This window comes from Corynebacterium coyleae (genome assembly GCF_030408635.1).
GTDB lineage: Bacteria > Actinomycetota > Actinomycetes > Mycobacteriales > Mycobacteriaceae > Corynebacterium > Corynebacterium coyleae.
Genome location: NZ_CP047198.1, coordinates 453,319 through 568,313, shown reverse-complemented (window position 1 = coordinate 568,313; position 114,995 = coordinate 453,319). Strand labels below are relative to the sequence as shown.

Here is a 114,995-nt window from a genome sequence, read left to right as displayed (position 1 = left end):
TCCAAAAACTTGTCGAAGAAGCCCCAGCGCCCTTCCTCACCGACGAGCAGCGCGAGCGCATCCATTCCTCTGCCAAGGCCATCTGCCGCGAAGCAGGTTACTACGGCGCCGGCACCGTGGAGTACCTCGTGGGCTCTGACGGGCTGATCTCGTTTTTGGAGGTCAACACCCGCCTGCAGGTCGAACACCCCGTCACCGAGGTCACCGCCGGCATCGACCTCGTGCGCGAGCAGTTCCGTATCGCCCGCGGCGAGGAACTGCAGCTGACCGAAGACCCGGCTCCGCGTGGCCACGCTATTGAGTTCCGCATCAACGGCGAAGACGCCGCCGCAAACTTCATGCCGGCACCGGGCACCGTCGTTGCATACGCTGAGCCCACCGGCCCCGGCGTGCGTGTCGATTCCGGCGTGCGCGCAGGCTCCGTCATCGGCGGCCAGTTCGACTCCATGCTGGCGAAACTGATCGTCTACGGCGCCACCCGTCAAGAGGCCATCCAGCGTGCCCGCCGCACGCTTGGAGAATACGTGGTCACCGGCTTCCCCACCGTCATCCCCTTCCACCAGGCCATCCTGGATAACCCGGCATTCGTCGGCACCGAAGAGGGCTTCGACGTGTACACCCGCTGGATCGAGGAAGAGTGGGACGGTGAACTGCCCGCGTCCAGCGCCGATGCATCTATCGACGACGCCGACACCGACCTGCCGACCCGTCGCACCTTTGCCGTTGAAATCGACGGCCGCCGCATCGAAGTCGCCCTACCCGAGGAACTCGTCGCCGCAGGCCCCGCCAAGCGCAAGCCGAAGAAGCGCCGCGCAGGCAAGGCTGCTGTCTCCGGTGACGCCGTCGCCTCCCCCATGCAGGGTTCCGTGATCAAGGTCAACGTCTCCGAAGGCGACGAGGTTGCTGAAGGCGACGTCCTGCTGGTCCTCGAGGCCATGAAGATGGAGAACCCGGTCAAGGCACACAAGGCCGGCACCGTCACGGGCCTCGCCGCCGAGGCTGGCGGCCAGGTGTCCAAGGGCGCCGTGCTTATGGAGCTGAAGTAGCTGGTTGCTTCGGTGGCGCTTGTCCCACCCATTGCCCTGACAGATTTTGCAGAATCTGTCAGGGCAGACCTACGGAAACGGCGAACTGCTCCAGCACAGGTCCGATAAACGGCACGAGGAAGCCCAACACAACGGCGACCGCCACAACAATCGTGGCGATGGCCTCCGGAGAAGCGCTCGAGCCAGAGTGAGCCACATTGGTCGCGGGCGACTCGGGGGTCTCGGCGTCGTGGGTAACGGGCGTACCAATCGGTTTCGTGGCGCTGATCAGCTCGATCTCCTGCGCCTCCGTCACGCCTGGCCCGTTGAGCGGCTTCGAGGCACGGTTCAAGGAGGCCGACTCGCTTTTCCGGTTCGAGACTGTGCTCACGCCTGAGTAGACCGCCACCAGTCCCCTACCGGGCGCCCAGACGGGTGCCCCGGAGTCGCCCTTCACGCCAGCGCCGGCGTCCCAGTAGACGTTGTTGCCCACACGGCCGGTGTACGCACCACACTGCTGCTGTCCCCGGCTGAGCAGGCAGATCTCGTCGTTGGGGTGAAGATCCTCGAGGTCCACCACGGCGTCGGTGGTGATGGTGTTCGCGCCCAGTTGGACACCGTCGTCCCAGCGGATGATGCCCCAGTCGTTGCCGGTCGCAGACCTACCAAACTCCGTGGAGGGATAGAACGTTCCGTTCGCCTGACCCACGGCGGCGCGGCTGCCGTGGTCGCCACAGTGTCCGGCGGTGTAGCTAATCCGTTGGTTGGGGTCGTTGAATCCGATGGAGCAAATGCCCTTATCGACGACTACCACGCGGGCGCCCTGCTCCACCACCGGAACCTCGGCGTTGGCGATGGGGGTGAGGGCAAGGGTGGTTGCCGTGGTCGTCGATAGGAATATGCGTCGAAGCATGGGAAAAGATTAACGTGGTGCGCATGGATTACACACCTCAGTTCGAACTACGTGAAGCAACCGAGTCTGACCGGACGTACCTGCGCCGGCTGAACTTTCTTACCGACGTGTTCGGTGACGAGCACGGCGAGATCGGCCAAGAGGAAGCTGAAGGGTCTGACGACTACGTCGGAAACTGGGATCCGGAAGCCGAGGGCGGCGTTCTCGCGTTCGATCAGTTCCGCGTGCCGGCGGGCGGTGTGTGGCTGCGCTACTGGTCGACGCCCGAGCAGGGCTGGGCGAACCTGGGCAACGATATTCCGGAAATCGCGATTGCGGTGGAACGCCGCTACGCAGGGCACAAACTCGCCGTACGGCTCCTCGCTGCCGCGGTGGAGTTGGCCGCGAAGCAGGGTGCGCCGAAGGTGGCGCTATGGGTGGACCCGAACAACGAGCGTGCCCGCCACCGCTACGAAACTTTCGGATTTAAAAACGTCGACGGCCACGACAATGTCATGGCCGTCGACGTGAAGGACTTCACCGCCTAAGCGTTAGGCGATAACCACTACGAGGTCGCCGCCTTCCACCTTGGTAAGAATGCGGTAGCACCGAATAATAACCCGACTGCGCTCGACCTGTGTTTCAGAAAGAAGAAAATGGCGGATGCCTGGTGAGCATTCGCCCCTGTTTGAGCAGGCATCTGACAAGGCTCATTCTGGCAGTAGTTCCCCATGCAGGTTTTCGGTGTGTCGCTCCCTGAGTGTTTTGCAGTCGTATCTGGTAACGACGGCATGACTTTCCGGTAGTGCTTCAGTAAGTATCGGCTAGCTGCGCTGAATTGTGTCTTGGCACGGTAGCAGAACGCTACGCAGCGCAGAATTTAATCCTCGGGCGGGGCGAACGCTAGCGAATACTTCCGTCTGGATTAAGGGTATTGGTGTAGCTTCCTGCTGCGGGGTGCGGGATTGATTTTCGGGAAGATTCGATGCGCCGAGGATCGACGGCGTAGACCATTGCTGCAAAGAACGCTACCGGATGCTCACTGAGGCCCTTCCAGACACTCACTACACCGCTCCCGTTTCTTCTCCCTAACTGACAGCTCCTGACCTCTGAAATCGATGAAGGTTACTTCACCTCCACCTGCCTACAAATGTGAAGGATTCTTGCTGCTAAGATCTCGATTTGGTTTCCAACATTGTCGTTGAAGAGGTCGATCCCAAGTACAAAAAAGCGTATTTGCTCCTCGAAACGACCATACAGTTCAATCTCTCGTAGGGGAAGCGATCCAGGGAGTATCAAGAAGGCAACCTGCGCGCCAACAGTGTTTGCTGTCGCAAGCGCTTGGAAAGAGTGCTCCCTGTTAGGGAGACTGTTCTCGGAAAGCAGTGAATACTTGCATTCAAAACTGGCTCGAACGCCGTTTTTAAAAATCAGCATTCCATCCGGAATGACAGATCGCCCCCGATTGGTTGGCTTACCTTTCCAATTTAGAAATGGCAACTGCGCCTGTACTTGAGGCACGACGTCTCCCGCCAGACCCGCTATCACCGCCATGAGTCGCTCAAGAGCATTCTCAAGCAATCTCCATGGTTCAACTAAGAAAGAGACACCTAATTTGTTTCTTCCGCCAGCTTCACCGACCCTTTGTCGAAGAATCATCTCCGCCAGTTCCCACGCCCCACTGTAAGCAGCCCACTGCACAGGCAAGCGAGGCAAACGTACCACTGGGAGGGTGAACGATTCAGCAACGGGAGGCAGAGCTACTGTCCTGCTTGCCCGCTTAAGCGCGCTTGCAGCGGTATGCCCAGAAACCTTTCGTAAAACCGTTTGAATAGCAAGAGAGAAAACTCGGTTATAGATATTTTCGGCATCAACTTCACTTGCGAAAACGGGGAAGGATGTGGGACGGATAGGGTGATCAATCACCCATTTAGAAACATTTAGTTTCCCTTTCAATGACTTTAACGACCTATCACTGAAACTGTGTGCAATGATCGGCCCAGATACTTTAAAGGCTAGCTCCAATTCCGCAGCAAATTCTAAAGCTATGGCATCTGCCGCCGGCAAATACGGAAGCGCTGCTTCACTACCAGAGGGAACTGGAGACAGGTAGAACCGCGTATTGCTAGTGAAAAACTGCGAGACGTTGTAAATCCATTTCTCACCAACTACTCCCTTTGGACAAATCGTAAATCTAGCTCCCCCGGGCGCTACCCCTTCGCCAATGAGATTATTAAAGGTGACCGTACCTTCAGTGAGACTAACCACCCCCAAAGATATGGTTGGTCGAAGCGTGTCGGTCGCCCCTTCTAGCAGGCGCGAAAATGCAATTAAGTCTTTTTCCTGTACACGCGCAGGCAGATTCTCCTGAAATTGATACATTTGGGGCTAAACCCCACCCATTTGCCGTTCTATTTCCCGCTTGATCTCCTCTTGCGTTAGATCACCCAGACGCATAATCTCCAGTCGGCGCAAGCCTTTCATCCCAACGGATGGCGGAGGTTCTTTCCACCGCGCGGCCACCTTTGCTCCCTGTCCAGCCGATAAAACTTCATCTGCAAGCAAGATGGCGGCTAACGAGTCATCGTCGCCTTGAAGTTCAAGCTTCAAAGATTGAGCCACATTACTATCAAATGCCTCGGCGATGCTCCTCCAGAAAGCTTCTTCTGAATCCATTCGAAGTCCCCAAAAATTTGAGTGCCCCAATTGAAAATCGTTCCCGACAACCGAACTAATCCGATCGTTCAAGCTCTGAAGAAGCGCCGCTGCAACATCTGCCAGCTGGACCATTGATTGCTGGAGACCGCCGATCGCCGAATTACGTAAGTGCTGCTGTAAAAGGGAATAATCCGGCATTATTTCGGTAATGGTAAAACGTCGTCGCATCGCCGCATCTAGCGGAGCAATCGATCTGTCCGCAGTGTTCATGGCACCCACAATCCACAGGTTAGGTGGCAATGTGAAGGATTCAAGGAATCCTGCGATTTGTCGCTGATTGCTGCCTAAAAACTCACTAGGAATCTCGGCTTCTAGATCACTATAGGGAAGACGAACCACAGAAGTACCGCGCTGACCGGCATCCAACAATGAAAGAGTATCACCAAAAACCGCAGGTGTGTTCGCGCGATTAAACTCATCCAGAATCAACAATGCCACTGCATCGTGAGTCGCTGCAAAATGAGCCATGTTCACTAACGGCCCCGGAGTTGCTTTGATACGGGTCCCATGTTCAGACGGTTCTGGCCGTAACCCAATCACCAGATCCTCATAACTAAAGCTAGGATGCAAAGTCAGGGACATAACCTTGCCGGGAGTATCATTGTCTACTTCAAATGTAGCCCAGTTATAGGCTTTCTTTTCGGGATCGAACCGAACTTCATCGAGCAGCGTAGGCTTTTCGACGAACATCGCAAGCTGCCTAAGCAACATGGACTTTCCGGTACCAGGCGGTCCTACTAAAAGTTGATTTGGATTACTCGAGAGTTTATCGATCAGTTCTTCTAGGTTTGACCGATTATGGTTCATTCCTTGTGTGAATATCTCGATTTTAGAAGTTGTTCGCGCTGGCATCGATTCAATGATGCTGCATATTCGGGAGGGCAAATTATCTATTTTTGCCCATTCGAGCCCCACTGGGGGAGATGTCATGCAGACACGCAGATGGAGGGTCGATATCTCATCCGCCAATGCAACAGCAATGAGAAAAATATCTCCACAGCTTTTTAAGATGTCATCAAACTGGCGTGAAGCTTCTTCCCCCAATTGAAAATCTGGATTTCCTGGTATTGTTTCGACAGATTCTTGCGTGGGATCTAGCACCAGCCGCCACGGTTGCGGCGCTTTATTAGTCGCCCATTTCAGATGTGGTCGGTCAGCTGATTTCTCCACAACGCTTCCTACCGCTGTACCACCTGGCCACGAATATGTAACCGGAATGTTTTCACTCTCGTCCACCCCCAGCAATTCAGCTATTTTGCGATATTCCTCCGGATCCTGAGAAAGCTGCAAATAGTCCTTCGAATACGAGGAGTCAAGGCTACCATCTCGGTTTCTCAGCCCCCGTCCATAGAGAGCTTTATATGCAGATTTGTTGAGTCGGTAAACTAACAAACCTCGGATTTCTTTATATGCCAAGATTTGCTCCTAATATCAGGACCTCGGGAGACTTCCGTGACTCTACTGAACGCTTAGATTGAGCTGCCACTGATCGAGTGGTTGTGAAGGTTTGTATCTTTGCGAAAGAGAATAGCTCACGAACCTGTTCAGTATCCCGGTTGGACAGAAGCCACGCCACCCCTTTTTGGTCAAGATCTCGACAACAATCAGCGAGATCTTCAAGATCTGGCAATTCAAACGTTTTAGCGTTGTACCGATTAAATTTGCTGGTAGGTTCTTTTTCCTCCTGATTGGTCCAGATAGGAAGATAAGGTGGGTCTAGGTATACGAAATCTCCTGCCTGCGCCGACTGAAGCGCAACTCTAAAATCCTGCACGCTTATACTCGCCCCCTTCACCGCGTTCTTAAACTCTGCAAGTCTTTCATTCGACGGCATCTTAAACGCCCTCTTTCCCCATGGAGCATTCATTGCACCAGTTTTGGAATTCTCTCGCCATAAATGGTTCCAAGACGTCGCATTTAGGTATGCAAATCTGGCAGCCATATCAAACGGGTCTGTAGGCGACTGAGACCGCATCTCGTAATAGAATTCTTCGGAATCTTGCTTTTCAAAATTTGACAACGTTGCTAGAAAGCGATCTGTAGGATTCGCATAACCTCGCCAACCCGCAATCAAATGAGGGTTTACATCCGACAGGTAGGCACACCCCTCCACCCTTTTGTAAAGCGTGAGGTAGACTGCACCGCCCCCCAAGAATGGTTCATAATAGTCCTGAATCGCAGATGGTACAGCGGGAAGAATCTTTGAAAGAAGACGCGATTTCCCTCCCGCCCATCGAACGAGGGGTTTCACACGGGTGGAAATCTCCCCATTAGCACTCATATTCGATAAACCTCTCAAGCTTGCACGACAGAATCGTAACAAGCCATATACTCTCTTTGCCTCTTAATCATGCGATTCTTAGTAACGAGGGTGAAAATTGCAATTAACTTGGAAGAACAAAGATCTTACTCTTCTAGCGGATGGTTCGATTGGCTACCGATGGGTTGATGGGCCGCTCCCCCCGGAGAAGGTGGGTGTCATGTACGAGAAGCGTCCGCGATCAACTCATTCTGAAAACTCAATTGTTGTAGGAGATGTTTTAGACTGTGCCGAATGGCTAAAGGCCCACTATGGAAAGCAAAGCGTATCGCTGATCTACATTGACCCGCCCTTCAACACTCAAAAAACATTCCAGTCCTACGCAGACCGTCTTAGCCATGAAGAATGGCTCTCAATGTTCAAGGACAGACTGGTTGCGACCGCTCCTCTACTGAAAAATGACGGATCTGTATGGGTGCATCTCGACGATTCAGAGCTTCACCACGCTCGTTTCGTTCTCGATGAGATTTTCGGAGAGAAAGCTTACGTCGGGTCCATCATTTGGGAAAAAAGGACATCCAGGGAATCGCGATCGGCGCTAAGCTCCGCTCACGATACCATCCTCATTTATTCCCCTGCTGGCCCCCAGAAATGGAAGTTGAAGAGGAATTTGATTCCCCGCAGACAAGACCAGCTGAAAAACCCTGATAATGATCCACGGGGCAGTTGGGCTGACGCCCCGTTCACCGCCCCAGGTTATAGAGATGGGCAACAGTATCCGATCGTGACACCAACAGGCGAAAGAAAACTCCCGCCTAAAGGGCGATCCTGGTACACAGCAGAAGATCGGTTCCATGAACTCATGCAGGATAACCGCATTTGGTTTCCCAAGAACGGAAACGGCAGCCCTCGATTGAAGCGTTTTAGTTGGGAACTTAAAGGTCTCGTGCCGAAAACACTTTGGTTTGCAGATGAAGTGGGAACAACGGAATCAGCGAAACGAAAACTCATCAAGACATTTCACACCGAGATTCCGTTTGACACTCCGAAACCGGTCGAATTACTTGAACGCATCGTCCAAATCGCCACTGATGAAGGGGATATCGTCATGGATTTTTTTGCAGGAAGTGGAACCACTATGGAGGCAGCAGCCCGTCATAGGCGGAACTGGATTGTCGTTGAACGTTCCTTTGAAACGACGCGTGATTTCATAACCCCTCGCTTTCAGAATTTACAATCCGAACTTCCTTCTGTAGACCTATCGAATCTCATCCAAGCATTTCCGCGTTATGGTGAAGCTCAACCTATAAGCGCCCTGGATCTTCTGACCGCTCACCCATAATCCTGGCCTTAACGGGATTTAAAAACGTCGACGGCCACGACAATGTCATGGCCGTCGACGTGAAGGGCTTCACCGCCTAAGCATTAGGCGATAACTACCACGAGGTCGCCGCCTTCCACCTTGGTCGGCTTGGTCAGCGCGATGCGCTCGATCACGCCCGACTTCGGTGCGGAGATCGCGGCCTCCATCTTCATAGCCTCGATGGTTGCGACCGGGTCGCCTTCCTTGACCTCGTCGCCTTCCTTCACCGTGACGGTGACGGCACCAGCGAACGGTGCGGCCACGTGGCCCGGGTTGGAGGCGTCGGCCTTCTCCACCTCGGCAACGGTGGACTCGACGTTCTCGTCGCGGACGGCAACCGGGCGGACCTGGCCATTGACGGTCAGGATGACCTGGCGCATGCCCTTCTCATCCGGCTCGCCGACAGCGTCGAGGCTGACCACCAGCGGCGGACGGTTTTCGTCGATCTCGCCGTAGTAGATCATGGTCTCCACGCCCTCTTCAAGGCCGTAGAAGAAGGTCTTGTCACCCAACTGGTCGGTGATGCCGTAGGTGCGCAGGTGCTCCTGGTACTCGGCGTACTGCTTCGGGAACAGCAGCTGATCCAGCGCCGCACGACGCACACTGTGGTCGTCGGACTGCAGATCCGGCTCGAGCTCTGCCGGCACCTGGACGGTGTGGTCGACCTCGGAACGGTTCTCCAGCGCCTTTTCGCGCAGCAGCGGCCAGCCACCCGGAGGGGTGCCCAGCTCGCCCTGCAGGAAGCCGATGACGGATTCCGGAATGTCGTACTTGCGCGGGTTCTCTGCGAACTCCTGCGGGCTAACGCCCTGGCCGACGAGCTGCAGTGCCAGGTCGCCGACAACCTTGGAGGACGGGGTGACCTTGGTCGGGCGGCCGAGGATCTCGTTTACGCCTGCGTAGTAGTCCTCGATGAGCTCGAAGCGGTCTTCCAGGCCAAGCGCCTTCGCCTGGGTGCGAAGGTTGGAGAGCTGACCGCCCGGAATCTCGTGCTTGTACACACGGCCGGTCGGGCCCGGGATGCCGGACTCGAACGGTGCGTAGACCTGGCGCACGGCTTCCCAGTACGGCTCCATATCGAAGACGGCCTGCAGGTCGATGCCGGTGTCGCGCTCGGTGTTCTCAAACGCTGCGACGAGGGCGGACATCGACGGCTGGGAGGTGGTGCCTGCCAGCGGAGCGGATGCAACGTCGACGATGTCGGCACCGGCGTTGGCAGCCGCAAGGTAGGTCGAGAGCTGACCGCCCGCAGTGTCGTGGGTGTGGACGTGCACCGGCAGGTCGAAGCGCTCACGCAGCGCCTTCACCAGCTTGGCGGCTGCTGCCGGACGCATCAGGCCAGCCATGTCCTTAATCGCCAGGACGTGGGCGCCAGCCTCGACGATCTCCTCGGCGAGCTTCAGGTAGTAGTCCAGCGTGTACAGATCCTCATTCGGATCCATCAGGTTGCCGGAGTACGCCATCGCAACCTCGGCGACGGTGGTGTTGGTTTCCAGCACTGCGTCGATCGCCGGGCGCATCTGGGAGACGTCATTCAGCGCGTCGAAGATTCGGAAGATGTCAATACCGGACGAGGCTGCTTCCTGGACGAACGCCTTGGTCACGTTGTCCGGGTACGGGGTGTAGCCAACAGTGTTGCGGCCACGCAGCAGCATCTGAATGTTGACGTTCGGCATCGCCTCGCGCAGCTCGTCGAGACGCATCCACGGCGACTCGTGGAGGAAGCGCATGCCCACATCGAAGGTAGCGCCGCCCCATGCCTCAACGGAGGTCAACTCCGGGGTCAGGTGACCCACATGCTTCGCGGCAGCCACAAGGGTGTTGGTGCGAATACGGGTTGCCAAAAGTGACTGGTGAGCGTCACGGAACGTGGTCTCGGTGACACCCAGAGCGGTCTGATTGCGGATCTTTTCAGCCCACTTTGTCGGGCCGAGCTCGAGCAGGTCGTTGCGGGAGCCGCGTGGCATTTCGCCGTACTTGAGCTCCGGAAGCTTCTTCGACGGCTGAATGTTCGTCGGACGGGCACCGTTCGGCTGGTTCACCGTCACGGATGCGACGTAGTCGAGGATCTTGCCGGCATCGTCAGCTGCCGCCGGAGCCTCGAGCAGGTGCGGGTGGTCCGCGATGAAGCCGGTGTTGATGCGCTCGTTGCGGAACTCGTCCTCGCTGAGCAGGGCGCGCAGGAAGCCGATGTTCGTGGACAGGCCCGTAATGGAGAACTCGTTCAGGGCGCGCAGGGCACGGTCGACGGCGACCTGGAAGTTGCGGCCACGGCAGGTCATCTTGACCAGCAGGGAGTCGAAGTTCGGGGTGATGGTGGTACCGACGGCCACGGAGCCGTCGAGACGCACACCTGCACCACCCGGGGAGCGGTAGCCGGTGACCACGCCGGAGTCCGGTCGGAAGCCGTTGGCCGGGTCCTCGGTGGTGATGCGGCACTGCAGGGCTGCGCCGTTGACCTCGATGAGGTCCTGGGTGAGGTGGATGTCCTCCAGCTTCGCGCCGGCGGCGATGTACATCTGGTTCTTTACGATGTCGATGCCGGTGACTTCCTCGGTCACCGTGTGCTCGACCTGCACGCGCGGGTTCATCTCGATGAAGACGTGGTTGCCGGACTCGTCGACAAGAAACTCGACCGTACCTGCGCCCTCGTAGTTGATTTCCTTACAGAACGCCACAGCGTCGGCACAGATCTTCTGGCGCTGCTCTTCCGTGATGTGCTGCGCCGGAGCGATCTCAACAACCTTCTGGTGGCGGCGCTGCACGGAGCAGTCACGCTCAAACAGGTGCACCACGTTGCCGTAAGAGTCAGCCATGATCTGCACCTCAATGTGCTGCGGGCGGATCACGGCGCGCTCGATGTAGACGTTCGGGTCACCGAAGGCTGCCTCAGCCTCGCGGGATGCCTCGGCTGCGAGACGCTCAACGTCCTCGATCTTCTCAATGAAACGCATGCCGCGTCCGCCGCCACCGGCGACAGCCTTCACAAACACCGGGAACTCGAAGTCCTTGGCAAACTCTGCCAGCTGCTTCGGGTCGGACGACGGCTCAGAGTCCTTCAGCACCGGCAGGCCGGCACGCTCAGCGGCCTGGACAGCGGCGGACTTGTCGCCCGTCAGGTCCAGCGTCTCCGGGGTCGGGCCGATGAACTTAATGCCGTTGTCGCGGCAGGCACGAGCCAGGTCAGCACGCTCGGAGAGGAAGCCGTAGCCCGGGTAGACGGCATCTGCGCCAGTTTGCTTCGCGGCACGGATGATTTCGTCGATGTTCAGGTACGCCTTGACCGGCTGGCCGGCCTCGCCGATCTGGACTGCCTCGTCCGCGAACGGACGGTGGAACGAGTTACGGTCCTCGCGGGGGTAGACCGCGACGGTCTTCGCGCCAGTTTCAAAGGCTGCACGGAAGGCACGAACGGCGATCTCACCGCGGTTAGCTACCAGGATTTTCTTGAATGCTGGCAGGTCATTAAGCGGGAGGTTATCCGGGTTCATTTTGTTCCTTTCCTCAAGGAAAGATCGAAGTCATACTGCAACGGGTAGTTTAGTACAGGTCACACTTTTCTTGGGTCGTTTTCGCCAACGAATGTGACACGTTTGCACCCTAACGCGGGGGTGCAAAAACGCGGGCGCCGCGTTGCGACGACCCGCGTTTCGGGGGTGATCCGCTTACGCCTTGACGTGGCGCTCCTCCGGGCCGTTGTAGGCCGAGAGTGGACGGATCAGGGAGTTGTTCTCAAACTGCTCGATGATGTGAGCGGTCCAGCCGGTAATGCGGGACATCACGAACAGCGGGGTGAAGAACTCGATGTCGAAGCCCAGGATGTAGTAGGCCGGGCCGGACGGGAAGTCCAGGTTCGGACGGATCTTGATCGAGGTGTTGTCGTGCATGGTTTTGGCCATGATGTCGTACATCTCGACCCACTTCTGAGCGTCCTTCTCCGGATGCTCCGCAGCGAGCTTCTTAAAGGCGGCTTCCATCGTCGGCACGCGCGAGTCGCCCTTCTTGTACACGCGGTGGCCGAAGCCCATGACGAGCTCCTTGTTCTTGAGCTTGTCCAGGCACCACTGCTCTGCCTTGGCCGGGTCGCCGATTTCGGTCATGTGGTGCATGACGAACTCGTTGGCGCCACCGTGCAGCGGGCCCTTCAGGGCACCGATTGCGCCGGTGATTGCGGACCAGCCGTCGGACATCGTCGAGGCAATCGTGCGGGCCGTGAAGGTGGAGGCGTTGAAGGAGTGCTCGGCGTAGAGGATCATCGTCTTCTCAAACGCCTCGATGTCGGACGGGATGTTGGCCGGGGACTTCTCATCGTCACCAAAAACCATCCAGAGGAAGTTCTCGGAGAAGCCCTTCTCCTTGCTCGGGGCGATGTACTCCTTGCCCTGGCGGCGACGGATGTCGGTTGCGACAATCGTCGGCAGCTTGGCCAGCAGCTTGCGGCCGATGCCACGCAGGTGATCGGAATCCGGGGTGAACTTCTCCGGATCCTCTGCACCCAGGTAGGACACTGCGGTACGCAGCACGTCCATCGGGTGGCAGTCCTTCGGCATGAAGTTGATGATCTGGATCAGTTCTTCATCGATGTCGCGGTTTTCCATGCAGCCACCGCGGAACTCTGCAAACTGCTCCTCGGTCGGCAGTTCACCGTTCCACAGCAGGTATGCCACTTCCTCGAAGGTGCAATGCTCTGCCAGTTCCTGGACCGGGTAGCCGCGGTACAGCAGCGAGTTGGTCTCCGGGTTGACCTTGGACACTGCGGTGTAGTCAGCGACAACGCCGTTGAGGCCCTTACGAATTTCCTGCTCAGTCATGATGATTCACTCCTTCTTGGTGGTGGTGTTGGTGGTGGCGTCTACTGCTCAAAGGTGGAGCTGTAGGTGTCTTTCGAGTAGGTGAAGACGGATTGGTCGAACTGGTTGTATTCGTCGTAGCGCACCAGTTCGTAGAGGCGGGCGCGGTGCTGCATCTTGTCCAGCCACGGCACCTGGGTGCCGGTTTCTGCGATGTCGCGCAGCATTGCTTCGGTCTGGCCCATGGCGATGCGGAAGGTGGTCACCGGCCAGATCACGGCGTTGTAGCCGAGGTTTTCCAGCTGCTGGGCACTGAGCAGGTCGGTCTTGCCAAACTCGGTCATGTTGGCCAGAAGCGGCGTGTCCACGGCGGCGCGGAACTTGGCAAAGTCTTCCTCCGAGTACAGCGCTTCGGTGAAGATGAGGTCCGCACCCGCGTCGGCGTATGCCTTCGCACGCTCGATGGCCTCGTCGATGCCTTCGATGCCGGCGGCGTCGGTGCGGGCACAGATGACGAAGTCGTCGTCCTGGCGCTCGCGCACCGCTGCGGTGATGCGGCGGATCATCAGGTCACGCGGCACAACTTCCTTGCCGTCGAGGTGACCGCAGCGCTTCGGGTTGACCTGGTCTTCCAGGTGGAGGCCAGCCAGGCCTGCCGCTTCAAACTCGGCGACGGTGCGGGCTGCGGACATCGGCTCGCCGAAGCCGGTGTCGGCGTCGATGAGCACCGGCAGGTTGGTGGCGCGGGCGATCTGGCCGCCGCGGTTTGCAACCTCGGAAAGCGTGGTCAGGCCGATGTCTGGCAGGCCCAGGTCGTTGGCTACCACGGCGCCGGAGACGTACACGCCGGAGAAGGATCCGATGTCCTCGATCAGGCGCGCGGTCAGCGGGTTGAAGGCGCCGGGCAGGGTGGTGATTTTTTCGTCGACAAGCGATGCTCGCAGTGCTTTGCGACGCTCGTTCGGGGTTGTGTCAGGCTTGAACATTAGAAGATGCCTCCCGGGATCTCCTCTGCAGCGGCGCGGGTTGCGTCGTTGACGCGGATGTTAAGTTCGGTCAGGTCAGTGAGGTTTTCCAGATCCTGCACGGCGGCGAGGAAGCGGTCCTGCTCGTCCTTATCGACGATGCCCTCAGCCAGGGTGCGGAACTTCTGGATGTAGTTCTCACGCTCGAACGGACGAGCACCGTACGGGTGGGCGTCGGCGACAGCCATCTCATCCTCGATGACAGTGCCGTCGTTGAAGGTGATGACAGCCTTGGCGCCGAATGCCTTCTCGTCCGGATCCTGCGAGTGGTAGCGACGGGTCCACTCCGGGTCCTCCACCGTGGACACCTTGTGCCACAGCTCGACGGTCTCCGGACGGTTTGCGCGCTCCGGGGTGTAGGAGTCGACGTGGTGCCAGCCGCCGTCCTCAAGGGCGACAGCGAACATGTACATGATCGAGTGGTCCAGAGTCTCGCGGGATGCCTTCGGATCCATCTTCTGCGGGTCGTTCGCGCCGGTGCCGATGACGTAGTGGGTGTGGTGCGAGGTGTGCAGCACGATGGACTCGATCTCGGCGGTGGTCTTGCCTGCGTCTGCGATGGTCTGCTTCATGCGACGAGCCAGGTCAATCGGAGCCTGTGCCTGGTACTCGGCGGAGTGCTCCTTGGTGTAGGTGTCCAGGATCGCGCGCTTCGGCTCGCCGTCTGCCGGCAGCGGGACGGTGTAGGTGCGCTCCGGGGAGTGCAGCATCCATGCGATGAAGCCGTCTTCGCCTTCCCAGATCGGGGCCGGTGCGCCCTCGCCGCGCATGGCGCGGTCCACCGCTTCGATGGCCATCTTGCCGGCGAACGCCGGGGCGGATGCCTTCCAGGAGGAGATCAGGCCCTTGCGGGACTGGCGGGTTGCGGTGGTGGTGTGCAGTGCCTGGCCGATTGCCTGGTAGATGGTGTCCACGTCCAGGTTGAGCATGGTGCCGATGCCAGCTGCGGCCGAGGGGCCAAGGTGTGCAACGTGGTCGATCTTCCACTCGTGCAGGCAGATGCCCTTGACCAGGTTGACCTGGATTTCGTAGCCAGTAGCGATGCCGCGGATCAGCGCCTTGCCGTCGAGGCCCTTGTGCTGTGCAACAGCAAGGATCGGCGGGATGTTGTCGCCCGGGTGGGAGTACTCGGCGGCAAGGAAGGTGTCGTGGAAGTCGAGCTCGCGCACGGCGGTGCCGTTTGCGAAAGCGACCCATTCTGCGGAGTAGGTGCCGTCTTCGCCGAAGACGAGTGCGCCCTTGTTGTCTGCCGGGTGTGCCTTGGCCATTGCGCGGGCGACGGCGACCGGGCGGCGGTTATAGGAGGCAACAGCGACAGAAGCGTTGTCGATGATGCGGTTGATGATCATTTCGCGGGTATCTTCCGGCACCTCAACCGGGTCGGCCGCGACCTTGGCAATCTTGTAGGCCAGATGCTCTTCAATCGGGAAGTCTTCTGCGGACTTATGGGTACGTACCTCGTGTTGGATCATTCTTCGGCTCCTTCTGGCGATCGAGATGATGATGAACCTCATATTAGGAGCGAAAGTGTGTTGCGCATCATAGTGGAAGTTGCGTATTCTTGCGTCCTGAAACTGGCAGACTTGCAAAGTGTTGCAAATCACCAGGCCAAGCGGCTGAGAAGGAGCAAAATCAACGATGGCAAAGCTGTACGCGGGGGGTCAGATCCGCACACTGCGCACCGCTCGCAACCTCACTCAAGCCGATGCGGCGGTCCTCGTCGGTATCTCGCCGAGCTATCTCAACCAGTTGGAAAACGATCAGCGCCCTCTCACTGCAACGGTGTTGTTGCAGTTAACGTCCGCCTTCGGGGTGGATGCTTCCTTCTTCTCCGGCGACGCCGAACGCGAAACCGCAGCCGCCCTTTCGGAACTGCTCCCCGGCATCGCGCAGCACGAGCTGGAGGAATTCGCCCGCCACTTCCCTACCCTTGCGGAGCGTGTCCGAACCATCCCCGAGCGCCTCAACGAGCAAGCCCCCAACCCCTACGAGTACGCACGCAGCTTTTTCCAGGAACACAGCAACTACTTCCACTCCCTGGATTCAGCGGCCGAAACGCTTGCGGAGCATCTTGGTGGCCGCCAGTTGCGCCTGACCCGTCTTGCGTCGGTCCTCGACCGCGACTTCGGCTACACCGTGCGCTTCAACCAGCCTGTGGAGTCGGGTCGCTCCGACATCGACACCACCACCCGCGAGATCCGCCTGCGCTCCGGCTTGAGCGAAGCGCAACAGTGCTTCGAGCTGTCCTACCGCTACAGCAATCTCGCCCACGGCGACGTGATGTCAGAGCTCATTGCGCGTATCGACGACACCCCGGCCCGCAACGTCACCACCCACGGCTTAGCCCAGTACTTCGCGGCTGCCGTCACCATGCCGTACACGGAGATCCTGCAGGCTGCCCACGAGACGCGCTACGACATCGATGTCATCTCGGCCCGCTTCGGCACCGGATTCGAATCCACCTGCCAACGCCTCGGCACACTGCAGCGCCCCGGCGCGCAGGCTGTGCCGTTTGTATTTATGCGCACCGACCGCGCAGGAAATGTGTCCAAGCGCCAGGCCACCACGTCGTTCCGCTTCGCCGTCTCCGGCGATACCTGCCCGCTATGGGTGGTGCACCGTGCGTTTGAAACCCCAAACCGTGTGACCAGGCAGGTCTCCACCACCCCGGACGGGCGCACACAGATGTGGGTTGCGCGCATGGTGCAGGGTCCCGCCGTGGGCTTTGGTCAGCCCCGGCGCGAGCACGCCGTAGCGCTTGGCTGCGACGCCGCATACGCACCCCAACTGGTGTACGCCGACGGCCTTGATCTGGCCCCGGCGTCAGCTACCCCGATTGGTCCGGGGTGCGCGACGTGTCCGCGCACCCGCTGCCCCCAACGTGCGTTTCCGGCTAGTCCAGATCCGACTTTGTAATCAGGCGGCGAGCCGCCTCGGTAATCGAGCCCGACAGGGACGGGTACACCGCCATCGAGTTAGCCAGCTGGGTGACGGTGAGGCTGTTGGTTACCGCGATGGTCAGCGACAAGATCAGCTCGGATGCCGTCGGCGCCACGATTACGCCACCGATGACCTGGCCGGAGCCCTTGCGGGCGAAAATCTTCACAAATCCGTACTGCAGGGAACGCATCTTGGCGCGCGGGTTCGTCGACAAGGGCAGCTTGTAGATGTCTGCCTCAACCTTGCCGTCGCGGATCTCCTGCTCCGTAACACCCACGGCAGCGATCTCCGGACGGGTGAACACGGCGTTGCCAACCGTCTTCAGGCGGATCGGGCTGACACCGTCGCCCATCGCGTGGTCAACGGCAGTGCGGCCCTGCTGCGCCGCAACCGACGCCAGCGGCATGAGGTCCGTGCAGTCGCCCGCAGCGTAAATGCCGGCGACGTTAGTGCGCGAGACGCGGTCCACATGAATGTGGCCGGACGGGGTGGTCTCCACCTTTGCGGCCTCAAGGTTCAAATCTGCCGTATTCGGAACAGAACCGATGGACATCATCACGTGCGAACCCTCAATGGCGCGGCCATCAGTGGTGTGCACGACCACAGCGTCACCCGTGTTTTCCACACGCTCCACACGCGCGTCCTTCTCCAACTGCACGCCGCGATCCGCCAGGACCTTCTCCAAGACATCGGCGGCGTCGGCGTCGTCGTGAGGCAAAATGCGATCGCGGGAAGCAACCATGGTCACCTTCACGCCCAGCTCCGCAAACGCAGAGACAAACTCCGCACCAGTCACGCCAGAACCAACCACAATGAGGTGGGTCGGCAGCTCCTGCAGGTCATACATCTGACGCCAGTTCAGGATGCGCTCGCCGTCCGGCTCCGCCCCCTTGAGCACACGCGGGCTCGCACCCGTGCACACAAGCACCATGTCGCAGCTGACGTGCTCAGTCTCACCAGACTCGGTGACAATCTCAATGTCATGCGTAGTGTGACCGACCTGCTTATCAGAGAAGCGCGCACGCCCCTTGACCAGGCGCACGCCCTTGCGCTCAAGCTGCTCGCGGATGTCACTGGACTGCTCCGCCGCCAACTGCTTCACACGCTCATTCAGCGCCAGCAGCGACAGCTTCGCGTCACCCAACGTGTGGTTGAGCCCCATATCGTCCGCGCGGCGCAAGTCCGTCTTAATGTTCGCGCCCGCAATGAAGCTTTTCGACGGCACAACGTCCTTACGGATCGCCGAGCCGCCAGCCCCAGAATCTTCCACCAACGTGATGTCTGCGCCGCGTTTCGACGCGAGCAGCGCGGCCTCGTATCCGCCGGGGCCTCCACCCATGATGACAATCTTCTTGGACAAAACGGCTCTCCTCAAAGTTTCAGACTTGACGTGACAGGTTAAACAACGTCACAGTCTACCCGGAGCCGGAGAAACCTCACCCACCCGGAAGTACTGCTCCACAATCGCACCGAACAAACGAACCCCAACCCCAATCGCCCGCTCATCAACATTCAGGTTCCCCTGGTGCAGATCCTGTGGCTCACCCTCACCGTTCCACGCACCCAAGCGCATCATCGCGCCGGGTACGTGCTCGAGGTACCACGAAAAGTCCTCCCCACCGCTGGATTGCGGGGCGGAGACAACACTGTGCGGGTCCACGGACCGGGCGGCTTGGACGGCCAGGGCGGTGGCGGCGTCGTCGTTAAGCACGGGCGGCACACCGCGGATGTAATCCAGGTGGTACGTGCAACCGGTCGGCGCAACGACAAGGTCGATCAGGTCCGTAATCAAGTCCTCGATCTCACGCCACGTCGTAATATCCGCCGTGCGCAACGTGCCTTCCAAAACACCCACTTTCGGAATCGCATTCGCCGCATCACCCGCATTGACGTGGCCAAACACCAACACAGTGCCTGTGCGCGGATCCACCCGGCGCGACAATAACGCCGGCAACTGAGTAATCAGCGCACCGATTGCGTACACCACATCGGCGGTCAACTGCGGGCGCGACGTATGTCCGCCGGGGCCCTGGACCTCGATACGAATCACGTCAGACGCCGAGGTGATCGCACCGGTGCGCACGCCGATCTCCCCAACACGGATATGCGGCTCGGCATGCACCGCATAAATCGCGGAAACATTTTCCAACCCGCCCCACTTGACCACGTCCAGCGCGCCGCCGCCCATAACTTCTTCCGCAGGCTGGAAGATCACGCGAACACCCTGCTCAAGCTCGATCGTGGACAACGCACACGCAAGGCCCAGAGCAACCGTCGTATGCACATCATGGCCACACGAGTGCGACACGCCCGGGTTCACCGACGCGAACGGCAAACCGGTTTGCTCCGGCACACGCAGCGCATCGATGTCTGCGCGAAACGCCAAGCGCTTGCCTTCGGTAGGACCAAGGTCCACATACAACCCGGTGCCCGGGAAGCACACCGGCTTCAGACCATGTTCCTCCAGTACGTTGACCAAAAACTCGGTAGTTTCCACTTCCTCGTTGGATAGCTCTGGGTGTGAGTGAATGTGCCGACGCCACCCCACGACCTTGTCCTGGTTTTGATCAAACCAAGCCGCCACGGCTGTAGCGATTCCGGCGTTACTCACGCGTCCTCCCTTAAGGTCGTCCTGTACAGCGGGTACAAGCAAGTGCATATGTTGCACAGAGTCTACGCCGGGGTCGTCGCCACGCTAGAAGCGCACTGCTTTTTCGGTACTGCGTTTTCAGTGCAGTGCTGAATCTGTTCAGCAACGCTAAACACTGGTGTTCCCCTCGGTGCGCCGGGTTGAAGATAGGCGGTGGAAAACCGGGCAGTGTCGTACGGACTGCGGGGCCACTGGAACATGATCGCCTCCACTTTGGCGTCAGGGCCTTGGAGCACGTAGGCATCGTCGACATCGTCAAGACTGCCCGGCAACAGCATCGCAGGTGGCACGTGCAGCGCACGAGCGATGCGGTAGAGAGTGCTTAAGGTTGGGTCGGCAGCCCGCTCGTTGTAGTCGTTGCGCTCAATATTGGACACAAGCGAGCGCGACACTCCAGCGAGTTCCGCAAGGCGCGTTTGGCTCAACCCCCGCATGATGCGCAGCGCGCGAATACGTTCTCCCAAGCCCAGCGCGTAGCTGGCCCAGTGCGAGTCCGGTAGCAATTCCCCCATGACAGCTCTCCCCCTGGCTGTGTCGTTGTGCTGTTGTGCCGTTGTGCTCACAATGTAGCGCAGCGCAAGTGTGCACGCCACGGTTATTTTCGGTTCCGTGGCGCGTAGACCTTGCGCTGCGCTTGTACTGTGCGCGCGTTATGCGCGTTAGAGGTCGATGTTGCGCGGACCGTAGAGACGATCACCGGCATCGCCCAAGCCAGGCACGATGTAGGCGTCCTCGTTCAGCGACGGATCGATCGTTGCGGTGACCAGGCGGACAGGCCCGCCGTGAGCCTTGAGCGCATCCACGCCCGGCTGTGCACTGACCATGCAGATGCACGTGATGTCGTCCGCACCGCGGCCAACAAGCAGATCGATGGCGTGGATGAGCGAGCCGCCGGTTGCCAGCATCGGGTCCACCAGGAACACAGGCTGTCCAGACAGATCGTCGGGCAGTGCTTCGAGGTACGGCACCGGTTCGTGGGTTTTCTCGTCGCGAGCCAAGCCGATGAAGCCCACCTGGGCGTCCGGGATCATCGACAGTGCTGGGTCGATCATGCCCAGACCGGCTCGGATGATCGGGACGATGATCGGCGGGGTGGCCAGCCGCGTGCCTTGAGCGACCGCAACTGGGGTTTCGGTGTCGAACTGCTCGACTTTCAAATCACGCGCCGCCTCGTAGATCAGCATTGCGCCGAGGTCGGCCAACGCCGCACGAAAAGCTGCGTTGTCGCTGCGCTTGTCGCGCATGATGGTCAGCCGCGAAGCAGCCAGCGGGTGGTTAATAACCGTGATGTCCATGCCGCCCATGCTAATTCACCGAAGTTTTTTCTCCTACGAGGGAACCGGCGTGGGGTTTTCGCCGTCCAATGTGCATGACTGTCTTTCAATTTGATTCCGCATCCGTGTTTTCCATGACCGATTCTCTACGCAACGACGCAGCCTCGCTGCGCGCCCTCAACCATGTGCCAGTGCCCGATGTGTGGCCATTGAGCGAATTCCACAACGCAGTGTCCACCGCTATCGAGCAAGCGAACAGTGACGCCACTTTGCTTCGCGACGAAGCCCGGCGCATCGCCGCAACCATGGACCTCACCGTTGATGCTGCGTGCGCCGTCGATACCGCCACCTGCCACAAGTTTGGAGCGACACTATGAACCCCACCCTTAGCACCATGCTCGACGCGCTTTCCTCGCTAGGCGGGCCGCCATCAGTGACAAACAACCGCCACCTGAACTTCTCGTTAGATATCGGTACTGCTGCGGCACAGATTTTGTCCATGGCAGACATCATCGATTTTCCGACCCTTCCGGGCTATCGCATGCCGGACTTCAAGGACTTCGGTCCGCTCGCACAGGTTGCTAACGCGAGCGGGGAAACCAGGCTGCAGGCTGCATCTGACCTGGCGGCCTACCGTGCAGATATCAGTGACGCAGTCCTGCGCGGGTCAGTCCGCGCTTCGGCCGCGGTCGCCGAGCTTGTCTCTATTGCAATCGGTCTCATGCGCAACGCCGCGGCAGCGCCCGCGCTTGCGGCGACACCAATCGGCCCAATTGGTGCAGCGGCGTTTGTAGCGGCTCAAGTCTGTCAGGCGCTCGATGCTGCGATGGCGGCTTTGCAGAGCTTGGAGAAGGACCTGGGCACCCTTGCGACGAAACTGGGTGCGTCGACCGCTGCGGCGGCCGCCCGTGTCATGCCGGGTCCGGGCGCGCTCGGTGAGGCAGCGAACGCAGAGTTACAGCGCCTATCGGCCTCGGTGCCATCATCCCCGCGCCAGCTTGTGGCCGCGGCGCTGCCGACTGCACCGAAACCCGCAGCCACGGTCCCCGCGCCTGCTCCGCCTGAGGTCACGCCAATGTCTGCTCCTCCACCGGAGCCCACGCCAGCGCCAGCACAGGGTGGCTCCCCTGTCGGCGCAGCCGCAGTGGCCGCAGCGAAAAGCCAACTCGGCACGCCATATGTCTGGGGAGGGTCGAGCCCCGGTGGCTTCGACTGCTCCGGGCTGACATCTTGGGCATACAGCCAGGCGGGGATGGACATCCCGCGCGTCGCCGCCGACCAGACGGTTGGCAGGCAGGTGTCCTACGAGGAACTGCAGCCGGGCGATCTTGTGCTCTGGTCGGGCCACGCCGCAATGTACGCAGGCGACGGCATGATGATTGAGGCCGGCGACCCGGTACAGATGAACCCGGTGCGCACCGAGAACATCGGAATGCCGTTCTACGGGTTCTGGCGGCCAACCGGTTAATCTGCTGGCTGTGAGTTGAGTAGACTCTCACCCCATGAGTACCCGCGCGATCCTTCCCGTGAAACTGTCCCTGACCGAGGGCGATTTTTACACCCTGTGGGCCCCAACCTGGAAAGAGAAGGGCACGCAGTGGCAGGCCTTTCTTGGCGACGACCAATCGGTCCTCGCCTTCAACTCCCCCGAGGAGCTTCTGGCCTACCTCAACACCAACCCGTCGCATGACCTGAGTGACCACCCAAAGTGGGAGGCGTTTAACACTCAGGGCGACGACCGCGTCGTGCCGGGTGACAAGCAGTACTACGACATCATTGGCGCCCCGAACTTCCTAGCGGGCCGTCCGAGCCACGAGAACGTCTCGTCGCTGGCACGCGTCTTCCAGGTGTCGCGTTCGCTGGCCGAGGTGGCCAGCGCTGAGCATGCGCAGATCTTCTTCGCCTCCCACTCCATTTTGGGCAACGTCAACCGTGGCGCGGACCACTACGCGGGCGAGAACGGCATGTCTGAATGGTCAGGTGTGGGCCGCGTTGTGCTGACCAATTGGAAGCAGGTTGTGGAGTCGCTGGATGAGGTGGTGCGTGTCGTCGATACGCAAGATCTCGACGCGAACGAGGTTGCCGCAGCAGCCACCGCAATCGCCGCCGCGAAGGAAGAACGCGCAGCGGCTGAGGAGCAGCGCCGCGCCGACGAGCAGGCACAGGCCGCCGCGCAAGACCCCTACGACTCCTCCGTCTGGGGCCTTGCTGGCATCGACCCGGTGAAGGTTTCCATCCAGGGCCAGAGCGTGTACACGCTGCGCACGTACCTGAACGGCGCGCCGGTGTTCTTGGGTAAGTACGGCGAGATCATCACCTTCCCGTCCACGAAGCACCTCGGCCGCTGGATTTTGGAAAACGACGACCACGACCTCGCAGGCGTGTCCACTTGGCAGGACATCCTCAACGCGGCAAACGCTGGTGATCTCAAGGTGGAGGTTCACCCGGACAACTCCTACTCGTTTAACGGCATCGCCGCCGACATTGCCAAGGGCACCGACGCGGTAGACACCAAGCAGATGGCCAAGGCCTACGAACTGCTCGCGGACGCCGCCGACTGGGCGAAGGACGATTCGCTGAACTCCCTGCTGCTGGCCAACCCGCGCATGCAGGATTACCTGGCGTACATGCTTGGCTCCACCCGCGCCGCCGGTTACGTTCCGTCCGCACCGTTCACCGATAAGGCAGAAGCGTGGACCGAGATGGAAAACCAGCTGATCAAGCGCTTCTCCAAGTTCTAAGACCTGAGGTTTAGAATGGTCGGCTATGGCAGTGGACCAGGTCGACCCCCTCATCAACGCCATCTATCACTGGATGGACATCTCCGGCGTGCTCCTCATGGGTGTCATTGGCGGCACCCTGGCACGCCAACTCGGCTACGACATCGTGGGGTTTTTCTTCATCGCGATGCTTTCCGCACTCGGCGGAGGCATGTTGCGCGACGTGCTGATCAACGAGGGCACCGTCGCAGCAATGAGCCAGCCTGAGTACCTGATCCTTGCGTTTACCGGCGCGTTGATCGCCAGGTTCACCTACTTCAAGGGCCGCGCATGGGAATTTTTGCAATCGCATGGCGACGCGTTGGTCTCCGCATTGTGGGCGTCCACGGGTGCGTCGAAAGCAATCCAGTACGGGCTTCCGGTTGTGCCCACCATCATGATGGGTGTCTTCACCGCGACCGGCGGCGGCATGATCCGCGACGTGGTCACCGGCCAAGAACCGTCAGTGTTTGGCGGTAACCAACCCACCGTGCTGCCGGCAGTGGCGTGTGCAGTGATCACGCTGATCGGCAACGCCACTGGCTACCTCGCCTGGGGCATGATTCTCGGACCTGTTGCCAGTTTCGCCCTGTTCCTGTTCGGCTACTACGGCAACTGGCGCATTTCCACCGACTCGGAGTTCGCTCCGGTAAATACCACTGTGAACGCGACGGCGACGCAGGTAGCCACGCTTGCGCGCAAGGCTGAGAACAAATCACGCGCGGTGGCCCGCGAGTTGGAGCCAACCCGTGTGCGCTCCTGGCGCCACCGCCAGATGGAGAAGGCGTTGCAGCGTCGCATCGATGCGGAGATCCGCAAGGGCAAGCGCCCGGCGCAGGCGATGAGCGATGCGGATGATTTCCTCACCGAGTTCACCACCCAGTTCCCCGCTATTGATGCGGAGATGCTCGCAGAAGCCACGGGAATTGACACCCCTGTTGAAGACGAGGGGCTCCTCGACGGCATCGGCATGGATCTCTCCGGCGATTCCTACGATGACCAGGTAGAACCAGATCCGGAGGAAACTGAGGCGATGCATGCTGACATGCTCGATATCATTCTTTCCGATGAGAAACTTACCGACGAGCTCATCGACCGCCTCGTCACCCGCTACAAACAGAAGGGGTCCTAAATGATCAAGCGCACGTTGGCAGCAGTTCCGGTGGTGTGTTTGAGCATGGGGCTGTGCTTGACAGCGAACGCGCAAGACGCCGAAACCCCCGCCCCAACCGATGCCATCGAGCCGGCCGCCCCCACCACCGGCTACTACGACGACACCGGCAACTGGGTCCCACCCAAGCGCGACAAAGCACCCGATACCGATAACTGCCCGCAGGCAACCTGGCCGCCGGAGCCTGTCTCCACCTCAGAACGGGCCACAAGCACGCCGGACGCGTTGCCGGTGACCTACGACGGGCCGTGTGGGGTCAGCGTCGCCGACGGTTACGAGGTTCCGCAGGACGTGCTCGCATCCGCGTGGCTGGTGGCTGACCTGGATTCCGGCGACGTGGTGGCGATGAAGGATCCGCACGGACGATACCGTCCGGCATCGATCATCAAAGTGCTGTTGGCATTGGCGGCGATCGACGAACTGCCGCTAGACCAGAAAGTGCCGGTATCCGCCGAGTCCGCGGGCCAGGAAGGCTCCGCCGCAGGCATCGTCGAGGGCGGCGACTACACCGTCAACGACCTGCTCCACGGTCTGCTGTTGGCCTCTGGCAACGATTGCGCCCACGCGCTCGCCCAGGCGCTCGGCGGCAACGAGATGACGCTTTTGAAGATCAACGAAATGGCCAAAACCCTCGGCATGACCGATACCCGTGCCACCTCGTATTCCGGCCTGGACAGCGCCGGCATGTCCACCTCCGCGTGGGATATGGGCCTGGCGTACAAAGCGGCGTTTGCGAACCCCACGTTCGCGGACATCGTCGCCACCGAGTCCTACAAGTTCCCCGGATTCGACGACTTACCAGCCTTTGAGCTGTGGAATGACAACAAGCTCTACCTCAACGACCCCGACGGCATCGGTGGAAAAACCGGCTACACCGACGACGCCAACCACACCTTCGTCGGTGCGGTCAACCACGATGGCCGCCGCCTCGTCGCCGTCGTCTTAGACACCACTGCCTACGAACACCGCGCCTGGGAGCAGGCGCAGATGCTGCTGCATGCGGCGTATGGGGTGGACGGTGTCGTCGCAAAGCTAGCGCCCCCAGAGACCAACACCCCTGAAACGACACAAGCCGCCCCCTCCCCCACGCCCGAAGAGAACTCCGGTGTGGAAGAGGAGACGGCCTGGAACCGTTGGTGGTCCTACCTTGTCGTTGCGGGCGTTGTGGCCCTTGCGTTGCTTGCCGCTGTGGTTAGTCTCGCGTCAGCACGGAAGCGAGGCCAACGCCGATAGCGCCAAGCGCGGCGCCGACGCCAAGCGCCTTGCCGGTAGACGCCGACTTATCGGTGTTACGCACCGCACCTGCACGGATGTTGATCACGGCCGGCTCCGGAACCTCCGCCGGGGCTGCGTCCAGGGACTCCTGCGTCGTCGCAGTCCATGCTGCAACGTAGAGCACCACGCGCCAGATCAGGTACAGCACGACCATGAGGGTGATGATCGGGCCGAAGATCGCACCCGCCGGGTTACCGGTGGCGGAAGAGATCACCAGGCCTGCGAACTGCTGCAAGATGGCGAAGATGACCGCGCCGAGCAGCGCACCCTTTAGACCTGATTTCACCGGCACCTTCGTGCGCGGCATGTACATGTTCACCCACAGCATGACCAAGAAGCTGGCCAGCACACTGACCAGGAATCCAACGACCCACACCACGAGGCGCGCGCCCGGGAAATCACCGATGCCGAGGCGCTCCATTGCGGTGCTGGTCCAGCCGGACACGCCAACCGCAGTCACGCCTGCAGCCACCACGAACAGGACAATGAGCACGATCAGGCCCAGTAGGTCGGCCAACTTCTTCGTCACAAAGTTGCCGCCCTCGTTCGCATCCACCTTCCACATCGCGGACACGCCCACGCGCAGGTTGTTCATCCAGCCCAGGCCAGACCACAGGGTGGTCAGCAAACCAATACCAGCGACGGCACCGCGCTGATCAATAGCAGCATTGACCAGTTCATTGAGCATGTCGCCCAGATCGCCGTCCACGGAGGAGGTGATCTGGTTTTCAATCTCCTGGATCAGATCCGGCCGCGCACTCAGGAAGAAACCGAGGCCAGCGAAAAGCAGCATGAGCAGCGGAAACAGCGACAGCACCGAGAAGTACGTAATGCCACCGGCAAGCTGGTTACCGCCTTCTGAACCGAAGCGCTCGTTCATCCGCAGCACGTGAGCCGCAGCGGGCGCCTTCTCCTCTACTTTCGCCTCTAGGCCTTCTTGCTGTTGCTTCGAGGCGCGCTCGATTCCTTGTTCGTCGGTGTACGCCTTACGCGGCGATGTCGAGGTTGCCATCGACGGACGTCCCTTCTAAACGGATGTGCTTTACCGAACACATCGTAGAGGAGCCTGCGAAACGGCGTAGCGGGGGCGGAGGCAGTAGCAGACTCCTCACGCCTTGCGCCAGTTCAGTAGCCACTGTACAGTTCAGCGCATGCTGACCATTGCTTCACGCCTCGACGTCATGAACCGGCTCGGCCGGGCCATGGCGGATCCGACGCGTTCCAGAATCCTGATGACACTACTCGACGGCCCGAGCTACCCGGCCGTGCTTTCGCGCGACCTGGACCTGACCCGCTCGAACGTCTCGAACCACCTGACCTGCTTGCGCGACTGCGGCATCGTCGTCGCCGAGCCGGAAGGCCGCAAGACACGCTACGAAATCGCCGATCCGCATCTCGCAGCAGCGCTCAACGCGCTGGTCAACGCGACGCTGGCTGTCGACGAAAACGCCCCATGCATCGACTCTGAGTGCTCGGTCCCCGGCTGCGGCGAGAAGGGAGCGGACGCATGAGTTCAGCGTGTGGATGCGAACACAAACCCGCCGCGGAGGTCGAAGAGCTCGATCGGCCATGGTGGAAGGACCCCGAGTTGCTACTGCCGATCTTCTCCGGCATAGCCCTCTTCATAGGTCTGGCGCTGGACTGGTCCGACTTGGAGACACCCGCGACAGTACTGTTCTGGGTCGGCCTGCTGTTGGGCGCTTACACGTTCGCACCTGGAGCGATCCGGAACCTTGTCACGAAGCGCAAGCTCGGCATTGGCTTGCTGATGACGATCAGTGCGGTCGGCGCGGTGATCCTCGGTTACGTCGGAGAGGCCGCGGCGCTAGCGTTCCTGTACTCGATCGCCGAGGCACTGGAAGACAAGGCGATGGACCGGGCCCAGAGCGGACTGCGGGCACTGTTGAAGTTGGTGCCGCAGACCGCGACGGTGCTGCGCGACGGCACGGCGGTCGAGGTCGCAGCGAAGGACCTCGTGGTTGGCGAGCTAATGCTCGTGCGCCCCGGGGAACGAATCGCCACGGACGGCATCATTCGTTCCGGACGATCCAGCCTTGACACCTCAGCGATCACCGGAGAATCCATTCCGGAGGAGGTCGCACCCGGCGACGAGGTACCCGCGGGAGCAATCAACTCCGCCGGTGTGCTGGAGATCGAGACGACCGCAGCTGGAACGGACAACTCGCTGACCACCCTCGTCGACCTGGTCGAGCAGGCACAGGCGGAAAAGGGCGACCGCGCCCGGATCGCCGACCGGATCGCCCAACCCCTAGTGCCCGGGGTGATGATCCTGGCGGTGCTGGTCGGTGTGATTGGCTCGCTGCTGGGCGACCCCGAGACGTGGATCACCCGTGCGTTGGTGGTTCTGGTCGCAGCCTCGCCGTGCGCGCTGGCAATCTCCGTGCCGCTGACGGTCGTGGCCGCGATCGGCGCGGCCAGTCAGTTCGGAGTGGTCATCAAGTCCGGCGCGGCGTTCGAGCGGCTCGGCGGCATCCGTCACCTTGCGGTGGACAAGACCGGAACCCTTACCCGCAACCAGCCCGAGGTTACCGGCGTGGTCCCGGCGGACGGATTCGATCGGGCGCAGGTGCTTGCTTTCGCGGCGGCAGTTGAACAGCAATCGACGCACCCCCTCGCCGCGGCGATCGCGGCAGCGGCGCCCGAAGCGCCCACCGCCTCGGACATCAGCGAGGAAGCCGGGCATGGCATCGGCGGCACCGTCGAAGGCCGACGAGTGCTGGTGGGCAGCCCCCGGTGGATCGACGCCGGGCCATTGAAGGCAGACGTTGAGCGCATGGAGTCCGAGGGCCAGACCTGCGTCCTGGTCACCGTCGATGACACCCTCGCCGGGGCGATCGGTGTCCGCGACGAGCTGCGTCCCGAGGTTCCCGAAGCCGTGCAGACCCTGCACGCCAACGACGTGGAAGTGAGCATGCTCACCGGCGACAACACTCGCACCGCCCGGGCGCTGGCTGAAATCGCCGGAATCGACGACGTGCGCGCCGAGCTGCGACCGGAGGACAAGGCAAACATCGTCGCCGAACTCTCCTCCAAGACGCCGACGGCGATGATCGGCGACGGCATCAACGACGCGCCGGCACTGGCAGGCGCGACGGTGGGCATTGCGATGGGAGCGACCGGCTCTGACGCCGCGATCGAGTCCGCTGACGTCGCCTTCACCGGCCACGACCTCCGGCTGATCCCGCAGGCTCTGCAGCACGCCCGCCGAGGCAGCAGGATCATCAACCAAAACATCGTGCTGTCTCTGGCCATCATCATCGTGTTGATGCCGCTGGCGATCACCGGCGTGCTGGGCCTAGCCGCCGTGGTGTTGGTTCACGAGGTCGCCGAAGTCATCGTGATCTTGAACGGCCTGCGGGCCGCACGAGCGAAGCGCTGAGGCTACGCCGGAAACGGACCTGGCTCCGCCGCTAGCCCTTAGCGCTTCGGCGCTAAGAACCCAACCTTCTCGTACACGTCCTTCAGCAGCGGCGATGCCACCTCGCGGGCGCGCTCGGCACCGCGGGCGAGGATGGCTTCGAGTTCGGCACGATCCGACATGAGTTCGTCGTAACGCGCGCGCAGCGGCGTGGTGAACGCCTCGAGCGCATCCGCCGTATCCACCTTCAGCGCGCCGTAGCCTTGGCCTTCGTAGCCGGCGACGATGTCGTCGATAGGCTTGCCCGTCAACGCCGACTGAATCACCAGCAAGTTGGACACACCCGGCTTGTTCTCCTTGTCGTAGGCAATCACGCCATCGTTGTCGGTCACGGCGGAGCGGATGCGCTTGGCGGAAGTCTTCGGCTCGTCCAGAAGATTCACAATGCCCTTCGGGTTCGCGCCGGACTTGGACATCTTCGACGTCGGATCCTGCAGGTCGTAGATCTTCGCCGCACCCTCGACGATCATGCCCTCCGGCACCGTGAACGTCTTGCCGTAGCGGGAGTTAAACCGCTCCGCCAGCGTACGCGTGAGCTCCAAGTGCTGACGCTGATCCTCACCCACCGGCACCAACTGCGGCGAGTACAGCAAAATATCCGCAGCCATCAGCACTGGGTAGGTAAACAGACCAACCGACGTGCGGTCCTGGCCCTGCTTGGCCGACTTGTCCTTGAACTGCGTCATGCGGCTGGCCTCACCAAAACCAGTCAGGCACTGCAGTACCCAAGTCAGCTCGGCGTGCTCCGGCACGTGGGACTGCACAAACAGGGTGGAACGCTCCGGGTCAATACCCAGCGCAATCAACTGCGCACAGCCTGCGAGGGTACGGTGGCGCAGCTCCTCGGGATCCTGGTCAACCGTGATCGCGTGCAGATCCGGAATGAAGTAGAAGGCCTCATAGCCGTCCTGCAGATCAATCCACTGTTTCAGTGCACCCAGGTAGTTTCCCAGATGGTAGGAGTCGGCGGTGGGCTGAATTCCGGAAAGCACGCGTTGCATGCACCACATATTAACCCGATGCGTGTTCGAGGGAACCGGGGGTTGTTTACTCGCTACGATGAAGCCCACGAAAGGAGCAGCGATGACTGTGAGTAACCGCCCTGAGACAGTTCAAGATGTCAAAGGAGAACGTCCGCCCCGTGGCCAGATCGCTTTCGCAAAGCTGATCCTCAAGAGAGAGCGCGAGGGCAAAGGCAAGATCCGTGTCACTGATGAAATGCGTCGCGTCGCTTCTTTTGACCTCTGACCATGCGCATCACTGTTCTCCAGCCCGACCCGATCAGCCCGCTCCAGCGCCTCGGCCCATGGCTCGAACGCGCCGGCGCTGAGCTCGATGTCGTCGATCTCAACCAAACGCCACCGCGTATCGACGACACCACCTCCGCCCTCATCCTCCTCGGCGGTCGCACCAACGCCCTGGACACCGAGGCCGCACCTTGGCTGCCCGCCGTCCACGATCTCCTTCGCGCAGCTCATTCGTCAGGCATGCCGGTGCTGGGTATCTGCCTTGGCCACCAGATCATCGCCGACTGCTTCGGGGGCGAAGTTTCCGTCGGCTTAGCCAGTCAGGACGAAGAGGGCGCCGCACGAGTGTCGCTGACCGAAGCTGGTCTTGCCGATCCTCTTTTCGGCGCCCTCGATCCCGAATTGGTTGTGGTCGAATCCCACCACGATGCAGTGGTGTCGCTTCCGCCCGGCGCGCAACTGCTCGCCTCGAGTGCCCGCTGCCCCATCCAGGCGATGCGTCTCGGTTCCATCGTCTCGGTGCAGTTCCACCCCGAATGCTCCCCCGATGTTGCAGGTCAGTGGGCCGCGCGCAGCGGTTATGACGCTGCCGCCGTCACCCAGGAGCTTTCGCTTCACGACGACCACCTCACCCACACCGGCCGCACCCTTGCAGCCGGCTTCGTCCGTGCCGCCCAGGCGTGGCGGTAAGCCTTCCGGCCAAGCGCCCCTAGTCCACGATCACAGTGGCAATCGCATAGTCGCCGTCGTGGCTCAGGGAGACGCTTTGGACGTGGGGGCCTAACCGTGCGACCTCACCGTGCAACTGGACCACAGGTCGCCCGAATGCGTCGTTGACTACTTCTATCTCGGCGAAGTTGAGCTCGTCCGGGGTGATAAGCGGGGGCTGGCCGATGATCGTTTGGGACCAGGCTTTGATGTAAGCCTCCTTTACCGCCCAGCGTCCGGCGAGCGATGCAGCACGATTCGGTTTCGTGTTGCACGTGCGTATCTCGCGGTCGGTGAACACAGAACCGAAGGTAGAACCTGGGAATTCCATTTGTTGGGCGAACGAGGAAACGTCCACGAGGTCGATGCCGATATGCATGGTCAAAGCCTAGTTTCTTGAATGTCCATCGGGGGTTGGCGTTCGTAATAGAACCTGCTGTGTGGCTGGGAATTTACCTACCGACTAGTAACTTACGGATTCGTAGGTTTAGAATGCCAGCATGCCAAATACGTTTACAGGTGTACATCAGACTGAAAAGGCAGCGGTTCCGGCGCCAACCCCGGCACCGGCGACCACAGCCCAAAAACACGATGACCTCGTGCAACGACGCACCGAAGCGGCCGAGCCGATGGGATCAAAACCACTGGAGAAGGTCCGCGCAGCAGGCAGACTGACCGCACGTGAGCGCTTGGACTACCTCCTGGACGAGGGCTCGTTTGTGGAGTTCGACCAGCACGCCCGCCACCGCACCCATGACTTCGGGATGCAGGCGAAACGGCCGGCAACGGATGGCATTGTCACCGGATTCGGCACGATCGACGGACGCGAGGTCTGCATCTTTTCCCAGGACGGCACCGTCTTCGGCGGCGCGTTGGGTGAGGTCTACGGCGAGAAGATGACCAAGATTCAGCGCCTTGCCGTCACCACCGGTCGTCCACTGATCGGCCTCTACGAAGGTGCAGGCGCCCGCATCCAGGACGGCGCGGTATCGCTGGACTGGATCGCGCAGACCTTCCTGCACAACATCGAAGCCTCCGGCGTGGTCCCGCAGATCTCCGTGATCATGGGCGCTTGCGCCGGCGGTAACGCCTACTCCCCCGCACTGACCGACTTTGTGGTCATGGTGGATGAAACCTCGAAGATGTTCGTCACCGGCCCGGACGTGATCAAGACGGTCACGGGTGAGGAGATCTCGCAGGAGGAGCTCGGCGGCGCCTGGATCCACATGCAGCAGGGCGGCAACTGCCACTACGTTGCGGAATCCGACGAGGATGCGCTCGACTGGGTGGCTGACTTGCTCGAGTACTTGCCGTCGAACAACCGCCAGAAGTCGGCGCCGCGCCCGGCAACCCCAACCGATGCAGAGGCAGACGCCACCGATGCTGCCGCGCTGGATTCACTGATCCCAGACTCGCCGAACACCCCTTATGAGGTCCGCGACGTGATTGCGCATATCGCGGACGACGGCGAGTTCCTGGAGGTCATGGAGCAGCGCGCTGAAAACGTCGTCACTGCGTTTGGTCGGATTGAGGACCAGCCGGTGGGTTTCGTCGCTAATCAGCCCATGGTGCTCGCAGGTTGCTTGGACATTGACTCGGCGGAAAAGGCCGCGCGCTTCATCCGCACCTGCGACAGCTTCAACATCCCAATTGTCATGCTGGTGGACGTTCCCGGCTTCTTGCCCGGCGCGAACCAGGAACACAGCGGCATTCTGCGCCGCGGCGCGAAGCTGCTGTACGCCTACGGCGAGGCAACCGTGCCGAAGGTGACCGTGACCATGCGAAAGGCGTACGGCGGCGCGTACTGCGTGATGGGCTCGAAGGGCCTCGGCGCCGATGTGAACTTGGCGTGGCCGACCGCGCAGATCGCGGTGATGGGTGCGTCTGGCGCAGTCGGCTTTATCAACCGCAAAGACATTGCTAACGCCCGCGACTCCGGTGTGAGCGACGAGGAGCTCCGCGAACTGATTGCGAAGTACGAGCGCGACTACGAAGACGAGATGCTCAACCCGTACAAGGCCGCTGAGCGCGGTCTGATCGATTCGGTCATCCTCCCAAGCGAAACCCCTGCGGTTCTCGCAGCGCAACTGCGTTTCTTCCGTGACAAGACCGTGGCGCGTCCGATGCGCAAGCACGGCAATATCCCGCTCTAATCCCGCTCCGATTCAAGGACCACAAAGGACCATAAGGACACTGTTATGAATTCCACCTCTTTTTCTTCCCTGAAGCGTCCCGCAATCCTGTTCCCGGGGCAGGGTTCTTCCTGGCAGCAGGCACTCGCTGATGCTGCTGCGACTCCTGTGGCACGTAGCCGCATGGAGCAGCTTCTTTCCGACGCCCAGTCCCTCACCGCCGCCGTCGCCCGCCCGTTGGCCTCTGTGGTGCCAGGGGTTGTGCAGCGTATCCGCGAGGCGATGGATGCAGATGCTGCGCACGAGGCAATCGACGCCCTGCCCGCAGTCAGCGCGCCGGCGATTGTGCTATCGCAGATTGTTGCTGCTGAAGACCTCGAGCAGCTCGGCCTGGACACCGCCGACGCACTGTTCGCCGGTCACTCGCAGGGCATCCTGGGCGCTGCCGCACTGGATCGCGCCAACGGCCCGCAGGCTGCGGAGAAGGCGCTTGCGTTCGCGTTCATCATGGGTGCCGCCGCGACCAACGTGTACGGTGCCGCCGACTCGCGCAGCCGGATGCTTTCGGTTCGGGGCTTAACGCCTGAGCAGGTCGGTGAGTTTGTCGTCGATACGCAAGCTGCTCCGATCAGCGTGATCAATGGGCACCGCCACGTGGTGCTGTCCGGCAGCCCGGAGGCGCTCGCGCAGGCACGCAAGGACATCGAAGCGGCTGCGAGCAGCTACAACGCCAAGTTGGAAGTGGAGTACGGCGGCTCCGAGATCACGCCGGTGTTCGATTCGCTTGATGTTGCGTACCCCTTCCATGTGGAGACCAACGCCCCTGGTGTGGATCTGGCGCAGCAGTGGGCGGACGCGTGCGGGATCACGTTTGAAACCACCACCCCGCGTGAACTGGCACAGTCGATTTTGGTGGACCGATTCGACTTCACCGAAGTCGTGCGCGACCTGATTGCCCAGGGTGCGAGCCACATTTTCACGTTTGATTCGGCGACGGCAACCATTGTGACCAACCTGGCCAACGGTTCCGGCGTCGCTGTGCTCGATGCATCCACTGCCGCGAAACGCGACGACCTCGCACGCCCGGGTGCTGAGCTGCCGCAGGGCGTGGACTATTCGGACTACGCGCCGCGAGTGATTGCGCTGCCGGACGGCAAGACGTACACGCAGACGAAGTTCTCGTCGCTGACTGGCCTGTCCCCGATCATCCTGGGTGGCATGACGCCGACGTCCGCAGACGGCGAGATCGTCGCCGCTGCCGCCAACGCCGGCTACTGGGCAGAACTTGCCGGTGGCGGCATGTACTCCGAGGAGGAGTTTGGCAAGCACACCGCCAACCTCAAGGCGTTTTTGCAGCCCGGTCGCACCGCACAGTTCAACACCATGTTCTTCGACCGCTTCCTGTGGAACCTGCAGTTCGGCCAAACGCGCATGGTGCCAAAGGCCCGCGCGGCCGGTGCCCCGTTTAACGGCGTGTGCATCTCCGCAGGCATCCCGGAAGTGGAAGAAGCCACGGAACTGTTCGCGCAGCTGCATCAGGATGGCTTCCCCTACATTGCGCTCAAGCCTGGTACGACGCAGCAGATCCGCAACGCGCTTGCCATCGCGGCGGCGAACCCGGACGACCAGGTCATCTTGATGGTGGAAGACGGCCACGCTGGCGGCCACCACTCCTGGGTTGACCTGGAGGACATGCTGCTGGAGACCTACCCGGAGATTCGTGCGCACGACAACGCGGTGCTCACCGTCGGCGGTGGCGTGTACTCGCCGGAGCGTGCCGCGGAACTGATCACGGGCCGTTGGTCCGAGAAGTTCGGGCTGCCTGCGATGCCGGTGGATGGTGTGTTCGTCGGCACCGTGGCTATGGCCACGAAGGAGGCGAAGGCCACGGATTCGGTCAAGCAGCTGCTCGTGGATACGCCGGGCCTGCCCCCGGAGAACAACGGCGGTTGGGTCGGCCGCGGTCGCGGCGTGGCCGGTGTGGCGTCGTCGCAATCGCACCTGCTGGCAGACTTGCACGACCTGGACAACTCCTTTGCCAAGGCGGCGCGGTTTATCGCCTCGTTGGATATTGAGGAGTACCCGGCGCACCGCGAAGAGATCATCGAGGCCCTGTCGAAGACGGCGAAGCCCTACTTCGGCGACGTGGAGACGATGACGTACGCCGAGTGGGTCGAGCGCTTCGTCGAGCTCGCCGATCCGTTCATCGACCAGACCTGGAACGCGCGCTTTGTCGCGTTGCTGCAGCGCATCGAGGCACGCCTGAACGAAGCCGACCACGGTGAGATCCCGACCCTCTTCCCCGACGATGTCGAGATCTCCCCGCGCGAAGGCCTTCAGACCCTGCTGCAGCACTACCCGCAGGCATGCGAGGTTGTGGTTTCCCCGCGCGATGCGGCGTGGTGGATCGGTCTGCACTACGCCTACCCGAAGCCGATGCCGTGGGTGCCGGCACTTGATGCGGATCTGAAGTCCTGGTTTGGCAAGGACACCTTGTGGCAGGCGCAAGATGAGCGCTACACCGCTGACCAGGTGCGCATCATCCCTGGCCCGGTTGCGGTTGCTGGCATTACGCGCAAGAACGAGCCGGTTGCGCAGTTGCTGGCACGCTTCGAGGATGCCGCGACGCAGATGCTTATCGACGACGGCGTCACCGCCGAATCCCGCTTCGCTCGACGCAGCGACGCCGCCGACGAGGCCGCGTACCTGCGCTCCTGCCCAACCTTGGTGTGGCACGGCCACCTGATGGCAAACCCGGCATACGCGCTGGACGAGGACGCCTTCGACGTGGAGGCAACCACCAACGCGGCTGGTGAGTGTGAGTGGACGATCCGGATCCACGCTGATTCCGCATGGGATCACCTGCCGGAAGATAAGCGCCCGTTCTACGTGCGTGAGGTGAACATCCCGGTCGAGATCCCTGCCGGCGCAGGCACGGGTGCCTCCCCGGTTGTGGACGGCGATCGTCTTTCCGACAGCGTCTTCGAGCTGCTGTCTGGCCTGGCGGGTGTCGGTTCGGTCAGCGAGGCCGGCGACACGATTACTGAGATTCCGCAGATCGAGGAACCGACCGAGGACGCACCGTTTGGTGTGGCGCGCTCGTCGTTTACGCTGCCTGCTTCCCTGCTGGCGTCGCACTCCGCAGTTACGGGTGGCGCTGTGGCCGACAACGCTGTGGTTGGTACGCCGGACGTGTTGGTTGGCCCCTGCTGGCCGGCGATCTACGCCGCGCTAGGCTCCGGCAGGCTGGCTGATGGCACGCCGGTCATCGAGGGCCTGCTCAACGCGGTCCACCTGGATCACGTCATCGACCTGCGTGTCCCGCTGTCCGAGCTTGCGGATGGCAGGCGCATCGACGTGACCTCCAAGTGCACTTCTATTGCCGAGTCCACCTCTGGCCGCATTGTCACCGTCGAGTTGGAGCTGCGCTCTGGCGACGAGGTTGTGGCAACCCAGATGCAGCGCTTTGCCATCCGTGGTCGCGCCACCGGCACCGCGACGCCAGTCCCGGCGCCGGCGTACGGCGGCGGCGCGGCAAGCGATCAGGTGGAGCCGACCCCACGTTCGTTCGTGGACCGCACCGTGGTCCGCGCACCGTCGGACATGACCCCGTTCGCGCTGGTCTCCGGCGACTACAACCCGATCCACACCTCCGCCAACGCTGCCGCCCTGGTCAACCTGGATGCACCGCTGGTGCACGGCATGTGGCTGTCTGCCACCGCGCAGCACCTCGCTGCCGGCCACGGCCAGGTCATCGGCTGGACCTACTCCATGTACGGCATGGTGCAGCTTGATGACGAGGTAGAGATCACCGTCGAGCGTGTCGGCCGCGTCGGCATCCAGCAGGCCCTTGAGGTGACCTGCCGCATCGCCGGCGACGTTGTCTCCCGTGGTCAGGCGCTTCTGGCCCAGCCACGCACCGCCTACGTCTACCCCGGCCAGGGCATTCAGACCCAGGGCATGGGCAACGGCGACCGAGCTGCTTCCGCTGCCGCGCGCGACGTGTGGCGCCGCGCAGACCGCCACACGCGCGAGACCCACGGGTTCTCCATCCAGCGCATTGTGGAAGACAACCCGTCGCGGTTGGTGATCCGCGGTGTGGAGTTCAAGCACCCGGACGGTGTGCTCCACCTGACCCAGTTCACCCAGGTGGCCATGGCGGTTGTCGCCTACGCCCAGACCCAGCGCCTGAACGAGGCCAACGCGTTGGCCTCCGGCGCGTACTTTGCGGGCCACTCGCTTGGTGAATACACCGCGCTTGCCGCGCTGGGCAACATCTTTGATCTAGAAGCGGTCATCGACATCGTGTACTCGCGCGGCTCCGCCATGGGCTCCCTGGTGCCGCGCGATGCGGAGGGTAACTCCGACTACGGCATGGGTGCGCTGCGCCCGAACATGATCGGTGTCGGCCCGGAAGAGGTCGAGGCCTACGTCGCTGGTGTTGCGCAGGATTCCGGCGAGTTCTTGGAGATTGTCAACTACAACATCAAGGGCCAGCAGTACTCCGTAGCGGGCACGAAGCGCGGCCTTGCTGCTCTGGAGCGCAAGGCCAACTCGGTCACGCCGCGCGCCTACGTCACGGTTCCGGGCGTGGACGTTCCGTTCCACTCGCGCGTGCTGCGCGAGGGTGTGGCGGACTTCGCCGAGAAGCTCGACGAGCACATGCCGGCGATCATCGACGTGGACACGCTGGTGGATCGCTACATCCCGAACCTGGTGGCTAAGCCGTTCGCGCTGACGCAGCAGTTCATCGACGCCGTCACCGACGAGGTCCCCTCCGAGCGCCTCAAGGGCATGACGCCGGAGAACACCGAACGCAACACGCTCGCACGCACGTTGCTTATCGAGTTGCTGGCGTGGCAGTTCGCCTCGCCTGTGCGCTGGATTGAAACGCAGGACTACCTGCTTGGTCGCGTCGACCAGGTCATCGAGGTCGGCCTTGCGTCCTCGCCGACGCTGACCAACCTGGCTAAGCGCGAGATGGATGTCATTGGCATCCACGTGCCGGTCTTCAACGTTGAGGCAAGCCAGGACATTGTCATGCTCAACGACGTGGTGTCCGCGCCGGAGCCTGTGCTTGTCGACGACACCCCGGCAGAAACAGACGCCGAACCGGCCCCAGAATCCGCCCCGCAACCGGCCGCCGAGGCTGCACCCGCGGCCCCCGCCGCACCGGCAGAGCCAGCACCGGCTGCACCTGCTGCATCCGGCGCACCCGCGTCCGACCTTCCCTTCACCGCGGCCGATGCGATCACCGTCCTGTTCGCGCTGCAGAACAAGATCCGCCCCGAGCAGATCAACGATTCGGACACTATTGAGGAGCTCACCGGTGGGGTGTCGTCGCGACGCAACCAGCTGCTCATGGACATGTCCGCCGAACTCGGCGTGCCCGCCATCGACGGCGCTGCTGAAGCCGACGTGGCCACGCTAAACACCCGCGTGAACACCGCCGCGCCTGGCTACACCCCGTTCGGCGCTGTCTTGAGCGAGGCCGTGGGCACCCGCCTGCGCCAGCTCTTCGGCGGCGCAGGCCTGAAGCCGGCGTTTGTCGGCGAGCACCTCGCAGCCGCGTGGGGCCTGCCCGCATCCTGGACCGCACACGTCGAAGCCGAGATCCTGCTGGGCAGCCGCACCGAGGAATCGGTGCGCGGCGGCTCGCTGAACAGCCTGCCGTCGGCCACAACCAAGGCGGAGATCACCGCACTGATCGACCAGGCGGTACAAAACGTCGCCGCACGCTACGGCGTTGCAGTCTCCCAGGCCACCAGCGGCGGCGCATCCGGCGGCGGCGTGGTGGATTCGGCTGCGCTCGACGCCTACAAGGACGAAGTCACCGACACCCTGGTGGCTACCGCCCGCACGCTGCTGAACAAGCTCGGCATCGAAAACGAGGTCGCCGAGATCCCCGCACCGGACACCACGATCGTGGAAACGATCGAGGCAGAACTCGGCTCCGGCTGGGTCAAGCAGGTCACCCCGGTCTTCGACGAGCGCAAGGCAGTGCTTTTCGACGACCGCTGGGCCCAAGCCCGCGAAGACCTCGCCCGCGTCGCCCTCGGCGAAATCGACCTCGCACCACAGCGCTTCGCTGGCACCGGTGCCACCGTGGCCAAGCAGGCCGAGTGGTACGCCAAGCGTGTGGAGGGTGATCGTCGCAACGTACTCGGCGAGATCGCTACTGCCGCAAACGCCGCAGCGAACGAGCCGTACGCAAACGACGTCGCCCTGGTCACCGGTGCCGCGCCGGGTTCCATCGCCACCGCTGTGGTGGAGGCCCTGCTCGCAGGCGGTGCGACGGTCATCATGACGGCATCCAACGTCAGCCAGGCGCGTAAGGAATTCGCCCGCACGCTTTTCGCCAAGCACGCCTCCGTGGGTGCACGCCTGTGGCTGGTGCCGACGAACCTGTCGTCCTACCGCGACATCGATGCGCTCATCGAGTGGATCGGCTCCGAGCAGAAGGAAACCGTTGGCAAGGACGTCAAGATCATCAAACCGGCACTCACGCCGACGCTTGCTTTCCCGTTCGCAGCGCCGCCGGTATCCGGCTCGCTTGCAGAGGTCGGCGGCAACGCCGAAACGCAGGCCCGCCTGCTGCTGTGGTCGGTGGAGCGCACCATCGCCGGCCTGTCTGACCTGGCGCAGCGCGGCGATCACTACCCTGCCGAGCGCGCACACATCGTCCTGCCGGGCTCGCCGAACCGCGGCACCTTCGGTGGCGACGGCGCCTACGGCGAAGTCAAGGCCGCCTTCGACGCGATCGTAAACAAGTGGTCCGCGGAAACCGGCTGGCCAGAGGGCGTGACTCTGGCGCAGGCCCGCATCGGTTGGGTTGCCGGCACGCACCTGATGGGCGGCAACGACGGGCTCGTTCCGGCAGCACAGGCTGCGGGTATCCACGTGTGGAGCCCGGAGGAGATCTCCACGCAGCTGCTTAGTCTGGTCACCGAGGAATCCCGCGAGCAGGCGAAGCAGTCCCCGCTGGATCTCGACCTCACAGGTGGGCTCGAGGACGCAGGCGTGTCCATCGCCGATCTGGCGCGTAATGCACGTGTTGATGTGGCGGGCACGGAGTCGTCGACAAGCAATGGCGCCACGGTGCGCGCACTGCCGAACGTCGCCACCCCACGCCAGCCCGCACCTGCGGCTGTGGGCGATGTGACCTGCGCACTTGATGACATGGTGGTTGTCGTCGGCATCGGCGAGGTATCCAGCTGGGGCTCCGGCCGCACCCGCCGCGAAGCCGAATACGGCATCACCCGCACCGGCGAGGTCGACCTCACCGCAGCCGGTGTCCTCGAACTGGCGTGGATGATGGGCCTGATCACCTGGTCCGAGGATCCGAACCCGGCCTGGTACGACGAGGACGGCGCAGAGGTCGCCGAGGAGGACATCTACGAGCGCTTCCGCGACGATGTCATCGCACGCAGCGGTATCCGCACCCTGACGGACAAGTACTTCCTCACCGACCAAGGCTCCATCGACCTCGAGCAGGTCTACCTCGACCGCGACATCACGTTCACCGTGGCCACGGAAGAGGAAGCTCTCGCATACGTGGAGGCCGACGGTGAGAAGACCACCATCCGCCAGATCGACGGCGAATGGAGCGTGACCCGCCACGCCGGTGCCCTGGCACACGTGCCGAAGAAGGCCACCCTGACGCGCACCGTCGCTGGCCAGATGCCGGACGGCTTCGACCCGACCAAGTGGGGAATCCCCGCACAGATGGCCGACGGCATGGACCGCATGGCCGCCTGGAACCTGGTCACCGCCGTCGACGCGTTCATCAACGCCGGCTTCACCCCTGCGGAGCTCATGCAGAAGGTCCACCCGTCCTTCATCGCCACCACCCAAGGCACCGGTATCGGCGGCATGGAATCGCTGCACAAGGTGTTCGTCTCCCGCTTCATCGGCGAGGAACGCCAGACCGACATCCTGCAGGAAGCACTGCCCAACGTGGTGGCCGCCCACACCATGCAGGCACTGGTCGGCGGCTATGGTTCCATGATCCACCCGGTCGGCGCTTGCGCCACCGCTGCTGTCAGCATCGAAGAAGCGGTGGACAAGATCGCGCTGGGCAAGGCTGACTTCGTAGTCGCCGGCGGTATCGACGACGTCCAGGTCGAATCCCTCCAGGGCTTCGGCGACATGAACGCCACCGCCGAAACCGCCAAGATGACGGCACAAGGGATCGACGGCCGCTTTATCTCGCGCGCCAACGACCGCCGACGCGGTGGCTTCCTCGAAGCCGAAGGCGGCGGCACCGTCCTGCTCGCCCGCGGCACCCTCGCTGCCGAACTCGGCCTGCCGGTGCTGGCAGTGGTCGCGTACGCCTCCAGCTTCGGCGACGGCGCGCACACCTCCATCCCGGCACCAGGCCTCGGCGTGCTCGCTGCAGCCTGCGGCGGAACCGACTCGCGCCTGGCCCGCTCCCTGTCCTCGCTGGGGCTGACCCCTGACGACGTCACCGTCCTGTCCAAGCACGACACCTCCACCAACGCCAACGACCCGAACGAGTCCGAACTGCACTCGGTGCTGTGGCCGGCCGTTGGCCGCGACCCGGACGCGCCGATGTACGTCATCTCGCAAAAGACCCTCACCGGCCACTCCAAGGCAGGTGCAGCACTGCTGCAGACCGGCGGACTCCTCGACGTGCTGGCCACCGGCGACCTCCCGCCGAACGCCTCCCTGGACTGCGTCGACCCGCTCATCGAGCCGAAGGCAACCAACCTGGTGTGGCTGCGCTCCCCGCTCGCCCTCGGTGCCGGCAACGTGAAGGCCGCGGCGCTGACCTCGCTCGGTTTCGGCCACGTCGGCGCGCTCGTCGTGCTGGGCCACCCGGGTGTGTTCGAAGCCGCACTGACACGCGACGGCCGCGACGCCGACGCCTGGCGTGAGCGCGCAACCGAACGCCTCGCCCAGGGCGCAAGCCGACTCGAAGCCGGAATGATCGGCCGCGCCGACCTCTTCACCCAGGTGGAGAACCGCCGCTTCGCCGGTATCGACGACCACGCCGACGAGATCGCACTCCTGCTCAACCCTGATGCCCGTCTCAACGCCGACGGCACGTACCCGACCGCGACCCCGACCGTTTAAGGAGAGACACCATGACACCACTGTTTCGTACCGACGACACGTCGCTGTCCCACGACGAACTGGCAGCACTGACCACCGTCCTCGCCGAGGCCCAAACTTGGCAGGCCGTTGCCGGCACACCTGGCGTTGCTGGCGCGGCAGGCGGCACCGGCGCTGCCTACGAAGACAACGTGTTCGGCGATGCGTTCGGCGATGCGTTCGGCCAGCCGTTCGGCGCCCAGCAAACCATCGGCAACGTCACCTACTTCTAGAAAGGACCGCACACATGCATGACTTTCCGTTCCGCAAGGTCCTCGTCGCCAACCGCGGCGAGATCGCGGTCCGCATCATCCGCGCAGCCCGCGACGCCGGCCTTGCCTCCGTGGCGATCTACGCCGACCCCGACAAAGACGCGCCGTACACCGAAATGGCGGACGAGGCGATTGGGATCGGTGGCGAGACGTCGTCGCAAAGCTATCTGGATATCGACAAAGTGCTCAAGGCCTGCCGCGACAGCGGCGCGGACGCCGTTCACCCCGGCTACGGGTTCTTGGCGGAGAACGCCGAATTTGCCCGGCGCGTCATCGACGAGGGCCTGACCTGGATCGGCCCGCCGCCAAGGGCGATCGACGCCCTCGGCGACAAGGTCACCGCCCGGCGCATCGCTGAGGAGGTCGACGCACCGCTCGTGCCGGGCACGAAAGACCCGGTGGACAGCGCCGACGATGTGGTCGCTTTCGCCGACACCCACGGTCTGCCCGTGGCTATCAAGGCGGCGTACGGCGGTGGCGGCCGCGGCATGAAGGTCGCCCGCACCCGCGGCGAGATCCGCGAACTGTTCGAGTCCGCCACCCGCGAAGCCAAGGCAGCGTTCGGCCGCGGTGAGTGCTTCGTGGAGCGTTACCTCGACCGTGCCCGCCACGTGGAGGCGCAGGTGCTGGCGGATACTCACGGCAACGTCATCGTCGCCGGTACCCGTGACTGCTCCGTGCAGCGCAGGTTCCAAAAGCTCATCGAGGAAGCCCCCGCCCCGTACCTCACCGATGAGCAGCGCGAACGCATCCACTCCTCTGCCAAAGCGATTGCAAAGCGGGCAGGTTACGTGGGTGTTGGCACCGTCGAATACCTGGTTGGCTCCGACGGGCTGATCTCCTTCCTCGAGGTCAACACCCGCCTCCAGGTTGAGCACCCCGTCACCGAAGAAACCACCGGCGTGGACCTCGTCATCGAGCAGTTCCGCATCGCCGCCGGCGAGCCACTGCGTTTCGACGCCGACCTGGAACCCACCGGCCACGCCATCGAATTCCGCATCACCGCAGAAGACGCCGGCACCAACTTCATGCCCATGCCCGGCACCGCCACCACCTACATCGAACCCGCGGGCCCCGGTGTGCGCGTCGACTCCGGCATCCGCGCCGGCTCCACCATCGGCGGCCAGTTCGACTCGATGTTGGCCAAACTCATCGTCCGCGGCGAAACACGCGACCAGGCCATCGCCCGCGCCAAGCGCGCCCTCGCCGAATTCCGGGTCGAAGGCATGCCGACCATCATCCCCTTCCACAAACGCATGCTTGACGACGACGCCTTCACCGGCGACGCCACCCAATTCGCCGTATACACCCGCTGGATCGAAGAGGAATGGGACCCGGACGTCGCGCCCTACGAGTCCGACGGCGCTGGCGAAGACGGTGAGCAGGACGAAGCGCGCCGCCGCACCGTCTCCGTCGGTGTCAACGGCCGATCGATCGAGATCACGCTGCCGGAGCCGTTGCTTCTCGGCGCGGTGGCGCAGCGCCGCCGCGACCGCAAGCGCCGCTCCCGTAATGGCGGATCCGGCGGCAAGGGGTCCGGCAAGGGCGCTGCCAGCGCAGACACCCTGACCGCTCCGATGCAGGGCACCGTGGTCAAGTCCGAGGTCTCCGAGGGCGCCCGGGTGGAAGCCGGCGACATCGTGGTCATCCTCGAGGCCATGAAGATGGAAAACCCGGTCAAGGCCCACAAGAGCGGTGTGGTGAAGAACCTCGCTGTGGAGGCCGGCAGCCACGTGGATAAGGGCGCGGCACTGCTCGACATCACCGACGCCGAGTAGCCGCTAGCCTGCGGTTTCCGCGGCATACCCGGATCTCACCCGGCGCGTCAAAATTGGGGGTTGACGCGCCGGGCTTTCCGGTTCTATGGTTACCCACATGAGTGGTAAACCCATATACTTGCAGATAGCAGATGAGTTACGTGACCTCATCGGAGCAGGCACCCTCGCCCCGGGCGACAGGGTGCCGTCCACCAACGAGCTCTCCGCCTACCACTCTGTCAATCCCACCACCTCCGCCAAAGCACTCACCGAGCTATTCAACGAGGGTCTGTTGGAGAAACGCCGCGGGCTCGGCATGTTCGTCCTGGAGAGTGCACGCGAGCAGGTGTTACGTACGCGTCGCGAAGCATTTGCCCGCGATTTTGTCCAACCGTTTGTCCACGAGGCCAACCAACTCGGCATCACCACCGAGGAGCTGACCGCAATGATTGAAAAGGAGCGTGCTCAATGAATCCCGGCTTCTACGCGCTGGTCGGCCCGAACGCCGCCGGCAAAACCCACTACCTCCACACGCTCATGAGCCCTCACGCCGCGTTCGTTCCGGCTGGTGCGGATGCCAAGTTTGCAGGCACGACCGTGGACGATCACTTACGCGCAGTCGCAGCGATCTACCCGCACGTGAGGCTCGAGTTCCCCAACGCTCGCATCAAAGATCTCTCCGTTGGGCAGCGCCGCTTACTCACCATTGAGGTGGCCCTAGCCATTGGCAAAGACCTGTTGCTTCTCGACGAGCCGTTTGATGGCATCGACACCACCACCCGCAAACAGGTCCGCCAGAGACTGATCGACTACATCGCGGAGAACCCGCAGCGCAGCGTGGTGATGGCATCGCATCGCCCCGAGGACTTCGTGGGTCTCGCCACCCATGTCATCCAGGTGTTTGATCGGGTGGTTTCGCGCCCAGTCCCGCTCGACGACGCCCGCCTGTGCTTTCCAACGGTCACCGGCCCCACCGCCGAGATCAAAGACCTTACCGCCCGCTTCCCCGTCGCCGAGACGGCGAGCCTCGGCCCCACGACACGCGCGACGTTCGCCGAACCTCTCAGAGAGGACGACGTCCACCTGCCCATCGAGTACCCGGACGATGCCGAACTCATTGACCTCCTCGCAACGGAAAGGCCCGAACGATGAAACTCTTCCTCAGCCCCTTCAAACCACTGTCCTACCTGGCAACACTGGCCGTTTTGCTGGTCCTAGTCCCGCTGGGCCGTTTCTATCGTGGCGATGGCTCTCTCTGGACCATCTTCGGAGGCTTCGCACTGACCACCCTATTCATCCTGGCAGGTGCACAGTGGAGCGCCTTGAACCAGCTCGGCGCAAGCTTTTCCGCGTGGATAAACTCAGCCACAATCACATCCGTCGTGGTGGCCGTGATACTTGGAGGGGCCACCGCGGCATCGTCGATCTACAACCAGTTCAAGAGCCCGTACTACCAGGCCTATGACCTGTTCCTCTTCACCAACGGCGCAGACGTGCCCTGGGTGGACACTAATGGTGACCCCTACATCGTGGCGAACGTCGGACAAGACACCACGTCGATGGCGTGGACGGTGCTGCTCCACATCGCGTTCTTCTTCGTTGCTGCCATCGTGGGGGTTGCGCTCGGTTTGGTCTACGCCTCCTTCGGCGCGGGGCGCGGTATCATCACCGCATTTGTCACGTTCCTCATCGCGGTCGCACTGTACTGGGCTATTGAGTCCCCTGTAGGCGATTGGGACACCGCCGCCGTCGGTGGCGTAAGCGCCGCATGCCTGGCCACACTCGCCGTCAGCGCGGTGGCGATTCGCAACACGAAGCGCTTAGTGCGCTAGCAGACACTCCCGCCCCCTACCGCTCCACCCACTCGGAGCGCAGCAGCCCGTGGCGGGAGCACGCCGCCTCCCACGACAACGGGGAAATTTTCACCCCCAGGCGCCGGCCACACAGCGGGCAGGTGCGCACACTGCCCACCAAATAGCCCTTCCTCATCAGCACCACGACAAGTACTATTCAGAGTATGAAAAATGGTATGAGAATCAGTGTGAGTTTAGGCCGGAACGAGCTCCAAACTCTGGATAACCTCGTTTCCGAGTTGGATTTGCGTTCTCGATCTGAAGGGATGCGCGAAGCGATCCTCGCCCTCCAGCGGGAATCACTCGCTAAAGCGTATGAAGAATGCTTCTCCGACTCGGAATGGAAAAAAGAAGCTGCCCTTTGGGATTCACTCGCTGACGAAGGGCTAGACAATGCTTCGCGGTGAAATTCGCCTCGTTGATTTCGAACCGGCGGTCGGACAGGAAGCCAACAAGACACGGCCCGCCGTGATCGTCAGCAACGACACCGCGAATCAAGGCGCAGCGATACACGGCGGAATGATTACCGCCGTGCCGCTAACCTCAAATACTTCGAGAGTCTTCCCGTTTCAGACATACGTCGATTCCGAAGAGTCCGGCCTTCGAATTGATTCAAAAACTCAGCCGGAACTCATGCGTTCAGTGTCGGTCATGCGAGTCGGCAAGCAAGTGGGACGGCTTTCTCCCCGCCAAATGATGGAACTCGACGAAGCTATCCGCATCCATCTCGACCTTTAACGCCCCCTACCGCTCCAACCACTCGGAGCGCAGCAGCCCATGGCGGGAGCAGGCAGCCTCCCACGCCATCGGGCTGATTTTTACCACCATGCGCCGCTGGCATAGCGGGCAAATACGCGGCGCGTCGTAGGGCCTGGCCGGGTCGAGCGGCCAGGCGATCTCGCCGGACAGCACTGCGTCGGCGAGTTCCGTTGAATCCGGAATTTTCATCAGGGCCCGGCTAACTACAGTGACTTGATGGTGTCGTACAGGACTCCGTGGCCGGAGTTCTGCTTCTGCCCCACCGGGGTGATGTTCAGGCTCAGGCCTGGCTTCGCCCCGCCTTCCAACACACGGTCAACGGCGTCGCGGTCCTTCTCCATCGGACGTCCAAACGTGGTCAGGTAATTACCGCCGATAATGGCATTCGCGCCGCCCATGAGTCCGGCTTCGGTGCCGTCGTCGCCAAGCGCGAGCTCCGTGCCACCCGCAAAACGGAGCTGGGTGGACGGCATGGCCAGGCGGAACGCGGCGACGGCACGCAGCGCCTCACCCTGGGGCACCAGCGGGCGGTCGGCGAACGGGGTGCCTGGGCGCGGGTCGAGGAAGTTCATCGGCACTTCATGCGGCTGGATTTCGGCCAACTGGGTGGCGAATTCGGCGCGCTGCTCGATGCTCTCACCCAAGCCGATGATGCCGCCGCAGCAGGTTTCCATGCCCTCTGCCAGCACGTTCTCCAGCGTGTCCTTGCGCTCCTGCCAGGTGTGGGTGGTGACCACGTTAGGGAAGAACGACTCGGCGGTTTCGAAGTTGTGGTTGTAGCGCGACACGCCCATCTTGGCCAGTTGGCGGGCCTGGTCGCGGGTGAGGATGCCCAGCGATGCGGAGATGGAAATGTCCACCTCTTCCTGGATCGCAGTGACGGCCTCGGCGACCTGGTCCAGCAGTTGCTGGGTCGGCCCCTTCACGGCGGCGACGATGCAGAACTCGGAAGCGCCCATCTTCTCGGACTGCTTGGCGGCCTCGACAAGTTCGGCGATGTCCAGCGTCACGGCGCGCACAGGTGATTCGAACAGGCCGGACTGGGAGCAGAAGTGGCAGTCCTCGGGGCAGCCACCGGTCTTCAGGGAGATGATGCCTTCCAGCGAAACATCGACGCCGCAATGTTTGATGCGCACCTGGTGGGCGAGGTCGAGCAGTTCAGGCAGGCGCTCGTCCTCAATGTTGAGGATCTGGACGAGCTCCTCCTTGTTCAGGCCTTCGCCGTTTTCCAGGGCTTTTTCGCGGGCGATGTCAAGAATATCGGTCATCTGTGGGCTCCGTTCGCGTCGTTCACGTGATGGTTGCGCAACAGTTTAGCGCGCAATTGAACGGCGTTCAGGAAAACCCAGATTAGCGATACTTAACCACAAGCGGCGAGTGGTCCGACCAGCGCTCTTCCACCGTCGGCGCCTTCTCCACCCACGTGCGCTGCGCACGCTCCAGCATGTTCGCGGTGGCAGCCTGGACGTCGATGCGCCAACCCGCGTCGTTGTTAAACGCCTGGCCGCGGAACGTCCACCAGGTGTACGGCGCGTCCTCCGGGTGCAGCCTGCGCGCGACGTCGAACCACTTCGGAGCACCATTTGCTTGACGACGACCCCCCGACCGGTACTCCACCGCCCCAGCCCATTCCGCCGCAGCCTTGTCCTCTAGATCCTGCGCCTCCTCGTCCGGGAAGCTACCAAACACCGCGTCCATGAACGCGCGCTCGTGCGGCAAGAAACCGGACTTCTTCCGGTTCGCCTTCCAATTCTTCAGGTCTTCGCGGCGGTGGCAGATGTTCCAATCCCCGCCGATCACCATGTCCGGGTATTCGTCCGCCCACTGCTCCAGCAGCGGCTCGAACTGATCCAGGAAACGATACTTCTCGTCCTGCTTGGCCGTCTCGGCTGCTCCTGAGGGGAGGTAGAGGGCGGCGACGCGGGTGTCGTCGTCAAGCGATGCTGCAATAAAGCGACCCGCATCCTCAAAATCCGGAATCCCGATCTCCACATCGCGCAGCGGCGTGCGCGACAGGATACCCACACCCGCACGACCCTTCGCACCAGGTGTTTCGGCCGGCGCCACCTCCAGGTGCCACCCATTTTCCAGCGCCGGGGCAAGCGCAGCACGCGCCTGATCTTCTGTGGCGCGCACCTCCTGCATCAGCACCACATCGGCCGGATTCTCGTCCAACCAGGCCAACATGCCCGGATTGTTCTCGTTGCGGACCTTCGTGGCGGCACGGATGCCGTTGACGTTGACGGATGCAATGGTAAGGCTCATGGGCCAAGACCTTACCTATCCCGTACCTCTCCCGGCCCTATCGCCAGACAGGGCCGTGGCGGGACGGTACTCTGGTGGGTTGAAGTCAGGAACCTTACAACAAAGGAGCATTATGGCGAAGATCATTTGGACTCGTACCGACGAAGCACCGCTGCTTGCGACGTACTCCCTCAAGCCGATCGTGGAAGCATTCGCTTCCCGCGCAGGCATCGAGGTCGACACCGCAGACATCTCGCTGGCAGGCCGCATCCTCGCACAGTTCCCAGATCGCCTCGGCGACAAGAAGGTCGACGACGCACTCGCACAGCTCGGTGAGCTGGCAAAGACCCCGGAAGCCAACATCATCAAGCTTCCGAACATTTCCGCTTCCCTCGTCCAGCTAAAGAAGGCCATCGCCGAGCTGCAGGCCGCAGGCTTCGACATCCCGGACTACGAGGACGCACAGGACAAGTACGACGCAGTCAAGGGCTCCGCTGTGAACCCGGTCCTGCGTGAGGGCAACTCCGACCGCCGCGCTCCGGAGGCCGTAAAGAACTACACCAAGAAGCACCCGCACTCCATGGGCGCTTGGTCGAAGGACTCCAAGACCAACGTTGCCACCATGGGCGCAGGAGACTTCCGCCACAACGAGAAGTCCGTCATCATGCCGGCCGAGGACACCCTGGCCATCAAGCTCGTCACCGCAGACGGCGAGCAGGTGCTCAAGGACGGCCTGAAGGTTGAACAGGGCGAGGTCATCGACGGCACCTTCATGTCCGCGAAGGCTCTGGATGAGTTCCTGCTCGAGTCCGTGAAGAAGGCCAAGGAAGAGGGTGTGCTCTTCTCCGCGCACCTCAAGGCCACCATGATGAAGGTCTCCGACCCGATCATCTTCGGCCACGTCGTGCGCGCATTCTTCAAGGATGTCTACGACAAGTACGGCGCCGAGCTTCTCGACGCCGGCCTCAACGGCGAAAACGGCCTCGGCGCAATCTACGAGGGCCTTGCTGATCTGCCGAACGGCGAAGAGATCCGCGCAGCCTTCGACCAGGCCCTGCAGGACGGCCCGGCACTGGCACAGGTGAACTCCGCAAAGGGCATCACCAACCTCCACGTCCCGTCCGACGTGATCATCGACGCCTCCATGCCGGCCATGATCCGCACCTCCGGCCACATGTGGAACGCCGACGACCAGGAGCAAGACACCCTGGCCGTCATCCCGGATTCCTCCTACGCCGGCGTGTACCAGACGGTTATCGACGACTGCCGCGAAAACGGCGCATACGACCCGACCACCATGGGCACCGTCCCGAACGTCGGCCTCATGGCAAAGAAGGCTGAGGAGTACGGCTCCCACGACAAGACCTTCAAGATCCCGGCCGACGGCAAGGTCCAGGTAGTCAACGCTGCTGGCGACGTGCTGATCGAGCACGACGTCGAAGCTGGCGACATCTGGCGCGCATGCCAGACTAAGGACGCCCCGATCCAAGACTGGGTCAAGCTGGCCGTCAACCGCGCACGCCTGTCCGGCATGAAGACCATCTTCTGGCTGGACGAGGAGCGCGCACACGACCGCAACCTCATCGAACTGGTGAAGAAGTACCTGGCCGACCACGACACCGACGGCCTGGACATCTCCATCGCCTCCCCGGTCGAGGCCACCAAGATCTCCGTCGAGCGCATCCGCCGCGGCGAGGACACCATCTCCGTGACCGGCAACGTGCTGCGTGACTACAACACGGACCTGTTCCCGATCCTCGAACTGGGTACCTCCGCGAAGATGCTCTCCGTCGTCCCGCTGATGGCTGGCGGCGGCCTGTTCGAGACCGGTGCCGGCGGCTCCGCCCCGAAGCACGTCCAGCAGGTTGAGGAAGAAAACCACCTGCGTTGGGACTCCCTCGGTGAGTATCTCGCACTGGCCGAGTCCTTCCGCCACGAGAAGAACACCAACGGCAACGAGAAGGCGGGCATCCTTGCCGCCGCTCTGGACAAGGCAACCGAGAAGCTGCTGGATGAGGGCAAGTCCCCGTCCCGCAAGGTCAACGAAATCGACGACCGCGGCTCCCACTTCTGGCTCTCCCTGTACTGGGCAGAGGCACTGGCAGCCCAGACCGACGACGCCGAACTGGCTGAGGTCTTCGGCCCGATTGCGAAGGACCTGCGCGACAACGCCGAAGCGATCGACTCTGAGCTGCTCGCTGCCCAGGGCAACGCTGCCGACCTCGGCGGCTACTACTGGCCGGACGACGCCAAGACCTCCGCGGTCATGCGTCCGTCCGCAACTTTTAACAAGATCATCGACGCACTGGAGAAGTAAGCGCTCGGTTTGATCGGCCCCGGTCACTGTTTCCACACAGTGGCCGGGGCTTTTGCTGTTCGTCGCGTCAGGCCTTCAGAGCTCAACCACCCCATCTGAGTTATCCGCAATATACGAAGAATGGGTGGCTACTGTTAGGACCACGGATTTAGTAACGCTGTGGTGAGTATCCAGTAACGCGCGGGTGAGTATCGAGTAACACCCGGGCATAGACCATGATCCGCTACTTCGTATTGGCTTCTAGGCGCATGTTCGGTCCGTCCAGCATGATGATCTCAGCGCCAACGACAAGCCGATTCAGCATCGACTCGGCGATGACGGCATCCGGGATGGACTTGTACCGCTCATCGGGCGTGAACTGAGAGGTGACAATCGTTGACCCGCAGTGTCGAGCAGATTTGGCGGACCAGCCTTGTAAGACAAGGTCCATCACGGCCCGGTAATCAGTCACGATCAGACTCCTCTGATGATGCCGCGTGTTCTTTTGCCACGCGGTCAGAAGAATCTTCTCCCAAAGCGTTACTCGATACTCACCATTGCGTTACCCGATAGTCACCACGGTGTTACTAGATACCCCCGCGCAACAGCTACGACGACAACTGCACCATCCTGCGCGAATTGACGCAGATGCTTAAGCACAAGTTGCGCATTTGCTTCATCGAGAGCCCCGGTTGGCTCATCAGCCAACACAATCTTTGGCTGCGCGAGAATGAGCCTTGCCAAAGCAATTCGCTGTTGTTCACCACCAGAAAGTTCGCTCACTGTTCGCGTTTCGGTACCTCCAAGCCCGACTGCAGCCAGCGCCGCTGCCACCCTTTCGCGGGAGATACGGGGAACAGCAATCTTAATGTTCTCCAGTACAGAGAGATCGGGTACCAATCCGTAGTCCTGAAACAGGTACCCGACGTTCGCTCGCCGAAATTTGCGACGTGCACCCGAATTCATGGATGCGATGTCGAGTCCCTTAAATTCGATAGTCCCCGAATCCGGTGCAGTTAGCCCGCCTAACATATTGAGCAAGGTTGTTTTTCCGCTGCCGGAGGGTCCTGTGAGCGCCGTGATTCGACCTGCCCGAAACGTGGCTGTGAAAGTTTGCAAAACCATTCGCTCGCCAAATACGCAGGATACTTCGCGTACCTGAATTGTCATTGCGGTTCCACCCCTCCCCTTGCATCCCACTGCGAAGCAGCCCTGAGCATCAACGCCACGGAAACTACGAACCATACTGCGCCAAAACCAACTACTGCGGCAATGGTGAATGGTGACCATTGATTTTCAAACCCGATACTCCAGGTAGACGGCACGCGACTCTCAGCTTGAACCCGATGATCGTGAACCTTATAGAGCAGCCAGCCAATCGTCGCTAAGAAAAATGCAACCTCAATCGCTACCACTTCCTTTGCAACCCACCAAGGGCTTCGCCCGCAAACATAGGCAACGTGGATTTTGCGCCGGTAGGTGATGCGGAAAGTCAGGACCGTGGCACCGACCAAGACCGTCACAAGTAGGACTGTCGCAAAGCCATTCAGCCCCCACAGAGCCACATTCTGCTCGGCGGCGCGAATGCTCGCCTGCCATGAGTCCTCGCGTGGCCTGAAGAAAGCAAGCGTATTTCCAGTAGCACCTTTCAATATTTGCGACGGCACATCAGGGGAGACAGTGAGAAGGACTTGCTGGGATACCTTCGACATCAAGTTGTGGTCTCCCAACGGAGCAAGGCCACGCGGGAGGATGACGAGAATCGGGTTATCAACTTGTGGACGGTAATTAACATCGTAAGTGAATACCGGGCCTAAGCTGCAGCCGTAGCGCCACTCTATGCCGGGGACTGGTTCATTGGTGTAGCTAGCCTCGAACTGGAGCGTATCCACGATCGTGTTTACCGACTGTAGAGATAACTCTCCCGGCGAGCAGACCGTCACAACAGTGCCATCCAACATTGATACTCCTGCCTGCCGCGCGAACTCCTGGTTCACCAATAAAACTGGTGACTCCAATTCCACGGGCCATGTAATCCAATACGGGTCAACGAGGAGAATGTCTCCTGCCTCGTCGGCAGCTCGAAATGGCGCTGCGGCCTCTCTATCTGACCAATCTTCGAAGGCCGTGTTAACGTTCAACGCCAACTCTTGCTGCCCACGGTGCGCATCCCACGCCCCCTGCAAGCGATGACGCGCTTCAAGTTCTGCTGAAAACCCGACCAGGGTTGCAACCACACTGATCGCAGCAACCAGGGTCGCACCGCGGACAACGGTCAGGGAGTAGAGAATTGGTCGCGCGCGGATCTTGCCCTTGACGGATTGAGGTATCGATGTCCTGCGAACCAGCAACTGGCCACCCAAGTAACCAATGAGCAAACATGTCGACAGAATGAAGCTGATCGTAAAATGAATGCTCCAAAACACCCCGCCTTGCGCCCACCCGTTATAGGCATAAAGTAAGCCCGCAACGAGCAGTGGGACCCCGAGGTAGGCAACCACCAGTGTGATCCTCTGTCGCTCAATTTCAATACGGGCCGTTTCTGCGATACTGAGCCCAAACAGTCGATGAACACCGACCTCCCGTGAGCGGGCAAGAACATGGCCCGCGCTGAGCACCAGACACAGGAGCACAGACAAGATCAACAGGATAGGAATAGTCGAAGATGCAAAGATTTCCATGAAGTACCTGGTAAGAGGTACCGCGTCGAGCCCCTGTTCATCCAACCACCGCAGCAAATGTTGTTCGTCCGCCGCAGATCCTTTGACATGAAGAGGTTGCCTCGGGTCAGGGTATGGAAAGTCTTCCAGCGGATAAAATATGTCAACTTCTCCTCGCTCAAAGCGTGGCCGCTCCACCCGACCGCCGTCAGGTGGAAGCGAGGATGAGTAAACCCGTTGCTCCCCACCCGAGACAGCGAGCGATGAGTAGTTAATCGCGACATCGAAGTCATTATTTCGCGCAAACTCGGCCAGGTCGGAATAGAAACTCACGCGCTCCGAAGCGGCGCGATCCGATTCCACCTGCACCCCGTATTCGCCAAGGTGGCCATCAACCACCGAATAAAGCTGCGCACCAAGGAAAGCCACGGTGGTCGCGAGAATAGCCGTGGCGAATATCCCCACGGCTAATAGGCCTGATTTTAGAAGAGACATGCTCTAGCAATGTTGGTAGAAGGATTCATTTCCAAGCCTCTCGCGCGAAGCAGTGGCGCGTGACCAACCGTTCTTGATTAAACAGCCACGATCCGACTGAAACTTCCTCACAGCTGCAGAGCCATGTCGATTCTGAACTTCCATGGTCCCTCCCATCTGTCGATATTCAACTGCGTGGGCTATCGCGGTATCGCAATTATCGTGGTCAGATCTATGTTGCTACAAGTAGGAGCGCCCACTCTGTGATTTGCCCCACAATATATCACCTGCCAGACAAACTTAAGGTTTTCCCGGCGTGGCGTAGCGACGGCGTTCACCCATGGTTGCGATCGCAACCAAACCGTTTCTTGCTCCGCACCCGGAAAAGGTGCCAGAACAGCCCTAAAACCACCCTAAAAACTCTCCTACCTGGAGAAATATTTTCTTGCCTGTTTCTTGCTTCTGGGGGATACTTGAGGCATGTCACCGCTTAATTCCACGTCGGAGCCTCAACTCATCGCCAGGATCCAACGATTTCTCGATTTGCCTGCGGAACTCCCCTGGCTGGAGTTTAAGGAAAACAACGCTGCGACCGGTCCGGAGATCGCCAAGTATGTGTGCGCGTTAGGCAACTCAGCGCGCCTTCATGACGAACCAGCAGGCTACCTGATCTGGGGTGTAAGTGATGCTCATGAAATCGTAGGCACTTCGTTCCAATGGGAGACTACGAAAGGCCGGGGCAACGAAGACCTTTTCCCTTGGCTGCAGCGTGTAGTCTCTCCCACGCCGACAATCTCCTTCGAGTCGGTCACAATCGAAGGCAAAACCGTCGTACTCCTCCGGATTCCAGCTACACTCTCAGCCCCTTACGCCTATGACGGAACTCGCTACTTCCGACAGGGTAGCTACACCAAAAACTTGATGGACTTCCCAGATCGCGAACGCGAGTTGTGGAGAAAGCTCAACCAATTCGAGTTTGAAACCAGCAACGCCGCGGAAGGCCTCGAGCCCGAAGAGGTCACCGACCTACTTTCCCCCGACGCATTCTTTACCAACCGACCAGAGCTACCACGCAATGTTGGCAGTGCCCTCATCGAGACAATGCGAGCAGCGGAAGCGATTACATATTCCCACGAATTGGGCTGGTGCATCCCGGCCTGGTCCGCTCTGATGTACGCACGCTCGCTCAAAGACTTCCCACACCTCGCCGGTTTAGCCCCACGGGTGATGCACTTCAGTGACACATCAAGGACACAACTGCAACGAGAGTGGGAGTTTGACGATGGATACGCCGCATCGTTTAGCCAGATCGTGACCTTGGTTAACACACTGAGCCCCGGCGGAGAGACTATCGATCCAAGCGGACGCCGAATTGAAACCCCGCTGCTGCCTACGGTGGCATTTCGCGAAGTATTTGCGAATGCGCTCATGCACCAGGACCTGGAACAGCGCGGTCAGTACTTGACTGTTGAGATTTTCAGTGACCGCGTTGAAGTGACCAATCCCGGTACGCCATTGGTCGACCCCCAACGTTTTATTGACTCGGCTTCTACAACTCGTAATGCGCACCTCGGCGAAGCGCTTCGCCTCGCGCACTTCGTCGAGCAACGTGGAAGCGGCTGGGACAAGATTGTTGCATCATTGGAGGCAGAGCACTTTCCACCAGCACTTACTCGTACAAACGGCACAACAACCGTCACATTGAGCGCCTACCGCCCCTTCAACCTGATGACTACGGACGAAAAGATTGAAGCCGTCTACCAGCATGCGTGCCTCGGATTTCTGGACAGCCGCGCCGTTACTAACGCATCGATACGGCATCGCTTCGGACTCAAAGATTCGCAGGCCTCCCAGGCGAGCCGTCTCATTAACGCCACGGTAGACAAAGGCCTTATCCGGCTCTACGACCCGGATGCTGGAGCACGCAACCGCCGCTATGTCCCTTTCTGGGCCGAATAGTTTTCTTGCTCCGTAACCGGAACAAGATTCCAAAACAGCCCCAAAACCACCCCAAAAACTCCCCTACCTGAAGAAACGTTTTCTTGCCTGTTTCTTGCTTCTGGTGCGGATTGTAGGGGGATCTACCCTGCGTTGCGCAGTGCGGTGGCCAGCCCGTTCATGGTGACCTGGATCGTCTTCGGGACGAGGAAGGCCTCGTCGCCGGCGCGGTAGCGGCGCAGCAGCTCAAGCTGGACCGCGTTGAGCGGCAGCAGGTAGGGGTAGCGACGTTTTAGGGATCGGGCCTGGCGCTGGTTCTCGGCAACAAGGTCCGTATGCCCGGTGATACGGAAGTAGACCTGCTTGGTGCGCTCGAATTCATCGGCGATAAGGGAGTAGATGCGCTCGGCTACCTCGCGGTCCTCCACTAGGTCGGCGTAGAGGCGGGCCAGCGACAGCTCGGCCTTCGCCATGACTTGGGCCATGTTGGACAGCACGGAGCGGAAGAACGGCCAGTCACGGTAGAGTTCGCGCAGGTCATCCCAGCGGTCTTCGTCTTCCCCAGCCCAGCGCTCGACTGCAGTACCGACGCCGAACCAGCCAGGCACATTGGTGTGCGACTGCGCCCAGGACAGCACCCAGGGGATGGCGCGCAGGTCGGAAATCGCGGTGGTCTGTTTGCGGGACGCCGGGCGAGAGCCGAGGTTGAGCTCGCCGATCTCGTGCAGCGGGGTGGATTGGGTGAAGTAGTCAATGAACCCGGGGTCGCCGATGAGCTCGTTGTACTTTTCGCCGGAGTAGGCGGCAAGCGCACGCATGATGTCGTAGGCGCGGGTCGGGTCGTCGATAGGTTCGGTATCCAGGAAGGATGCCTCCAGGGTGCCGGCGACGAAGGCTTCGAGGTGGCGGCGGGCGGTCTCTGGCGATCCGTACTTGGCGGAGATGATCTCGCCCTGCTCGGTGATGCGGATGGAGCCGTCGACGGCGCCCTTGGGCTGAGCCAGGATGGCATCGTAGGTGGGCCCGCCGCCGCGGCCGACTGCCCCGCCGCGGCCGTGCGCGAGTCGAAGGCGGATGCCGTGCCGGTTGCAGAGTTCAACCAGGGCGAGTTCGGCGTCGTAAAGCGCCCAGTTCGCTTGCAGGTAGCCGCCGTCCTTGTTGGAGTCGGAGTAGCCGAGCATGACCTCCTGGATGTCACCGCGGGCGCGCAGATGTTCGCGATAGAACGGCAGCGACCAGAGATCTTCGAGGATGCTGGCGCCGTGTGCGAGGTCCTCGATGGTTTCAAACAGCGGGACGACGTTGACGTCGCTCAGGCCGACCTCTTTGAGCAGGACCATGGGCTCCAAAATGTCGGAGACCGCACCGGTCATGGCGATAATGCACTGCGCGATCGCCCCCTGGCCCAAGTCCCGGACAGCGCGGGCGGCGGCGGTGAGGATGCCCATTTCCTTGCGGGTGTCGTCGCTAAGCAGTGCTTCGGCGCGCAGCAGCGGACGCGGGGTGCGCAGCTCCTCGACGAGTAACTCCACGCGGTCCTCTTCAGCAAGCGCGGCGTAGTTATCGCACACGCCGGCAACCGCAAGCACTTCGGTCACGACTTTTTCAAAGGATTCGGAGTTTTGGCGCAGGTCAAGCGTGTACAGGTGGAAGCCGAAGGTGGTCACGGCGGAGCGCAGGCGGCCCAGCCGGTCATCGGCAATGATTGCGCCGCCGTGCGCACGCAGGGAGTCGTCGATCACGTCCAGGTCTGCAAGCAGCTCGCCGGGGTCCGCATACGGCGAGCCCGTGGTCACCGAGCCAGCGAGCAACTCGCGCGTAGCGACGACACGGTGGCGGATGCCAAAAATGGCCCGGCGGTAGGGCTCATCGACGCGGGACTCGGCGGTGTTGTTGGCGGCATCCGCAAGCCGGGAAAGCTCCTCCGAGCAGGTGGAATAGCGGTCTGAAAGCGACAGCTCGCGCTCCAACTCACCCAGCTCATCGATGTAGTAGCTGAGCACAGTATCGGCGGCTTGGCGGGTGGCATACGTGAGCGTTTCGGCATTCACGTACGGGTTGCCGTCATGGTCGCCGCCGATCCAGGAACCCGGGCGCATCACGGGGGTGAGGGCGAGGTCGCGGCCAAAGGTGTCGCGAAGTTCGTAGCGGATTGCGCGGTTGATCGCCGGGATCTGCTCAAGCAGGGAGAGCTTGTAATAGCGCAGGCCGACGTCAATCTCGTCCTCAAGACGCGGGCGGGCGATGCGGATCAGCGCGGTCTGCCACATCAGGGTCATGCGCAGCTCCATCTCGCGTTCGATGGCTGCCGGGTCGGCACCAGCGTGGAGTTCACTCAGCAAGCGCTTGATGTGGGTCTGGGTGTCGAAGACGGTGCGGCGACGGGTCTCAGTCGGGTGCGCAGTGAGCACCGGAGAGACCTGCGCCCCGGCGATAAGGTCGGCGACCTTGTCTGCCTCCACGCCGCTGTCTTTCAGGTGCGCGAAGCTTGTGCGTAGCGAGACCGGTGCGGCGGCCTTCTCGTCGTCAAGATCCTCAACCAAGTTAGCCAGCAGCGCGAAGTGGCTAAATGCGCGTGCGACGAGGTTCACTTTGGGGATGTCCATATCGCGGAAGACTGCGAGCAGGTCTTCCGGGGTGGCGTCCCCGTGGGCGATGTCAAAGGCGGTGCGGCGGGTGGATTCGACCAGGTCGAAGATCTCCTGCCCTTCCTGCTCGGCAAGCACGCGGCCGAGTACCCGGCCTAGGAGTCGGATGTCTTCACGGACGTGATCGGCAGGCTGAGCAGACACGGAGGCTTCCTTCAACTACGGCGCGACTAAGACGTCACGGGCGCGACGTGCTTAGTAAACGTAGCCAAGTTCTACTCCCCTGTCTCGGCATCGGAGGTCGAACGATCGCGAGCTGGGATATTTGCACTATTTTTATTCAGCCCCTCAACTCGCAAAATAGACCGCTTGGTACACAACTACAGACCAAGCGGGCTACATTGCGACGCATGGGAAACTACGACAACTCCAACGCACAAGAATGGTCCTTTGGTACGCGCTCGATCCATGCTGGCCAGCAGGTCGACCAGGACTACGGCGCGCGTAACCAGCCGATTTACATGACCACCAGCTACGTGTTCGACGATGCCCAGCACGCGGCGAACCGCTTTAACCTCTCGGATGCAGGCCCGATTTACACCCGCCTGACCAACCCGACGCAGCAGGCACTAGAGGATCGCGTGGCGTCGCTGGAGGGCGGCGTGGCTGCCACGGCGTTCGCGTCCGGCATGGCTGCGGAGACTGCCGCGATTCTCACTTTGGCGCAGGCGGGCGACCACGTTGTTACCTCCCCACGCCTCTACGGCGGCACCGAGACGCTGTTCCAGCACACGCTGCCAAAGTTGGGCATTGAGTTCACCTTCGTGGAAAACCCGGACGACCCGGCAAGCTGGCAGGCTGCCGTCCAGCCGAACACACGGGCGTTTTATGGCGAGACGTTCGGCAACCCGATCGCGGACGTGCTAGACATCCCGGCCATTGCAGAGGTGGCCCATAACAATCAGGTGCCGTTGATCGTCGATAACACGATGGCGACTGCCGCTCTGGTCAAGCCGCTGGAGTTGGGTGCGGACATCGTGGTCGTGTCCACGACGAAGTTCTATACCGGCAACGGTGCTGCGATTGGCGGCGCGATTATCGACGGCGGCAAGTTCGACTGGACCGTCCAGCGCGACGGCAAGGACGTCTTCCCACTGTTTACCACCCCGGATCCGGCGTACCACGGCCTGAAGTACGCGGACCTGGGCGCCCCGGCGTTCGCTCTGCGTGCCCGCGCCGGTTTGCTGCGTGACACGGGTGCGGCGATTTCGCCGTTCAACGCGTGGGTTGCGCTGCAGGGTATTGATACGTTGGCGCTTCGCGTGGAAAAGCACAATGCGAACGCGCTGAAGGTGGCGGAGTTCCTGGCGGGCCACGACAAGGTGGCCAAGGTCAACTACGCAGGCCTGGACGACTCGCCGTACAAGGCGACGAAGGACAAGTTGGGCCTGAAGTACACCGGCTCGGTGCTCTCCTTCGACATCGCGGGCGATCAGGATGACAAGACGAACGCGTGGAAGTTCATCGACGCGCTGAAGCTGCACTCCAACCTGGCCAACATCGGCGACGTGCGCTCGCTTGTGGTGCACCCGGCGTCGACCACGCACTCCCAGTCGGACGCTGCGGGTCTTGCCCGCGCTGGTATTACGCAGGCCACGGTGCGTTTGTCTGTCGGCATCGAGGATGTCGAGGACATTATTGCGGACCTCGAGCGCGGTTTCGCGGCGGTCTAAATGCTGGCTCCCGAAGGGCAGCTCGCCACGGTCGCCATCGGCGATGTTGTCACTGAAGCCGGCGAGGTGATCGCGGATACGCGCATTGCTTATCGACGATGGGGCGCACTGCAAGGCGACCCCAACGGCGTCAACAACGTGATCCTCGTCGAACACGCATTGACCGGCGACAGTGACGCCGCCGACTGGTGGTCCGAAGCCATCGGCCCCGGCAAAGCGCTAGACACCGACGAGTGGTGCGTGATCTGCACGAACGCACTCGGTTCGTGTTACGGCTCCACCGGCCCCGCGAGCGAGCACCCGGACGGCGGCGTGTGGGGATCGCGCTTCCCCGCCATCACGATCCGCGACATGGTGCACGCCGAGCACGCCTTCCTTGACCGTCTCGGCATTGGGCGCGTCCACGCGGTCATCGGTGGATCCATGGGCGGTGCACGCACTCTGGAGTGGACGCTGCTCTACCCCGAGCAGGCCGATTACGCGCTGGTGCTGGCGGTGTCTGCCCGGGCAAGCGCCTGGCAAATCGGTATCCAAACCGCGCAGATCACCTCGATCACCCAGGACCCAGCCTGGCAGGGTGGCGACTACCACGGCACCGGCCAGTCGCCGGATGCCGGGCTCGCCGCCGCGCGCAGGATCGCCCACCTGACCTACCGTGGCGAGCTGGAAATCGACGAGCGCTTCGGCACCTCCGCCCAAACCGGCGAAAACCCACTCGGACCATTCCGCCAAGACGACCAGCGCTTCGCCGTCCAGTCCTATCTGGAGCACCAGGGCAAGAAACTCACCGAGCGTTTCGACGCCGCCTGCTACGTCACCCTCACCGAAGCCCTCAACCGCCACGACATCGGCCGGGGCCGCGGCGGGCTGAACAAGGCGTTGGCATCCTCAACCGTGCCGACGATGATCGTCGGCGTCGACACCGACATTTTGTACCCCTACCACCAGCAGGAACACATCTCCCGAAACCTGGGCAACCTGCTAGCCATGTCGAAGTTGTCCTCCCCCGTCGGCCACGACGCCTTCCTCGTGGAGGCACGCCAGATGGACCGGATCCTGCGCAACTTCATCAAACTCACCCACGAAATCCCGCCCGCCCGCGAGATCGCGTCACGCTACGGCGACTACGCGATCTAGGGGTTAAGACCCCAGCGCGTCCACCGACCAGGACAGCCACATCATGGTGGCGCCGAGGGCGGTGGTGAACGTGGCGTCGAAACGCTTGGAACGCACCGCAACCAGACCGATTACTTTGGAGTCGCAGGTCAAGCGCACCAGCGTGAGCCACAGCAGGGCCGCGCCAAGGGTGAACGTGGCGCGACGCCAGTGCTCGGTGGCGGCGAAGATGCCAGAGAGCACAAACCCGACGACAAACACGGCAACCCCGGTGCGCTGCGCCCACAATGGCAGGCGTGACGGGGCGTTGCCGCGGTCGTGAGGGTTATCCAGCGTCAACCCCGGTGGTAGCGAGGTGCCGGGGAGCTGGATGCGGGTGCTTCCCACGTTGTTACGCGTCCTGGTTTGCTTGCTGGTTCACGCCGGCTTGGCGCTCGGCGCTTTCGACGATGTTGCGCACCAGGAACGTGCGCGTCATCGGGCCGACACCGCCCGGGTTCGGGGAGACCCAACCGGCCTTCTCCCACACGTCGGGGTGAAGGTCGCCGACGGTTTTGCCATCGACGCGGGAGACGCCGACGTCGAGAAGCGCCGCGCCTTCCTTGATCATGTCGGCGGTGATCATGTGCGGCTTGCCAGCGGCAGCGATGATCACGTCCGCGCGGCGAGTCTCCGCGGCGAGATCCTTGGTGCCGGTGTGGCACAGCACGGTGGTGGCGTTGACATCGCGAGAGGTCAGCATCAGCGAGATCGGGCGCCCCACGGTCACGCCGCGGCCGATGACGCACACGATCGCACCGTTGAGGTCCACCCCGAAGCGTTCGAGTAGCTTGATGGAGCCATTCGGGGTGCACGGCAGCGGCGCCGGCTCGTTGAGGACGAGTTTGCCCAGGTTGACCGGGTGGAGGCCGTCGGCGTCCTTGTCCGGGTCGATCAACTCCAGGATCCGGTTCTCATCCAGGTGCTTCGGCAGCGGCAACTGGACGATGTAGCCGGTGACGGAATCGTCGCGGTTGAGCTCGTCGATAACCGCCTCGAGCTCCTCTTGGGTGGTCTCCGAAGGCAGATGCTTCTGAATCGAGGCAATGCCGAGCTCTTCGCAGTCCTTGTGCTTCATACGCACGTAGTTCTGGCTAGCGGGATCTTCGCCGACAAGCACCGTCGCCAGCCCCGGGTTCACCCCCTGTTCCTTCAGTCGCGCTACGCGCTCGCGCAGGTCCGCGAAAATCTCCTCGCGGTAGAGTTTTCCGTCCAGTTTGATCGCAGTCACGGCCCCAATCCTAGACTCTTGTGCGTGCTCCACATCATCTATGACAATCCGGCCATTGGCGGCAACGCTGGCGCGGCGATCCGCCTTGCGGCAAATACCGGCGCGCAGCTGCATTTCGTCGAGCCGCTCGGCTTCAATTTTGACGACAAACACCTCAAACGCGCAGGCCTGGACTACCACGATCTTGCAGACGTGGTCATCCACCCCAACATCGACGTCTGCTTCGACGCGTTGGAAGGCTCCCGCATTTTCGCGTTCACCGCGCACACCGACCACCACTACCACGAGGTGCAATACCAGGACGGCGACGCGTTGCTGTTCGGCAACGAGGCCAACGGCATCCCGGAGGAGCACCTCGCCCACCCGCGGATTACGTGTCAGGTGCGGATTCCGATGCTGCCGTCGCGGCGCAGTATGAACCTGACGAACTCGGCGTCAGTCGCCATCTACGAGGCCTGGCGCCAGCTCGGGTTCCCCGGCGCTTTGTGACAGCGGCGGCAACTCGCGGGCGCGCAGCTTATCGACGAGCCCACGCGCCTGGTCCTCCTCCAAATCCCGACACGTCACGCTGAAGGCGCCGGGCACCAGGTCCAGGTCAATGCTGGCCAGGCCAAGTTTTCGCTGCAGCGGATCCTGGTTGAAGGTCAGTTCCTGAATGTGTGGGACGTCCACCATCTGGAACCAGCGCCCGATCCGCCCTGCCGTTGTCGTGACCGCGTCGGCGCGGACCTTGACCGTTTGACGTTTCCAGTCGAACGGCGAGATCCACCGGGCGCTGCGCGGGGAGCGGAAATCTACGTTGTCCAGATCGGTCAGTTCTGCGCCGGTAAGCGGACCGACTGCATCGATCACGGCCATCGCCTGTTCCCACGTCCCCACTGGCAGAATCTTCGACGTGCCGGTTTGCTTGTTACGTTCCGAGCCATAACCCGCCGCCACGACAGAGACCGTCCACCATCCGAACGGGCGCCAGAACATTGGCTGGCGCAACTGCACCGCGTGGATACGCGAGCGAGGCATTGCTTGCCGACGACGATTCGCCAACCCATACGTCAAGTGGAACACCTCCCCGTCCTTCGTCGCGTTGAAGCGCCACGACTGGTCGATCGTGCGCCAAATGCGGGGCATAAAACCCACCACAACAGGGATGATCGCCGCGGCGGTCACATCCGTCCACAGTGGAATCGTCGACCACGCCAGTGTGAATACGGTCGACATTTGCAATGTGGTGCCGATCAGCGAGCGGCGAATCGGGATCGGCGGCACCAACATGTTCGGTGCGTATTCGGCCCCGGCGGCGGCGGCGCTCTCAAGCGAACGCTTCACTGGCCCGTCAATGCGGGCCAGGATCTGCGCGCGGACCTCTTCTGCTTCCTCGCGCGGAAGGTATGTGATGTCCAAACCTGAACTGGCGCTGCCTGCGGCCTCGATACGCACGGAGGCAAGCCCGAACAGTCGCGGTGCAAAGGATTCGACTACGTCAACTGCCTGAACACGGTCGTAGCGCGCGGTGCGGATTTGGTTGGTCAGCACACCGCGGCGGGTCTCCACTTCTTCGTCGCCTACCTTAAATCCGCTGCGACGCCACCACACCTGGGACACCGCGAAAATCACCACGAGCGCAGCCACAAGGCCTGCGGCTGCCCATGCAATGTCGGTGGGCCCGACGTTTTCGCGCTGCATCCACCGATAAATCGGCATGGTGAAGTTGAACAGGGCGAGTGTCGCTAGAGCCAGCATGAACGTCCACACACGCAACAATGGCGTGAGCCTATGGACGTGGCGGTAGCCCTCCATGCCGGGAATCGTCGATACGCGTCCGCTTGTCACAGCCCACTCATCCGCTCACGAGCCTTCAGCGCAAGGCGATCCCGCAACGCATCCGCATCCGCCGCAAGCAGTCCCGGCAGATCCGAGTTGGACGAATTCGACGCCGTATGCACCGTCAGCTCCTTCAGCCCCAGGGCACGTGTGATCGGCCCCGACTGCACATCCACGAACTGAATGCGCCCGTACGGAATCACCGTGATCGTGTGGAACATCTTGCCGGTGCTCAGCACCAGTTCGTCCTCGGTCTCCAGCCAGCCCATGTTGCGGACCTGGTACGGGATAAGGAAGAAGCGCCAGATGAAGATCACCGTGAAAATCCCCAGCGGGATCAGGAATCCCCAGCCCCACTCGCGGTAGGCCAAATACAGGCCACCGCACACACCGATGGTCCACAGGGCATTCGACACCAGCATCGGCCACATCAACTTCGGCGACACTTTGTGCATCTCCTCGACCGAGGACGGCAAAGGCTGCACCGGGCTATGCACGCCGGTAGTGGGCTGGCCTGCAGTGTTCGGGCCTGCAGTGTTTGGTCCGGGGTGATGTTCAGGGCTTCCGCTGAGCGCTTCAGACATGGCGATCACGCTACCAGCAGCCCCAGACACGGCCTTGCTCATGACAGGGCTCATCGAAGCATTCATCGGAAGTCCCTCGATCCCCGGGAGAGCAGCTCCCCTACCTCCAACGGTTCGAACCGGTCCGCCACCACGGACACTGCCCCGGAAGCATTTTGCACAATCCCGCGTACGACGAGCGCTTTCGCAGTGCGGGCAAGGACGCGTTGCTTCTTCCACAACCCGACTGAGATAACCACGTTGACCAGCCCGGTTTCATCCTCCATTCCCAAAAATGTCACACCACCTGCAGTGACCGGATGTTGGCGGTGCGTCACCACTCCAGCGATGCGCACGCGAGTGCCGTCCTCCACGCCATGCAGCAGTTGTGCAACCGGAATAACGCCTCGCTCCTCCAGCGATTCGCGCACCATCTCTACTGGCATGAGCCCCGGGGTCACCCCTGTGGCTGCGATGTCAGCCACCATGAGTTCGAACGAGTTCATACCAGGCAGCGCCGGCGCCGAGATAGCCGACAAACCGGGCAGCATGCCGTGGCGTTCCGTGGCAGCGATGCCCGCTTGCCACAATGCTTGTCGACGAGACACCTCAAAGCAGTCCAACGCCCCCGCCCGCGCGAGCGCCTCGACATGGTCGACGCTCAGGTCAGCCCGGCGCGATAGATCCGCAATGTCTGCAAACGGTGCCGCCGCTTCGATCCGGTCAGCGGCATCCGCACCTAAGCCACGGACGAGCCCGAGCCCCATCCGGATCGTTGAAGAATCAATGCAGCGCGCCTCGCGCCCCGACGCGTTGACCGACACAGGCAGTACCTCTACCCCGTGTCGGCGTGCGTCCTGTACCAGCGACTGTGGTGAGTAGAACCCCATCGGTTGCGCCCGCAGCAATCCCACGCAGAACTGCGCCGGGTAGTGGCATTTAAACCAGGCGGAGAAGTACACCAAAGAGGCGAACGACTGGGAGTGCGATTCCGGAAAGCCGTATGCGGCGAACGCCACGATCTTCTGCCACAGCCGTTCTGCGACTTCTTCGCTGATTTGGTTGGTGGCCCAGCAGCCTTCGAAAAACCTCGCGCGCAACGCGGCCATCTTGGCCGGTGAGCGTTTCGATCCCATCGCGCGCCGAAGCGCATCCGCCTCACGTCCGGAAAAACCAGCCGCGTCGACGCAGATCTGCATAAGTTGCTCTTGGAACAGCGGGATCCCCAGTGTTTTGCCAAGGGATCGCTCGAGCACCGGATGGTCGTACACGACCGGCTCTAGCCCGTCGCGCCGCCGCAGGTACGGATGCACCGAACCACCCTGGATTGGACCAGGGCGGATCAAGGCCACCTGCACCACCAGGTCGAAGAACCTGCGCGGCTTCAACCTGGGCAGCGTCCCCGTCTGTGCGCGCGATTCAACCTGGAACACGCCGACGGAATCGGCGCGGCAGAGCATGTCGTACACGGCGTCGTCGTCAAGCGAAAGCTCCCACAGATGCACCTTGCGGCCTGTGGTTTCCTCCACGAGATCAACCATGTGGTGCAGCGCTTCGAGCATGCCGAGCCCCAGCAGGTCGAACTTGACCAGGCCAGCGGAGGCACAGTCATCTTTATCCCACTGCACCACCGAGCGATCTGCCATGCGCGCCCATTCGACGGGGACGACGTCGGCGATGGGACGGTCACAAATCACCATGCCACCAGAATGAATGCCCAGGTGACGCGGCTGCCCCTTGAACTGCGCTGCAAGTTGCTCCACAGCCTCGGGCGGATCTGAAAGCCCCTTCGACCAACTATCCGCAGCGCCCTGTGCATATCCGAGCGCACGCGCGGCATCACGGACCGCCCCTTTCGTGCGGTACGTAATCACGTTAGCTACCTGCGCCGCATTGTCGCGCCCATATGTGTCGTAGACGTACTGAATGACCTCCTCTCGCCGGCCTGACTCAATGTCTAGGTCAATATCTGGTGGTCCGTCACGGTCGGGAGATAGGAAACGCTCGAACAGGAGGCCTGCCTCGATCGGCTCGACATTCGTGATCCCGAGGGCGAAACACACCGCCGAGTTCGCCGCCGAACCACGTCCTTGGCACAAAATGTTCTGCTTCGCGCAGAAATCCACGAGGTCGTAAATGATCAGGAAGTAGCCGGGGAAGTTCAGCTCCTCAATCACGCTCAGTTCGTAGCGGATCTGCTTCATCGCCTGGTTGCGCACATCCGCACTTCGCGTCGCGTACCGGAACTGCGCGCTCGCCAACGTCAGATCCCGCAGATGATCCATCTCGCCTCGCCCGCTTGGCGTTGGGTAGCGCGGCAGTTCAGGCGCGACAAGATTCAGCGTGAACGCGCACTGCTTTGCCAACTCAACGCTGTAATCCAGCATGTGTTTGCATCCCGGCAGCATGCGTTCGAGCTGCTCGCCAGAGCGCAGCCAGTTCGCCCCCATCGGATGCAAGTCCCCGTATGCTTGTGCAAGTGCTTCTCTGCGAGCCAACGCACGCTTCGCCGCAGCCAACCTCGCCTGCTCACGCGTGGCTGCCGCCGGCATCGCGGTGACGATGGCGGGGAGGTGATCAAAACGATCGAGCATTGCGTGCCGGTCAGCGTCTTCAGGAGTCATCGAAACTTCATATTCTCGCACCACATTGTCCTGGCCAAAGGTTTCGACCAGGTGGTCGATTTCACCGATCCACTGCCACCCCGCGAGCACAACGCAGGTGCCATCTAGTTCTGCACCAATAAGCTCCAATGGTGGATACGCCACCGCATCCTTTTCCCGCGTCGCCATGTGTGCATCTGCCATAAGATGCGACAGGCGCCGATAACCTTCAGGCCCACGCGCAATCACAGGAAGCACCCGCTGATCTAACGTCAGCTCGGCCCCAAATACGGTGTCCAGCCCTACAGCTGCAGCAGCCTCTGCAAACTTGACTGCCCCATAGAAGCCGTCGCGATCCAGCAGGCCAAGGGCATTCAATCCCAAATCCGCAGCGCGCGCGACAAGGTCTTCCGGCTCGCTCGCTCCATCGAGAAAACTATACGACGACACCGCGTGGAGTTCCACGAACGGAACTTGCGGCTCGCTACGGCGCGGTCGCACAGGACCTACGCCAGGCAGCATGCCTGTGTGCCCCACCGGCACCGGTTCTGGCCCGGGACGCCCCGAAAGGATGCGCTCTAGCCGCGACCACGAAAGTGGCGCTCCCCCATTGAATCTCATGCCGGGAACGCTATCATAATTCGAAACTGTGTGCTACATTTTTCGAAAACCCAGAACAAACTGCTTTGTTCTAAAAAATAGACTAAGCGGTACATAGGGTGCTAGATTCTCACCCGTCAAACTTTCCCAATAAACAAGGAGACATCATGCGTATCAAGCGCACCCTCGCAACCGTTGCTGCTGCAGCGCTCGCCACCACCGGCCTGGTCGCTTGCTCCAACGAGTCCAACGACGCCACCGAGACCACCGCCGCAAACGGCGAGAACGTTACCGTCAAGATCGGCACCACTGAGGCCGACCAGGAGGCCTGGACTGTATTCAAGCAGCTCGCTGCAGACAACGGCATCGAGCTCGACATCGTGCAGTTCTCCGACTACTCCCCGGTCAACGAGGCTCTCGCACAGGGAGAGCTGGACGTGAACAAGTTCCAGCACATTAAGTACCTCGCCGAGTACAACGCTGCTTCCGGCAACGACCTCAAGGTTGTCGGCTCCACCGAGATCGTCCCGCTCGCACTGTTCTGGAAGGACCACGACTCGCTCGACGGCATCGAGGGCCAGTCCGTCGCCATCCCGAACGACCCGTCCAACCAGGGCCGCGCCATCAACGTGCTGGTCCAGGCCGGTCTGCTTACCCTCAACGACAACGTCGCTGACCCGCTGACCCCGACCCCGGCCGAGATCAACAAGGACGAGTCCAAGGTCACCGTCACCCCGGTCGACGCGTCCCAGACCCCGAACGCTTACAACGAAGGCAAGCCGGCCATCATCAACAACACCTGGCTAGACCGCGCAGGCATCGAGCCGAGCCTGGCCGTGTTCGAGGACGACCCGGAATCCGAGGAGGCCGAGCCGTACATCAACGTGTTCGCTGCTCGTTCCGAGGACATTTCAGATGAAACGCTGAACAAGCTGGTCGAGCTGTGGCAGACCCCGGAGGTCGCTGAGGCTACCGCCAAGGACTCCAAGGGCACCTCGGTTCCGGTCTACCGCGACCAGAAGGAACTCAACGACATCCTCGACCGTCTGCAGAACAAGTAAGCACAAGAAGTAATAAGGAGCGCGTAGTTCATGCGTACCAAGCGTTTTCTCGCAGCGGCGGCAGCCTCTGTCATCGCCGCAACCTCTTTGGTGGCGTGCTCGTCGGAAACGGAGTCGTCGACAAGCAGTGCTGATGGCGACGCTGTGACCGTCAAGATCGGCACCACCGACGCCGACCAGAAGGCCTGGAGTGTCTTCGCGGACGAAGCCCAGAAGGCTGGCATCGAGCTCGACATCGTGCGTTTCTCCGAGTATCCGCAGGTCAACCCAGCACAGACCGAGGGTCAGATCGAGATTTCGAAGTTCCAGACCATCAACTACCAGGCCCAGTACAACGCCACCGCTGGCAAGGACCTGCGCATCATCGGTTCTGGCGAGATCAACGTGCTTGGCCTGTACTGGAAGGACCACGACTCGCTCGACGGCATCGAGGGCACCGAGATCGCAGTGCCGAACGACCCGTCCAACCAGGGTCGCGCGATCAACGTGCTGGTTCAGGCTGGCCTGCTGAAGCTGCGTGAAGGCGCGCCGAAGCTCACCCCGACCCCGGCTGACATCGATAAGGATGCCTCCAAGGTCAAGGTTGTCGCTGTGGATGCGTCCCAGACGCCGAACGCCTACAACGAGGGCCGCCCGGCTGTGATCAACAACAACTGGCTGGCACGCGCAGGTATCGACCCGGCTTCCTCGGTCGCGGCCGACGATCCGAACTCCGAGCTTGCGGAGCCGTACATCAACGTATTCACTGTCTCAGGCGATGACCTGGACAACGAGACGTACGCCAAGTTGGTCGACGTCTGGCAGTCGCCGGAGGTCACCGCAGCGCTTGACGAGGATTCCAACGGCACCGCCGTGCAGGTCCAGCGCAGCAAGGAGGAGCTCAACGAGATCCTCGACCGACTTGTGGAGGAGTACAAGTAAATGACAACAACCGGCACCCGGATTGAGTTCCGGAACGTATCCAAGGTTTTCAAAACCAAAGAGCGCGAGGTCAAGGCCGTCGATGACGTCACCTTGACCGTCGAGCCAGGCGAAATCCTCGGAGTGATCGGCTACTCGGGTGCCGGCAAGTCAACGCTTGTCCGCCTCATTAACGGCCTTGATATGCCAACCTCGGGCGAATTGCTTCTCGACGACACCAACGTCGCCGGTATGCCCGAGCGCAAACTTCGCGAGATCCGCCGCAACGTCGGCATGATCTTCCAGCAGTTCAACCTCTTTTCCTCCCGTACCGCAGCGGGCAACATCGAGTACCCGCTGAAACTGGCCGGTGTGGACAAGAAGGAACGTAAGCGTCGCGTTGCTGAACTGCTCGACTTCGTCGGTCTGTCTGACCGTGGCGAGAACTACCCGGAGCAGCTCTCCGGTGGCCAGAAGCAGCGCGTCGGCATCGCGCGAGCACTTGCGACCAACCCGTCGCTGTTGCTTGCCGACGAAGCCACGTCCGCCCTCGACCCCGAAACCACCCACGAAGTGCTCGGGGTGCTGCGTCGCGTCAACGAAGAACTCGGCATCACCATCGTGGTGATCACCCACGAAATGGATGTCATCCGAGCCATCGCCGACAAGGTTGCCGTAATGGAGAACGGCCGTGTTGTGGAGTACGGCGGGGTTTACGACGTCTTCGCCAACCCACAAACCCCCGTCGCCCAGCGTTTCGCAGCGACGAGCCTGCGCAACACCCCCGATGATGTTGAGCGCGCCGAACTGCTGACCAAACCAGGTCGTCTGTTCACCGTGGATCTTTCCGAGGACTCCGGGTTCTTCGGCGCCGCCGAGACCGCCCGCACGCGCGGTGTTGTCATCGAGCCGGTCCACGCCGGCATCACCACCTTGCAGGAACGTTCCTTTGGCAAGATGACCGTCCGCCTCAACGGCGACGACGCCGCTATCAACGAATTCCTGGCCACACTGCAGCGCAGCACCGAGATTGAGGAGATCACCCGATGACCGAATACCTGCTCGCTGAACCGAACTGGGACAACCTCGGCCCCACCTTCCTCGACGCCATCGGCGACACCCTGTGGATGGTCGCCATCACCATGATTGTTGGTGGCTTCTTCGGCCTGGTGTTGGGCATGCTGCTCTACACCACCCGACCAGGTGGCATCCTGCGCAACAACGTGGTCTACACCCTGATCAACGTTGCGGTGAACTTCTTCAGGCCAATCCCGTTCATCATCATGATCGCGATGCTGTACCCACTGACTCTGGAGGTCGTGGGCACTACCATCGGCCGCGCTGCCGCAACGTTCGTGATGTGCTTCTCTGCCACGTTCACCGTGGCGCGCATTGTGGAGCAAAATCTCGTCGCCATCGACCCCGGTGTTATCGAGGCCGCCCGCTCCATGGGTGCCGGCCCCTGGAAGATCATCACCTCGGTGATCCTGCCGGAGGCACTCGGCCCGTTGATCCTGGGCTACACCTTCATCTTCATCGCAGTCATCGATATGTCTGCGATGGCCGGCTACATCGGTGGTGGCGGTGTGGGTGACTTCGCCATCGTCTACGGCTACCGCGCCTTCGAGCCACAAGTCACCTGGGCTGCAGTCCTGGTCATCGTGGTCATCGTCCAGCTCGCCCAGTTCCTGGGCAACTGGCTGTCCAAGAAGGTCATGCGCCGGTAGATTGAAGTGCCATGAAGGTAGCGGCGTTCGACTTCGATGGCACTCTCCACCACCCTCCCCACGGTTTCGACCAGGAGGATATCGCCGCGATAGATGCCTGGCGTAACGCCGGGCATCTTGCCATTTCTGCCACCGGACGCTCCCGCACAGCACTCGCCCACGGCATGGCCGGCAGCACGCTAGCGTTCGACTACCAGGTGCTGTCCAACGGTGCATCAGCTACCGACGGCGCCAACCGCGACCTGCTCTTCAGCCACGAACTCGACGGTGCCGTCCTGCGTGCCGCCGTGGAACAGTTCGGGGAGCGCGAGGGACTGGCTATTTTCGGCACCACCATCGGACGTGTCGACGGCGTGTTTGCCAACAACACCGGCCGTACCCACGACTTCACGGCTCACTTCACGCCGATGAGGATTCGCGACATCCCGGACCACCATTTCGCTGTCATTCCGTTCTGGATTCCTGACAACGACGCGCTGCGCGCCGAAGTCATCGCCTGGGCCACCAAACTCGGCGACGTAGAAGTTGCCCAAAACCAGGACTACATCGATCTCATGGCACCGGGCCGGTCGAAAGGCTCCGGCATCCTCGAGCTGTTCGAGGTACTCGGCATCAACCGCGACGACGTGGAGCTCTACACGTTCGGCGATTCCTGGAACGACCTGACCATGCATACCCTCGCCGATCACTCGCACAGTTTCCACCACTCCCCCGCCGACGTGAAAGCAGCCACCGACCGGGTCATCGGGTCAGTGGCTGAGGTGCTCGACGAGTACATCTAGGGCATGGTTTCGCCCCCGCCCGGCACCACCTAACGTGGCTGCACAGTGAGCGCGACCCAGGCGGAGCCTTCCTTGGGGGCCTTGCCGCAGGAATCGACAATCCCGCTGACCGGACGCTTTTCCAGTTCGACGACGTATTCCCTACCGGCGGTGGTGACGTTGACGGTGGCGGTGGTGCCGTCGATACGCACAGGCTCAACGTCGAACTCCCCGTAACGAGGCTCAGCGACCTCGCTGGCAACAGCAATCTCGGCCACCTGCTCCACCGGACTGAGCGTGCCGCGCCCGCGATTGCCGGGTACGAAGTATTCGCCCCGCTTCGCGGCTGTGAGCATCGCGTCGGTGGCTTCCACGTTCATGCGGCCGAAACTATACGCCCACGGCATGAGCAGCATGGTTGCGGCAAAACGGTGTCCCTTGATGTGGGAGACCTCCCACGCAACGTCGTTGCCCGGGCCGAATGGGTAGCGCTCGTGCAGCGCGTTGACCAGCGGGCGCCCCTTTACGGCGCAGCAGACATCGCGCTTGGCATGGGTGCAGATCAGCAGCAGCGGACGTTCCCGTCGCTTCCCACCGTTTTTGCCAGGCCCTGACAGATCGAGATCCAGGATTGCTTCTGGTCCGTCGACGTGGAGGACCTCGGTGATGCCTTCGTCGGCAAAGACGAGGTAGAGGTGGTGGTCCTTAATGTGTCGGCCTTCGCGCGTTGGGTGGCGGATGAGCAGCAAGGACGCGTCGTATTCGTCGAGGTGCTTCGCAATGCGGGGGCTAAGGTCTTCGCCGAGCGCGGCATCACCGAGCACGTCGCGGGGCCACGGGTCGGGCCACTCAAAGATGACGTAGGTAGCGCCAGGCTTGGCGGTGCCGGGCAGCGGTTCAACCTCAACATCTGAGCAAGGCAATTGTCGCATGTCACCACCATAGCCAAGCTTGGCCTAACTTATTAGATGACCCATTTGAACAACTTTTACTTCTGTAACAGTTAGATAACCTTTTGGGTATTTCGCTCTGAGGCTTTTGTTCTGATTCCTCCTGCTGGTTACGGTGGCTTAATGCAAAAAAATTCCGGTTCCTTCCGCGCTGCGGTCGTGGGCGCTTGCGTAGCGACGATCGCTGCCTGCACCGCCTGCACCACACCCAGCTTCGGGGCCGGCGAAACGGTGGCCAGCAGCTTGTCCGCCAGCTCTCCGCGTCTGAAACCGTTGGGCAACGCTGACCCGTCTCCGAAGACGCAGCGCCCGTCGGCACCGTCACAGCTTGTGGTCACCGCGGTCCGTGTTGGCGCACATGAGGGATTCGACCGCGTCGTGGTGGATCTTGAGGGCGACGGGGATCCGGGTTGGTTTGTGGATTACACCTCCACCCCGATGCAGGAGACCACCGGCCAGCCGTTGAAGGTAGCGGGTAACGCGTTTTTGAACATCAACGTCGACGGCACCGTTTATCCGTTTGAGATGGGTAAGGATTCCGATGTTGAGGTGAAGATGGCGGGCGATACTGGCAACGTCATCGACGTGATCAGCGCTGGCACCTATGAGGGCCGTAGCCAGGTCGTGGTGGGTCTGCGCTCTGCTTTGCCGTATTCGGTGCAGGTGTTGGAGGACCCGAAGCGCGTGGTCGTCGACATCGTCCAGAACTAATCGCACCGCTCACCCCACCGTTAGTACACCGCCTCGACACGCCAGCTGCGCCTGCTCCACACAAGGAGCCACCCTGTCACCGCGCCGTCTGGCCCGCCTTCGCGCCCGACCACCTGCATGCGCGCAAGCCGTCCTGTGGCCCCTTCGGTTTGGGCCCACCATCCTTCATCCACGGGCCACGGCCCGGCCCAACCGGTAACCAGAAACCGGCGATCGCCCCAGGCCAGGGCGTACGGCGTGGTTGAGAGCAGTACTTCGGCGGTGACGATGACGGGGGTTGCGGTGTCGTCGATAAGCGCGATGCGCGAGGCGGGGTGCTCAATGCCGCCACCGAGGCGCGCAGGCAGCGGTGCTGGGATTGCTCCGGGCCAGGACAGCTTGTCGACGACCGGCCCCGCCTCCCCGTACGGCACCATCTGCACCCGTTCTGCCACGCCACGGCCGCCGACGAGCCGGGGTTGGAGCACCGCGTCGATGCCGAGTTGGGATTGCACGCGTTCCACGACGCGGCGGGCGGTGTCGGTGGAGGCGCCGTCGGCCCACAGTTCGCCGACGGGTTCTGGGGCGGCGAGTTCGAGCGGTTCCAGGATGAGACTTGTAATTTCACCGGCACCGCCGCCGGTCAGCCAGCCGTCGAGTTGCCAGCGCACCCGGTCGGCGGTCGCGGCCTCGGTGAGTGCTTCGCGGGTGCGCCAGACGCGTTCGACGCGGGTGCCGTCGCCAAGTTCGGCGGTCACCTTCAGCCGCAGGCAGTTCCGCCCCGTTTCCTTCAGCCGTTCGTGCAGGCTGGCGGCCAGCGCACGGGCGGCGAACGCTGCAGCATCAACTCGGTCGATCGGGTCCTCCGGAGTGATCGCCACCGCGAGGTCCTCCACGGGAATTTCGGGCGCGACGCGGCGGTCCGGCGTGGCTGCGGCGATCCGGTAGATGAGCATCCCGGACTGGCCGAAGCGCGTGGTGACAGCCGCCGGGGGCAGCGCCGCCAACTGCCCGAGCGTGGAAATCCCCAACTGCCCCAGCGCCCGCACCGTGTCCGTGTCCGCGCCAAGTGCTTCCTCAGCAACGAGCACACCGAGCGGCTGGTCTGCCAGGAACGTCGCCGACTGTCCCGGCGCCACCACGTCAGACGAGCGCGAGGCGATCACTGCGGTGGCGATCTCGTCGGCGGCACCGGCAAGGGCGTCGATGCCGCGGCGCGAGGCGGCGTCGATAAGCATCTCGAGCGCACGGTCCTCACTGCCGTGGAACTTGCCCGCGGCCTCAAGGTCCGCAACGACAAGGCCTGGGCGCAGCACTTCTACGCTCGCCGCGACGTCGTCGAGCCCCGCTGCAAGTGCTGCGAACATCCGGCCGTCGCGGTCGGTGTTGTCCTCCACCACCGTCAGCTCCGGCGCTGCCGCCTGTGCGTTTCGCACCCGCATTCCACGCCGGATACCCACTTGGCGGGCCGCCTGCGAGCACGCCTTCACTCTGTGGTGCGCAGCAATCGCAATGGGTTCTACCAACTCGTCGCCGGACTCCAACTTCGCGGCCTGCACGGGCCAGTCCGGGAACCACAACGCCGCAACCCTCATGTGACCAGTCGCAGCTTTCGCCTATCGACGACCCGCTCACCACCAGCACCCAACGTCACCCGTGCACTCGCCGGCCGGTACCCCTTGCCCTCTGCGCGGACATCGAAATCGATCCCGGTAATGCGCCCTGTCCCTCGGCCGATGCCGTGAAATTGTGCGAGCGTGCCCGTCAGTGTGAGCGCCGGCGACGGCACCGCAACGTTGACGCACACAAGCGCCGCTTGCCCTTTCCGGATCCTGGCCAGCAGCGGCCGGGCGCGCACCGGGGTGAGCTGGAACGGGCTGCGGGTGCGCAGCACCACCAGATCGAGCCCCTCGGCGAGCACGCCCGCCACCGAGAGGTCGTCAATACCCGGCTCCGGCACCGCAACGACCCGCTCAAGTGCATCGGCGCCGATCGCGGCATACGACAACTCCGGCCAGCCCACCACGCCAGCGCGCCCACCGGCTTCCACCACCTGGCCGATGAGCTCCACGATCAGCGCCGGGGTGTCGCTGACGTGCGTGACCGCCCTTCGCGCCAAGCCACCATTCGGCAACACAGTCGAAAGACCACCGCTGATCGTGAGCACCTCAGTATCAGCCGCAATCTCCTGAGGGACCTCCCCGCCGAGCGCAGCCATGCGCGCACGCAGCTCCGCGATCTGCTCAGCACGCGTCGGCTGAGCAGGCGCTTCACCCGCTTCATGCAGGTGCGCCGCCGCAGAAGACGCTCGAATAGGTGTTCCACTCACGTCAGTTAGTATGCACCTATGCCACGACACGGGCAACGTCCCTGGTCGAACATGTTTTCTACACCATCTTCATGAGAACCTGACTTATGGGGCCATACGAATAATCCATGATCTCCCCGTTCATGATGCGGCAACGAACGCCAACAGACCCTGGAGCACAAAGAAAGCTCTCGTCACAACGTTCCGAGCCCCCTTGAACTCCGTCATCGCGTACGCCCCATCGGCCTTCCGCTTGAACAGAGGCCGCGCTTCATACCGAGCCGAAAGAACACACTGCCACATCACCACACGGGACTTGACCCACTGATTTTGTCAGATATCTGACATAACAACGGTGGCGTTAATAGGGCGCAAAGCACCCCAGATGGTGGCAATGCTTAAATTTGGAGTGATGCAGAACACATTCATTGCGTTGTCTGTGTACACTCCGTATGTGAGTCGCCTATCAGGGTGACCTCCCGGAAACCAAGCGGCACGAAGAGTGGGCCAACCAATAAGGCTCAACTACACGCCCCAAGCAACACAAGGAGAAACCATGAAAATCACCGGCAAAAGTGAAAATCAGTCGCGTGGGTTCGTTGCACTCGCGATCGGCGCGACAGCACCTCTTCTTGGAGTAACAACCCCTGTAACAGGAGCTGCCATTGCTGGTTGGGGTATCGCTGCTGTGGCCTTTCCTGTCTCCGCTTTCTTCTTCCATCGAGCGAAGGATGCCGACAAAGTGCGCGAGTAAAGTTCCGATTTCATCGCATTACTTCGTGAAAGTCCTGTACCACACCGAGGCGGTACAGGACCTTACTTTGCAAAAAAGATCCAGACACCGGGTTAAGGCTCAAAAAGTGTGTCTGGCTCGGCGTGTCGCGGGGGTTAGATGTGGCCTTTTTGGATGCCGATTGAGTGTGTGTACTCGGTATCGATACCGTTGTCGTAGAGGGCTGGTCGTCGAAGTTTCATAGTCGGCTTGGTTCTCGTTTCGGGTCAGGGTTGTAACTTTGGCGAGTTGGTTCTGGCCCCAGTTGGACTGCCTGGCGATGTGTATTGGATCGCCAGGCAGTTCCGTTTTCAGATACAGCCACCAATCCAGCATTTTGCGTTGGTGCTCACCTGATCTGCCGCGATGAGTTCTCGCAAGGAGCTTCAATTGGGCGTTGATGCCGCCTTCAAGGCTGTTGGTGGTGGATTTGATCCGATGCGGCTTAAGCACACCTTTCGGGGGCTTGAGGTAGACAAACAGCAGGTCATTGCGCCACAGGTGGTTGAGGCTGTTGTAGGCCTTGCGCACGTTGACATGGGTCCACACGAGTGTGTCTTTCCCCGTTTTCGGGTCTTTGACCTGTGTCTTTTCGTTGAGCCAATCCTTGTAGAGCGTGTGGAACTCTTGCAGTTGTGCACCCCATTGTGCAGCCTCGTCCAGGGTGGTGATGCGGGTGAGTTTCAGCGCGAGTCGGTAGATGGTGCGGCCAGCATCAGTGCGTGGTCGTGAGGTGGTGTAGCGGCGTACTCTGCGTTGGGCGTGCACGAGGCAGCGTTGGATTTTGGTGTTTGGCCAGCACGTTTTAATTGCGCTTGTGGCTCCTCGGCCACCGTCGATCACAGCGATCAACGGTGCTTCGATGCGCTCGAGCAGGCGCTTGTAGTCGTGCGTGGTTTCTTGTTTGCACCAGTGCCAGGCGATGACGTGGTCGAGCGTTGCCGCCACGATCAGACAGCCACCTGCGGTGTAGGTGGCTGTCGATGAAGATCTGGTCGTAGACCCTGCCTGTATGGCCGATGGTCGGGTCAGGCACGTCAACCAGCCAGCACCAAGTAAACCGTCGTTTCATGGTGGCAAGGCTGATCCCGTGGCGTTGAGCCATTGCCCTTAACGAGGTTGACGTGGTGCAGTGATCGATGAACTGAGCGAACACCGCAGCGTTGGCTAGATCGTCACGACGTTTCACGCTGGACGCACCGCAAGCCTTGCATCGCCATCGGGTAGTTCCGTTGCTGGTGGTGCCGTTTCGTTTCATATCGCCGCCACAATGGCAGCGTGGTCGGTTCTTTGGCATTGGGCAACCGAACCACCGCCCCGTAGCACACCAAGGCAGCCACACCGTGGATTGAGAGCGAAACTGCCAGATATATACCCGCAGCGCTTATACTTTCAGCATTAGCCCAGATCAACTGCTAAAAATCAGCCCAATCGGACACACTTTTTGAGCCTTAACCCGACACCCCCTGTTTGAACTTTTATGTCTGCGTCAACTTAACGAGAAACTCTCCTCAGACCCCCACCAAGCACCCCACGACGGGCGCGGCGATCGTCTCACCATCCGTCGCCATGAACCAGAGTTTTGGCAAGCAAGCGAATGTGCTGTGATACGAGAGGTTCAAACGTGCAATGCAGAAGAGTTTAGAGGCATAAGAAGGCGGTGGAGCGCCCTGGTAACGTCGCCTTTCATGATCCCCATCAGCGCCAACGAGGTCCGCAACCGCGTCACTCCGATCCCCACGCCCGCCGTCGTGCGCGCGGTGGGTTCGCTGGCTGTGGGCGGTTCCGTGGGCGTGACGGTGTCCGAAGCGCCGCTGGGCATCAAGGCGATCACAGCACTGGTCTGCGTCGTTGTTGCTATCGCGGTGACGTGGCTGCACCCCTACCGGAAGCAGATTGTGGCGTTTGCGGAGGAGAAAAATGTCAGCAGGGTGCCGTCGATAAGCATGGTTGTGCCGCTCATGGTGTGGTGGCTTGTGCTCATGATCGGCCCGCTGGTGCACTGGTCCGCGGTGGCGGGGCTGCTGGTCGGTATCCTTGCGGCAGTGGCGGCGTGGTTGCTGTACCCGCACGTGGACGGCACGCGGCGCCTCGCGTACGCATAGAACTACTAGAAAGAATCTACTCGAAAGGCTTTCTAGTAGACAAGTTTTCGCAGCTCAACCTAGAAACATTCCCTTTCGAGTAGCTTTCTAGTAGCTTTCTAGTAGCTTTCGAGCTACCGCAAAGGCCCTTCCAAAAGCCATACCGCCCGAGGGTCCCGCGGACCTTTACCGCGCCATTGAATAAGGCCCTCCTCCCGCAGCGCTTTCAACGCGCGGCGGGCAGGCGGGTTCGAAATCCCCAAAGCATCTGCAACCTCCCCCGTAGACATTGGCGTGCCTTTCGCTTGCATGACTGACAGGGCGCTGTCGGCGTGAGGCGGGAGGGAGTCCGCGGTCTTCGGATCAAGCCGTTGAACCGCCTTCAACGTGAGCAGAACACTTCCGCTCGTCTGCTGGTAAATCGGGTCAGCAAAACCCACTCGCCGCATACCTGCAAACATACGGCGGATACCCTCGCCGAGTTCTTGACCAATCCGAAGCTCTGCCGTCACCCGCGCAATGAGAGGATTGCGTGCAAATCGAGCAATAGATTCTGGTCGTGTGGGGTCCACCAAACCGGGAAAGCGCCCCGGACTCGAAACTTCGATGCGAGATGGATAGATCTCGAACCGCACATGGTCACCAGCCATGCTGTACGACCGGTGAATGACAGCATTTACTAATCCCTCAAGCCAAACGTCGTTCGGGATGAGATTTTCATCCTCGAACAACCCCGAAGCACCCAGGCGCCGGACTTGCGGCAGCATCCCCTCAATCGCCCGCTGAGCAGCCCAAATTTGTTGTGGCAACGGCCCCTCAAACCGGTCGTCGGCCAAAAGCTGTTGCTGATGCCCCGCGAGCCGCTCATCCTCACCGAACCGCAGAACACGGACATGCGCATTAGGGAAGAACTCTTGCGGGTCTTTACCGAAGAGCAAAAGTGCTGCTGTTCGGGGCCTACCTTCACGGTCGATGAGATTTCTTGCTTTAAGAGCGTCTTCAGCGGAAGAAGAACCAATAACGTTGGCACATTCACCAACGACCTCCATATCGAGATCACCCATACCGACACGGGGCAGCACCGTCGCATCGAACTGTTGCTCACCCTTGGTGTAACGCAGTTCGAGAATGCCGTCTGCATTCAGTAACCGAGATTCGTCGCCGACACGCAGGAAGCAGTCCCCCGACCGCAAATAATGCACATGCTCACTCGGGTCTACATGAAACAGGTAAACCTGTGCACCGTCGCCGATATCGAACGGCTCGATTCGAACGCGCACGGTTGGATCCGTGTGGTCGAGCGATGTTTGTCTCAGATCATTGTCCTGTTTAGGCGTCGGTGCCCCATCAAACTCCCGGTCAGTAATTCCGACAGCAATAATGCCGCCCTCCGCATTTGCCATGCCGACGATGGTTTTGGCGAGATCCTTCGGCTTGATGCGGAAAGACTTTCGCTCGAACCATTGATCTTCCGGCAGACGCAGAAGAAGGCTCGGGTCATCTCGATAGTTTCTTTCAGGGTTCACGCGAGGAATTCTACTCGAAAGGCTTTCTAGTAGACGAGTTTTCGCAGCTCAACCTAGAAACATTCCCTTTCGAGTAGCTTTCTAGTAGCTTTCGAGTTACTACAAAGGCCCTCGCGCAGGCCCCGCCATTCTCGAAACCTCTGCTGCGAAGTCCGCCGGAGATACGGATAATGGCACGCATGGCTCAAAACTCATCGACATCGCTGAAGCACATGTGGGAAACCCGCCCGCGGCGCATCACGAAAGACCAAGGTGGTCGGGCCGTATTCGGCGGTGTGTGCACCGGTTTCGGCGCCCGCTACGGCTACGACCCGGTGGCGGTGCGTATCGCGTTTGTGCTCACCGGGTTCTTCTTCGGCGGCGGTATTTTCGCTTACCTGTTGTGTTGGCTGCTCATGCCGCGCCTCGGGGAGGACATCAGCCCTGGCCGGGCGATCTTTACCCGCAAGGATCAGCGCAGCCCCATCGAACAGAAGGAGTGCCGCACCGGCTGGCTGCTTCTGCTCGGACTGATCATTTTCATCCCGGCGGCGGCTGACGCAGGCGATAACCGTGTGACCTTTGGCGTGTTCGTGGTGTTGCTGTTCATTTGGTTGTTCGCCTACGCCGAAAACCCGACGCCACCCGAGCAATGGCGTGCCGACGACCTCGTGTGGCGCGATCAGAAACGCCGCCGCAGGTTTAAGCGCTAGCGGTAGCGCTTCGGCACATCCGGCGCGCCGAGCGTGAGCATGAGACGGTTGGCCCAGTTGAAGAAGGCTGACGAGTTGATCACGTCGATGATCGCCAGATCATCCAACCCGACCTCGCGCAATACCTCGACGTGCTCGGCACCGAATTCAAACGGGGTGCGGGTCAGCGCAACCGCAGCCTGGCGGATCGCGTCCCAGGCATCAGAGCCAAGGTCCGCCTCCACGCCTTCGTCCAGCAGGCGGTCGATCGCCTCCGCGTCGCCGCCTTCCTCCTTCGAACGTGCCTGGTGCACTGATGCGCAGTACTCGCAGCCGTTGAGACGGGAGGCGACGGTGGCGGCAAGTTCGCGCTCGGCACGGCCCAGGCCACCTTCGGTGTTGTAGAAGATGTCCAGGTCGGTCAGGGTGCGGGCTTTCAGCGCCTGCGGGTCGCGGGCGAGCAGACGGAAGTACTCCATGCCGATGCGTTCCGGCTTGATCAGGGCGTCGCGTTGCTCGTCGGTGAACTCGGAATCTTCAAGTGGTGCCACCCACGGCTTCCACCCCAGGGAGTGGTTGACAAACTTCTCGGGTGCGACGACCTCGGGTTGCAGGGTCACCGCAGCGGGCGTCCAGCCGGGATCGGCGACGCCGGCGGTGCGCTCAACAGCAGCATCCGCAACAGCAGCACCCGAACCACCCGCAGCCGCTCCCCCAGCCAGCACCTGCACACCGTGCACGACGCGCAGCTGGAACGCCACAAAGGAGATGAGTTGGCCGAGTGAGACGATCGCGTCCTCGGTGTAGCCAGTGGTCTGCAGGTGCCCGATCGCCGCGGGCGAGGCGTCCTTCGGGTGGAAGGTGAGCAGGTGGGCGAAGTCAAAGGCGGCGGCGAGCTGCCCCTCGCCGAAGGTGACAAAGTCCCCGCCCGCGTAGGGGCCGGCGGATACACCTGCGCGCACCGCGTCTTCGACCACGGCAACGAGCGCCTCGTCTTCGTCGACAAGCAAATCCGCGTAAAACTCCGCGGCGCGCTGCGCACCGGAAATGCCGGCGACGAAAGCGGCGACGGCGTAGCGGGTGGCAACCGGCAGGGCCTCGATGAGTGTCGGGTTGGTGGGCTCAAACAGGGCTGCGAAGCTGCGCTGGGCGTTTTCAACCGCTTCGGGTCGGCGGCGGCGCAGGTCGGCAAGGTCGGCCGGGGTTTCTGCGAGCAGATCGATAATGTCGTTAGACAACAAACTCTCCTAACTGTCGGGCACGGAAGACGGTGCCGGGGATGGCGTCGATAAGTTCACGAGTGACATCGTCGTGCGGGTGCGAGAACACTTCGTCGGTGGGGCCATATTCCACTTGTTGGCCGCGACTGAACACGCTCACCGTATCCGAAATCTGGCGCACCACCGCCAGATCGTGGGAGATGAACACATAGGTCAGCCCCAGTTCGCGCTGGAGGTTTTCCAGCAGTTCCAGGATCTGTGCCTGCACGGTCACATCGAGTGCGGAAACGGCCTCGTCAAGCACCACCAGTTCCGGCTCGACGATGAGCGCGCGTGCGATGGCGACGCGTTGGCGCTGCCCGCCGGACAATTGCGCCGGGGTGCGCGAGGCGAACCGCTCCGGATCAAGCGCCACACGCTCCAGGTATTCGTTGGCGCGCGCAAGGCTTTCGCGTTTCGACGCCCCCGCGAGGTTGCGCAGCGGCTCCGCCACAATCTCGCCGACCCGCATCTTCGGATCCAGCGAGGAAAACGGGTTTTGGTACACCATCTGGATGCGGTTGCGGAACTGCCGCTTCTGCTTCGGGCTCAGCGTGGTCAGTTCCTCACCGTCGAGGGTGATGCTGCCCTCAGCAGGCTGGTTAAACATGGCGATCGTGCGGCCTGTGGTGGTTTTGCCGGAGCCCGACCCGCCTACCAGCGCGTGCGTGGAGCCGCGCGCGACCTCGAAGGAGATATCGGATACGGCGGTGAAATCGCCGTAGCGCACGGCAAGGTTGTCTACGCGCAGGAGGGTGTCGGTGGTGACAGGGGGTCGTCGATACGCATTTGCCACGGACAGCGACGGCACGTTTGCCAGCAGGCGTTTGGAGTAGTCCTGTGTGGGGTTGGTCAGCACCGTGCTCACAGGACCGTGCTCGACGACGCGGCCGCGCTCCATGATGACCACGTCATCGGCGCGATCGCCCGCCACGGCAAGGTCGTGGGTGATGAAAATGACGCCCAGGCCCAACTCGGTACGCATCTCATCGAGCAGGTCAAGGATGGTTTTCTGCACGGTCACGTCGAGTGCGGACGTGGGTTCGTCCGCAATGAGCACCTCGGGCTCGAGTGCTACCGCAGCAGCGATGAGCACGCGCTGCTTCATGCCGCCGGACAACTCGTGCGGGTACTGGTTGTAGCGCTTTTCAGGATCATCGATGCCGACGCGCTCAAGCAGGGCAATTGCTTGACGACGACGCGACGCTGCGTCCCCCACCCCATGAATCTCCACCCCATCTTCCACGGATGCGCCGATGGTTTTCAGCGGGTTGAGCGAGTTGTTCGGATCCTGCGGGACCAAACCAATCTTTGCGCCGCGCAGCTCGCGCCACTCGGCAGCGCTCAGGCTGGCAAGATCCTGGCCCTTAAACCGGATGGAGCCCGCGCGCACGTTGCCGGTGGGCCCCAACAGGTCGAGCGCCGCCATGGCTGAGGTGGTCTTGCCGGAGCCGGACTCGCCGACGATCGCGGTCATCTTGCCTGCCTCGACAGCAAACGCGATGTTTTCCACGGTCGGCTCGGCATCACCGTACGCAACGGTAAGGCTGTCAACTTCAAGCAAAGGGATACTCACTTCGCATCACCTTCTGTCTGGATGACCTGGGAGATGTGGTTGGTGGACATCACGGTGGCCACAATGGCCAGACCCGGCAGCAGGATCAGCCACCAGGCGGTGGACATAAAGTCGCGGCCTTCCGCGATCAACAGTCCCCACTCCGGCACTGGTGGCGGTGCGCCGTAGCCCAGGAAGCCAAGGATGGACAACTGCAGGATTGCGGTGCCGAACTGCAGCGCAGCCAGCGCCAACACTGGGGTCAGCGAGTTGGGCAGCACGTGGCGGAACAACACCTGGGTCTGGGTTGCGCCAGAGCCGTAGGCAGCCTCGACGAAGTCCGCACCGGCAATCTGGATCACCTGCGAGCGAGCCAAACGAGCGAACGTGGCCACCGATGTCATACCAACAGCAAACGCCGCCTGCAGCGAACCGAAACCGGTGACGATGATGATGGACAGCGAAAGCAAAATGCCCGGGATAGCCAGCAGCACGTCCACGAACCGCATCAGCACGGTCTCTACCCAGCCACGCTGCGTACCTGCAACCAGGCCAATGAGCGTACCCAGGACCAGGCCGACCACCACGGCGATCAGCGCGCCGAGCAGCGACTGGCGTGCGCCGTAAACCACGCGCGAGTACACGTCGCGGCCCACGGCGTCGGTACCGAAGATGTGCTCACTATTCGGCGCGAGCAGCGCCACATCCACGCCCTTGTACGGGTCGTAGGTGGCAAACACACCCGGCAGCAGCGCCCACAGGGCAGCGATGACCAGGACGATCAGCGACAGGAACGTCGCCGGCGAGCGCCACCGGCGGTTCTTGCGCGACTTCGCCCGCACGCCAGCGCGCGTATTCGCCCGCGCAACAGGATTCGTTGCTGCTTGTGTTGTTTGTGTTGTCATCGGGCGCCCTCCTTCACGGCAGCCTGAGCGGTGCTCTTCTTAGCCTTGTTGCTCTGTGGCCCCGCATCCCGCAGGCGCACATCAAGCACCGGGTAGAGCAGGTCGACGATGAGGTTGATCAGCACGTATGCGGTCGCGGCGATGAGCACCACGCCGAGCAGTACTGGCATGTCGCGGCTGGATACCGCGTTGACGGTCAGCGAACCCAAACCTGCGCGGCCGAAGACGGTTTCGGTGACCACTGCCCCGCCGACGAGTTCACCAAACAGCAGGCCAGCCATGGTGATGGCGGGCAGTAGTGAGTTGCGCAGCACGTCGCGCCAGAAGATGCGGGCTTCGCTGGCGCCGCGGGCACGGATGACTTGGACGAATGGTTGGGCGCGGACTTCGTCGATAGACCGGATGAGCACCTGCATCAGCGGTGCCGCCATGGGCACGGCCAGGGTGAGCGACGGCAGGATCAGCCCTTCCAGCGGGGTCGGGTCGACCACGTTGACCCAACCGCGTTGGAAGGAGAAAAACTGCAGTAGCAGGATCGCGATCCAGAAACCTGGCAGCGACACCATGAACGACGGCAGTGCGCGGAAGAAGCTTCGCAGCGCGCCACCGCCGGGCAGGGTGGCCACATATGCGGTGAGCAGCGCGACGATGACGGCAAGACCGATCGAGGTCGCGGCCAGCGCAAAGGTGTGTGGTGCGGCGTCGACGATGAGGTCGAACACCGGCGTGCCCGAGGCAACCGAGAACCCCAGGTTGCCGGTAAACAGCCCGGCAAGGGTGGCCAGGTACTGCTCGACGAGCGGTTTATCCACGCCCATCTGCTCGCGGATCTCTTCGATCTCTGCCTGGGACAGCCCAAGCGCGGGGTCCGCATAGCGCGCGGCCACGCCGTCCGATGGCAGGGCGGAAAGCAGGAAGAACGCAAGCGTGTAGGCAAGCAGTAGTACAAGCAACGCTTGCCCGATCCGTTTCAGCACAGTGGTACTCATTTAGTTGTCCTCCCCATCACGGTCGAAGTACACCGAGTAGAAACTCGGGCGGGCCACCGATTCGGTAACAAAGCCCTTCACGTGTGGCGCAAGTGCGTACACCTGCGGCTCCTCAAACAACGGCAGCACGTAGGCCTGTTCGGTGAGGTAGTCCTGCACCGCCTTCGACGCGGCCGCACGGCCCGCATCGTCCGGCGTGGAAACCACCTTTTGCAACAACTCCTCGAGCTTGGCATCCACTGGGGTGCCATCTCCTGCGTTGTTCAGCAGCGAGTCGCGGCGGTTCACCGACAAGTGCGACTCAATCACGTCATAATCCGCACGCCCCACCATCGTGTGCATCAACTGCACACGGTTGATGTCCTTCTGCGCTGCGTTTTGCGTGGCACGGTCACCGGCCACCATGTTCAACTCAATGCCGAGGTCACGCAGGTCCGACTGCACCATCGTGACAATCTCCTTCGAGCGCGGCTGCGGCAGCGCGTGGTTGACCGACAGGCTCAACCGCTGCCCGTCTTTCACGCGGATGCCGTCGGGGCCGGGGGTCCAGCCGGCGTCGTCGAGAAGCGCACGCGCCTGATCGGGATCGAACGTGTACGCGCCGGGCTGCTCCGCGTAGCCAAGGGCACTCGAGGTCATCGGCGCGGTGGCTAACGGGTAGGAATCCGACAGCAGAATGCGGACGATTTCCTCGCGGTTCACACCATGAATAATCGCCTTACGTACTCGAATGTCCTGCAGCAATGGGTGGTTGAAGCGGAAGGCAAACTGATTGTTCATACCGTTGGCTGCGGCAGCGACAATCTGCACGCCCTGGTCTTCCAGGTGCCGCTCCACTGGCGGAGAGATCGTGCGCGCGGCGTCCGCTTGGCCGGACAGCAACGCGCCGGAGCGGACGGCTTCTTCGGCGGCGAGGGTGTAGTGGATGCCGTCAATGCGCGCCCGGCCCTGGTGCTCGAGCGACGGTGGCGCCCAGTCGTAATCCTCGCGCGTTTTCAGCACAAGGTCAGTACCCAGCGTTTCACTATCGACGACAAAGGGGCCCGAACCGATCACATTCGCCGCCCCGCCTGGGCCGAAGTCCTCGTTGCGCAGCTGCAGGGAGGAATCCGCCAGCAGGCCCGCGTTGTACGAGGACGTAGCCTGCGCGAAGCCCGGAGAAGGTGCGGTGAAGTGGAAGCGAACCGTGTCCTCGTCGACAACTTCGCCGTAGTCGTAGTTGGAGATCTGCTCCGAGACGTTGAGCAGGCGATCCTTGTCGCCCTGGCCGTAGAGGTCGAAGTTGTCCACGATGTTCTGCGCGGTCATCGGTGTGCCGTCGGAGTAGGTCACATCCGTGCGGATATCGAAGGTGAACACGGTGGCGTCCTCGTTGATCTCCGGCAGGTCGGTGGCAATCCACGGCTGGAGTTCGAGCGTTTCAGGGTCTTGGTAGAGCAACCTGTCTGTTAACTGATTGACCACACCGCCGTTGGGGTAAAACCCGGCAGCCGGCGGGTAGAGGCTGTTAAACCAGTTGGATTCCAGATAGGTGAGCACATTGTCACCCTCTGCGTGAGATTCAGCGCCACCCCCTGCGGTGCAGCCGCTCAGCAGGGCAACTGCACCTACAAGTACAACTGGGGCCGCAACCGTTTTCTTCGGCACGTTATCGTCCTCTTTTCCCTTGTGGTTTTCGGCACCATACCACTTTTAGACAATTCGGTTCTTTCTTAATAGACTGCGCAGTCTATACACGTTATAAAGATTCATCGAAATCGTGGAGGTACATCGCTGTGGGAGCAGACATCGCCATCGTCGGAGCAGGACCGCGAGGCATCTCCATCACCGAGCGCATCGCAGCCTTCCTCAACGACCGTGGCGCCACACCACTGACGTTGCACATCATCGACGACGCCCAGCTCGGCGCCGGCCGCATCTGGGACACCAAACAAACCCGCACACTGTGCATGAACACCCTGGCTGGCGCGGTGACCCTGTTCACCGAGCCCGGCGCGACCGTCACCGCACCTGTGCTCGAAGGCCCCACCATGTTTGAGTGGATCCAGGCGCTTCGCGGCGAATTCGCGCATCCGCTTATCAGCGACCACCCGCCGGCCGTCCCCAGCACCTTCGACGCTGAAATCCGTGTGACGCGGCCTGAATCTAATCCGTCGCGCGCGTTGTATGGCGAGTACTTGCGCTGGGTGTGGCAGGTTGCGCTGGCCGAGCTGCCGGACTCCGTCACCGTGGTTGAGCACCAGTTCCGCGCGATGTCGCTGTACAGCGACGGAGGCCGCGACGCGATCTTGCTTGCAGATGGCACGTTGATCCACGCCGACGCCACCGTGGTCGCCTCCGGTTGGGTGTTGCCCGCCCCAACCCCGGCACAGCAGGCCTTTGCCAAATCTGGCCTGACCTACATCCCGCCCGGCAACCCGGTTGAGCAGGACGTGGACCGCATCGGCGAGGGCGAGCGCCTGCTCGTGCGCGGTATGGGCATGGGCTTTTTCGACCTCATGGCGCTGACCACCATCAACCGGGGCGGCCGCTTCTTCGAGGACGACACGGCCCGCTCCGGTTTGCGTTACGACGCCACCGGCGAGGAACCCCACTTCGTAGTCACCTCCGGCCGCGGCTACCCCTACCTGCCTAAGTCCGAGTACAACTCGCTGCCGCCAAAGGCCGATTTGTCACGCCTGCGCGCAGCCATCGATGCCAACCCTGCCGAGCCCGGCAGCGGCACCTTGTCGTTCGGCCGCACCCTGTGGCCAGCGCTCGCCCGCGATGCCTTCGCCGAGTACTACCGCACCCTCGCGCGCGTGCGCCCCGAGGCGCTGAAGGTGCCGCTCGAGGAGATCATCACGCGTATCGACGACACCGACCTGGCCGTCCACGCCTCCCCCGAGGACATCCTGCCGGTCGCCCGCGCCCTGACCGAAGCACTCGAGGGCACAAGCACCGAACCGTTCGACATGGCTGCCTGGGTCGACCCGCTCGCCGGCACGGAAGATCTCAGCCTGGACGAACTCCAGCGCGTGGTCACCGACTCCATGGCGGGCGACATCGCCGAGGCCGTCGCCGCCTGGGACTCCCCGATCAAGGCCGGGCTGTGGGCGATTTCAGCCGGCCGCAAACCCAGCGCCATCGCCACCGAAAACGGCAAAGGCACCCCGGAGGTGGCCCGCTCGCAGTACATGGCGTTCGGTCAGATGGTCGGCTCCGGCCCGCCACTGTTCCGCACCCGCGAACTGCTTGCACTTGCAGACGCCGGCCTGGTGACGTTCCTGGGCCCGCAGCCGGTCGTCGATACGCAAGAAGGCGCATTCACCGCCGCAAGCCACGGGCGCACCACCACCGCGACTGCACTCGCCGACGCGTTCCTGCCTGGCCCGGACATCCGCAACACCAAGGACCCGCTGGTGCGCTCGCTTGTCGACGCCAACCGCGTCCGCCCCTTCGCCCACACCGCCTCACCCGAAACCGACGCGGACACCCGCCGCGCCGTCCACCCCGACGGCGCCCTGGATCCCCGCCTGCACATCGTGGGCATCCCGACCGGCAAGCAGTGGGCGGACACGACGATCTCGCCGATGCCGGGCACGAACCCGCTCATGCTGCAAGAAACCGACAAAACTGCGTTGTCGCTGCTCACCCAGGCGCGCGTGCTCTAGGCCTGTTCTAGGCCGGCACTAGATTAAGCGAACGTGTTATCGTCTACCTACATTCATTCGTTTTCGAGAATTCAGAAAGAGGTTTTTCCTTGAAGTTTGGAACTAAGCTTGCTACTTCTATCGCTCTAGCTTCTGTGCTCGTACCAATGCCAGTCGCTACGTCCGCAGAGATTTCTCAGAACGAGGTTCAGCAGCCAACTAGCACCGGGGCGGGAAATGATGTCCTTGAGGAAAGGATTGCTAAGGCACAAGAGGAGCGACAAGCGCTTCTCGTAATCAATGACGCTGATGAGAGCGGATATTCCGCTGAAGTAGTAAACGGTAACGTTCGCAAAGAAGCGGACACAGTATTTGTAGAAAGCCCGAAGGGCGAAGAAGAAGCTCTGCCCACTTCAAAGACTCTCACTACTGGAGAGAAAGTAAACATCGAATACTCGGTTGAAGGTGACCAGATCACTGCAAAGTATTCAACGAACGTTGATCCAGAGTTAGTCGATGCCGCCCTCATTCAACCTCGGTCTACTGCTGGGTGTGTGGGGGCCATCCTCGTAGGGATCGGAGGGACTACAGCATCTGCAGTCGGAGTCGCCACTGCGCCGCTCACAGGTCCTATTGGCCCTATGATGGCTGCAGCTACCATGGCAACCGCATCTGGTTCTATCGTAACCGCTGCTGATCAGTGCGGATAAATATAAGTACCACGAACAGTAAGGAACGAAATGAGCCTTGGACGCAGAATGCTGATCATTGCGTTGAGTACGAACATTGCCATGCTTTGTTTAGTGAGTGCTGTTCTCCAGATAGTTCTGCCGAACGATGCACCGCAGTGGCTCATCTTTGGAAATATTGTTGTCTTCGTAGCGTGTGTCTACTACACATACAAAGCAGTGACGGTGTGGCCGGATGAAGAAAAGGCAGCCACAATTAGTTGATTGCCAAATTTCCTGGAGCGCTACCCTAAGTCGCGCGCAACCGCCCACCGGGTCAACTGGTGGCGGTTCGACGTCTGCGTCTTGCGCAAAATGTTGGAGGCGTGCGTCTCCACCGTCTTCACCGAAATGAACAGCCGCTCGGCGATTTCCTTGTAGGTGTAACCACGCGCAAGCAGCCGCAACACCTCAAGTTCACGCCGGGTCAGCGAGTCCACCGCCGGGTCGTCCTCCTCCACAACCGGACCAGAGGCAAACGCGTCGAGCACAAACCCGGCAAGCCGCGGCGAGAAGTATGCGTCTCCGCCGCGCACCCGCTCAATCGCCTCCGCAAGTTCTGTCCCTGCGATGTTCTTGGTCACGTACCCACGCGCCCCGGCACGGATCAGCGCAATAACATCCTCAGCGGCGTCGGAGACACTCAACGCTAAATACGCAGGCCCCGGCGCGCGTTTGAGCACAGCCAACCCACCACCGTCGGGCATGTGCACGTCCAACAGCACCACATCTGGCTGCGTCTTTTCGATCCCGCGCACCGCCTCCGCAACCGTGCCCGCCTCCCCGACAACCTCCAGCTGGCCGTTACCTGCGGCAGCCAGCTCGGCTTTCACCCCGGCCCGAAACACCGAGTGATCGTCCACCAGAAACACGCGCGTCATAGGTCTAACGCTAGTTCGATCTCGGAGCCATTGCCTATCGACGACACCACGTGCACCTCTCCCCCAACCCGCTCAACCCGGCCCACGATGGAATCGCGCAGCCCGTGCCGGTCCGCAGGCACCCGATCCGGGTCGAAGCCGGCACCCCGGTCGCGCACGAACACCTCGAGCCTGCCCGCGAGGTGCTCGGCGTAGACGTCAATCGAATCCACCCCGGCATGCTTTGCGGCGTTGACCATCGCTTCCCGGGCGGCGAGCACGACCGCTTCGGTGCGCTCGTCGAAAGGAATATCCTCGCCCACCGTGACCGGTTGAATCACGACCCCGTAGGCATCCTCGACCTCGCCTGCGGCCTTGTGCAACGCGGCGAAGGTGGTGGTGTGGTTGGACACGGTGTCGTCGAAAAGCCATGCCCGAAGTTCGCGCTCCTGACCACGGGCAAGGCGCACCACCTCGTCCGGATCATCCGCCTGACGCTGGATCAACGCCAAGGTCTGCAGCACTGAATCGTGCAGGCGCGAGGCGATCTCCGCGCGCTGATCCGCCACCGCTTTCGCCTCACGCTCCGCGACAAGCGAGTTGGCCAACTTGGCAATCAGCGGCACCACAAGCACCCCGACACCAAGCACCGTCACCAGCACGGAAACAACCACACCGGCGACCCCGGCACTCTCCCCAAGGAGTGCCACAGCCAGCACCCCGCTCATGACCAATAGCGCACCCAAGGACAACGCTGCGATGTTGCCCCACGAATCCGTGCCACGGTCATACGCCTGCAACGCGATCACTGCACCGACGATGAGCACACCGATGATGAACACCACCATGGAGCCCGCACCGGAGGAAATCTGCAGCGACGTCAACGCACCCGCGAACCCTGCAAGCACCAGGAAGATGTCGAGCGCACTCGGGCGCTGCCGCGGCGCAGCACTTTCAGCAACCGGGGTAAACACCCACAGACCTGCGTACAGCAGCACCCCGAAGCCACCAGCGAAACTCGCCGCAACCAAAAACAGACGCACCCATTTCACGTCCACCCCGAGCAGGTCAGCCGCCCCGGACGCCACGCCAGCAATAACGCGGCGGGAACGATCACGGGTCAGCCGAGGATACAACGCAGACATGTCCCCTATCGTTGCACGGCAACCCCCTCAGGCACATCGGGGTAAACCCTGAGATGAAAAATCAGGGTCGTTCCCGATACCGCGCTTGGCGTTGCCTCGCAACAATAGAAGCCATGGAAACCAACACACTGAAGCGCATGTGGGAGACCCGCCCGCCCCGCATCCCGCAAGACCAGGGCGGCAAGGCATTCATCGGTGGCGTCTGCGAAGGCATCGGTGCCCGCTACCAAATCGACCCAACGCTCATCCGCGTCCTGTTCGTCGTATTGTCAATCGCCTTCGGCGGTGGCCTGTTCCTTTACCTGTTGTGCTGGATCAACATGCCCCGCTTCGGGCTGACCCGCACCCCAGCAAGTTCGATCGCCACCCCGAAAGAGCAGCTGACCAAGGTAGAGAAGAAAGAGCGCGACACGGGCTGGCTGCTGCTCCTCGGCCTTGTCATCTTCTTCCCCTCCGTCGCCGTTGCCAGCGACCTGCGCGGGGTTTTGGTCACCTTCGCGCTCTTCGCACTTGGTTGGTACCTCGCCTACCAGCGCCAGCCAGAGGCCCCGGAGGGACTCGTGGTGGGCGTGGAGTCGCAGACAAGTAAAGGCCCTGTTGTGGACACCTCCCACCTGACCGTGCCGGAAGGTTACGAACACCCCGGGCAGAAACCACCGGCATGGGACCCACTCGGCGCGGCACCTGAGCTGTGGCACCTTCCGGACCCTGTCGAGCCAGCTCCGGAGCGTGCGCAACCAAAGAAGCGCTACTGGCTGTGGATCCCCGTCACACTGGTGCTGACAACGGCAACATTCTGGACAATGACCGTGGTTAGCCAACTTCGCATCGGCTCAATCGGCAACTACGGCGTTGCAAATGTCTCTGCCTACTCCGCGGAGGCTATACCGGAATTTAAACACAACATCGGCGAGGCTCGGATCGACCTCACCATGCTCGAGCCACTCGACGAGCCGAAGACAATCAACATCAGCAACGGCGTCGGCAAGATCGACCTCAAGCTTCCCAATCACATTCCCGTCGACATCAACTGCAAGGTGACCATCGGCGAAGTCGCATGCCCCGAAGAACGACAAAACGCGGACACGGACAGCGCACTACTCACGATTAACGTGTCGCAGCGCGTCGGATCCGTGTCCGCGTACTACGCCCGCGAGGATGCAGGCGAAGGAAACTGACTTACTCCCACTCGATGGTGGCCGGCGGCTTGGATGTTACGTCCAGCACCACGCGGTTGACGTCGGCCACCTCGTTGGTGATGCGGGTAGAAATCACCTCAAGTGTCTCGTACGGGATGCGCACCCAGTCCGCGGTCATCGCGTCCTCGGATGCGACCGGGCGAAGCACGATCGGGTGACCGTAGGTGCGGCCATCGCCCTGCACACCAACCGAGCGCACATCGGCCAACAGCACGACCGGGCACTGCCAGATCTGGTCATCCAGGCCAGCCTTGGTCAGCTCCTCGCGAGCAATCGCATCAGCAGCGCGCAGGGTTTCCAGGCGCTCCTCGGTGACCTCACCGATGATGCGGATACCCAGGCCCGGCCCCGGGAACGGCTGACGGTTCACAATCACCTCAGGCAGGCCGAGCTCGCGGCCAACCGCACGAACCTCGTCCTTGAACAGCAGACGCAGCGGCTCGACGAGCTCGAACTCCACGTCATCCGGCAGGCCACCGACGTTGTGGTGGCTCTTGATGTTCGCGGTACCGGTGCCGCCGCCGGACTCCACAACATCCGGGTACAGGGTGCCCTGCACCAGGTAATCGACGGTTTGGTCCTCCCCGGAATCCGCCAGGATTCCAGCCACGGCGCGCTCGAAGGAACGGATGAACTCCGCACCGATCGCCTTACGCTTGGCCTCCGGCTCGGTCACGCCAGCGAGCTTGCCCAGGAAGGCCTTGCGCTCATCCACAGTGACCAGCTTCGCACCGGTCGCGGCGACGAAGTCCTTCTCCACCTGCTCGCGCTCACCCTGACGCAGCAGACCATGATCCACGAACACACAAGTCAAACGGTCACCGATGGCACGCTGCACAAGCGCTGCCGCCACGGCGGAATCCACGCCGCCAGACAGGCCGCAGATGGCGTAGCCGTCGCCGACTTGGTTACGGACATCGTCGATAAGCTGCTGCGCAATATTCGACGCCGTCCAGTTCTGCTCCAGACCAGCAATCTCCGTGAGGAAGCGGGTCAGCACCTCCTGGCCGTGCGGCGAGTGCATCACCTCCGGGTGGTACTGCACACCAGCAAACTTGCGCTCCGCGTTCTCAAACGCAGCAACCGGCGCACCCGGGGTCGAGGCAGTGACCTCAAAGCCCTCCGGCGCCTGCGTCACGGAATCGCCGTGGGACATCCACACCGGGTGCTCATCCAGGCCAGCGTGCAGCACGCCACCCTTGACAGCCATCGCCGTGCGTCCGTACTCGCGGGCACCGGTCTCCTCGACCTTGCCGCCGAGCGCCTGCGTCATCACCTGGAAGCCATAGCAAATACCAAAGATCGGCAGCCCCAGCTCAAAGATCTCCGGATCGAGCTGCGGGGCACCCTCCGCGTACACCGACGACGGCCCACCGGAGAGCACCAACGCCTGCGGGTTCTTCTCACGAACCTCCGCAGCCGTAATAGTCGACGGCACAACCTCCGAGAACACATGCGCCTCGCGCACACGGCGGGCGATCAACTGCGCGTATTGCGCACCAAAATCAACGACAAGAACAGGGCGTTTCTGAGCGGTAGTCACGGCCCAAATACTAGCTGATGGCATATAAATCCGAATATATTGTCCATTCTTCGACGTTTCGCCCCAGAATGATCTGCATGACATTGCGTGCCCCCTCCCCGGTTGAACCCAATGCCGACCGCACCGCCGTGTTGTGCATCCTTGGGTCCTGCCTGTTTCTGCAGCTTGGCGCAGCTCTTGCCACGCAGCTTTTCCCCCATGCCGGAACCTGGGCGACGAGTTCATTCCGACTACTCATCGCCTCCGTCATCCTGCTTGCAATCTCACGGCCAGCGTTTTGGCGCTGGACTCCCGAACAATGGGGTGCAGCGATCGTGCTCGGAGTGTCACTAGGCTGCATGAACGGCTTCTACTACGCCGGTATTGCAACTGTGCCACTCGCATCCGCGGTAACCATCCAATTCCTCGGCCCGCTGCTGCTCGCCGCGGTGTTGTCCCGTTCGGTACGCGACGGCATCTCCGTCGGGCTTGCGCTTACAGGTATGGCGCTGCTTGGCGTTGATTCGCTCTCCGGTGAGCCGCTCGACCGCCTCGGCGTGTTCTACATCCTGATCGCAGGCGCTGCCTGGGCGGTGTACATCCTTGCCAACAAGCGCACTGGCCGCCTCATCGCCGGCCAAGGTGGGCTCGCGGTTGCCCTTGCAGTTGGTGGTTTGGTGACGTTGCCCTTCGGTTTCGAAGGCGCACTCGTTATCGTTTCCGATACCAATCTGCTGCTCCTCGCAATTGGTACCGCAATCTTGGCGTCGCTGCTCCCAACATCACTGGAACTGATTGCTATGCGACGACTCCGCCCCCAGGTATTTTCCATCCTCATCTCGTTCGAGCCTGCATTTGCAGCACTCGTCGGATGGCTTGTGCTCAGCCAGGGCCCCTCCCCGCTGAAGCTTGCGGCGATTGCCTTGGTTATCGGTGCTTCCGTCAACCAGACACTCGCCGGCAAGCGACTCCGACGTCAGGTTTAACGGACCGCAGCGCTGAGACTGTCCAGAGCCTCGCGCACCTTCTCCGTCGAAGGTGCCTGTGCGAGGCGCTCAGCTGAGCGGTGCAGCTGGTTAATCGAGGCATCAGCAGCAGCCATTGCCTTGTTCACCTGCTCCACCAGCGGTGCGACCTCTTCGCCCATGTCGTTGGTGTTCTCAGACCAACGACGAATCATCTCGAGCGGAATCTTGGTCAGCTCCGTGATGGAGTTAACCTTCAGCTCCACGCGGCGACGGAACGACGAGTGCAAGAACACGGCGTCATCCATGTGCTTGACGTCAGCCTCGAGTGCGTCGACGAGAAGCTGCATCGACTCCTGCACGTTAGCCTCCGTGGAGAACTGTGCGGTCTGTGCGGTGTGCAGACGAGCCAGAGCAATAGCCATACGTGCGTTGGACGTCTTGGCGTAGAGCTCCTGAGCGGTCTCCTCGAGGGTCCTCGCGTTCTCGTCGATAATGCCACGCATCGTCGCCCACACCTGCAGCGGTGCGAGCAGCAGCGTACGCGATGCACCCTCGGTGACCACGTTTTCCATCTCGGCCTTCACGTTGTTGGTCACTGCGTTTTCCTCGACCAGCGTCGCACTGGCCTTGCGCAGCTCCTCAGCAGCGTCCTTAATGGCGGTCTGCACCGTCATGAACTCGTCGAGTTCACGGTAGAGCGTCACGGCAGCCTCGTAGATGTCGCCGGAGCCTTCCGGAAGCGTAAAGCCTGCATCCTCACGTGCCTGGACCTCAGCAGGAAGGACTTCGCGCAGGAATGCGTCGTAGTCCGGCAGCAGCTCCGTAACCTTCTCCGCGCCCATCACTGCACGCTCGCGGCGGCCAACACCGTTGGCCTTCGCCTCGTGCTCAACGATGTTTGCTTCTTGGTAAATACCAGCGGCTGCTTCGAAGTTCTCCGTCATCGGACGGGTACGCACCGAGAGGTAACCGCCGTTTGGCAGCGGCGTAACAGTGGCAAACACGTCGTACGCGGAGCCGCTCTTCGCCTTATTACGCACATACGCGGCGAAAGGACGGCCCTCCTCGATGGTGTCCCACATGAGTTTGAACGCCGCACCAGGCATCTCCTCATGACGGATGAGGTTGTGCGGCTTACCAATCATCTCTTCGGCGGAGTACTGCGCGTACTTGATGAACACATCGTTCACATGCGTCATCACACCTTTGGCGTCAGTCACCGAAAAGAAGATGTCGTTCACATCAACTTCGTGGAATGGGCCCTCAGGGGCGTCGCGAAGAATCGTTACACGGCTAGACATAGGTCGATTTCATCCAGTTCTTAGTTACGGATTGCCAAATCGGCTTTCTGGAAAGCTTTGATCCCAGTATAGCCACATTTCGCCATAATTCTTTTCAGTCCACCAATGAGATTCATCGCACCCCAAGGATCGCTCGATGGACCGAAGAGCACTACCTCCAGTGGCGCCGAAGAAGTGAAGTCAGGTTCCTTCCGCACGCTACCTCGCGGAAAACGTGGGTGAGCTGTCTGAGCTTCCCAATACACGCCACCGGCAGCAGCCTCAGTTGCCTTCGTCAATGGGTTGCCAAGCATGACAGCATCTGCACCACAAGCGATGGCTGCAGCAATCTCGCCTGCCCCCCAAATAGTGGTATCCGCAAGAATGTGGACATAACGTCCACCAGTCTCATCGAGGTAATCCCGACGTGCTGCCGCGACATCTGCGATAGCGGTAGCCATCGGGACATTCACCACCGTGTCGGCATCGCCCGAACCGACAATGACACCAGCAACGCCAGCGCGCATCAGGTGGGTCGCGGTCGTGTAGTCATACACACCACCGGCAATGACCGGCACGTCGAGCGAACCGACGAACTCTTTCAAGTTCAACGGTTCCCCACCTTTTTGCACGTGCTCTGCAGACACGATCGACCCCTGAATGAAGAGGATTTCTGCACCTGCGGCGATAACTACAGGCGCCAATTCGCGCACGTTCTGCGGGCTCACGCGCACCGCAACAGTCACGCCAGAGTCACGCACCTGGGCGATACGTTCCGAAAGCAAGTCGTGATCAAGTTCTGCGGCGTGCAACTCCTGCAAGGTGCGCACGGCACGCTCACCTGCCTCGACAAACTCCTGGTACTTCTCAGCCGTATCGACGTTAAAGGGGTCCTCGCATGAGTCCACCACCTTCTTCACCGCAGCCTCCAGATCAGCGTGTCGGCCCCACAGGCCTTCCGCGTCAATCACACCGAGGCCACCCTGCTTGCCCATCTCGATAACAAACTCAGGGCTTGCCAACGCGTCCGTCGGGTGGGACGCAAGCGGGATATCGAACGTGTAGGCATCAATATGCCAGGAGGTGTCCACATCCTGCGAGGAGCGGGTGCGTCGTTTCGGAACGATCGACAAATCACTCAAGCCGTAAGCCTTGCGGGCTTCGCGCCCAATGCCGATTTCCACGTAGTCACGCATGTTGTGCTGGTTCTCCTACTGGCGGTAGTTCGGTGCCTCGACGGTCTGCGTGATGTCGTGCGGGTGGGACTCACGCAGGCCCGCGGTGGTGATCTGGACGAACTGCTTGGTCTGCAGCTCCTCGATAGTGGATGCGCCTGTGTAGCCCATCGCAGCGCGCAGACCGCCAACGATCTGGTGGGTGATGGAATCCAGGTCACCGCGGAACGGCACGCGCCCCTCAATGCCTTCCGGCACGAGCTTGTCCTCGCTTGCCACATCCGCCTGGAAGTAACGGTCCTTGGAGAAGGAACGCTTCTCACCAGTCAGTCCACGGCCCTGCATTGCACCCATGGAGCCCATGCCGCGGTAACGCTTGTACTGCTTGCCGCCGACAACAACAATGTCGCCTGGCGCTTCCGCCGTGCCCGCCAACATGGAGCCGAGCATGACGGTGGATGCGCCGGCAGCCAATGCCTTAGCCACGTCGCCAGAGAACTGCATGCCACCGTCGGCAATGATCGGCACACCTGCAGCCTTCGCCGGCACGGCCGCCTCGAGGATGGAGGTAATCTGCGGTGCACCAACACCTGCAACCACGCGGGTGGTGCAGATAGAGCCCGGACCGATACCGACCTTGATGGCGTCTGCGCCAGCGTCGATCATGGCCTTCGCAGCGCTACGGGTAGCCAAGTTGCCACCGACAACGTCGACGCGGTCGCCGAATTCCTTCTTCACACGAGAGACCATCTCAAGTACACGGTTGTTGTGTGCGTGCGCGGAGTCGACAACGAGCGCGTCTACGCCCGCCTCAACGAGCAGACCAGCGCGCTCAAATGCGTCCTCACCGGTACCGACGCCAGCAGCGACAAGTAGACGGCCGTTCTCATCCTTCGAGGCGTTCGGGTACTGCTCGCTCTTGACAAAGTCCTTCACCGTGATCAGACCGGCAAGCTTGCCTTCGGAGGTCACAATCGGAAGTTTCTCCACCTTGTTGGCGGATAGCAGATCGAGCGCTTCCTTCTTGTCCACACCCTCCTGCGCTACAACCAGCGGCATCGGGGTCATGACCTCTGCAACCTTGCGCTGAGCATCCGGCTCGAAGCGCATGTCGCGGTTGGTGATGATGCCAACAAGACGGTCAGAACCGTCAACTACAGGAAGGCCCGAGATGCGGAAACGGGCGCACAGTGCATCGACGTCGGCGATGGTCATATCGGGGGTGGCGGTAACAGGGTTAGTCACCATGCCGGATTCCGAGCGCTTGACCACATCGACGTGCTCCGCCTGGTCCTGAGCGCTCAAGTTACGGTGCAGCACACCGATACCGCCCTGGCGCGCCATCGCGATCGCCATACGGGATTCGGTCACTGTGTCCATCGCCGCCGAAATAATCGGCATGCCGAGACGGATATTGCGGGTGAACTGGGCTTCGGTGCTCACCTCAGATGGAACAATGTGGGACTCCGCCGGAAGCAGCAGCACGTCATCAAACGTCAGCCCCCTCAGCGCCACCTTGTTCGGATCGTCGCCACCCGTCCATACTCGTGCCTCAGACATCGACATGTTCTCCTCTCCCGCGCGATTGTTTTCAGCAATGATATAACGTCGCACAAGCTCTGGGGCTATGCGGGGATGACGCCCTGATTGGCCTAGCAAGCGGCCACTTAATAGGCTGGGCACCGTGAATTACGACGACATGATGCCGCTGGACCCGTTCGCGGACGACCCAAACGATCCGGCGTCGTTCATCGAAGACGATGAGATCGTGGAGCCCCTCTCCCCTGAGGAGCGCGTCGCCGTCATCCAGGACCTTGCACACGTACGCGACGCACAACGCATGTTAAAGCCGCGCGGAATTTTGGGCATCCATTTCCTGTGCGAGGACTGCGACCAAATGCACTACTACGACTGGGAGATCATGGAGCAAAACATGATCGCCACCCTCAACGGGGAACTTCCCCCGGTGCATGAGCCCAGCGCGCAACCGAACGTCACTGCGTACGTTCCGTGGGATTACGCGATGGGCTACCTCGATGGTCTCGAGGCACGCTAGCTAGAAATTTTCCGACGAGCCCGCCCCGCCCGGCACTACCGGCGCGGGCGTTGCTGCGTACCGCGATGCAGAATCAACTGGGTTCGACGGGACATTATCGCGGACCGTCGGCCGTGCTGGCGGCTGATCTCCTGGGATCGGAGTTTGCTCGCGCGAATCGGACGGCTCCACCACCGTCGGTCGCGGTTGCTCCTGCGGCTGGCGCGGCGGCAAGCTCCCGTTCGAAGGCGCCACGGCATCCGACCCCGGCGCCGGTGCCCCAGCCGTCGGCTGCGCATTCTCCGGAGCAGGCGCAGGGTTCTGCTCCGGCGCCGGCGCAGGCTGCTGCACGCTCGGCGGAACTTCAACTTCATGGACCTCCACCACAGTCGTGGTTTCAGTAACCGTGCGTGGCGCTGGTTGCACTACGTCTTCACCGTTACGCGCCTCACGCATCTTGATACCTGCCATAAGCCCCCTAGCCTGCTCAAGCAGGCTTCGGGCGGCCTCCATATCCCCGCTTTGGTTCGCTGCCTCCAGCTCGTCGAGCGTGGTTGCCAACTCCACCATCGTGGTTTCGTTCGCCGAGCTCTGCGTGCCATACACCGCAGCGCCAGTGCCGACGATAGCCACAGACGCAGCTGCAGCACCGACCACACCTGCGACCCATGGGTTGGCGGTCCGGCGGCGCGCGCGGGCGTCGTCAAGCGATGCAACCGGCGCAACCGGCGCAACCGGGATCACCGTGGGAGCCGCTGGCATCGGGCGATCGACGTCCTGCTTTAGTCCAAGCAGCGCCGCAGCCAGTGGGTCACTGCCGTCACTGGGGTCTACACCACTCGAAAGCGCATCAAGAAACGCATCGTCGCGAACGCACTCTTCTCCAAAGTCGCCGCCACCAAAATCACGCGTCATGGCCTGAATGGTCTCCTTCCAACTGCTCACGCAACTTGGACAGCGCCCTATGCTGCGCGACACGCACCGCACCTGGAGTACTGCCCACTACCTCTGCCGTTTCTTCCGCCGAGAGGCCCACAAACACTCTCAGAATCACAATGTCGCGAGCCTTATCACTTAATGAATCGAGTAATGCGCGAACTTCGTTACTTCCGTCTGCAACAACGGCTGCATCCTCCGGCGTGAACGCAACAACCTCCTGGTCAGGGACATCTTCAGTAGGCGTTGTCTTGTCACGCACCAGGCTGCGGTGCGCATCGGCGACCTTGTTAAACGCAATGCCGTACACAAACGCCATGAACGGCCGCCCGGTATCCACGTAGCGGTCAATGGACGTCGCTACCGCCAAGCAGATCTCCTGAGCGACGTCCTCCGCAGTCGGCATGCGCCCGCCTCCAATGCGCGCCCTGGCGTAGCGCAGCACCCGTGGATGGACGATGGCAATCACACGCTGGAGAGCACGCGCATCCCCTTCGGCGGCACGTGGAACGAGGGTGACAAGTTCATCTTCCTCGTCACCCGCTGTCGCGCCGGTATTGCCAATCACAAGCAAACACTATAAACACCCATTCCCCCGCCATATGAGTTACCGACGCGTATTCAAGAATTCACCAACCTTTAACTCTTGCCATTTTCCCTACTAATTGCGCTTTTATTCACAAGAACGTCCGAGAAACACCCGTCCCGTAACCGCGCGGCAACCCTTTGTTCACCCACCGCCGGAACACTGCACTGCTGGTTGTGTACATCGCGTTTTCCACGGCAAAGGAGATCTCACACCATGACGTTGCCACAGCAACTCCCCGGCCCCAATGCAGACTTTTGGGATTGGCAGCTTCACGGCGCCTGCCGAGGCGAAGCCTCGGAAATCTTCTACCACCCCGAGGGTGAGCGGGGCCGCGCCCGCACGCAGCGTGAGAATCGAGCGAAGGCTATTTGCTTCAACTGCCCGGTGCTTACCCAGTGCCGCGAGCATGCCCTGCGTGTGGCCGAGCCCTATGGCATCTGGGGCGGCATGAGTGAATCTGAGCGCTCCACTGCCCTGCGCCGCGGCCTTGGCAGCGTGAAGTACGTCGCCGCCGCCAAGTAAGCGCACGACAGAAGAATCACGCCAAAAGAAAAACAGTGCCCTACCGAAGTGGGGCACTGTTTTAGCGTATCGACGACACCCTAGTGGGCGTGTGCGTGACCTTCCTCGCCTTCTTCGGCCGGCTTGGTCACCACGGATACCTCCGTGGTCAGCACCATGCGAGCCACGGATGCGGCGTTGACCACAGCGTTGTGGGTCACCTTCACCGGGTCGATGATGCCCTGGTCGATGAGGTTGCCGTACTCGAGCGTGGCGGCGTTGAAGCCCTCGCCGTTGTTCATCTCGGCAACCTTGGACACGACGACAGCGCCGTCGAGGCCCGCGTTGTCAGCGATCCAGAATGCCGGCTTGGACAGTGCACGTGCCACTGCCAGCACACCGGTCTTCTGCTCGCCTTCGAAGCCTTCAGCAAACTCCTCAAGCTGCTTGGCAATCTGCACCAGTGCGGAGCCGCCGCCGGCGATGATGCCTTCCTCTGCTGCCGCGCGGGCAGCGTTGATGGCGTCCTCGACGCGGAGCTTGCGCTCGTTTTGTTCGGTCTCGGTCGCTGCACCGACGCGCAGCACCGCGACACCACCGGAAAGCTTGGCCAAGCGCTCCTCGGCCTTTTCCTTGTCCCAGGTGGAATCCGTGGTTTCGATCTCGCGGCGGATCTGCTCGCGGCGCTCCTCGACTGCCTCTGCCGTGCCGGCACCGTCGACGATGACCGTGTCGTCCTTCGTCGTGGTTACGCGGCGTGCGGAGCCAAGGTGGTCCAGGGTGGCGTCCTTGAGGTTGATGCCAACCTCTGGGTCGATGACGGTCGCGTCGGTGACAACAGCAAGGTCATCCATGAACGCCTTGCGGCGCTCGCCGAAGTACGGCGACTTCACAGCAACGACCTTGATCACCTTGCGGATCGCGTTGACAACGAGAGCCTGCAGCGCCTCGCCTTCGATGTCCTCGGCCACGACGAACAGCGGCACCGACTCCGATGCAACCTGCTCAAGCAGCGGGAGGAAATCCGGCAGAGAGGAGATCTTGCCGCGTACGAGCAGCACGCGGGCGTCCTCAAGCACGGCCTGGCCGGCATCCGGATCGGTCATGAAGTACGGGGAGAGGAAGCCCTTATCAAAGGAAATACCCTCAGTCAGATCCACGTAGGAATCAATGGACTGAGACTCCTCGACGGTAAGCACACCGTCTTTGCCCACCTTCTCCATGGCACCTGCGACCATCTCACCAACCTCAGGGTCGCGAGAGGACACGGTGGCCACGTTGGCGATCTCAGCGGACGACTTCACGTCGGTCGCGCGAGCCTTGAGCTCCTCGACGACCTTGTCGGCTGCCGCCTTGATGCCCTTATTCAGCTCGATCGGGTTCGCACCAGCAGCCACGTTGCGCAGCCCTTCGGCGACGAGCGCCTGGGCGAGCAGCGTTGCGGTGGTGGTGCCGTCACCTGCAATGTCGTTGGTCTTGACTGCGACGGACTTCACCAGCTGCGCACCGAGGTTCTCAAACGGATCCTCAAGGTCAATGTCGCGGGCGATGGTCACGCCGTCGTTGGTGACGGTCGGGCCGCCCCAGGACTTTGCAAGCACAACGTTGCGGCCACGGGGACCGAGGGTGACCTTCACCGCGTCGGCGAGCGTGTTCACGCCGCGCTGGATGCCCTCGCGAGCTTCCTGATCAAATGCGATGAGTTTTGCCATAGCGTTTTACTTACTTCTCGACGACGGCCAGCAGGTCACGAGCGGACAGCAGGAGGAACTCCTCGCCGCCGTACTTCAGCTCGGTGCCGCCGTACTTGGAGAAGATAACCGTGTCGCCTTCCTTCACGTCCACGGCGATGCGGTTGCCATTGTCGTCGAGACGACCCGGGCCAACAGCGATGACGACGGCTTCCTGCGGCTTTTCCGCCGCGGAATCCGGAATAACCAGGCCGGAGGCGGTGGTGGTTTCAGCCTCAGCGATCTGGACGAGGACCTTGTCCTCCAGCGGCTTGATGTTGACGTTTGCCATGATCAAAAACCTTTCATTGGTGAATGAATCAATAGTTCAGGTCTCACGAGGCGCAGCCGTCGTCGCGGGTGAACAACTGTGCTTCACACAACCTGCCTTAGCACTCTACCTATGAGAGTGCCAGCCAACAACACTGGTGGCGTTTAGCGGTTTTTCACCGCGTTACGCCACAGCTCGAACTCTTCGGGATTGTCGTTGCGGAAGTTTTCCACCGCACGGATCGCGTTGACAACCTCTTCGACCGTGCCTTCGCTGATGCTGCCGCCCCCGCGCGCCGCGAAGATCACCGGCCCGCAGATCGACCGGGTGGGATCCGTAAGAAACTCCGGGGTGTCCGTCTCTGCAGTGTTACGCGCAAGGGACGCAACAGGGTTCGGCTCCGCTCCGACAATTCCAGCGTCAACCCGGTAAATCGCGTGGAACCGGTTGCCGTCGCGGTCAAACGCCACGTCCACAACTCCATCGGTTCCGCCACCGAGCATCTCGCGCGCAGAGTCCTCATCGAACACGATGCGACGGTACGTCAGATCTGGGTTGACGAGCAGCCCGAAGCGTTCGCGTTCGGCCTGCTCTTGGCTAAATTGCTCGGTGGTCACGGAGGATTTCCTTTCACGGGATACAGTTCAGGTGCTCAATGTAGCCCCTCCCTGGTGACCTCGCTCGGCGAGCGATTACACGAGCGGAACCTCTACCTCGAGCGACGTGTCCGTGCCTACACCCAAATCAGACGGCGTGGCCCCTTCGTGGATGAGCTGACCCGCAAGCGCTGCGATCATCACACCGTTGTCGGTGCAGAGTTTGAACCGTGGCACACGCAGTTCGATGCCGCGGTCGTCGCAACGCTGCTGCGCGAGTTCACGAAGACGACTGTTGGCCGCCACACCCCCGCCGAGCAGCAGGGTGTTCGCGCCGGTGTCCTCGCAGGCCATGATCGCCTTGGCGGTAAGCACGTCGCAGACTGCCTCCTGGAAGGACGCGCACACGTCCTCCAGCGAGATCACGCGGCCCTCACGCTCGGCGGCCTCAACGTGGCGCGCGACCGCGGTCTTCAGCCCAGAGAACGAGAAGTTGTAACGGTGTTCGCCGCGCAGATCCTCCGCACGCGACAGCGCCCGCGGAAAACGCACCGCATTCGGATCCCCCTGCGCAGCTAACTTGTCGACGACCGGGCCACCCGGGTAGCCCAACCCCAGAAGCCGGGCCACCTTGTCGTAGGCCTCACCAGCAGCGTCGTCGAGTGTGGTGCCGAGTTCCTTCATCGGCTTGCCCACCGCGTCAACCTCGAGCAGCTGCGTGTGCCCGCCAGAGACCAACAGCGCAATCGAGTGCGGCAAGCTTTCCCCCTCGAGGTTGGCCACAGCGACGTGGCCGCCAAGGTGGTTCACGCCGTAAAAGGGCACGCCCCAGGCGGCGGCGTATGCCTTCGCGGCGGAAGCGCCAACCAGCAGTGCGCCTGCAAGACCGGGCCCGATCGTGGCTGCTACGGCATCTGGCTTCTCAATACCAGCGTCCGCCAGCGCCTTTTCCATCACCTGCGGCATCGCCTCAAGGTGTGCACGGGAGGCGATCTCCGGCACCACACCACCAAAGCGGGCGTGCTGTTCCATCGAGGACGCGACGACGTCGGCAAGGATTTCCATCGTGCCGTCGTCATGAAGGTTGATGATGCCTACGCCAGTCTCGTCGCAGGAGGACTCGATACCGAGGACAATCATTGCTTACACCCTTTCGCTCTTGCGCGGGCGCGTCATGGTGTACGCGTCCATGCCGGAGGCCTGATAGTAGTTCTTCCGCACGCCGGCGGTGAAAAACTCGAAACGTTTATACAGCGCGATCGCGGGCTCGTTCTCCACCCGCACCTCAAGATAGACCGGACCATCCATGAGGTCAGCGGTGTGCATCATCTGGTCCATCAACGCCCGGCCCAGGCCGCGGCCCTGCTGTTCGGGGTCCACCCCGATGGTGTGGATTTCAAACTCTGGGTCGTCGCGCGGGCCCAGCATTGCAAGCCCCGCGTACCCAAGCATCCGGCCTGCTTCAAACGCACCGAGGTAAAACGTGTGGGGCGCAGCAATCTCTGAACGAAATGCTGCCTCCGACCACGGGTTATCCCCGGCGAACAGGACAGCCTCTATCGCTGCCGCCGCGGCCGCATCGCCGACTGTCAGTTCACGGAACTCCATCACGGCAGCGCGGGCGACTTCGGAGCTTGCTTCGGTGGCACCGCATCCGGCCGACGCAAATACAGCGGGACGAGAGGCTCCGGGGTGGCGCTCAGATCCGCCACAGCAACCAACCCAGCCGGGGCCGGCGCATGGTACGCAATAGTGCCTGCTACGACCGTGACCTGCTCTGCAAGGTTGTCGGGCACGCTCAGCACGTCCACCTGCTCCACTGGCAGATCCGCCGGCTTACATACCTCGGGGCCTGCAACACGGGCACCGTCGTTGTACCGGGCCCAGTACACCTCGCGGCGGCGGGCGTCGGTCACCACAAGCACATCGCCTTGGCGGTCTACCGCTACCGCATCGTGGGTGCATACCCCATGCACCGGAATGCCAAGCGCCTGGCCAAGCGCAGAGGCGGTGGCCATCCCGACACGCAAACCGGTAAACGGGCCCGGCCCGCAACCGACAACGATGGCGTCGAGGTCGGCGAAGGTGAGCGAGGCTTCGTCGAGAAGCACCTGCACTGTCGGCACAAGCTGCTCGTTGTGCGCACGCGTAGCAACGGTTGCCTCAGCAAGCGTTTTCGCCGCCTCGGTATCCACGACACCTGCGACCAAATCCGTAGTCGCCGTGTCGAGGGCGAGCACCAGCATTACTGGCCCATCCCCAGAGCCCACTGGCCCTTCGTGTTGTAGAACGGCATTGCGGTGTTCAGCGGGAAAGTCTCCGACTGCGGAACAGTGCAGATGTCGACCTTCTTCAACTCAACCGGGTCGATCAGGGCAGTCTCACCCTCCGCTGGGATCAGCAGCACGTAACCCATCTCGCCGTTGAGGTCCACATCCTCATCCGTCAGCGCGAAGGCTTCCTTCTTCGCCTTCACCAGCTCCTCCGGCTCGCCTGGGCACAGCGTGGTGTACCCCATGTATTCGTTTGCGTCGTACACCCTGGACGGGTCAACGAGCTGCGCGGCAACCACGTCACCGCCCGGACGGGTCTGCAGCAACGCACGCGTCAGCGAGTTCGTCGGCTTCACCTCGTCCACAGCGTTCGAGCCACGGGACTGCGGAATGAAGATGATCCCGATCAGGATCACCAACCACAGCACCGCCGCAAGAATGATCCAACCACGGGCTTTGCTACTCGTTTTCAGCATGGGTGTAAGCCTACATCCCCTCTACGACACGCCAGGAAACTATCCGCCCCTCAGTCTCTGCGAGAGTCTCCCGATCCAACTGCACGAGAATGTGGCGCGCCCCCAACTGCTCCATCAAACCGCCGCCCCATTCTGCGACCACCACGGCATCTTCCAACTCGGTATCCAGGTCGAGCGCATCGAGCTCACCCAGCGGATCGTCGCCGAGACGGTAGGCATCCACATGCACCAACGTGGGCCCGCCCACAGTGGAAGCGTGCTGGCGCGCGATGACAAACGTCGGACTGGTCACGCGTCCCTTCACCTGCATGCCACGCGCAATACCTTGTGTGAATGTGGTCTTGCCGGCGCCGAGCGGGCCATCCAGGATCACTAGATCCCCCGCCTCAAGTGCTGCGCCGAGCTCCTCACCAAGCTGCTGCGTATCGACGACCCCCTCACACACCCGCTTTCCCTCACGCGCAAACGAGTCCTTCACTTACTCCTCCCCTACATAGGTGCGAAGCGTTCGGCCCTCCGGCGCGCACACAACCTCATAGTTGATCGTGCCGGCGGCCTTAGCCAGATCAGTTGCGCTGCGACCACCCGCACCGAAGATGATTGCCTCGTCGCCTGCCTGGACGTTGTCCTCGTTTGCGCCGAGCCACACCACAATCTGGTCCATGCTCACACGCCCAACCTGGGTGTAGGTCTGGCCATTGATGGCGATCTCCAACGCACCCTGCCAGCTACGGTGCACGCCGTCTGCATAACCGGCCGGAATCACTGCGGTGTAGCCGTCCTCAGGTGCTTCCCAGGTGCGTGCGTAACTGGTTACTTCGCCCTGCTTCATCGGCTTAACCGCGATGACCTGTCCCACCCACGTCATCGCCGGTTTCAGGTCGTGGTCAATCCCCGCCACTGGCTCGAGCCCGTACAGGCTCACGCCCGGGCGCACCATGTCAAAGTGCAAATCCTTGCGCGTCCAAGTCGCTGGCGAGTTCGCCATGTGGTTTCGCTCCACACGCAATCCGGCCGCACGCGCCGCCTCGATCGCCTTGCGGAAGTTCTCCGCCTGGAAATCCGTGTAGGGGTCGACCGGGTTGTCGGCGCACGCCAGGTGCGTCATCAAACCAGCAACCTCAATCTTGCCGGCCTGCTCCGCCTCAAATGCCATCTTGAACGCTGCTTCCCACTCGGGTTCGTCGATACCGGAGCGGTGCATGCCCGTATCCACCATGAGGTAGACGGTGCGGTGCGTGGGTTCGTCGATAAGCAACTGCAAATGGGCAACACTCGGCGCGCCAAGATCGATGCCCTCCGGTAACTCCTCGTGGATACTCCACAACCAGGCGAGCACAGGCTTCTGTGTGACCTCACGGACACGACGAGCCTCAGCCAACGTGGCCACGCCGAACGCATCTGCGCCATTGCGATCCATCACCGGAACACACTTTTCGACGCCATGGTTATAGGCGTCCGCCTTCACCACACACATGAGTTTCGCCTCGCCTGCCTGCTCTTTCAGACGGCGAGTGTTGTGCGCAATCGCGCCTAGATCAATCGTTGTACGGAGCGGAAACATACGCCCCATTGTGCACCACCTACAGCAGGTGCACGACACCCAGCACAGTCAGCATTACTGCCACAGCCCACGTCGCCGCTGCCGTCACCTGCTGCGGGTGGCTGCGCGCCCACGCAAACCCCCTGCCTGCGAGACTTTCAGGACGAGCGCGCACCAACCCGACCAGCAGCGCACACAGCGTTGGCAGCGACAACGCCACCGAGGCGTACAGCGGAATCGCCGCGTAACGCACCTGCGCGTCAATACCCGAGGCGGACAGCAACGCAAGCCCGCCGTAAAACGGTGCCGAGGTTGCCGACTGCACCAGCCCCAAGACAAAACCCGTCAGCACCGTCAGCGGACCGGGCGTGTTCAGGTGCTGCATGATCTTCTGCGTCAGCGCCTGGTTGTCACCGCCACGCATGGCAAGCACCGCCGTCAGCAAACCCGTTGCGATCAGCAACACACCGAAGACAGGGCCGTTGACAAAACGTTCAACGGCGGAGCCCAACCCGTCGAAAATGACAAGCATCAGCAGCGCAAGCCCCGCCACCCCCAGCCAGTCACCGGCAATCAGCAACGATGTCGTCTTGGCGTAGCGGCCGTTTCCCCGCGGCACCGCAATACCTACTGCAACGATGACCCCGATGAGCAGAAGGTTCACCGAATCGACGAATGCGAGCTGTAACGCGCCGAGCATCCTGCCTCCTGAGTAACCCCGCCTGCAACGATGGACTCACCCTAGTCCAGACAAGGATGCAGTAGGATCGTCGGCGTGTCTGCGAAGCTAAAGAAACTCTCTGACCTGTCCAAGCGTGGCCCCCACCGCGTCCTTGAAGGCGACTTGGGCTACACGGGCCTGCCCGGCAAGGTGTACACCCCTGCCGAGGGTAAGAACCTGCCCGCTGTCGCGTTCGGCCACGACTGGACGAAAGACATCGACGACTACCACGGCACACTGCGCCACCTGGCCAGCTGGGGCATCGCAGTCGCAGCACCCAACACCGAAACCGGGTTTAGGCCAGATCACCGTGGCTTTGCTGCAGACCTGGAGACGAGCCTGCAGATCCTCGCCGGCGTGCGACTGGGCAACGGCAACATCTCTGTCTCCCCAGGCAAACTCGGCATCGTTGGCCACGGCATGGGTGGTGGCGCCGCAGTGCTTGCGGCGGTAGACAACCCGAAGGTGAAGGCTGTGGCGACGGTGTACCCGGCAAACGTCGCACCGTCCGCGGTGGAAGCAGCCCGTGCGCTCTTCGCCCCCGGCATGGTCATCGGTCCCGGCGAGGACGGCGATTCCTTGTTCGACCCGGGCAACCCCGCAAAGCTTGCCTACAACTGGGCAGGCGACGTGGTCTACCGCGCACCGAAGAAGGGCGATCAGCAGTCCTTCTCCGAAGACGGCATGATCAAGCGCATCCTCGGCTTGGGCAAGTCCGACCGCGCACTGCAGGAAACCGTGCGCGGCTTGCTCGTGGGCTACTTGCTGCACGTGCTAAACGACGAGAAGGCCTACGCCGGCTACGCGGAAGCCGACGCCGAAGGCTCTGGCGTGGTCTCCCTTTCTGGCGAGAAGCTCGCCAAGGCCGCGGGGCTGGCCCGCGACAACGCCGGTTTCTCCCTGTTCTAGGGCGGCGCGCTTCCGCGAGGTTCTCACTCAGGGGCTAGGCCTCTTCGCCCACGCCGGGCTGCTCCGGCGGAGTCCCCCGGGCCTGGCTTTGCAGCACCGCATGCACCTGCGCCCTTCTTGCGCGACGCGCCGCAGACACACGCGAGCGTTCCAAGGTGTAATCCCCACGCGGCGCGACCGGCTTCGGCCGTTCCATCGTCTCGCGTGCTCTGGCGTAGTGCTTCGCAGTTTGTTCCATCTTGTTCTGGTGCTCGCGCATCATGGCCTCAAAATCAGCCATGCGTTTTTGCGTCCTACGTTGGAACTGGAGCACAAACAACTCGTAATCCATTGGTTACCACTCCCCCGTTTTCTTCATTGCCCACGGATCCTGCCCGCCCTGAGCGCCTGATTGTGCCCCGTCTGCGCCACCTACGGAAGCAGCCGTTGTATCGACGTGCTGTGCCTTCTTCGGCGGTGGTGGCGGCTCTTGCACCTGCGACAGTTCTGGCGGTGGGGCGATAACCCCATCCTTAGTCGGTGTCGGTGCAGGTGCAGGCGGTGGCGGTGGCGGTGGCGTTGGCGCCGGTGCTGGAGCAGGTTTCGGTGCTGGTTTCGCCGGCGGTTCAGGCTCCGGCTTCGGTGCTTCCTCCGGCGGGCATTCCACCTCTCCTTGTGCGAGGTCGAGCTCAACGCCCAGCTTCAGCCCCACATCGACCGAGATATTCACGCCGGCGGCCACAGTGCCGACCGAGGAGCTTGCAACCGTGTCGCATGGTTTCTCCACCGCAGGCTCTGGCTGGGTTTGCGCCGCCTCACCGGTGCACTCGGCAATGCTGTCGAGGCACTCCCGGATCACCCCATTTCGGTCCGTGGTCGTTGCCGTTGCACACCGCAGCGCTTCGATGATCACCTCTACGGCGATCTCCACAATCTGAGTGATCCCGCAACGCTGCGCGATTTCGAACACACGGCGCGCAGGTTCCAAGATCGCACGAATCGCCATATCAGCTGAGCGCACGATCGCTTCTATCGCCGAAGAGCACTCTCCAATACGCTGGCCTACCTGCTTGACGTGTTCAAAGTGGTCGGTCTCGCGGGCTTCATTTCGGCACTCCCGATCCCGGATGCCCACCTCTTCAAACCATCCGCTGTTATCTGCCGTGCACGTGCGCGCTGGCGTATCCGGACGCTCACAACTCAACGCCAATTGCAAGCCGATCTGTGCGAACACTGAAAGGTCGAGCCCGCTGATACAGGAGGACTCGGACATCAACTCACCGGCAAGGCCTCGCACGGCATTGCGCTGGTGCTCTGGCACCTCAGGTGCAACCTCGACTGCTTCGACGAGGGTACGGACATCATCTTGCACTGTCGGCATCATGGCTGCTCCACCCCCTCAAGTACCTCGGCTGCGAGTGCATCGGCGGCCACGATGTCGTCGGTAAGCGCGAGCACCTGCTCCCAGTTCTCGCTGCGGACCTCTAAAAACCGCTTCGACGTACTGTGAAGCGCTTCAAGTGCCTCAGCAACACGCTGGCCTTGCTCCGCGAAGCCATCGCCGAAAGCAGACGGGTCCACCGTGATGCGCCTCGCGTCGAGGTCGTGCGCCGCAGCACGGTACGCGTTAATCGCGGCACCGTACTGCGTTCGAACATTGTCAACGTCAACGTCGACAGCACTGACATGTCGTGTCATTTCCCACCCCTGAAAAGATTCCAGTCCAACTATTTCTACTTAGTTAGACTCCCCCAACGCCCCGGCGGTTCCCTGCCGGGGCAAAAAACTTCTTACTCAGAAGTTACACGGCTGCGACGACCGCCGCGAGCTGTCCGGCAACCTTTCGTGCCTGTTCTTCCTCAGCTGCTTCCACCATCACGCGGAACAGCTCCTCGGTACCCGACGGACGCAGCAAGACACGACCGGTATCGCCCAGCTCCGCTTCAGCTTCGCGGATCGCGGCGGTAACGGATTCGTCGTCAAGAATGCGCGACTTGTCTGAGACCGGAACGTTGATCAGCGTCTGCGGCAGCGCGGTCATCACACTCGCCAACTCAGCGAGCGACTTCCCGGTTTCAGCCATGCGTGCCATGAGCATCAGACCGGACAGCACGCCATCGCCGGTGGTCGCATGCTCCGGAACCACAATGTGGCCGGACTGCTCGCCACCCAAGGAGAAGTCGCCACGGTTGAGCTCTTCGAGGACATAACGGTCGCCCACTTTGGTCTCCCGCATCTCGATGCCCTCGCGCTTCATTGCCTGCTTCAGCCCCAGGTTGCTCATCACCGTGGCCACCAGCGTGTTGGAGCGCAACGAGTTGTTGTCGCGCATCGCGGTTGCCAGTACAGCCATGATCTGGTCGCCGTCGACAACATTGCCCTCGGCGTCCACAGCCAAGCAACGATCCGCGTCACCATCGTGCGCCAAACCAAGGTCCGC

103 protein-coding genes and 1 pseudogene (2 of these 104 only partly in view) are annotated in these 114,995 nt (G+C 61.7%); 44 read left to right on the top strand and 60 right to left on the bottom strand.

What is annotated here, in order from left to right:
* A protein-coding gene (locus tag CCOY_RS02755) for an acetyl-CoA carboxylase biotin carboxylase subunit (RefSeq protein WP_244268683.1) crosses the window boundary here: on the top strand, window positions 1-1,046 show its 3' portion. 739 nt of this gene lie to the left of the window's left edge; the window shows 1,046 of its 1,785 coding nt (coding positions 740-1,785); the start codon falls outside the window, past its left edge; it ends in the stop codon at window positions 1,044-1,046.
* A 58-nt stretch (window positions 1,047-1,104) separates the two neighbouring features.
* Here the strand turns inward: CCOY_RS02755 and CCOY_RS02750 are convergent, their stop codons facing one another.
* The gene (locus CCOY_RS02750; RefSeq protein WP_217124971.1) at window positions 1,105-1,938 is read right to left on the bottom strand and encodes a S1 family peptidase; all 834 of its coding nucleotides are present in this window, start codon (window positions 1,936-1,938) and stop codon (window positions 1,105-1,107) included.
* Between the two features lie 23 nt (window positions 1,939-1,961).
* Here CCOY_RS02750 and CCOY_RS02745 point away from each other — a divergent pair, with 23 nt between their 5' ends.
* Window positions 1,962-2,465: a GNAT family N-acetyltransferase gene (locus CCOY_RS02745; protein WP_092102964.1), complete on the top strand. Its 504-nt coding sequence runs from the start codon at window positions 1,962-1,964 to the stop codon at window positions 2,463-2,465.
* Between the two features lie 577 nt (window positions 2,466-3,042).
* Here the strand turns inward: CCOY_RS02745 and CCOY_RS02740 are convergent.
* Genes CCOY_RS02740 through CCOY_RS02730 form a run of 3 tightly spaced genes read right to left on the bottom strand, consistent with a single transcriptional unit; the run spans window position 3,043 to window position 6,916 of the window.
* On the bottom strand, window positions 3,043-4,299 hold the full coding sequence (locus CCOY_RS02740; protein WP_092101564.1) for a 5-methylcytosine restriction system specificity protein McrC: 1,257 nt from the start codon (window positions 4,297-4,299) through the stop codon (window positions 3,043-3,045).
* Window positions 4,300-4,305: 6 nt separating this feature from the next.
* Window positions 4,306-6,051, bottom strand: a complete 1,746-nt coding sequence (locus CCOY_RS02735) for an McrB family protein (RefSeq protein ID WP_143028452.1) — start codon at window positions 6,049-6,051, stop codon at window positions 4,306-4,308.
* Entirely contained in the window at window positions 6,041-6,916 is an 876-nt protein-coding gene (locus tag CCOY_RS02730) for a DNA adenine methylase (RefSeq protein ID WP_092101560.1), read from the bottom strand. Before CCOY_RS02730 ends, CCOY_RS02735 begins: the two co-directional genes overlap by 11 nt.
* Before the next feature lie 199 nt (window positions 6,917-7,115).
* On the opposite strand from CCOY_RS02730, the gene CCOY_RS02725 reads away from it, so the two are divergent.
* A complete protein-coding gene (locus CCOY_RS02725) occupies window positions 7,116-8,237 on the top strand; it encodes a site-specific DNA-methyltransferase (RefSeq protein ID WP_092101558.1) in 1,122 nt (373 codons plus the stop codon).
* A gap of 83 nt (window positions 8,238-8,320) precedes the next feature.
* Here CCOY_RS02725 and CCOY_RS02720 read toward each other — a convergent pair whose 3' ends face one another.
* The 4 genes from CCOY_RS02720 to prpD all read right to left on the bottom strand — a co-directional run bounded on the left by CCOY_RS02720 (window position 8,321) and on the right by prpD (window position 15,545).
* A complete protein-coding gene (locus CCOY_RS02720) occupies window positions 8,321-11,749 on the bottom strand; it encodes a pyruvate carboxylase (protein WP_092101557.1) in 3,429 nt (1,142 codons plus the stop codon).
* 174 nt (window positions 11,750-11,923) lie between these two features.
* Window positions 11,924-13,069, bottom strand: coding sequence for a bifunctional 2-methylcitrate synthase/citrate synthase (locus CCOY_RS02715; RefSeq protein ID WP_070422833.1), 1,146 nt, complete (start codon window positions 13,067-13,069; stop codon window positions 11,924-11,926).
* Window positions 13,070-13,110: 41 nt separating this feature from the next.
* Window positions 13,111-14,034, bottom strand: a complete 924-nt coding sequence (gene prpB / locus CCOY_RS02710) for a methylisocitrate lyase (protein WP_070422832.1) — start codon at window positions 14,032-14,034, stop codon at window positions 13,111-13,113.
* The gene (gene prpD / locus CCOY_RS02705; RefSeq protein ID WP_070570511.1) at window positions 14,034-15,545 is read right to left on the bottom strand and encodes a 2-methylcitrate dehydratase PrpD; all 1,512 of its coding nucleotides are present in this window, start codon (window positions 15,543-15,545) and stop codon (window positions 14,034-14,036) included. The genes prpB and prpD overlap by 1 nt, the downstream gene beginning before the upstream one ends.
* 166 nt (window positions 15,546-15,711) lie before the next feature.
* Between prpD and CCOY_RS02700 the strand changes: the two genes are divergently transcribed.
* Entirely contained in the window at window positions 15,712-16,989 is a 1,278-nt protein-coding gene (locus CCOY_RS02700; RefSeq protein WP_070422830.1) for a helix-turn-helix domain-containing protein, read from the top strand.
* Here the strand turns inward: CCOY_RS02700 and CCOY_RS02695 are convergent.
* The 4 genes from CCOY_RS02695 to upp all read right to left on the bottom strand — a co-directional run bounded on the left by CCOY_RS02695 (window position 16,967) and on the right by upp (window position 20,958).
* The gene (locus tag CCOY_RS02695) at window positions 16,967-18,373 is read right to left on the bottom strand and encodes an NAD(P)H-quinone dehydrogenase (protein WP_070450406.1); all 1,407 of its coding nucleotides are present in this window, start codon (window positions 18,371-18,373) and stop codon (window positions 16,967-16,969) included. The two genes, CCOY_RS02700 and CCOY_RS02695, sit on opposite strands and share 23 nt — an antisense overlap.
* Window positions 18,374-18,421: 48 nt before the next feature.
* Window positions 18,422-19,624 carry an amidohydrolase gene (locus tag CCOY_RS02690; RefSeq protein ID WP_244268682.1) on the bottom strand — a complete coding sequence of 401 codons (1,203 nt, stop codon included), beginning with the start codon at window positions 19,622-19,624 and terminating at the stop codon, window positions 18,422-18,424.
* A 62-nt stretch (window positions 19,625-19,686) separates the two neighbouring features.
* A complete protein-coding gene (locus CCOY_RS02685) occupies window positions 19,687-20,175 on the bottom strand; it encodes a helix-turn-helix domain-containing protein (RefSeq protein ID WP_070482389.1) in 489 nt (162 codons plus the stop codon).
* A 147-nt stretch (window positions 20,176-20,322) separates the two neighbouring features.
* Window positions 20,323-20,958, bottom strand: coding sequence for a uracil phosphoribosyltransferase (gene upp / locus CCOY_RS02680; RefSeq protein ID WP_070422880.1), 636 nt, complete (start codon window positions 20,956-20,958; stop codon window positions 20,323-20,325).
* Between the two features lie 74 nt (window positions 20,959-21,032).
* On the opposite strand from upp, the gene CCOY_RS02675 reads away from it, so the two are divergent.
* Genes CCOY_RS02675 through CCOY_RS02655 form a run of 5 tightly spaced genes read left to right on the top strand, consistent with a single transcriptional unit; the run spans window position 21,033 to window position 26,100 of the window.
* A complete protein-coding gene (locus CCOY_RS02675) occupies window positions 21,033-21,314 on the top strand; it encodes a hypothetical protein (RefSeq protein WP_070771954.1) in 282 nt (93 codons plus the stop codon).
* Window positions 21,311-22,405, top strand: a complete 1,095-nt coding sequence (locus CCOY_RS02670) for a C40 family peptidase (protein WP_244268681.1) — start codon at window positions 21,311-21,313, stop codon at window positions 22,403-22,405. Before CCOY_RS02675 ends, CCOY_RS02670 begins: the two co-directional genes overlap by 4 nt.
* Window positions 22,406-22,439: 34 nt before the next feature.
* Entirely contained in the window at window positions 22,440-23,678 is a 1,239-nt protein-coding gene (locus CCOY_RS02665; RefSeq protein WP_092101553.1) for a SatS C-terminal domain-containing protein, read from the top strand.
* 25 nt (window positions 23,679-23,703) lie between these two features.
* Window positions 23,704-24,828 (top strand): trimeric intracellular cation channel family protein, encoded by a 1,125-nt coding sequence (locus CCOY_RS02660; RefSeq protein ID WP_083279474.1) that lies wholly within the window; start codon window positions 23,704-23,706, stop codon window positions 24,826-24,828.
* Window positions 24,829-26,100, top strand: coding sequence for a D-alanyl-D-alanine carboxypeptidase family protein (locus CCOY_RS02655; RefSeq protein WP_244268680.1), 1,272 nt, complete (start codon window positions 24,829-24,831; stop codon window positions 26,098-26,100).
* On the opposite strand, the gene CCOY_RS02650 is transcribed toward CCOY_RS02655, so the two are convergent.
* Entirely contained in the window at window positions 26,060-27,154 is a 1,095-nt protein-coding gene (locus tag CCOY_RS02650; RefSeq protein ID WP_092101551.1) for a YhjD/YihY/BrkB family envelope integrity protein, read from the bottom strand. The genes CCOY_RS02655 and CCOY_RS02650 overlap by 41 nt on opposite strands.
* A 139-nt stretch (window positions 27,155-27,293) precedes the next feature.
* On the opposite strand from CCOY_RS02650, the gene cmtR reads away from it, so the two are divergent.
* Together cmtR and CCOY_RS02640 are read left to right on the top strand one after the other, a co-directional pair.
* Window positions 27,294-27,653 carry a Cd(II)/Pb(II)-sensing metalloregulatory transcriptional regulator CmtR gene (gene cmtR / locus CCOY_RS02645; RefSeq protein WP_070422823.1) on the top strand — a complete coding sequence of 120 codons (360 nt, stop codon included), beginning with the start codon at window positions 27,294-27,296 and terminating at the stop codon, window positions 27,651-27,653.
* The gene (locus tag CCOY_RS02640) at window positions 27,650-29,542 is read left to right on the top strand and encodes a heavy metal translocating P-type ATPase (RefSeq protein ID WP_070614305.1); all 1,893 of its coding nucleotides are present in this window, start codon (window positions 27,650-27,652) and stop codon (window positions 29,540-29,542) included. Before cmtR ends, CCOY_RS02640 begins: the two co-directional genes overlap by 4 nt.
* A gap of 38 nt (window positions 29,543-29,580) precedes the next feature.
* On the opposite strand, the gene trpS is transcribed toward CCOY_RS02640, so the two are convergent.
* Window positions 29,581-30,591 (bottom strand): tryptophan--tRNA ligase, encoded by a 1,011-nt coding sequence (trpS, locus tag CCOY_RS02635; RefSeq protein WP_070422821.1) that lies wholly within the window; start codon window positions 30,589-30,591, stop codon window positions 29,581-29,583.
* A gap of 73 nt (window positions 30,592-30,664) precedes the next feature.
* Here trpS and CCOY_RS02630 point away from each other — a divergent pair, with 73 nt between their 5' ends.
* Entirely contained in the window at window positions 30,665-30,829 is a 165-nt protein-coding gene (locus CCOY_RS02630) for an RNA helicase (RefSeq protein ID WP_099046257.1), read from the top strand.
* Window positions 30,830-30,831: 2 nt separating this feature from the next.
* Complete coding sequence (locus CCOY_RS02625; RefSeq protein WP_070422820.1) at window positions 30,832-31,518, top strand: type 1 glutamine amidotransferase; 687 nt, start codon at window positions 30,832-30,834, stop codon at window positions 31,516-31,518.
* 19 nt (window positions 31,519-31,537) lie between these two features.
* On the opposite strand, the gene acpS is transcribed toward CCOY_RS02625, so the two are convergent.
* On the bottom strand, window positions 31,538-31,915 hold the full coding sequence (acpS, locus tag CCOY_RS02620) for a holo-ACP synthase AcpS (RefSeq protein ID WP_070422877.1): 378 nt from the start codon (window positions 31,913-31,915) through the stop codon (window positions 31,538-31,540).
* Window positions 31,916-32,036: 121 nt separating this feature from the next.
* Here acpS and CCOY_RS02615 point away from each other — a divergent pair, with 121 nt between their 5' ends.
* The 7 genes from CCOY_RS02615 (at window position 32,037) to CCOY_RS02585 (ending at window position 46,643) form a co-directional block, all read left to right on the top strand.
* A complete protein-coding gene (locus CCOY_RS02615) occupies window positions 32,037-33,689 on the top strand; it encodes an acyl-CoA carboxylase subunit beta (RefSeq protein ID WP_092101549.1) in 1,653 nt (550 codons plus the stop codon).
* Window positions 33,690-33,734: 45 nt separating this feature from the next.
* Window positions 33,735-42,764 (top strand): type I polyketide synthase, encoded by a 9,030-nt coding sequence (locus CCOY_RS02610; RefSeq protein WP_092101547.1) that lies wholly within the window; start codon window positions 33,735-33,737, stop codon window positions 42,762-42,764.
* Window positions 42,765-42,775: 11 nt separating this feature from the next.
* On the top strand, window positions 42,776-43,015 hold the full coding sequence (locus CCOY_RS02605; RefSeq protein WP_092101545.1) for a hypothetical protein: 240 nt from the start codon (window positions 42,776-42,778) through the stop codon (window positions 43,013-43,015).
* Between the two features lie 14 nt (window positions 43,016-43,029).
* Window positions 43,030-44,832 carry an acetyl/propionyl/methylcrotonyl-CoA carboxylase subunit alpha gene (locus tag CCOY_RS02600; protein ID WP_092101543.1) on the top strand — a complete coding sequence of 601 codons (1,803 nt, stop codon included), beginning with the start codon at window positions 43,030-43,032 and terminating at the stop codon, window positions 44,830-44,832.
* Between the two features lie 85 nt (window positions 44,833-44,917).
* Window positions 44,918-45,283 carry a GntR family transcriptional regulator gene (locus CCOY_RS02595; RefSeq protein WP_244268679.1) on the top strand — a complete coding sequence of 122 codons (366 nt, stop codon included), beginning with the start codon at window positions 44,918-44,920 and terminating at the stop codon, window positions 45,281-45,283.
* Entirely contained in the window at window positions 45,280-45,963 is a 684-nt protein-coding gene (locus CCOY_RS02590; protein WP_092101541.1) for an ATP-binding cassette domain-containing protein, read from the top strand. Before CCOY_RS02595 ends, CCOY_RS02590 begins: the two co-directional genes overlap by 4 nt.
* The gene (locus tag CCOY_RS02585) at window positions 45,960-46,643 is read left to right on the top strand and encodes a hypothetical protein (RefSeq protein WP_092101539.1); all 684 of its coding nucleotides are present in this window, start codon (window positions 45,960-45,962) and stop codon (window positions 46,641-46,643) included. The genes CCOY_RS02590 and CCOY_RS02585 overlap by 4 nt, the downstream gene beginning before the upstream one ends.
* A gap of 16 nt (window positions 46,644-46,659) precedes the next feature.
* Here CCOY_RS02585 and bsaP (CCOY_RS12215) read toward each other — a convergent pair whose 3' ends face one another.
* Window positions 46,660-46,800, bottom strand: coding sequence for a biotin synthase auxiliary protein BsaP (gene bsaP / locus CCOY_RS12215; RefSeq protein ID WP_448252166.1), 141 nt, complete (start codon window positions 46,798-46,800; stop codon window positions 46,660-46,662).
* A gap of 28 nt (window positions 46,801-46,828) precedes the next feature.
* Between bsaP (CCOY_RS12215) and CCOY_RS02580 the strand changes: the two genes are divergently transcribed.
* Both CCOY_RS02580 and CCOY_RS02575 read left to right on the top strand, forming a co-directional pair.
* A complete protein-coding gene (locus CCOY_RS02580; protein ID WP_092101537.1) occupies window positions 46,829-47,071 on the top strand; it encodes a CopG family ribbon-helix-helix protein in 243 nt (80 codons plus the stop codon).
* Window positions 47,058-47,402: a type II toxin-antitoxin system PemK/MazF family toxin gene (locus tag CCOY_RS02575; RefSeq protein ID WP_092101535.1), complete on the top strand. Its 345-nt coding sequence runs from the start codon at window positions 47,058-47,060 to the stop codon at window positions 47,400-47,402. Before CCOY_RS02580 ends, CCOY_RS02575 begins: the two co-directional genes overlap by 14 nt.
* Before the next feature lie 6 nt (window positions 47,403-47,408).
* Here the strand turns inward: CCOY_RS02575 and bsaP (CCOY_RS02570) are convergent, their stop codons facing one another.
* The 3 genes from bsaP (CCOY_RS02570) to CCOY_RS02560 form a co-directional block, all read right to left on the bottom strand.
* Entirely contained in the window at window positions 47,409-47,612 is a 204-nt protein-coding gene (gene bsaP / locus CCOY_RS02570) for a biotin synthase auxiliary protein BsaP (RefSeq protein WP_070422813.1), read from the bottom strand.
* Window positions 47,613-47,626: 14 nt separating this feature from the next.
* Window positions 47,627-48,691 (bottom strand): biotin synthase BioB, encoded by a 1,065-nt coding sequence (bioB, locus tag CCOY_RS02565; RefSeq protein WP_092101533.1) that lies wholly within the window; start codon window positions 48,689-48,691, stop codon window positions 47,627-47,629.
* An 82-nt stretch (window positions 48,692-48,773) separates the two neighbouring features.
* A complete protein-coding gene (locus tag CCOY_RS02560; RefSeq protein ID WP_092101531.1) occupies window positions 48,774-49,688 on the bottom strand; it encodes an exodeoxyribonuclease III in 915 nt (304 codons plus the stop codon).
* 112 nt (window positions 49,689-49,800) lie between these two features.
* On the opposite strand from CCOY_RS02560, the gene CCOY_RS02555 reads away from it, so the two are divergent.
* Entirely contained in the window at window positions 49,801-51,984 is a 2,184-nt protein-coding gene (locus CCOY_RS02555) for an NADP-dependent isocitrate dehydrogenase (protein ID WP_092101530.1), read from the top strand.
* Between the two features lie 223 nt (window positions 51,985-52,207).
* On the opposite strand, the gene CCOY_RS02550 is transcribed toward CCOY_RS02555, so the two are convergent.
* The 3 genes from CCOY_RS02550 to CCOY_RS02540 all read right to left on the bottom strand — a co-directional run bounded on the left by CCOY_RS02550 (window position 52,208) and on the right by CCOY_RS02540 (window position 55,118).
* Entirely contained in the window at window positions 52,208-52,435 is a 228-nt protein-coding gene (locus CCOY_RS02550; RefSeq protein WP_070815683.1) for a hypothetical protein, read from the bottom strand.
* A 101-nt stretch (window positions 52,436-52,536) separates the two neighbouring features.
* Window positions 52,537-53,133 carry a heme ABC exporter ATP-binding protein CcmA gene (ccmA, locus tag CCOY_RS02545; RefSeq protein WP_092101528.1) on the bottom strand — a complete coding sequence of 199 codons (597 nt, stop codon included), beginning with the start codon at window positions 53,131-53,133 and terminating at the stop codon, window positions 52,537-52,539.
* A complete protein-coding gene (locus CCOY_RS02540) occupies window positions 53,130-55,118 on the bottom strand; it encodes a bacteriocin-associated integral membrane family protein (RefSeq protein ID WP_092101526.1) in 1,989 nt (662 codons plus the stop codon). Before CCOY_RS02540 ends, ccmA begins: the two co-directional genes overlap by 4 nt.
* Before the next feature lie 459 nt (window positions 55,119-55,577).
* Here CCOY_RS02540 and CCOY_RS02535 point away from each other — a divergent pair, with 459 nt between their 5' ends.
* A complete protein-coding gene (locus CCOY_RS02535) occupies window positions 55,578-57,056 on the top strand; it encodes an RNA/DNA-binding domain-containing protein (protein ID WP_070450463.1) in 1,479 nt (492 codons plus the stop codon).
* Window positions 57,057-57,178: 122 nt separating this feature from the next.
* On the opposite strand, the gene ppc is transcribed toward CCOY_RS02535, so the two are convergent.
* The gene (gene ppc, locus CCOY_RS02530) at window positions 57,179-59,827 is read right to left on the bottom strand and encodes a phosphoenolpyruvate carboxylase (protein WP_092101525.1); all 2,649 of its coding nucleotides are present in this window, start codon (window positions 59,825-59,827) and stop codon (window positions 57,179-57,181) included.
* A gap of 206 nt (window positions 59,828-60,033) precedes the next feature.
* Here ppc and CCOY_RS02525 point away from each other — a divergent pair, with 206 nt between their 5' ends.
* Both CCOY_RS02525 and metX read left to right on the top strand, forming a co-directional pair.
* The gene (locus CCOY_RS02525; protein WP_070450469.1) at window positions 60,034-61,356 is read left to right on the top strand and encodes an O-acetylhomoserine/O-acetylserine sulfhydrylase; all 1,323 of its coding nucleotides are present in this window, start codon (window positions 60,034-60,036) and stop codon (window positions 61,354-61,356) included.
* The gene (metX, locus tag CCOY_RS02520; protein ID WP_070840452.1) at window positions 61,357-62,493 is read left to right on the top strand and encodes a homoserine O-acetyltransferase MetX; all 1,137 of its coding nucleotides are present in this window, start codon (window positions 61,357-61,359) and stop codon (window positions 62,491-62,493) included.
* 3 nt (window positions 62,494-62,496) lie between these two features.
* Here the strand turns inward: metX and CCOY_RS02515 are convergent, their stop codons facing one another.
* A complete protein-coding gene (locus CCOY_RS02515; protein WP_244268678.1) occupies window positions 62,497-62,859 on the bottom strand; it encodes a DUF3017 domain-containing protein in 363 nt (120 codons plus the stop codon).
* 4 nt (window positions 62,860-62,863) lie between these two features.
* The gene (locus CCOY_RS02510; RefSeq protein ID WP_092101523.1) at window positions 62,864-63,742 is read right to left on the bottom strand and encodes a bifunctional methylenetetrahydrofolate dehydrogenase/methenyltetrahydrofolate cyclohydrolase; all 879 of its coding nucleotides are present in this window, start codon (window positions 63,740-63,742) and stop codon (window positions 62,864-62,866) included.
* Window positions 63,743-63,760: 18 nt separating this feature from the next.
* On the opposite strand from CCOY_RS02510, the gene CCOY_RS02505 reads away from it, so the two are divergent.
* Window positions 63,761-64,231: a tRNA (cytidine(34)-2'-O)-methyltransferase gene (locus tag CCOY_RS02505; protein WP_092101522.1), complete on the top strand. Its 471-nt coding sequence runs from the start codon at window positions 63,761-63,763 to the stop codon at window positions 64,229-64,231.
* Here CCOY_RS02505 and CCOY_RS02500 read toward each other — a convergent pair.
* From CCOY_RS02500 to CCOY_RS02490, 3 genes are all read right to left on the bottom strand, one after another.
* Window positions 64,178-65,572 carry a PH domain-containing protein gene (locus CCOY_RS02500; protein ID WP_141740851.1) on the bottom strand — a complete coding sequence of 465 codons (1,395 nt, stop codon included), beginning with the start codon at window positions 65,570-65,572 and terminating at the stop codon, window positions 64,178-64,180. The genes CCOY_RS02505 and CCOY_RS02500 overlap by 54 nt on opposite strands.
* Window positions 65,569-66,147, bottom strand: a complete 579-nt coding sequence (locus CCOY_RS02495; protein WP_342027948.1) for a PH domain-containing protein — start codon at window positions 66,145-66,147, stop codon at window positions 65,569-65,571. The genes CCOY_RS02500 and CCOY_RS02495 overlap by 4 nt, the downstream gene beginning before the upstream one ends.
* 62 nt (window positions 66,148-66,209) lie before the next feature.
* Entirely contained in the window at window positions 66,210-69,350 is a 3,141-nt protein-coding gene (locus CCOY_RS02490; protein ID WP_092101521.1) for an error-prone DNA polymerase, read from the bottom strand.
* A gap of 146 nt (window positions 69,351-69,496) precedes the next feature.
* Here CCOY_RS02490 and CCOY_RS02485 point away from each other — a divergent pair, with 146 nt between their 5' ends.
* The 5 genes from CCOY_RS02485 to CCOY_RS02465 are packed head-to-tail and all read left to right on the top strand — an operon-like array spanning window position 69,497 to window position 73,799.
* Window positions 69,497-70,390 carry a MetQ/NlpA family ABC transporter substrate-binding protein gene (locus tag CCOY_RS02485; RefSeq protein ID WP_092101520.1) on the top strand — a complete coding sequence of 298 codons (894 nt, stop codon included), beginning with the start codon at window positions 69,497-69,499 and terminating at the stop codon, window positions 70,388-70,390.
* 30 nt (window positions 70,391-70,420) lie between these two features.
* Complete coding sequence (locus CCOY_RS02480; RefSeq protein WP_070482423.1) at window positions 70,421-71,311, top strand: MetQ/NlpA family ABC transporter substrate-binding protein; 891 nt, start codon at window positions 70,421-70,423, stop codon at window positions 71,309-71,311.
* Window positions 71,312-72,340, top strand: a complete 1,029-nt coding sequence (locus CCOY_RS02475; protein WP_070450483.1) for a methionine ABC transporter ATP-binding protein — start codon at window positions 71,312-71,314, stop codon at window positions 72,338-72,340. It abuts the gene before it with no gap.
* Complete coding sequence (locus tag CCOY_RS02470) at window positions 72,337-73,017, top strand: methionine ABC transporter permease (RefSeq protein WP_070482425.1); 681 nt, start codon at window positions 72,337-72,339, stop codon at window positions 73,015-73,017. Before CCOY_RS02475 ends, CCOY_RS02470 begins: the two co-directional genes overlap by 4 nt.
* Window positions 73,018-73,028: 11 nt before the next feature.
* Window positions 73,029-73,799 (top strand): HAD family hydrolase, encoded by a 771-nt coding sequence (locus tag CCOY_RS02465; RefSeq protein ID WP_092101519.1) that lies wholly within the window; start codon window positions 73,029-73,031, stop codon window positions 73,797-73,799.
* A 29-nt stretch (window positions 73,800-73,828) separates the two neighbouring features.
* On the opposite strand, the gene CCOY_RS02460 is transcribed toward CCOY_RS02465, so the two are convergent.
* Window positions 73,829-74,710 carry a sucrase ferredoxin gene (locus CCOY_RS02460; protein ID WP_092101518.1) on the bottom strand — a complete coding sequence of 294 codons (882 nt, stop codon included), beginning with the start codon at window positions 74,708-74,710 and terminating at the stop codon, window positions 73,829-73,831.
* Between the two features lie 141 nt (window positions 74,711-74,851).
* On the opposite strand from CCOY_RS02460, the gene CCOY_RS02455 reads away from it, so the two are divergent.
* Window positions 74,852-75,439: an AMIN-like domain-containing (lipo)protein gene (locus CCOY_RS02455; protein WP_070614288.1), complete on the top strand. Its 588-nt coding sequence runs from the start codon at window positions 74,852-74,854 to the stop codon at window positions 75,437-75,439.
* Between the two features lie 20 nt (window positions 75,440-75,459).
* Here CCOY_RS02455 and CCOY_RS02450 read toward each other — a convergent pair whose 3' ends face one another.
* Together CCOY_RS02450 and imuA' are read right to left on the bottom strand one after the other, a co-directional pair.
* The gene (locus tag CCOY_RS02450) at window positions 75,460-77,013 is read right to left on the bottom strand and encodes a Y-family DNA polymerase (protein WP_092101517.1); all 1,554 of its coding nucleotides are present in this window, start codon (window positions 77,011-77,013) and stop codon (window positions 75,460-75,462) included.
* Window positions 77,010-77,747 carry a DnaE2-dependent mutagenesis accessory factor ImuA' gene (imuA', locus tag CCOY_RS02445; protein WP_244268677.1) on the bottom strand — a complete coding sequence of 246 codons (738 nt, stop codon included), beginning with the start codon at window positions 77,745-77,747 and terminating at the stop codon, window positions 77,010-77,012. The genes CCOY_RS02450 and imuA' overlap by 4 nt, the downstream gene beginning before the upstream one ends.
* A 535-nt stretch (window positions 77,748-78,282) precedes the next feature.
* Between imuA' and CCOY_RS02440 the strand changes: the two genes are divergently transcribed.
* Entirely contained in the window at window positions 78,283-78,480 is a 198-nt protein-coding gene (locus CCOY_RS02440) for a hypothetical protein (protein ID WP_092101514.1), read from the top strand.
* A gap of 134 nt (window positions 78,481-78,614) precedes the next feature.
* Here the strand turns inward: CCOY_RS02440 and CCOY_RS02435 are convergent.
* Window positions 78,615-79,795: pseudogene (locus CCOY_RS02435) on the bottom strand (IS1249 family transposase).
* A gap of 391 nt (window positions 79,796-80,186) precedes the next feature.
* On the opposite strand from CCOY_RS02435, the gene CCOY_RS02425 reads away from it, so the two are divergent.
* On the top strand, window positions 80,187-80,603 hold the full coding sequence (locus tag CCOY_RS02425) for a hypothetical protein (RefSeq protein WP_092101512.1): 417 nt from the start codon (window positions 80,187-80,189) through the stop codon (window positions 80,601-80,603).
* A gap of 113 nt (window positions 80,604-80,716) precedes the next feature.
* On the opposite strand, the gene CCOY_RS02420 is transcribed toward CCOY_RS02425, so the two are convergent.
* Window positions 80,717-82,108: an RNA-binding domain-containing protein gene (locus tag CCOY_RS02420; protein WP_092101510.1), complete on the bottom strand. Its 1,392-nt coding sequence runs from the start codon at window positions 82,106-82,108 to the stop codon at window positions 80,717-80,719.
* A 179-nt stretch (window positions 82,109-82,287) separates the two neighbouring features.
* Here CCOY_RS02420 and CCOY_RS02415 point away from each other — a divergent pair, with 179 nt between their 5' ends.
* Entirely contained in the window at window positions 82,288-82,800 is a 513-nt protein-coding gene (locus tag CCOY_RS02415) for a PspC domain-containing protein (RefSeq protein ID WP_167594497.1), read from the top strand.
* On the opposite strand, the gene CCOY_RS02410 is transcribed toward CCOY_RS02415, so the two are convergent.
* From CCOY_RS02410 to CCOY_RS02390, 5 genes are read right to left on the bottom strand one after another with little or no spacing between them, the layout of a single operon-like run.
* Complete coding sequence (locus CCOY_RS02410) at window positions 82,797-84,017, bottom strand: alkylhydroperoxidase domain protein (RefSeq protein ID WP_092101506.1); 1,221 nt, start codon at window positions 84,015-84,017, stop codon at window positions 82,797-82,799. The genes CCOY_RS02415 and CCOY_RS02410 overlap by 4 nt on opposite strands.
* Complete coding sequence (locus CCOY_RS02405; RefSeq protein ID WP_092101504.1) at window positions 84,010-85,614, bottom strand: dipeptide ABC transporter ATP-binding protein; 1,605 nt, start codon at window positions 85,612-85,614, stop codon at window positions 84,010-84,012. Before CCOY_RS02405 ends, CCOY_RS02410 begins: the two co-directional genes overlap by 8 nt.
* A complete protein-coding gene (locus CCOY_RS02400; protein ID WP_092101502.1) occupies window positions 85,611-86,498 on the bottom strand; it encodes an ABC transporter permease in 888 nt (295 codons plus the stop codon). The genes CCOY_RS02405 and CCOY_RS02400 overlap by 4 nt, the downstream gene beginning before the upstream one ends.
* A complete protein-coding gene (locus CCOY_RS02395) occupies window positions 86,495-87,487 on the bottom strand; it encodes an ABC transporter permease (RefSeq protein ID WP_092101500.1) in 993 nt (330 codons plus the stop codon). Before CCOY_RS02395 ends, CCOY_RS02400 begins: the two co-directional genes overlap by 4 nt.
* Window positions 87,488-89,134, bottom strand: a complete 1,647-nt coding sequence (locus CCOY_RS02390) for a TIGR04028 family ABC transporter substrate-binding protein (protein WP_092101498.1) — start codon at window positions 89,132-89,134, stop codon at window positions 87,488-87,490.
* Window positions 89,135-89,262: 128 nt separating this feature from the next.
* On the opposite strand from CCOY_RS02390, the gene CCOY_RS02385 reads away from it, so the two are divergent.
* The 3 genes from CCOY_RS02385 to CCOY_RS02375 all read left to right on the top strand — a co-directional run bounded on the left by CCOY_RS02385 (window position 89,263) and on the right by CCOY_RS02375 (window position 92,072).
* A complete protein-coding gene (locus CCOY_RS02385; RefSeq protein ID WP_425284112.1) occupies window positions 89,263-91,140 on the top strand; it encodes an FAD/NAD(P)-binding protein in 1,878 nt (625 codons plus the stop codon).
* 89 nt (window positions 91,141-91,229) lie between these two features.
* A complete protein-coding gene (locus CCOY_RS02380) occupies window positions 91,230-91,829 on the top strand; it encodes a hypothetical protein (RefSeq protein ID WP_224213059.1) in 600 nt (199 codons plus the stop codon).
* Between the two features lie 30 nt (window positions 91,830-91,859).
* Entirely contained in the window at window positions 91,860-92,072 is a 213-nt protein-coding gene (locus CCOY_RS02375; protein WP_224213060.1) for a hypothetical protein, read from the top strand.
* A gap of 20 nt (window positions 92,073-92,092) precedes the next feature.
* Here CCOY_RS02375 and CCOY_RS02370 read toward each other — a convergent pair whose 3' ends face one another.
* A complete protein-coding gene (locus CCOY_RS02370) occupies window positions 92,093-92,728 on the bottom strand; it encodes a LuxR C-terminal-related transcriptional regulator (protein WP_092101494.1) in 636 nt (211 codons plus the stop codon).
* Window positions 92,725-93,852, bottom strand: coding sequence for an ATP-binding protein (locus CCOY_RS02365; RefSeq protein WP_092101492.1), 1,128 nt, complete (start codon window positions 93,850-93,852; stop codon window positions 92,725-92,727). The genes CCOY_RS02370 and CCOY_RS02365 overlap by 4 nt, the downstream gene beginning before the upstream one ends.
* Window positions 93,853-93,965: 113 nt before the next feature.
* Between CCOY_RS02365 and CCOY_RS02360 the strand changes: the two genes are divergently transcribed.
* Complete coding sequence (locus tag CCOY_RS02360) at window positions 93,966-95,030, top strand: PspC domain-containing protein (protein ID WP_167594496.1); 1,065 nt, start codon at window positions 93,966-93,968, stop codon at window positions 95,028-95,030.
* A gap of 1 nt (window position 95,031) precedes the next feature.
* Here the strand turns inward: CCOY_RS02360 and guaA are convergent, their stop codons facing one another.
* Window positions 95,032-96,618: a glutamine-hydrolyzing GMP synthase gene (gene guaA, locus CCOY_RS02355; protein ID WP_143028451.1), complete on the bottom strand. Its 1,587-nt coding sequence runs from the start codon at window positions 96,616-96,618 to the stop codon at window positions 95,032-95,034.
* 53 nt (window positions 96,619-96,671) lie between these two features.
* On the opposite strand from guaA, the gene CCOY_RS02350 reads away from it, so the two are divergent.
* Window positions 96,672-97,559 (top strand): EamA family transporter, encoded by an 888-nt coding sequence (locus CCOY_RS02350; protein WP_070482460.1) that lies wholly within the window; start codon window positions 96,672-96,674, stop codon window positions 97,557-97,559.
* Here CCOY_RS02350 and CCOY_RS02345 read toward each other — a convergent pair.
* Genes CCOY_RS02345 through guaB form a run of 3 tightly spaced genes read right to left on the bottom strand, consistent with a single transcriptional unit; the run spans window position 97,556 to window position 101,556 of the window.
* Complete coding sequence (locus CCOY_RS02345) at window positions 97,556-98,842, bottom strand: PAS domain-containing protein (RefSeq protein WP_070422777.1); 1,287 nt, start codon at window positions 98,840-98,842, stop codon at window positions 97,556-97,558. The genes CCOY_RS02350 and CCOY_RS02345 overlap by 4 nt on opposite strands.
* A gap of 20 nt (window positions 98,843-98,862) precedes the next feature.
* Window positions 98,863-100,017 (bottom strand): GuaB3 family IMP dehydrogenase-related protein, encoded by a 1,155-nt coding sequence (locus CCOY_RS02340; RefSeq protein ID WP_070570589.1) that lies wholly within the window; start codon window positions 100,015-100,017, stop codon window positions 98,863-98,865.
* A 15-nt stretch (window positions 100,018-100,032) separates the two neighbouring features.
* Window positions 100,033-101,556 (bottom strand): IMP dehydrogenase, encoded by a 1,524-nt coding sequence (gene guaB, locus CCOY_RS02335; RefSeq protein WP_070422775.1) that lies wholly within the window; start codon window positions 101,554-101,556, stop codon window positions 100,033-100,035.
* 124 nt (window positions 101,557-101,680) lie between these two features.
* Between guaB and CCOY_RS02330 the strand changes: the two genes are divergently transcribed.
* Window positions 101,681-102,052 (top strand): DUF5319 domain-containing protein, encoded by a 372-nt coding sequence (locus CCOY_RS02330; RefSeq protein WP_070422774.1) that lies wholly within the window; start codon window positions 101,681-101,683, stop codon window positions 102,050-102,052.
* On the opposite strand, the gene CCOY_RS02325 is transcribed toward CCOY_RS02330, so the two are convergent.
* Both CCOY_RS02325 and CCOY_RS02320 read right to left on the bottom strand, forming a co-directional pair.
* Window positions 102,053-102,946 carry a hypothetical protein gene (locus tag CCOY_RS02325; RefSeq protein WP_070570591.1) on the bottom strand — a complete coding sequence of 298 codons (894 nt, stop codon included), beginning with the start codon at window positions 102,944-102,946 and terminating at the stop codon, window positions 102,053-102,055.
* Window positions 102,936-103,535 carry a sigma-70 family RNA polymerase sigma factor gene (locus CCOY_RS02320; RefSeq protein WP_224213064.1) on the bottom strand — a complete coding sequence of 200 codons (600 nt, stop codon included), beginning with the start codon at window positions 103,533-103,535 and terminating at the stop codon, window positions 102,936-102,938. The genes CCOY_RS02325 and CCOY_RS02320 overlap by 11 nt, the downstream gene beginning before the upstream one ends.
* Before the next feature lie 234 nt (window positions 103,536-103,769).
* Here CCOY_RS02320 and CCOY_RS02315 point away from each other — a divergent pair, with 234 nt between their 5' ends.
* The gene (locus CCOY_RS02315; protein WP_070570593.1) at window positions 103,770-104,078 is read left to right on the top strand and encodes a WhiB family transcriptional regulator; all 309 of its coding nucleotides are present in this window, start codon (window positions 103,770-103,772) and stop codon (window positions 104,076-104,078) included.
* Window positions 104,079-104,158: 80 nt separating this feature from the next.
* On the opposite strand, the gene groL is transcribed toward CCOY_RS02315, so the two are convergent.
* The 10 genes from groL to CCOY_RS02265 form a co-directional block, all read right to left on the bottom strand.
* Complete coding sequence (gene groL, locus CCOY_RS02310) at window positions 104,159-105,769, bottom strand: chaperonin GroEL (RefSeq protein ID WP_070422771.1); 1,611 nt, start codon at window positions 105,767-105,769, stop codon at window positions 104,159-104,161.
* Between the two features lie 10 nt (window positions 105,770-105,779).
* Window positions 105,780-106,079, bottom strand: a complete 300-nt coding sequence (gene groES, locus CCOY_RS02305) for a co-chaperone GroES (protein ID WP_070422770.1) — start codon at window positions 106,077-106,079, stop codon at window positions 105,780-105,782.
* Between the two features lie 143 nt (window positions 106,080-106,222).
* A complete protein-coding gene (locus CCOY_RS02300) occupies window positions 106,223-106,675 on the bottom strand; it encodes a hypothetical protein (protein WP_070570595.1) in 453 nt (150 codons plus the stop codon).
* Window positions 106,676-106,750: 75 nt separating this feature from the next.
* Window positions 106,751-107,794 (bottom strand): tRNA (adenosine(37)-N6)-threonylcarbamoyltransferase complex transferase subunit TsaD, encoded by a 1,044-nt coding sequence (tsaD, locus tag CCOY_RS02295; RefSeq protein ID WP_070422768.1) that lies wholly within the window; start codon window positions 107,792-107,794, stop codon window positions 106,751-106,753.
* A gap of 3 nt (window positions 107,795-107,797) precedes the next feature.
* Window positions 107,798-108,262, bottom strand: a complete 465-nt coding sequence (gene rimI / locus CCOY_RS02290) for a ribosomal protein S18-alanine N-acetyltransferase (protein ID WP_092101488.1) — start codon at window positions 108,260-108,262, stop codon at window positions 107,798-107,800.
* Window positions 108,262-108,900 (bottom strand): tRNA (adenosine(37)-N6)-threonylcarbamoyltransferase complex dimerization subunit type 1 TsaB, encoded by a 639-nt coding sequence (gene tsaB / locus CCOY_RS02285; protein ID WP_070422766.1) that lies wholly within the window; start codon window positions 108,898-108,900, stop codon window positions 108,262-108,264. Before tsaB ends, rimI begins: the two co-directional genes overlap by 1 nt.
* Entirely contained in the window at window positions 108,900-109,403 is a 504-nt protein-coding gene (locus CCOY_RS02280; protein ID WP_070422765.1) for a hypothetical protein, read from the bottom strand. Before CCOY_RS02280 ends, tsaB begins: the two co-directional genes overlap by 1 nt.
* A gap of 10 nt (window positions 109,404-109,413) precedes the next feature.
* Window positions 109,414-109,881 carry a tRNA (adenosine(37)-N6)-threonylcarbamoyltransferase complex ATPase subunit type 1 TsaE gene (tsaE, locus tag CCOY_RS02275; RefSeq protein ID WP_092101486.1) on the bottom strand — a complete coding sequence of 156 codons (468 nt, stop codon included), beginning with the start codon at window positions 109,879-109,881 and terminating at the stop codon, window positions 109,414-109,416.
* Window positions 109,882-110,967 carry an alanine racemase gene (gene alr / locus CCOY_RS02270; RefSeq protein WP_092101484.1) on the bottom strand — a complete coding sequence of 362 codons (1,086 nt, stop codon included), beginning with the start codon at window positions 110,965-110,967 and terminating at the stop codon, window positions 109,882-109,884.
* Window positions 110,968-110,986: 19 nt separating this feature from the next.
* The gene (locus CCOY_RS02265; protein ID WP_092101482.1) at window positions 110,987-111,646 is read right to left on the bottom strand and encodes a hypothetical protein; all 660 of its coding nucleotides are present in this window, start codon (window positions 111,644-111,646) and stop codon (window positions 110,987-110,989) included.
* 75 nt (window positions 111,647-111,721) lie between these two features.
* On the opposite strand from CCOY_RS02265, the gene CCOY_RS02260 reads away from it, so the two are divergent.
* Window positions 111,722-112,576 (top strand): dienelactone hydrolase family protein, encoded by an 855-nt coding sequence (locus tag CCOY_RS02260; RefSeq protein WP_070450566.1) that lies wholly within the window; start codon window positions 111,722-111,724, stop codon window positions 112,574-112,576.
* Between the two features lie 34 nt (window positions 112,577-112,610).
* On the opposite strand, the gene CCOY_RS02255 is transcribed toward CCOY_RS02260, so the two are convergent.
* From CCOY_RS02255 to glmM, 4 genes are all read right to left on the bottom strand, one after another.
* Window positions 112,611-112,856, bottom strand: coding sequence for a hypothetical protein (locus tag CCOY_RS02255; RefSeq protein WP_141739346.1), 246 nt, complete (start codon window positions 112,854-112,856; stop codon window positions 112,611-112,613).
* A gap of 54 nt (window positions 112,857-112,910) precedes the next feature.
* Window positions 112,911-113,939, bottom strand: a complete 1,029-nt coding sequence (locus CCOY_RS02250) for a hypothetical protein (protein ID WP_092101480.1) — start codon at window positions 113,937-113,939, stop codon at window positions 112,911-112,913.
* Window positions 113,936-114,253 (bottom strand): hypothetical protein, encoded by a 318-nt coding sequence (locus CCOY_RS02245; protein WP_070771066.1) that lies wholly within the window; start codon window positions 114,251-114,253, stop codon window positions 113,936-113,938. The genes CCOY_RS02250 and CCOY_RS02245 overlap by 4 nt, the downstream gene beginning before the upstream one ends.
* Before the next feature lie 103 nt (window positions 114,254-114,356).
* On the bottom strand, window positions 114,357-114,995 hold the 3' end of the coding sequence (glmM, locus tag CCOY_RS02240; RefSeq protein ID WP_092101478.1) for a phosphoglucosamine mutase. Its footprint extends 705 nt past the window's final position; the window shows 639 of its 1,344 coding nt (coding positions 706-1,344); its start codon lies beyond the right edge, outside the window — the gene reads right to left on this strand; its stop codon occupies window positions 114,357-114,359.

What these genes read in the sequence shown, in the direction of transcription:
- upp (WP_070422880.1), bottom strand. Translation starts at nt 20,958, where the DNA reads ATGGACATCACGGTTATTAACCACCCGCTGGCTGCTTCGCGGCTGACC.
- CCOY_RS02610 (WP_092101547.1), top strand. Translation starts at nt 33,735, where the DNA reads ATGAATTCCACCTCTTTTTCTTCCCTGAAGCGTCCCGCAATCCTGTTC.
- CCOY_RS02395 (WP_092101500.1), bottom strand. Translation starts at nt 87,487, where the DNA reads ATGAGTACCACTGTGCTGAAACGGATCGGGCAAGCGTTGCTTGTACTA.
- CCOY_RS02460 (WP_092101518.1), bottom strand. Translation starts at nt 74,710, where the DNA reads ATGCGACAATTGCCTTGCTCAGATGTTGAGGTTGAACCGCTGCCCGGC.
- tsaD (WP_070422768.1), bottom strand. Translation starts at nt 107,794, where the DNA reads ATGATTGTCCTCGGTATCGAGTCCTCCTGCGACGAGACTGGCGTAGGC.
- CCOY_RS02700 (WP_070422830.1), top strand. Translation starts at nt 15,712, where the DNA reads ATGGCAAAGCTGTACGCGGGGGGTCAGATCCGCACACTGCGCACCGCT.
- CCOY_RS02625 (WP_070422820.1), top strand. Translation starts at nt 30,832, where the DNA reads ATGCGCATCACTGTTCTCCAGCCCGACCCGATCAGCCCGCTCCAGCGC.
- groES (WP_070422770.1), bottom strand. Translation starts at nt 106,079, where the DNA reads ATGGCAAACGTCAACATCAAGCCGCTGGAGGACAAGGTCCTCGTCCAG.
- CCOY_RS02345 (WP_070422777.1), bottom strand. Translation starts at nt 98,842, where the DNA reads ATGTCTAGCCGTGTAACGATTCTTCGCGACGCCCCTGAGGGCCCATTC.
- CCOY_RS02660 (WP_083279474.1), top strand. Translation starts at nt 23,704, where the DNA reads ATGGCAGTGGACCAGGTCGACCCCCTCATCAACGCCATCTATCACTGG.
- bioB (WP_092101533.1), bottom strand. Translation starts at nt 48,691, where the DNA reads ATGACCGATATTCTTGACATCGCCCGCGAAAAAGCCCTGGAAAACGGC.
- CCOY_RS02580 (WP_092101537.1), top strand. Translation starts at nt 46,829, where the DNA reads ATGAAAAATGGTATGAGAATCAGTGTGAGTTTAGGCCGGAACGAGCTC.
- CCOY_RS02415 (WP_167594497.1), top strand. Translation starts at nt 82,288, where the DNA reads ATGGCTCAAAACTCATCGACATCGCTGAAGCACATGTGGGAAACCCGC.
- metX (WP_070840452.1), top strand. Translation starts at nt 61,357, where the DNA reads ATGCTGGCTCCCGAAGGGCAGCTCGCCACGGTCGCCATCGGCGATGTT.
- CCOY_RS02605 (WP_092101545.1), top strand. Translation starts at nt 42,776, where the DNA reads ATGACACCACTGTTTCGTACCGACGACACGTCGCTGTCCCACGACGAA.
- CCOY_RS02575 (WP_092101535.1), top strand. Translation starts at nt 47,058, where the DNA reads ATGCTTCGCGGTGAAATTCGCCTCGTTGATTTCGAACCGGCGGTCGGA.
- CCOY_RS02675 (WP_070771954.1), top strand. Translation starts at nt 21,033, where the DNA reads ATGACTGTCTTTCAATTTGATTCCGCATCCGTGTTTTCCATGACCGAT.
- CCOY_RS02325 (WP_070570591.1), bottom strand. Translation starts at nt 102,946, where the DNA reads ATGACGCGTGATTTTGGTGGCGGCGACTTTGGAGAAGAGTGCGTTCGC.
- acpS (WP_070422877.1), bottom strand. Translation starts at nt 31,915, where the DNA reads ATGCATATCGGCATCGACCTCGTGGACGTTTCCTCGTTCGCCCAACAA.
- prpD (WP_070570511.1), bottom strand. Translation starts at nt 15,545, where the DNA reads ATGATCCAACACGAGGTACGTACCCATAAGTCCGCAGAAGACTTCCCG.
- CCOY_RS02720 (WP_092101557.1), bottom strand. Translation starts at nt 11,749, where the DNA reads ATGAACCCGGATAACCTCCCGCTTAATGACCTGCCAGCATTCAAGAAA.
- CCOY_RS02470 (WP_070482425.1), top strand. Translation starts at nt 72,337, where the DNA reads ATGACCGAATACCTGCTCGCTGAACCGAACTGGGACAACCTCGGCCCC.
- CCOY_RS02540 (WP_092101526.1), bottom strand. Translation starts at nt 55,118, where the DNA reads ATGTCTCTTCTAAAATCAGGCCTATTAGCCGTGGGGATATTCGCCACG.
- CCOY_RS02600 (WP_092101543.1), top strand. Translation starts at nt 43,030, where the DNA reads ATGCATGACTTTCCGTTCCGCAAGGTCCTCGTCGCCAACCGCGGCGAG.
- CCOY_RS02265 (WP_092101482.1), bottom strand. Translation starts at nt 111,646, where the DNA reads ATGCTCGGCGCGTTACAGCTCGCATTCGTCGATTCGGTGAACCTTCTG.
- CCOY_RS02255 (WP_141739346.1), bottom strand. Translation starts at nt 112,856, where the DNA reads ATGGCTGATTTTGAGGCCATGATGCGCGAGCACCAGAACAAGATGGAA.
- guaB (WP_070422775.1), bottom strand. Translation starts at nt 101,556, where the DNA reads ATGTCTGAGGCACGAGTATGGACGGGTGGCGACGATCCGAACAAGGTG.
- rimI (WP_092101488.1), bottom strand. Translation starts at nt 108,262, where the DNA reads ATGGAGTTCCGTGAACTGACAGTCGGCGATGCGGCCGCGGCGGCAGCG.
- CCOY_RS02480 (WP_070482423.1), top strand. Translation starts at nt 70,421, where the DNA reads ATGCGTACCAAGCGTTTTCTCGCAGCGGCGGCAGCCTCTGTCATCGCC.
- CCOY_RS02440 (WP_092101514.1), top strand. Translation starts at nt 78,283, where the DNA reads ATGAAAATCACCGGCAAAAGTGAAAATCAGTCGCGTGGGTTCGTTGCA.
- CCOY_RS02465 (WP_092101519.1), top strand. Translation starts at nt 73,029, where the DNA reads ATGAAGGTAGCGGCGTTCGACTTCGATGGCACTCTCCACCACCCTCCC.
- CCOY_RS02725 (WP_092101558.1), top strand. Translation starts at nt 7,116, where the DNA reads ATGTACGAGAAGCGTCCGCGATCAACTCATTCTGAAAACTCAATTGTT.
- CCOY_RS02750 (WP_217124971.1), bottom strand. Translation starts at nt 1,938, where the DNA reads ATGCTTCGACGCATATTCCTATCGACGACCACGGCAACCACCCTTGCC.
- CCOY_RS02315 (WP_070570593.1), top strand. Translation starts at nt 103,770, where the DNA reads ATGACGTTGCCACAGCAACTCCCCGGCCCCAATGCAGACTTTTGGGAT.
- CCOY_RS02365 (WP_092101492.1), bottom strand. Translation starts at nt 93,852, where the DNA reads ATGTCTGCGTTGTATCCTCGGCTGACCCGTGATCGTTCCCGCCGCGTT.
- alr (WP_092101484.1), bottom strand. Translation starts at nt 110,967, where the DNA reads ATGTTTCCGCTCCGTACAACGATTGATCTAGGCGCGATTGCGCACAAC.
- CCOY_RS02350 (WP_070482460.1), top strand. Translation starts at nt 96,672, where the DNA reads ATGACATTGCGTGCCCCCTCCCCGGTTGAACCCAATGCCGACCGCACC.
- CCOY_RS02250 (WP_092101480.1), bottom strand. Translation starts at nt 113,939, where the DNA reads ATGATGCCGACAGTGCAAGATGATGTCCGTACCCTCGTCGAAGCAGTC.
- CCOY_RS02535 (WP_070450463.1), top strand. Translation starts at nt 55,578, where the DNA reads ATGTCACCGCTTAATTCCACGTCGGAGCCTCAACTCATCGCCAGGATC.
- CCOY_RS02495 (WP_342027948.1), bottom strand. Translation starts at nt 66,147, where the DNA reads ATGTCTGAAGCGCTCAGCGGAAGCCCTGAACATCACCCCGGACCAAAC.
- CCOY_RS02655 (WP_244268680.1), top strand. Translation starts at nt 24,829, where the DNA reads ATGATCAAGCGCACGTTGGCAGCAGTTCCGGTGGTGTGTTTGAGCATG.
- bsaP (WP_070422813.1), bottom strand. Translation starts at nt 47,612, where the DNA reads ATGAAAATTCCGGATTCAACGGAACTCGCCGACGCAGTGCTGTCCGGC.
- prpB (WP_070422832.1), bottom strand. Translation starts at nt 14,034, where the DNA reads ATGTTCAAGCCTGACACAACCCCGAACGAGCGTCGCAAAGCACTGCGA.
- CCOY_RS02595 (WP_244268679.1), top strand. Translation starts at nt 44,918, where the DNA reads ATGGTTACCCACATGAGTGGTAAACCCATATACTTGCAGATAGCAGAT.
- CCOY_RS02630 (WP_099046257.1), top strand. Translation starts at nt 30,665, where the DNA reads ATGACTGTGAGTAACCGCCCTGAGACAGTTCAAGATGTCAAAGGAGAA.
- bsaP (WP_448252166.1), bottom strand. Translation starts at nt 46,800, where the DNA reads ATGAGGAAGGGCTATTTGGTGGGCAGTGTGCGCACCTGCCCGCTGTGT.
- CCOY_RS02245 (WP_070771066.1), bottom strand. Translation starts at nt 114,253, where the DNA reads ATGACACGACATGTCAGTGCTGTCGACGTTGACGTTGACAATGTTCGA.
- CCOY_RS02745 (WP_092102964.1), top strand. Translation starts at nt 1,962, where the DNA reads ATGGATTACACACCTCAGTTCGAACTACGTGAAGCAACCGAGTCTGAC.
- CCOY_RS02485 (WP_092101520.1), top strand. Translation starts at nt 69,497, where the DNA reads ATGCGTATCAAGCGCACCCTCGCAACCGTTGCTGCTGCAGCGCTCGCC.
- CCOY_RS02650 (WP_092101551.1), bottom strand. Translation starts at nt 27,154, where the DNA reads ATGGCAACCTCGACATCGCCGCGTAAGGCGTACACCGACGAACAAGGA.
- CCOY_RS02615 (WP_092101549.1), top strand. Translation starts at nt 32,037, where the DNA reads ATGCCAAATACGTTTACAGGTGTACATCAGACTGAAAAGGCAGCGGTT.
- CCOY_RS02525 (WP_070450469.1), top strand. Translation starts at nt 60,034, where the DNA reads ATGGGAAACTACGACAACTCCAACGCACAAGAATGGTCCTTTGGTACG.
- guaA (WP_143028451.1), bottom strand. Translation starts at nt 96,618, where the DNA reads ATGCCATCAGCTAGTATTTGGGCCGTGACTACCGCTCAGAAACGCCCT.
- CCOY_RS02740 (WP_092101564.1), bottom strand. Translation starts at nt 4,299, where the DNA reads ATGTATCAATTTCAGGAGAATCTGCCTGCGCGTGTACAGGAAAAAGAC.
- CCOY_RS02590 (WP_092101541.1), top strand. Translation starts at nt 45,280, where the DNA reads ATGAATCCCGGCTTCTACGCGCTGGTCGGCCCGAACGCCGCCGGCAAA.
- CCOY_RS02685 (WP_070482389.1), bottom strand. Translation starts at nt 20,175, where the DNA reads ATGGGGGAATTGCTACCGGACTCGCACTGGGCCAGCTACGCGCTGGGC.
- CCOY_RS02640 (WP_070614305.1), top strand. Translation starts at nt 27,650, where the DNA reads ATGAGTTCAGCGTGTGGATGCGAACACAAACCCGCCGCGGAGGTCGAA.
- CCOY_RS02280 (WP_070422765.1), bottom strand. Translation starts at nt 109,403, where the DNA reads ATGCTGAAAACGAGTAGCAAAGCCCGTGGTTGGATCATTCTTGCGGCG.
- CCOY_RS02370 (WP_092101494.1), bottom strand. Translation starts at nt 92,728, where the DNA reads ATGACGCGCGTGTTTCTGGTGGACGATCACTCGGTGTTTCGGGCCGGG.
- CCOY_RS02375 (WP_224213060.1), top strand. Translation starts at nt 91,860, where the DNA reads ATGAGCCTTGGACGCAGAATGCTGATCATTGCGTTGAGTACGAACATT.
- CCOY_RS02455 (WP_070614288.1), top strand. Translation starts at nt 74,852, where the DNA reads ATGCAAAAAAATTCCGGTTCCTTCCGCGCTGCGGTCGTGGGCGCTTGC.
- CCOY_RS02585 (WP_092101539.1), top strand. Translation starts at nt 45,960, where the DNA reads ATGAAACTCTTCCTCAGCCCCTTCAAACCACTGTCCTACCTGGCAACA.
- CCOY_RS02715 (WP_070422833.1), bottom strand. Translation starts at nt 13,069, where the DNA reads ATGACTGAGCAGGAAATTCGTAAGGGCCTCAACGGCGTTGTCGCTGAC.
- tsaB (WP_070422766.1), bottom strand. Translation starts at nt 108,900, where the DNA reads ATGCTGGTGCTCGCCCTCGACACGGCGACTACGGATTTGGTCGCAGGT.
- CCOY_RS02425 (WP_092101512.1), top strand. Translation starts at nt 80,187, where the DNA reads ATGATCCCCATCAGCGCCAACGAGGTCCGCAACCGCGTCACTCCGATC.
- CCOY_RS02555 (WP_092101530.1), top strand. Translation starts at nt 49,801, where the DNA reads ATGGCGAAGATCATTTGGACTCGTACCGACGAAGCACCGCTGCTTGCG.
- groL (WP_070422771.1), bottom strand. Translation starts at nt 105,769, where the DNA reads ATGGCAAAACTCATCGCATTTGATCAGGAAGCTCGCGAGGGCATCCAG.
- CCOY_RS02665 (WP_092101553.1), top strand. Translation starts at nt 22,440, where the DNA reads ATGAGTACCCGCGCGATCCTTCCCGTGAAACTGTCCCTGACCGAGGGC.
- CCOY_RS02400 (WP_092101502.1), bottom strand. Translation starts at nt 86,498, where the DNA reads ATGACAACACAAACAACACAAGCAGCAACGAATCCTGTTGCGCGGGCG.
- CCOY_RS02340 (WP_070570589.1), bottom strand. Translation starts at nt 100,017, where the DNA reads ATGCGTGACTACGTGGAAATCGGCATTGGGCGCGAAGCCCGCAAGGCT.
- CCOY_RS02490 (WP_092101521.1), bottom strand. Translation starts at nt 69,350, where the DNA reads ATGAGATTCAATGGGGGAGCGCCACTTTCGTGGTCGCGGCTAGAGCGC.
- ccmA (WP_092101528.1), bottom strand. Translation starts at nt 53,133, where the DNA reads ATGACAATTCAGGTACGCGAAGTATCCTGCGTATTTGGCGAGCGAATG.
- CCOY_RS02360 (WP_167594496.1), top strand. Translation starts at nt 93,966, where the DNA reads ATGGAAACCAACACACTGAAGCGCATGTGGGAGACCCGCCCGCCCCGC.
- CCOY_RS02560 (WP_092101531.1), bottom strand. Translation starts at nt 49,688, where the DNA reads ATGAGCCTTACCATTGCATCCGTCAACGTCAACGGCATCCGTGCCGCC.
- CCOY_RS02475 (WP_070450483.1), top strand. Translation starts at nt 71,312, where the DNA reads ATGACAACAACCGGCACCCGGATTGAGTTCCGGAACGTATCCAAGGTT.
- cmtR (WP_070422823.1), top strand. Translation starts at nt 27,294, where the DNA reads ATGCTGACCATTGCTTCACGCCTCGACGTCATGAACCGGCTCGGCCGG.
- CCOY_RS02730 (WP_092101560.1), bottom strand. Translation starts at nt 6,916, where the DNA reads ATGAGTGCTAATGGGGAGATTTCCACCCGTGTGAAACCCCTCGTTCGA.
- CCOY_RS02450 (WP_092101517.1), bottom strand. Translation starts at nt 77,013, where the DNA reads ATGAGGGTTGCGGCGTTGTGGTTCCCGGACTGGCCCGTGCAGGCCGCG.
- trpS (WP_070422821.1), bottom strand. Translation starts at nt 30,591, where the DNA reads ATGTGGTGCATGCAACGCGTGCTTTCCGGAATTCAGCCCACCGCCGAC.
- CCOY_RS02670 (WP_244268681.1), top strand. Translation starts at nt 21,311, where the DNA reads ATGAACCCCACCCTTAGCACCATGCTCGACGCGCTTTCCTCGCTAGGC.